Source organism: Pseudofrankia coriaricola (assembly GCF_001854805.1).
Taxonomy (GTDB): Bacteria; Actinomycetota; Actinomycetes; order Frankiales; family Frankiaceae; genus Pseudofrankia.
Genome location: NZ_MBLO01000228.1, coordinates 1 through 100,440 on the forward strand (window position 1 = coordinate 1; position 100,440 = coordinate 100,440).

Here is a 100,440-nt window from a genome sequence, read left to right on the forward strand (position 1 = left end):
CGATAGGCGCCCAGGTACATCGGGACGGGGCTGGACCCCCCCGATGAGCGCTCCGGCCCGTCGGCCGAGGGCCCGCCGGCCAGCGGCCCGCCGCCATCGCCTCCCCCGCCGGGGGCGGACTTCCCGGCGGCGGTGACGTCCTCGCCCGTAGCCGGCGTACTGGCGCCGCCCGAGCCTGCGACAGCACGGGCGCCCCCGTCTGGCCCGTCTCCCGCGTCGGCGCCTGCGCGGCCGCCCGCGTCGGCGTGGGTCTCGGTGCCCGTCTCGGCGCCGCCGGCGGGCGCCGTGCCCGCGGCGTCACCGCCGGGCGGATCCGCGGCGACGGTCGAGGAGACCTCCGCGGCGGGATCCGTGGCCGTGAGCGCCATGGGGCCTTCGGCCGCTCCGGGCTCCGCCGGTCCGCCAGGCGTGGGCTCGACGAGGCTCCGCCCCGCCGGGAGGCCCGGATCTGTGTCAGCGGATCGACCGGACGGCCCTTCGGCGTCGGCGACGGCGTCGGGCCCTTCGGCCGCCGGGGCGGCGGACTCAGCGCGCGCGGCGGAGCCGGGCTCGGGGGCGGCGGCCAGCGACGGCTGCCCCGGCGGCGCCGGGGCGGCAAGCGGCTCGGGAGCGGATGCCACCGGCTCGGCGGTCGGGTCCTCGGCCCCGGCGCGCCCGCGGGCCGCCGCGTACACCTCGTCGCGGTAGCCGAGCCGGTCGATCAGGCCGGCGCCGAGCGCCACCCGCGCCGACAGCGGCCCCGCGTCGACCAGCGAGCGCACCCGGTCCGAAGGCAGCCGCCGGCCGGCGACGATGCCCGCGATGATCTCGTCGGCGCAGGACTCGACCACCCGCGTGGTCGCCTCCAGGTGGGCGGGGGTGAAGCCGCGCTCGACGAACGTGTTGACGGCGTTCTTGTACTCGTGCCTCGCTCCGAGCTCGGTGGTCACGCCGAGGCGGTCGAGCGCGTCGCGCAGGAACGGGGTGTGGCTGGCGACGCCGGTGAGCCCGAGGTCACCTGGCGGGGCGAGCCAGATCTGGTCGAAGGCGCAGGCCAGGTAGTACGGGACGGTCCCACCGCCGAACTCGCCGAACGTGTCGGCGTAGGCGATCGTGAACTTCCCGGCCGCGCGGAACTCGGCGACGGCATCCCGGATCTCCTGCGCCCGCGAGAGCGGCATCCCGCAGCTGGCGACGTGCGCGACGAGCACCCGGGTCCTGGGATCGAGCGCGGCCCGGCGCAGGCCGTCCACGAGATCGCGCAGCGTCTGGCGGTGCCGGCCCCGCCAGGCGGCCAGGGGGTCGTCGACGGCCCCCTCGATCGGGTCGACCGTGAGGTCCAGCTCCAGGATCAGCGGGGCGTTGCGCCGGGCGGCCAGCGCGCGGATCTCGGCGATCGCGTGGCGGGGCGTCGTCGTCTCCATGCCCAGAGGCTACGACCGCGCCAATGTCACCGTAACCACCCATCGCACTCCCAACGTGAACCCAAATCGGTCAGGAGGTGCGCGGCGGCCACCGGAGGCGCCAGTCGGCCGAGCCCTGCGCGGCCGGATCCACGGCGTCGGCGTGGGCGGACTCCTCGGCCCGCGCCAGGGCGTCACGGAAGACGCGGGCACGAGCGCGCAGGGCGGCCTCCGGGTCGACACCGGCGGCTTCGGCCAGCGCGGCGGCGGCGAACAGCAGGTCGCCGATCCCGCGCTCATCCAGCTCCGGGCCGGCCGCGATCGCGACGACCGCCGCGGCGGGCGTGCCAGGACCGCCCGCCACGGGCAGGCCCTCGGATGCCACGTCGTCGACCGTCGCGGCACCGGTCTCGGCCCACGGCGCGGCGGGCAGGACGAGGTCGGCGGGGACGCCGATCTTGCGGGCGCGGCTCTGCAGCTTCGCGGCGAGCGCGAGAGCCGGCTGGGTCAGCGGGACGCCGTCGGTGACCGAACGCCGGCTTTTCTCGGCGGCCTTGATGGCGTCCCAGTTGGTGACCACCTCGTCCGCGCCGGCGACGGCCACGTCGCCGAACACGTGCGGGTGCCGTCGCACCAGCTTGTCCACGAGCCCGGCGGCGACCTCGTCCACATCGAACCGGCCACCGCCCCGGTCCACGTCGCCGTCGGCCGCCTCCTGCGCGACCCGCGCGTGGAACAGGACCTGCATCAGCACGTCGCCGAGCTCCTCGCGCAGCTCGGCCGGCTGGGCGTCCTCGATCGCCTGGTAGGCCTCGTAGGCCTCCTCCAGCAGGTACGGCGCGAGTGAGGCGTGGGTCTGCTTCGCGTCCCACGGGCAGCCGCCGGGCGAGCGCAGCCGGTCCATCACGGCGACCGCGTCCAGCAGGACCGCGCCCGCCACGTCGTGCGTCCCCGCGACGACGCGCACCGCCTCCGGCTCGGTGCCCGCGCGTGCGCGCAGGGCGGCGTCGAGCCTGGCTGCGGGACCGGGCCAGCCCGCCGCCGGCTCGAGCAGCCACGCAACCTCGTCCACGCCGGCCGCCGCGGCGGCGGCGCGCAGCCAGGCGAGCACCCAACCGGCGCTTTCGGCCCCGTCGGCCCCCTCGGCCGGCCCGGACGGCTCCGGCGTGGCGAGGACCTCGACGCCGACGCCGGCCGCGCGCAACGCGGCGAGCTGAGGGTGTGTCGGGTCGGCGCAGCGCACCGGGACCCGGCGGACCAGGTCCCAGGCCTCGGCGGTGAGCAGGCCCGGCGCGACCCGGGCGCTGGTCGCGAGCAACGTGACCCGGGCCGGGCCGGCCCCGGTCACGACAGGCTCAGCTGCGGAACCGGCGTCGGCGTGGTCGCGATGGAGCCGGACTGCGCCAGCACCTGCAGGTCATCGACGCTCCAGGTCCCGAACCGGGGGCTCACCGACACCCCCAGCTGGCGGGAGACCTTGACCAGCTCGGGGGTGACCTTGTCCGTCCGGGCGGTTCCCATGACGATGTCGTGGGCCAGGAAGGACCGCAGCTGCGCGTAGCTGAGCGGCAGGGACTTCACCCCGAACTGGGCCAGCAGCGCGTCGTAGGCCGACTTCGCCTGCGCGTCCGAGCCGACCAGGTCCGGCGCGATCCGGTCCGCGATCTTGGACTCGAGCGCGTCGACGTGTACCTGCGCCCGCACGTCCTGCGGCGCGAACCCGAGCACCCCGACGGCGTCCTCGAAGGCCGGGATGCCGCCGGCCTGGGTCACCGCGAGCGCCTGGTAGTAGGCGTCGAAGTCCTGCGAGGTGAGCGTGATCCCGAGCTCGTGCGCCTTCGCCTCATCCAGCCTGAGCCGGATGAGGGTGTTCAGCGCGCGGCGCTGCACGAGGTAATGGGTGACCGGGCCCTGCTGGGCTTCACGCTGCGCGACCACATCAGGATGCGCGGCGGCGTACGCCTTGTAGGCGGCCATGCCGCGGTCCGCGATGGCGCTCACGGTGGCCGTCTCGATCTTCTGGTCGTCGACCTGCGCGGCGGCGCCGGCATGGCTCGTGCAGGCGGTCATCGCCACCGCGACCAGCGCGAGCGCGGCACCCAACAGCGTCGCCCGAAATGAGGACCGCCGGGCGCGCGAAGGAAGATCATTTTCGCGCACCCTTTGGCCGTGCAGACGTGGTGACTTCACGGACGCCACGTTAGCTGCCCTAACAGGGGTGACGCACCCGACCCTGTCCCAATGCCTCACCATTCACCGCCCTTCACGCCCGGAAGCTCAGAACACGCGGTCAACTGTGTGCTACCAACCCAACCACGACCAGTGACGGCGCATCAGCGCTGGCACCAACCCAACCACGTCAGTGATCCGGAACCAGACGGACCACCGCCATAGCACCGAGCCGGAACTGCCCGAGAGGGCGCTCAGCGCCCGACAGGCGGTGCCCGGCGCCGGGCGCGAAGCGTCAGGCGCGGGACCGCCGCACCCGACCCTGTCCCAATGCCTCACCATCGACCGACCTCACGCCTGGCCGGCAACGTTCGCCGCCGAGGTGATGGAGTCGCCGACGATGGCGGCGAGCAGGTCCGCGGCCCAGGCGAGCAACGCCTTGTCGCGCAGCGGCGGGGAGCCGATCCGGCCGGTCAGGCTAGGCGCCGGGACCAGCACCGTGCGGGCCGCGAGCTTGACGACGGCGCCCTTGTACAGCCGCTGCAGCCGCAGCGTCTGGCTCTCCCGCAGCTCCAGCGGGCCGAACCGGATCTGCTTGCCCGCCAGCGTGATCTCCGCCAGGCCGTAGCCGCGGGCGAGTACCCGCAGCGAGGCGACGGCCAGCAGGTTCTCCACCGGCTCCGGCGGCGGGCCGAAGCGGTCGACGAGCTCCGCGCGGACCTCGTCGAGGTCGGCCTCGCTCGCCGCGGCGGCGATCCGGCGGTAGGCGTCCAGGCGGAGCCGCTCGCTGCCGAGGTAGTCGTGCGGCAGGCTCGCGTCGACCGGGAGCTCGACCTTGACCTCAGGCAGCTCCTCGGGCGCCTGGCCCTTGTAGTCGGCGACCGCCTCGCCGACCATCCGCACGTACAGGTCGAAGCCGATGGCCGCGATGTGCCCGGACTGCTCGCCGCCGAGCAGGTTGCCGGCGCCGCGGATCTCCAGGTCCTTCATCGCGACGGCCATGCCCGCGCCGAGGTCGGTGTTCAGCGCGATGGTCGCGAGCCGGTCGTGCGCGGTCTCGGTGAGCGGCCGGTCCGGCGGGTAGAGGAAGTAGGCGTACGCCCGCTCGCGCCCACGCCCGACCCGGCCGCGCAGCTGGTGCAGCTGGGACAGGCCGAAGACGTCGGCCCGCTCGACGATGAGCGTGTTGGCGTTGGAGATGTCCAGGCCCGACTCGACGATCGTCGTGCAGACCAGGACGTCGTACCTCTTCTCCCAGAAGGCGACCATCGCCTTCTCGAGCACGTCCTCGTTGAGCTGGCCGTGCGCGGTCGCGATCCGCGCCTCGGGGACGAGCTCGCGCAGCCGGGCCGCGGCCCTGTCGATCGACTCGACCCGATTGTGGATGTAGAAGACCTGTCCCTCGCGCAGCAGCTCGCGCCGGATGGCGGCGGCGACCTGGCGGGCGTCGTAGGCGCCGACCGAGGTGAGCACCGGGTGGCGCTCCTCGGGCGGGGTGTCGATCGTCGACAGCTCCCGGATGCCGGTGATCGACATCTCGAGCGTCCGCGGGATCGGGGTGGCGCTCATGGTTAGCACGTCCACCGCCGTCCGCATCTTCTTCAGGTGCTCCTTGTGCTCGACGCCGAACCGCTGCTCCTCGTCGACGATCACGAGCCCCAGGTCCTTGAACTTGGTCTCGTTCGAGAGCAGTCGATGGGTACCGATGACGACGTCGACGGAGCCGTCGGCCAGGCCGGCGAGCGCGGCCTTCTGCTCGGTGGCCGAGTTGAACCGGCTCATCGCCTTCACGATCACGGGGAAGGCCGCGTACCGCTCGGAGAAGGTCTGGTAGTGCTGCTGGACGAGCAGCGTGGTCGGCACGAGCACGGCCACCTGCTTGCCGTCCTGCACCGCCTTGAACGCGGCCCGCACGGCGATCTCGGTCTTGCCGTAGCCGACGTCGCCGCAGATCACCCGGTCCATCGGGACCGCGCGCTCCATGTCCCGCTTGACCTCGTCGATCGCGGAGAGCTGGTCGGGGGTCTCCCGGAACGGGAAGGCGTCCTCCAGCTCGCGCTGCCACGGGTTGTCGGGGGCGAACGCGTAGCCGGGGGCCGCCATCCGGGCGCTGTAGAGCCGGATCAGCTCGCCGGCGATCTCCTTGACCGCCTTGCGTGCCCGGCTCTTGCGCTTCGCCCAGTCGGCCCCGCCGATCCGGTCGAGCGTCGGGCCCTCGCCGCCCACGTAGCGGGTGACCTGTTCGAGCTGGTCGGTGGGGACGTAGAGACGGTCACCCTTGGCGTACTCGAGCACGAGGTACTCGCGCTTCGCGCCGACGACGGTGCGGGTGACCATCTCGACGTACCGCCCGACACCGTGCGCCTCGTGCACGACCAGGTCGCCGGCGGCCAGCGCCAGCGGGTCGATGCCCTTGCGGCGCCGGCTGGGCAGCCGGCGCATGTCCTTGGTGGTGACGCCGCGGGCGCCGGCGAGGTCGGCCTCGGTGAGCACGGCCAGGCGCAGCAGGTCGCTGGCGAAGCCCGTGGACAGCTGCCCCTGGGTGACGGTGACGACGGACGGCGCGAGCTCGGCGTCGTCGGCGACGCGGGCGCCGAGGTCGGCCTCGCGCAGCAGCTCGGCGAGCCGCTGCGCCGGGCCGTGGCCGGCGGTGACCACCAGGACGCGCCACGAGTCGTTCAGCCAGCCCTTGACGTCGGCGACCAGGCGAGCGGTGTCGCCGTGGTAGGCGGGCGCCGGGCGAAGGCTGGTCGCCACGGCCTCGTCGGGCGGGTCGAAGGCCGCGGCGGCCTCGTCGGGCGGGTCGAAGGCCGCGGCGGCCTCGTCGGCCTCCTCCCCGGCGTTCATGGCGCCGAACTGGCTGACGGTCCACCAGGGCAGGCCCAGCTCGGCCGCGCGGGCGCGCACGTCGGCGAGCGAGCGGTAGGCCGCCGAGCCGAGGTCGATGGGGGTGGCCGAGCCGAGCGCGGCCGAGCTCCAGGAGGCGGCGAGGAACTCCTGGCTGGTGCGGACCAGCTCGGCGGCCCTGGCGCGGATGCGCTCCGGGTCGCACAGCAGCAGCTGGGTGCCGGCCGGCAGCTCGTCGAGAAGCAGCACCAGGCTGTCGACGAGGACCGGCGCGAGCGCCTCCATCCCCTCCACCGGGATACCCGAAGCGATCTTGTCGAGCATCTCGACGAGGTCCGGATGCTCGAGCGCCAGCCGGGCCGCGCGGGCGCGCACGTCCTCGGTCAGCAGCAGCTCACGGCACGGCGGCGCGAACAGCGTGTACTCGCCGCCGGTGGCGCCCTGCCCCGCAGTCTTCCCGGCGTCGAGGGCGCGCTGGTCGGCCACCGAGAACGGCCGGACGTCCTCGATCTCGTCGCCGAAGAACTCGACCCGCAGCGGGTGCTCCTCGGTGGGCGGGAAGACGTCGAGGATGCCGCCGCGCACCGCGATCTCGCCGCGCCGCTCCACCAGGTCGACCCGGTGGTAGGCGGTCTGGACCAGCCGCTCGACGACGTCCTCAAGGTCGGCGGTGTCGCCGCGGCGCAGCAGCACCGGGTCGAGGTCCCCGAGGCGGGCGACCTGCGGCTGCAGCACGGCACGCACCGGCGCGACGACGACCGAGAGCGGCCCGGCGGGCGCCGCGCGCCCGCCGGCCGCGACATGCCCGTCGCCCGCCCAGGTCTCGGGGTGCGCGAGCCGGCGCAGCACCGCGAGGCGCCGCCCGACGGTGTCGGCGCGCGGCGAGAGCCGTTCGTGCGGCAGCGTCTCCCAGCTCGGGTAGACCGCGACGGCGTCCGGCCCGAGCACGCTGCCGAGCGCGTCGGCGAGGTCCTCCGCCTCCCGCCCGGTGGCGGTCACGGCGAGCACCTGACGCCCGGCGCGGGCCAGCGCCGCGACCGCGAACGGGCGCAGCCCGGGCGGCCCCGAGAGATCTACCGGCACCACCGGGCCGCCCCGGCCGCCGGGGCCCCCAGCGGTCTCGAGGGCGGCCTGGACACGCAGCAGCGCCGGCTCACCGCCCGGCCGGGCGGTGAGGGCGTCGAGCAGCGGCGCGAGGGTCATCGGATCCGTCCCGGCCTCTTCCAGGTCCGGCGCGACCGCCGGACCTTGGATGTCGGTGTGTGCCCGCGCGGGCGCACGGTCTGGACTACAACAACGTCTCGGACTACAACGTCAGCCGGGCCGCGGCTTCTGCCGGCACACGGCACCGGAACTTCGGGCAGTTCTGGGCGCACGGCCGGGCGCCCGTCCGGCGGCCCGCTCGCCTGGCGGGCCTGAAGCAGGCCGTCGCCCGACCTGGATAAGGCCGTACCCCGTTCTGGTGCCCGCCGCGCCCGCGGCTGGCCGTCGGGCTTCCCGTCCGGTCCGCTGACCCAGATCTGCCGAGGCCCCTGCGCGCGACGACCATCAGGATAAACGATCATGAGGCCACGCGCGGCCAGAAGCCCGATAACAGCGAACAACTCCATGGTCAGGGTACGGGAGGTCCCGGCTGCCCGCGCCGGCTCGTCCCCCCACCGAATTCGCCGGCCGCGGCCACCCGCCGAACGGGCGCACGCGGGATTGACGGGGTGGGCCGAATGGTCGGCGCGACGTACAGTCATCTGCCATCAGCTGGCCGGCCCGGTAGGGGCCTGCCAGTCTCACTTGACGTAAGGGTAGAGTTGTCCACCACGCGCCGTGGCCAGTCCACGCCAAGAACCGGTCGCGCCGACCTCTACCAGATCGGGGACGTCGCCGAGCGGGTCGACCTGTCGTTGCGCACCGTCCGCTACTACGAGGAGGCCGGTCTGCTGATGCCGGCCGGGCGTACCGCCGGCGGCTTCCGGCTGTACGACGAGGACACCGTGGAGCGGCTTTTCCTGATCAAGATGATGAAGCCCCTTGGCTTCACCCTTGAGGAGATGCGATCACTACTCACTCTGCGCGACGAGCTCTCGCGTCCGGGCCTTGCCCTGGACGCGCGGGCCGCGCTGGAGGAGCGCTTGCGCACGTGGGTGGTGCTCGCCGAGGAGAAGCTGGCCGCCCTGCGCCAGCAGGTCGGCGTCGCGGAGGCATTCGTCTCCGGCCTGTACGACGACGCCGACCGATCGCGCCGCGGGTAGCGGGCAGCCCCAGCCCCGAACCACACAGGCAGGGTGTCGCGCGCCCGCAAGGCGGGCGCGCCGCGCTCGTTCTACTGGCTGGCCGACCAGAGCGAGCGGTAGGCCGCCGAGCCGTTGGGCTGCTGCACGGGGTTCGTGAGCGACGAGTTCACGTTGCGAGGGTCGCTGTCGTTGAAGTAGGCCTCGTAGGCGAGCATGCCCCTGTACTGCCGGAAGAGCCTGGCCATCTGCTGGATGTAGAACGGGTTGTCGCCGCCGGCCTGGCCCGCCTGGCCCGCCGGGGTGCCCTTGTCGACCAGCCCCCATTCCGGCACGGAGAACAGCTTGTTGTGCAGCTGCGCGAAGTTGATCACATAGCACGGCCCCGGCAGCAGCGGACCGTCCTCGCACTTGGCGTTGAACGACCCGGTGTCGTAGCTCGGCGGGTACTGGTCGTAGGTGTCGATCCCGATCACGTCGACGACATCGTCACCCGGGTAGGCGGAGAACGGGTCGCCGCCGTTTGGCAGCGTGGTGCGCGCGTTGATCGTCCAGTCGATCCGCACCCGCGGGGCCACCGAGATCAGCGCGAGGGCCTCGTGGCGGAAGCACTGGACCCACTGCTGGGGGTTGGCGGCCTTCCAGGCGAACCACTTGCCGTTGAACTCCCAGCCGATGCGGACGAACGAGTCCGATCGTCCCTGCCGGTTAAGCCAGTTGCCGAACTTGCGAAACTGGACGTCGAAGGCGCCGGAGGCACACTCCGCCATGCGCTGCTGGTTCCAGGTGTCGACGTTCGTGCCCGATGGCGGTTCCGGAAACATCGGCACGGAGACAACCCAGGTGCCGGGGAAGCTGCTGAAGTGGTTGGCGCTGTCGCCGATCCACGGTCCGGTGATCGACCCCCAGCTGTCGCGAGCGGTGAACATGACCACCACGTCGTTGGGCCGGCCGCGGTAGCTCGCGAAGGTGTTCGCCTGGCCGCTGTTGCCGGCGGACATCCCTGTCGGCCACGGGCCGTTGGTTCTCGCGGGCTGCGCGCGAGGCCGGGCGGGTGGCCCGCCGGGGGCGACGGCCGGCGCGGACGCGGCCGCCATGGCGGGGCCGGCGGGGGAGGCGGACGCGGCGGATGTCGAGGCGGCGGCCGCGAAGCCCCCGTCGTCGTCCTCGTGTTTGCCCGACTTGGGAGTCACCGCCCAGGCGGTGAGGCCCAGCACCAGGACGAGGGCGACCGCGATCCCCGGCAGCACGCGGCTTTTGAACCTCGCCCGGCCGCCCGAACGCTCGACCAGCCAGTCGTACCAGCGATGGGCCTCGTCACCGTAGTAGCGCAGCTCCTCGCGTGCGTGCTCCCGGGTCGATCCACCACGGCGGGTCACCGACACTCACCTCCGTCGCGGTGTGGCGCCACCCGACCAGGGCAGGGTGAGTCAGTGGCGCCCAAAAGGTACCGAAACTTACTACGTCCGCCGGCCGCGCCCCGGGGCAGCATGGCGAAGCCGAGCACGCCGCGACACGCCTGGACTCGCCGGATCTGAACGCGAGCACACACCGTGACCATCCCCAGGTCTTCCCTCGTTGCCGCCCAGCCTGGACAAGAACGGCAAGAACAAGAAGAGGACGCTTTACGCGAGCCGGTGGTTGCCAGCCCGGTACCCACGCACGAAGCCTGGTGACGGACCAGGAAGGCATATCACCCGTTCCCAGGCAGCCCCGATCCACCGTGCGCCAAGCGGACGTTCAGGCACGCGCCGTTGTGAATCCGCCACTGTGCGATCCCGGACACCCGCTGGGCTCCGACCAGCCCCAGCCCCCTACCACCGCCATAAGCCAGGGCCCGGAACCACCTAAGGAAGGCGCCCCGCGCCCGACAGACATCCCGCCGGCTGACGCGTCACCCGCCGAAGCCGACGCGGCGCCCAAGCCGACGCGGCGCGTACCAGGGCCCGGTACCACGCAGGGAGGGCGCTCAGCGCCCGACCAGGCGGCGCCCGGTGGCGGGCGCGGAGCGTCCGGCCGCGGGACCGCCCCAGCCTGCGCGGACCGAGAAGTTCAGTACGGTACGGTTACTGCGGCAGCGTCCCGGACGTCACCGCGGGAGTGGGAGCAGCTGATCTTTCGGACCCGCCAGGACCCGCGGTCCCTGCCAGGGGAGCGGTCCCTGGCTCCCACCGGCGGCCCGGCCGTCTCGGCCACGACCGGCCAGGGCTGTGGCCACCTCGGCCAGGTCGCCCGACGTTGCCCCGGCCCGCTCGTTTGCCGGCAGACCAACGCCCGGGAGCATGCCCGGGTCCGACTCTGGGAGAACAAACAGCCGTGACACCCCCGAGCTCGGCTTCCACGCCGGCCCGCACCGTCCCCGGCGCCGCGGACATCCCGGTCGTCATCCTCTGCGGTGGGATGGGCACCCGGCTGCGCGAGGCCAGCGAGAAGCTGCCGAAGCCGCTGGTCGACATCGGCGGCAAGCCGATCCTCTGGCACATCATGAAGACCTACGGGCACTACGGCTTCCGGCGCTTCATCCTGTGCCTTGGCTACAAGAGCGACGCCATCAAGAACTACTTCGTCAACTACCGCGAGCAGGTGGCGGACTTCACGCTGAAGCTTTCCGACGACCACACTCCCGAGTTCCACAACGCCGAGGGCGACGAGGACTGGGAGGTCACCTTCGCGGAGACCGGCCTGCTCAACGGCACCGGGGCCCGGCTGCACCGCGTCCGCCAGTACCTCACCGGCCCACGTTTCCTGCTCACCTACGGTGACGGCGTCGGTGCCATCGACGTGGCCGCGCTGTTCGACGCGCACCTGCGCGGCGGCCGGATGGGCACCGTGACCGGGGTGCGGCCCTCGAGCCGGTACGGAGAGCTGGAGACGGACGGCGACGGCGTCACCCTGTTCGCCGAGAAGCCCCCGCAGACCGGCTGGGTCAGCGGTGGCTACTTCGTCTTCGAGCGCGAGTTCGCCGACAAGTACGTCGACGACGACCCGTCGCTCATGTTGGAGCGTTACCCGCTGCAGCAGCTCGCCCGCGACCGGCAGCTCTCCCTGTACCCGCACGACGGGTTCTGGATGGGGATGGACACGTTCCGGGACTGGACCGAGCTCAACCAGCTCTGGGATGCGGGCGCCGCTCCGTGGCGCGTCTGGACCGACTGAGTCCACTCGTCACCGTGAGTACTTCCGAGACCCAGGACGCCGCGCTCGGCGAGCGGCTGCATGGCCTGGTCGCCGCGCTGGGCGCGGCGCCGGTCCGCAGCATCACCGGCGACGGCGTCCGGGCGACCCTCGAGATCGTCCAGAAGGCCCTCGCCGAGGGCCGAGGGGGCGCCGAGATCCCGTTCGAGGTCCATGAGGTGCCCTCGGGCACGCCGGTGCTCGACTGGACGGTGCCCAAGGAGTGGAACGTCCGGGCGGCCTACCTGGTCGGCCCGGACGGGTCACGGGTGGTCGACATCGCCGACCACCCGCTGCACCTGCTGGGCTACAGCGTCCCCACCCGCGCCCGCGTGAGCCTCGACGAGCTGCGCCCGCACCTGTTCTCGATGCCGGACCGGCCGGACTGGATCCCCTACCGGACGTCCTACTGGAACGAGAACTGGGGCTTCTGCCTGACGGACACCGCATTGCGCGCGCTGCCGGACGGCGAGTACGAGGTGGTCATCGACACCACCCTCACGGACGGCTCGCTCACCTACGCCGAGATCGTCCTGCCCGCGACCGAGCCGGCCCCGGCGGGCGGCGAGCCCGAAGAGTTCCTGATCACGACGCACACGTGCCATCCGGCGACGGCGAACGACAACGGGTCCGGCATCGCCATCCTCACGGAGCTGGCCCATCATCTGGCGGCGCTGCCGCTGCGGCGGCACACGTTCCGGCTGCTGTTCATCCCGGGCACGATCGGCTCGATCACCTGGCTCGCCCAGAACCGGGACGTTGTCAGCCGGATCCGGCACGGGCTGGTGCTGACCGGCCTCGGCGACCGCTCCCAGCCCACCTACAAGCGCAGCAGGCGCGGCGACGCGGTCGTCGACCGGGCGGCCGCCGTCGCGCTCGCGGAGACCGGGCGGCCGCACCGGGTGGTCGACTTCTCGCCGTACGGCTACGACGAACGGCAGTTCTGCTCCCCCGGCTTCGACCTGCCCGTGGGCCGTTTCGGGCGCGGCCAGCACGGCGAGTACCCCGAATACCACACCTCGGCCGACAACCTGGACTTCGTCAGCCCGGAGAATCTGGCCGAGTCGTTCGGCCTGCTCACGCGGATCATCGAGATCTGCGAGCGCAACGCGGTCTGGCGCAACACGAGCCCGTACGGCGAGCCGCAGCTCGGCCGACGCGGGCTGTACCGCGCGATCGGCGCGACGATGAACCGCCAGGCCGTCGAGATGGGCCTGCTCTGGGTTCTCAACCTCGCCGACGGGACGCACGACCTGCTCGACATCGCCGCCCGGGCGGGAATCGAGTTCGGCTCGGTCACCGCCGCTGTCGACGCGCTGGCCGGCGTCGGCCTCCTGGTCCGCGAGGACGCCGCATGAGCGTCAGCCTTCCAGCGACGCACGCTGTCAACCCAGCCACCTCGTCTGCCCAGACAGACGCCGACCACCGCCATGCACACCGACCTGTGACCAGGTCAGGAGGGCGCTCAGCGCCCGATGGTCGGGGCGCCCCGCGCCCCGACCCCATGAGCGTCCACGTCGCGGACGGTCCGGTCTGGACTGTGGTGCTGGCCGGCGGCGGTGGCACCCGGTTCGGCGGGCCGAAGCAGTTCTTCGACCTGGGTGGACGCCCGCTGGTCGAGCACCCGGTGCTGGCCGCGGGCCCCGCGAGCGACGGCGTCGTCGTGGTGCTCCCGCCCGCGCTGCTGGATCGCTGGCGGCCGGAGCCCACCGCGGGCCCGCCGCAGGTACGGGTGACTGGCGGCGGCGCCAGCCGGGCCGAGTCGGTCCGAGCGGGCCTGGCCGCGGTGCCGACCGCCGCGGGCGTCATCGTCATCACCGACGCCGCCCATCCGCTCGCCACCGCCGACCTGTACCACCGGGTGGTGGACGCGGTACGCGGCGGCGCGGACGCGGCCGTCCCGGGACTGCCACTCACCGAGGTCGTCAAGGAGGTCGCCTTGGCGGACGCCGAGCGCGGCCCGGCCGGTGCGCTGGTGGCGGGGCGCTCGCTGGCGCGTGAGACCCACAGGCTGGTGCAGACCCCGCACGCGTTCCGCGCGGATCTGCTGCGCGCGGCGCATGCCGACGCGACGGAGGCCGTCGAGGACTCCGCGATGGTCGCCGCGCTCGGCGCGGCCGTCGTCGTGGTGCCAGGCGAGCCGATGAACATCCACGTGACGACGCCAGAAGAGCTGACGATGGCCCGGCGACTGCTCGCGGCCGGGGCTGGCCTGGTCGCTGTATCGCCGGGGCCTCCGGCCGCGCGAGGCTCCGCCACCGTCGCGCGCCCTGCGGCCAGATGAGGGGAATCTGATGAGCACGGTACTGGTCGAGTCCACGCTGTCCGATGACGAGCGGCGCGCCCGCCTGTACGCGGGCGACCTGTTCGTCTACGGGCCGAAGCCGGCGTCGCTCGCGTTCGTCGAGTTCACCCGGGACCTGGTGCGCGAGGCGTTCGGCGACCTCGACCCCGAGACCGCGCAGCACCACATGAAGGTCGAGGACTACGCCGCGCTGCTCGCCGACCTGAAGCCGCGGTTCATCCACCACCCTCGCTGCAAGGAACTGATCCGGGAGGTGCTCGTCGAGCACGGCGCCGACCCGGAGAAGACCTATTTCGACGTGCCCCGGCTGCGCACATCGACCAGCGACGACTACCTCACCTCGGGCATCGCCTACGCGTTCCACCCGCACCGGGACACCTGGTACTCGGCGCCGTTCTGCCAGCTGAACTGGTGGTTCCCGGTGTTCGACATCGTCCCGGAGAACGGCCTGGCCTTCCACCCGAAGTACTTTGGCCGGCCGGTCGAGAACAGTTCTTCCACGTACAACTACTACGAATGGAACGCGACCAACCGGGCGTCGGCCGCGAAGCACATCAAGAGCGACACCCGGGTGCAGCCGAGGCCACAGGAGGAGGTCGAGCTCTTCCCGCAGACCAGGGTGATCGCCCCGTCCGGTGGAATGCTCATCTTCTCCGCGCAGCAGCTGCACTCGTCCGTGCCGAACACCTCCGGGCGCACCCGGTTCAGCATCGACTTCCGCACGGTCAACCACGACGACGTGCTCGGCCACATCGGCGCGCCGAACGCCGACTCGGAATGCACCGGTACCACCATGCGCGACTACCTGCGCGCGACCGACCTCACCCGGCTGCCCGAGGACGTGTGCCTCGAGTACGACGAGGTCCCGCCGATGGCGGACGCGATCCTGGTCTACGAGGGGACTCGGTGACAGGGGACGCGGTGACGTCCGAGCCAGGCTCGGCGGCCCAGCGGCTGGCCGGCCGGGTGGCGGTGGTCACCGGCGCGTCCAGCGGCGTCGGCCGGGCGATCGCGCTTCGGTTGGTCGCCGAGGGAGCGGCGGTGACCGCCGTCGGCCGGGACAAGACCCGCCTGGACGCCCTGCCGGCCGCCGCCGCTCGGGCGACGCCGGCCGCCGTGGCCGGCCAGCTGAGCCCGGCGCAGGTCGACCTGACCGACGACGAGGCACGCTCCGCGCTGGTGGCGGGCCTGCTCGCCGGTCCTAGGCTGGACATCCTGGTCCACAGCGCCGGCGGCTACGCCAGCGGGCCGCACGCCGAGGCCGCGATCGAGGATCTCGACGCACTGTACGCGGCGAACGTGCGGGCGCCCTACGCGCTCACCCAGGAGCTGCTGCCCGCGCTGTGCGCGGGCGGAGGCGACGTCGTGGTGGTGAACTCGTCTCAGGGCGTGCGGGCGGGCGCGAACGCCGGCCAGTTCGCCGCCACCCAGCATGCGATGCGGGCCATCACGGACAGCCTGCGCCAGGAGGTGAACGCGGACGGGATCCGGGTATGCGGCATCCATCTGGGCCGCACCGCGACCCCTCGACAGGAGGCCATCTTCGCCAAGGAGGGCCGGCCGTACGCACCGGAGTTGTTGGTCCAGCCACAGGACGTCGCGGAGGTCGTGGCGGGGGTGCTGAGCCTACCGCCCGGCGCCGAGGTGACTGAGATCCATCTGCGGCCGGCCAAGAAGAGCTACTGATGTGCCCGAAGTCGGATAACAGTAGAGTGACGATGCCGACTTCGCCCACCGGCGCGGCCAGTGCGCGGTCCATGCGCCAGTTATGGGCTGACGCGCCCACGCGTCCGGAAACCGAGGTGTGCGGTGATTCACCGGTGGTCCAACGAAGGGCCGCCAACGGCGGCGGCGGTGGAGGTCGACCGCATGGAGCGTCGGAACGTGAACGGTGAGCGAAAGTTGCTCATCACGTTCCTCTGTGAGCAGTATCCCCCGATTGTCTGGGACGGCGCTGGCATCTACACAGCTGTACTGGCGTCGGCGCTCGCCGCGATCGGTCACGACGTTCATGTCATCTGCGCTCAGGGTCACCGGGTTGTCGACGAGGTGGTGGACGGCGTCCACGTGCACCGCCGCCCGCTGCTACGTGTTCCGGTCAGCCGCGCCCTCGGCAAGTACGCGCGTTTCCTGACCGGGCCGAACTACCCGCGGGACTCGATCTCGCTACGGCTGAGCCTGACCGTCTCGTACGCCGCCTACCTGCGGCAGACCGGGCTGCGCCCCGACGTGATCGAGACGCAGGACGGCGAGACCCGCGCGCTGATGCAGGTGGTCGCCCGGTCCTGCCCGGTCGTCGTCCACATGCACGCGCCGACCATGCTGACGCTGCGCCTCGCGAGCCCGCACCTGTCCGTCCGCGGCCGGATCGCGGACCGGCTGGACCGCATCACCTCCGACCACGCGACCGTGGTCACCTCGCCGTCCCAGCTGCTGGTCGACACCGTCCGCCCGTACGGCTGGCTGCGCCGCCAGGACGTGACGATCGTGCCGAACCCGTTCGACGCGAGTCCCTGGGCGGGCGTGCCGGATGTGGGCCGTACCGGCCCCGTGGTCGCCACGGTCGGTCGGCTCGAGCCGAACAAGGGTGTGGACGTCCTGCTCGACGCGCTCGCCGTGCTCGCCGCCAGGGACATCGACGCGAAGCTGATCCTCGCCGGCAGCTCGTCCGGCCACATCGACGGTGTGCCCACCGGGCGCTGGCTGGAGCGACGTGCGCACGAGCTGAACGTGCCCGTCGTCTTCACCGGCCACGTCGGGCAGCGCGAGCTCGCCGACGTCTACGGACAGGCCCGGGTGGTGGCGGTACCGAGCCGGTTCGAGAGCTTCTCCATCGCGGCGGTCGAGGGCATGGCCGCCGGCCGCCCGGTCGTGACCACCAGCCGGACCGGCATCGCGCCGTTCGTGGAGGAGTGGCGCGCCGGCGACGTCGTCCCGCCAGAGGTCCCGAAGGCGCTCGCCGACGCGCTCGCGCCCTACCTGACCGACCCGGCGCTGGCCAGGGCGGTGGGGGCGAACGGCCGCGCCGGCGCGGCCCGCCTTGATCCTCTTCAGATCGCCCGTGACCGGGAGAAGGTCTACCGGGAGGCGGTTGCCCGCTTCCAGCAGGACAAGTCCTCCACGGGCTCCAAGCGCTGAGCTCGATGGGCCCGACGCCTCGCCCGGGCCGGACGTCGGCCCATCGAGCCGGGCGAGGCCGGCCCCGCGGCGACAGGAATCGGTGAACCGCTGTCGCGCTAGGAGGCCCGCGTCGGCCTCGGCTAGTCGCCGGACGTGAAGTTCAGGTGTGACAGGGCGCCGGATTCCAGATAGAGCTCAAAAGGGCTGCGCGTGGCCGCGAGAAGCGACCTGGGCAGGGTGGCCCCGCCCACGCGCGGGCCGCTGACCTGGCTGCTGTGGGCGGCGAGCGCGTATGCCTGGCGCGAGCGGTAGCCCTTCGCGCCGACCAGCAGCGGGCGCACCTCACGGATCCGGTCCATCGGGTCACGCAGCATGCGCCGAGGGGTGTAGCCCTCCGTGCCATAGCCGCGGGTCCAGGGCCAGTGCGTCCACAGCCAGACGCCGTACTCGAGAACCTGGCCGGTGAACCCGGCCCTCTTGACGGCCTCGACCGCGGCGGCGTTCGTCGCGTCGTGGTCGGGGTGGCCCTCGCAGGACGTCGGGATGAGCAGCTGCTCCGGCTCCAGTTCCTTGATCAGCTCCACGAGTCGGTCGGTCACCTCCTCGAGGTGCTCGCCGACCTTGGTGTCGGGCACGTCGATGAAGCGGATGTCCACCGAGCGCAGCCCGAGTCTGCTCCCGGCCCTGCGAGCTTCCTCCTTGCGCAGCGCGATGAGCTCGGCGGGCGGAAGGTACGCCGGTTCGGCCGCCGCGCCATCGCTGACGATCACTACGGTGACCTGGGTGCCGGCCTCTCGCTTGCGCATGATCGAAACGCCGCATCCCAGCGTCTCGTCGTCCGGATGCGGGGCGACCACCAGGCATGAGGCACGCGTCATCGCCCGGGTGATGTCCCGGCCACGACGCATCCACGCGCGCCGGTATGCGGAGCGGGCGGGCAGCAGCGCGCCCTCGCGCAGGGCGGCCGGCCGCGCCGCGGCCGCGCCTCGCCGGGCCACCGCGGCCACGCGGCTCACCGCGCCGGCGTCGCCAGGTGGTACTTCCTCAGAAGTACCGGGCGACCGGGTGGGGCCGCCGACGCCAGGAGCCTGGGCATCCCGACCAGGAGCCCCATCGGCCCCGAGACTGCTCGCCCCGTCCATCACCACACCCTCCTGGCGCATATGTGGATGGTCGTCAGCGTACCGAACGAGCATCCCGCTCCCTCAGGCCGGCCCGACAGGCTGGCTGGGCGAGACGCTCCGCGTCTCGCCAGCCAGCCTAGGCGTGAGCGACGAAGTTGAACCGGCGGCCGGACTCGAACATCCGCCGGAACTGGGAACGGGTGTACGGACCGGTACCGGTCATGTCGTAGATGCGCAGGCCGACGTCGCCGTCGAGAAGGTCGTACATCTGGTCAGGCGTCGTGCCGTACTCGCGGGCGGCCGACCCGAACTCGAACACGACATGCGGCCGAGACCGGGTCAGCAGCTTCAGCCCGCCCTTCAGGACCCCGTACTCACCGCCCTCGACGTCGATCTTGAGGAGCGTGAGCAGATAGTCGGCGGGCACGGTCTCGTCGAGGGTCTCGACGTCCACCTGGATGTGCTCGACGTCTTCCGTCCCCTCCGGCAGCCGCTCACGCAGCCCGCTGTAGGCCGGACGGCTACGCACGTACGCGAACGAGCTGGTGCCCGCCTCGTCGGACAGCGCCGCGCGGCGCACGACGACGGACGGGAAGTCGGCACGCAGGCCCTCGTAGAAGTCCGGAATCGGCTCGTACGCGATGTGCCGACCGCGCGGTGCGTTGTGCACCATCGCCCGGAGGACATCGCCGCGGTGCGCGCCGACGTCGATGCAGTTGTCGTCCGCGTTCAGCACGAAGGAAAGCAGCAACGCGAGGCGCCTGTCGTCCTCCGCGTTTCGGCGGGCGGTGGGCAGGACGTTCCGGCGCACCACCTTGAGCGCTGGGCCAAGGCCGAGGTCGTTTAACACCCGTCTAGCGCTGCCCAGGTGTCGGCTGATCTGCTCCCCCATGATTCGGGCCCTCCAGGTCCGACCGATGTGACCAGACATCGAACGCCCGCGGGGCCGCGATGGTACCGATCTCAGTTTTCTGCCGACTTGATGATTCAAGCGCTGTCGACGCAATCGGCGCGCCCGCGACCGGGCCGGCACACACGGAGAGGAGGCTATCGCCCAGGGAGACAGCCTGGCATAGCGGGTCGTTTCGACGGGGCCCCACGGCGCTCATCCGCACGGTGCGTGAGCGTCGGCGGCCCGGCCAGGGCTCGGCTCCGCCACACGCCCAGGTCACGGCGTCGACGGAACCAGTCAGCCCGCGCCGAAGAGCTGCTGGTAGCGCTTCGCGGACTTCGGGTTCAGCACCGGGTTGAGCAGCGACGAGTGGACGTTGTCGCGCTCATGGTTGTTCCAGTAGGACTCATAGGCAAGAACATCCGCATTTGCGCGAAATGTCTCATACATCTTCTCGATGAAGAAGGGGTTGTCACCGCCGCCGTCGCTGGCGCTCACGACCCCCCACTCGGGCACGGAGAACTTCTTGCCGTGCGCGCGGGCCTCCTTGATGATGTTGCACAGGCCCGACGGGTTGTCACACAGGTCGTCCCAGATCTTCTCCGTGGGCGCTGGCGGGGCCATGTCGTAGTAGTCGACCCCGATGATGTCGACGTAGTCGTCGCCGGGGTAGGCGGCCCAGACGTCGGTCCCGTCGGGCAACGTGTCGCGGTGCATGCTCATGGTCCAGTCGATCTGGACCTGGGGGGCGGTCGAGCGCAACGCGGTCACCTCACGCCGGTAGCAGTCATTCCAGACCTCGACGTTGCGCGGGTACCAGTTGAACCAGTCGCCGTTGAACTCCCAGCCGAGCCGCACGATCGCGTCGCCGCGGCCGTACTGCTGCAGGTTCGTGCCGAGCTGCGCGAAGTACTGGTCGTACGCACCGGCGGCACAGTCGTTCTCGTTGGCGCCGTCGACCGGCTCGCCGCTGTCGTCGACCGGCCAAAGCGGGACGGCGACCGAGATCTGGCCCGGCCACTTGTCCCTGGTGTACGCGTCCAGCGGCCAGTGGGGTGAGACCAGGTTGCCCCAGCTGTCGCGCGTGACGAACATCAGCGCCAGGTCGACGGGCCGCCCGGTCCACTTCGCCCACTGCTCGATGTCCGCCGGGTAGTTGGCGTTCGCGCCGGACACCCAGCGCACGCCCGTGCCGCCGAGCGCCGCGATGGCGGGGCTGGGCTCATCCGCCTTGTCCTTGTCCGACCCGCCCGAACACGCGGCGAGCCCCACCACGGCGACCAGCATGGCCGTCAGCGCGGCCCCCGCCCTGAGGGCGCGACCGCGCGTCCGACGGCGCCCGGCCGCCCGAGCGCGTGCCCTCCCGGCAGTCGCGACCGCCGCGGACTGCCCGCCCGACGCCTGACCTGTGCCATGGCGCTCGCCCACGTGTTACCCCTTCACGACGACGGTGCCGCTCGACGTCCGTCCCATGGGCGCGGCGCGCGGCTACCAGACTGGCGAGCCGGGCATCACGAGAACGCCGCGTCGCCGGCAACCCTTACCTTACGTAAGACTTGTTGACCTGGGTACCTATCTATCACCCGGACCTGACGATGCCTGCCCACCACTTGGTTCCCACAGGAGCGCATGCGTTGTGGGCGGCGCCCCCGCCGCCGGGCCACCGGCCAAGGCGGCATAGAGTGAACTGCTTGATGGCGTCGATGCTCGTATTTGTGATGTCTGTCCTGGCAGTAGCCTGGACGCCATCGTATGAGTGGAAACGCCCACTCAGTGCACTGTGGGTCGCCCGACAGCCATGGATGCGGCCGCAACGTAGACGCCGCGGCAGCGGCCAGCACCGAACCGGCCGCGCGGCGGCCGCTAGCGATGGAGTGGTAGTGGCAGACCGCGCAGGGTCGACAGGAGACGGCCGGACATGGTGACGACGCTGACCACCCGGATCCCGCGGACCTGGGTGATCCCGACTCCGGACGCGGCGCAGCGCGAAGCTGAGGCGGACCGGTCGACTCTGCGGGTCCTGACCATCCTGATGTTCTGCGAGCTGTTCCTGCAGCGGATCGCGATCCCTGTCGGGGGAACCGGCGTCTCCGTGGTGCTACCGATACTCCTGGTCAGCGCGATGCTGATGGTGGCCCGGGGCGGCCTGCGCATCCATCTGGTGCGCACCAGGGCTTACCTGATCGCTATGGCGGCCTGCTGCACCGTCGCGTTCCTTGCGTTCACGCGTGGCGAGGACAACGTCTCGCTGAACTCGCTGCTGCTGCTGATAGCGATCTACCTGCCGTTCTGCCTCGGACTGTCCCGTGCGCACAGCAAGGTGCTCCTGCCCCGGCTGCTCGACCGGTTCGTCGTCATGACCTCCGTGTTCGCCGGCCTCGCCCTGCTGCAGTTCGCGCTCCAGCTGGTCGGCTGGAAGTACTCGGACATCCTCGCCAACATCGTGCCGTCGCAGCTCCTGATGCACGACTTCAACACCTCGTATCCCGTGCAGTACGGCTCCTCGCTCTACAAGTCGAACGCCTTCCTCGCGCTGGAGCCGTCGTACACCTCGCAGTTCCTGGCCATGGGCCTCGTCGTCGGGGTGCTGCGCCGCACGCGCTGGTGGCGGTACCCGCTGTACCTGCTGGCCATCCTCACCACCGTGTCCGGTACCGGCGTCCTGCTCCTCGGGGTCGCCGGCGTGCTGCTCGCGGTCCACAAGGGCGTCAGGTTCACCGTCACCGCGCTGGCCATAGTGGCGGTGATCGTCGTGGTGCTGTCCTTCACCCCGGCTGCCGACATCTTCGCCTCCCGGGCTACAGAGACCTCCTCCAGCCAGTCCAGCGGCAGCCTGAGGTTCGTGCAGCCGTACACCCGGATGTACGACGATCTCTCCCAGCATCCGGGCACGGCCCTGGTAGGCCACGGGCCTGGCTGGTCCGACCGTGACTCAGCCGCCTTCCTCGCCCGCACCGGACTGCCGCTGAACTACGCGCTCGTGCCCAAGCTGATCCTCGAGTACGGGCTGATCGGTGGCGTCGCCTTCCTCATCTTCCTTGTCACCGCGTTCGTCCGTGGCTCACCGTCGTTCGTACTGTCCGGTGCCCTTATATTCTTCTACTTCGTGCTGTCGAGCAGCCTGCTCAGCCCGGTCGTCGGCTACCTCGTCCTCCTGCTGCTGAGCTGGTTCTGCGAGGACCTGCATCCGCTGGTCTCCCGAAAGCCCGCCTATCGGCGGGCCGTGATCCCCGCCCAGCGGAGCTACGCCGAGCAGCACTGACATCGCCGGTCAGACCCCGCCCCCGCGACGCGGTCCGTGAGCCCCTTCAGGCCAGCAGCCTGAAGGGGCTCACTCGTCTCGGACGCAGGTCGGCCAGCCGGGGTTCGGTGGATGAAGGTGGATGAAGACAGCCAACAACGTCCCGGGCCGCCCGCACGGTCCAGCGGCTCCGCGGGTGCGTCCCGGGCCCCGCGGGGGGCCGCTCCAGGCTGCGTTCAGGCGGGCTGGAGCACAGCCGGTCGGCCGGCGGCCCGGAACAGCGGCCCCCATGGCTCGCACGCCCCCGATGGGGCCCGCTGGCCGTATGCCCGCGGCCGTCGTACCCGAGAACCACCAGCCGTCCTCGCTACAGGCGCCGTCACCACGCGACCACCCCCGGGACACGGAGACGAAAGAAAAAGCCCGGCTCCAGAGGACGTCTCGTCCCTGGAGCCGGGCTTGGACCCGCGTCTTGATTCCTAGTACTTGCTGCCGCCGCCAGGACGGGCGTAGCGGTCCGTGGCCTCAGGGTCGCCGCCGCCGTCGAGATCCCGGTCCATGGCGCCGCCGACAGTCAGGCGGCCGCCGCCACCTCGGGCCTCCGTCGCTATCGACGAGGGCCGAAAGCCGCCCCGCTCGGCGTGGATGACGCCGACGATCCGCTCGGCGAGCGCCGGCCAGTCCCGCGGGACCGACGCGAGCTCGTCGGTACGGGTGACCGGCGAGGTGATGACGACGACGGCGTCGGCCTGCAGCGCCGACGCGGCGGTCATCGGCAGGTCGGTCAGCGGCGGCGTCAGCAGCAGCACCAGGTCCACGACCGGGGCGCGGTCGGCGAGGATGGGCGCGAGCCCGCCCGGCCGGGACGCCCGCGACGGCGAGACGCGGTTGTAGAGGACGTGGCCCCGGCCGCTGCCGGAGGAACGGGCGAGGCAGGTCGGCTCGTGCGCCCACCGGGGCAGTTCCCCGGAGGTCGCCCGCGGCAGCCGCTCCAGCATGGAGCGGACCTCGGAGCTGGGCGAGGCGTCGAGGACGAGCACGACCCCCTGGTCGTCGGACCAGCTGGCCGCGACGCCGGCGACCGTCTCGGCGGTCAGGTCGCCGGGGGTCGCCGGGGTGAGGGCCACGACCTTGACCGTGGGCGAGAGCACCGCCGCCATCGCGGAGACGATCGTGTCGATGCTCGGCGTGACCCCGCCGGAACCGCCGACGATCAGCGGCGCGCCGAGGGAGTCTGCCGCCGCCCGGCCGTCCAGCACGGTGGGCCGGCGCAGGTAGCGGATCCAGATGACGGCGATGGAGACGAAGAGGCCAATCAGTCCGGCGATCAGGACGCTGGTGAACGGCTTGGGCGCGATCTGGCCCGCGTCCTGCGGGTCCTCGGCAAGCTGGACGGATGTCGCGGCGACAGCCTGCGCCACGCTGGCGTCCGCGAGCTTCTGGTTCAGCGCCGAGATCGTCTTCTGGAGAACCTCAGCGTTCGGCGTTGGGGGCATCCCAGGGCGGGTGATCCTGGTGTACTCCGCCTGGGCGTCATCGCGCGCCTTCTGGATCGCGGTCACGGCGGCCTTGTCGCCGCCACCGTAGCTCGACAGCAGGGACTTGTAGACGTCCCTGGTGGTGCTGACCAGCTTGGTGGCCCGGACCTGACTGTCGGCCAGGGCGGTGATCGTGAAGTAGTAGCCGGAGTCGGCGGGGACCGCGGAGACGTGCGCGGCGACGTAGTCGGGGCTCTGGTTCAGCCTTGTCCCGACCTCGATGTCCGCCTGCGTCGACGTGGCCAGCTCCGCCTGCGTCTGCACCACCCGACTGAGGTCGACGGTACCGCCCGACTCGGGCGCGTCGGTGGACAGGAAGATGCGACCGCTCGCCTTATAGGTCGGCGTGACCGCCATGCTGACGATGAGGCCCAGCGCCCCCGCGACGACCACGGCGATCACGATGTGGAACCAGCGGCGCCCGAGGACCCGCAGCAGTGACAACGCCGGCGCGTTGCCGCCGTCACCCGTCTGAGAACCAGCTGAGCTCACCGCTCCGCCTCACTTCCAACTTGACGCGGTCGAGTTCCGCGATCCCGAGGGAGCCACCGAGAGGCTCCGCATTGGCGCGCTCTGGCACCTCACGACGGCAGATACCTCACGGCGGTGGGGTACCTCCACGACGACCAACACCTCACGACAGCAGTTCTCTTGACCTTGAGGCCCGGAATGTGAGCATAGCCCAGCCGGCCGAGGCACAAATCGCCAGGGCGGCAACACCCCGCCAATCCCCGGGAGTTCGCGCGTGGGCGCCGGCCTACTTCAACGTGGCGTGCATCCACTCCTCGACGGACCGTACCTCCGCCTCCCAGTCAGTGCCCGGAGCGAGCTGCCCCATCTCCATGTGGGTGGCCAGGTCCGGGTCCGGCGCGACCAGGACGCGCCGGCTGTGCTCGGGCCGCGCCAGCGCCACGGCGTTGAGCGTGCTGCGCACCCCGGTCAGCGCGACCCGGCGGGCGACCCGCTTCACGGCCGGGTGCTCCTCCGGCTCGTCGAGCGGCTCACCGGCCAGTTCCGACAGTCCGAACGGCCGGTAGCCCTGGTAGGCGAGGCAGGTGGCATGGTCGAAGGCACCGCCGACGAAGGGCGCCGTCCTCAGCAGCCGCTCGTCCGCGACGATCGTGTGCACCCAGGCACCGAAGGTGCTCGTGGAGCTGACAGCCCGATACCAGCGCGCCCGGTCGATCGGAACGGCCTCGTCGTCGCCCTCGGCGCGGTCCAGGGCCGAGATCGTCGGACGACGGCGGGTCGCGCCGGGAGCGAACCGCAGCCGGCTGTAGATCGTGAAGTAGTCGGCCTCCGGCAGCTTGCCCGCGGCGGCCACGACGCCGGCCAGGGCATCGGCGGCGTAGAGGTAGTCGTCCTCGGCGAACCAGACGAGATCGTTCGCGTCCCAGCCGCGAATACGGGGAAGGCGAAGCACGAGCCGGTAGGACGAGCGGTTGCTGCCGCACCTGATCGGCAGCACCTCGCCCGCGCCCGACATCATCGCCAGCCGTTCCGGCGGGATCGGCCCGTCGTTCGCGAACACCACCTGGGTCGGAATATCGACGTTCTCCACCGCGCGCAACAACGAGGCCAACGCGAGAGTCTTGTTGTAAAAACTCGGCCGGTTCTTCGCGTTCTCCGAACCGACCGATCGACAGACGACGTACAGCCGCATGTGGCTCACTCCACGCTCAGGTGCTTCGATGCCGGCGCGCCGCGTCCCGGGCCGGAGCGCTGGTCCCGGTCCCGCTCGCCGCGCCGGTCCCGCCGGTCACTGTGCTCCAGCCGGTCGTCCACCCGGTCCGGCTGGTCTCCCCCGGCCCCGGGGTCGCTGGGCCCTTGTCCCTGCGCGGCCTGGGTCTCGTCCCACGCTTGCTCGGCCTCCTTGGCTGCCCGGCGCAGCAGCCGGAACCAGGCCGGCACCATGACCCAGTTGGCCACGATAAATCCGATCACCGCGCCGGTCCCACCACCGATCAGCGCGCCGATGACCGGGTACAGCAGCAGCTGCGGCGCCATGATGACGTTCAGGCGGAAGGTGTCCCTCGCCCGGCCCAGCGCGATGAGCATGCAGCTCACGCCGACCGTGAACGCGGCACCTGCCTGCTGGATGATCGAAAGCGCAAGCAGGTGGTACGTGCCGGCCCAGGTATCTTCGAGAAGGTACTCACCGAGCGGCTTGCCACCGGCCTCGATCTGGCCGAGGAGCAGGAAGCCGAGGCCCCAGACGATGCCCAAGCCGGCGACGGCCGCGGACAGCAGGTAGGCGGCGCGCACCCGGGCCGCGGCGGTCATGTCCTTGCGCTGGGAGAACTCCGGGATCGCCCAGCTGACGATGCCCACCGCAAAGATCGTCGTCGGGCCGAGGACCGTCTGCACGCCACGCAGCGCGCCCAGCAGCTCGATCGTGCTGATGGCGCCGATCACCAGCAGGGTGGCGTTCAGCGCGCCCTGCACGGTGACGAACTCGGCGGCGAGAAAGCCGTTGATGTCCCGGTGCTCGCGGACCCAGTCCAACGCGCGGCTGGGGGCGGGCCAGAACCCGGCCTGCACCACGCCGATCAGGGCGGCCACGGCCGCGGCCGCGCCCCAGGCGAGCAGCATCGGCGAGGCGAGCGCGACGTGGCGGACCAGGAGCACGGCCACGCCGACGATCTGGACGACGCCCCAGACCCCGTCGTTGGCCGCCGCCGCCGCCGGGCGACCCTGCGCGAAGAACACCTGCCGCCACAGGTCCTGCACGAGCAGGCCCGGCAGCACCACCGCGAGCGTCACGAGCGCCGTCCCGACCGCGCCGCCTATCAGCGCGCCGACCACCGCGCAGCCGAACCCGGCGATCAGACCGAGCACGAGCGCCAAGCCGGTGGCCTTCGCCGCCGCGGCCGAGAACACCGACCGCGGAGCGCCGGAGTACCGGATACCCAACGGCTGACCGCCGGTGGCCTTGGAGAACCCGATGACGACGGAGAACACCGCGAAGGCGGCCGCGAAGGCGCCGAACTCCGACTTGGTGACCTCCCGCGCGACGATGAACATCAGGATCGAGTTGGTGCCACTGGAGATGAGCTGGTCGAGCAGCGTCCACAGCGCCCGGCCGCGGGTGGAGCCCTTGGCCGGAGTGGCCGCGTCGCCGTCGCGCGCCCAGGTCGCGGGTGCGCGACGGCGCGGCTCCTCGACGAGGTCCAGGTCGCGCAGGCCCAGCTCGTCCGCGTCATCCGCCGGCGGGCGGCGGCGGCCGGCCGGGTCGCGGTAGAGAAACTGGGTGCCGTCGACGTCGGCGCCGGGTCGGCCTCGCTCGTGAAGCCGCGCCGTGGCGTCGGAACGGCTGGCCGCGTCCTGCTCCTCCAGCCGGCGGCGCAGCGCGGTGAGGTCGATCGTCTGGGTGAAGCTGTTCATGAAGCTGCTCTGGAAGGGCTGCGGCAGGCCGCGGTCCTCCCGCGAGCGGGCGCGAGGCTGTTCGCCCTCCCGTGCTCTGCCGGAACCTGGCTGGCGGTGAGGCTCCTGACCGTCCCGCGGGCGTCCCACGGCGGGTCCCGGCCGCGGGCGTCCCGCGGCCGGTCCGGCCGCGGCCGGACCGGCCGGTGAGCCGGGCTCCCCCGGGCGCCCCCCCGGCCCCCGCGCGGACCTGGGCACGAACGACTCGGCGGGTGGCGGCGCGGAGGTGGGCGCGCCGCGGCGCGGCGCGGCGCCGTGATCGCCCCCGGGGCGCGGCGCGGCGCCGTGATCGCCCCCGGGGCGCGGCGCGGCGCCGTGATCGCCCCCGGGGCGCGGCGCGGCGCCGTGATCCGCCCCGGGGCGCGGCGCGGCGCCGTGATCCGCCCCGGGGCGCGGGACGCGGGTGCGCTCCGCCCGCGCGTCTGCGCGGGAGATCACCTCGGTCCGCTCAGTGGCGGCCGGTCCGTCTGGACGCGGCCGGCCGGTCCGCTCGCCGCGGTCCGGGCGATCCGCCCGCGCGTCGGGACGGGAAATCACCTCGGTGCGCTCGACGGCGGCCGACCCGTCTGGACGCGCTCGGCCGGTCCGCTCGGCGCCGGCCGGGCGGTCCTGGCGGTCAGGGCGGACGGGACGACGAGGAGGCTCGGGCGGGTCAACCTGGGCAGGGCGGCGCGGCTGGCCTGGTCGGGCCGACCGGTCGGGTCGGCCGGCGCGCGGATCGTCGCCGCGGGCGCGCGGATCGTCGCCGCGGGCTTCGTTCCCGCGGGCAGGCGGCGGCTCCACCGGGCCGCCGGGCGCCGGGGGGCGGTGCCCGGCGTGGCGCCCAGGCCCCGCCGCTCCTGGCGGTTCCACCTCGGGCGTCCAGGGACGGTCCGCGGGAGCGTCCCGCCCAGGGCCGTCCGGCGGGGGGCGCCGGGGCCGCTCCCGGTCGTCCTCGATGTCCAGGTCGGTCATGGGAAGGCACCGCGCACGGCGACAACCGGCCGGAGCGCGGGTGCCTTCGCCTTCGCCGACGCCTGGCCACGGCGGTGGATGCCTTCCCCGGGCCAGCGCCACGGGCCCTCGACGGGCCGCTCCTCGAGGCCGGCGAACACGGCGGCCCGCCTCGTCGTCCTCATCCGCGGCCTACAGGACGACCGGGCGCGGCACGGGGACGATGAACCTGCCGCCGCGCGCCGCGTACTCGGCCTGCTGCGCCATGATCTCGTTCTTCACGTTCCAGGCGAGCAGAAGCAGGTAGTCGGGCTGCCGCTCCTGGAGCGCCTCGGGCGGCAGGATCGGCAGCCGGGCGCCCGGCATGTACTTGCCCTGCTTGTGCACGTTGCGGTCGACCACGAAGTCGATCAGCTCGGTGTTGATGCCGGTCGAGTTGAGCAGCGTGGCGCCCTTCGCGGCGGCGCCGTAGGCCGCGACCGTCCTGCCCTGTGCTTTCAGGTCCGTCAGCAGCGCGCGCAGCTGCGTCTGCAGCTCGTTGACCTCGGCGCCGAAGCTGCCGTAGCGCTCGAACGAGTCGAGCCCGGCGGCCCGCTCGGCGGCGAGCACCCGCCCGGCCGACTCATCCGGGGTGACGGCGCCCGCGTGGGCCATCCGCCAGCGAAGCGTCCCGCCGTGCAGTTCGGGGAACTCGGTGACCCCGACGAGCTCGAGGCCGTGGCGGCGCATCAGCGCCTCGACCGCGATCGTCGAGAAGTAGCAGAAGTGCTCGTGGTAAACGGTGTCGAACTCGGTGTGCGCAAGCAACGCGCCCACACCCGGGTTCTCCACGCTGACGACGCCGTCATCCTTGAGCAGGATCGAGAATCCCTCGACGAAGCTGTTCAGGTCCGGCACATGCGCCATCACGTTGTTCGCGATGATCACGTCGGCGCGCAGGCCCTCGTCGACGAGGCGCTGGGCGAGCTCGGCGCCGAAGAACTCCTCACGCGTCGGCACGCCGATCTCCCGGGCCGCCGACGCCGGGCCCGGTGTCGGCTCGATGCCGAGCACCGGGATTCCACGCTCGACGAACGCCTTGAGCAGGTAGCCGTCGTTGCTCGCCACCTCGACCACCAGGCTGGTGGGGCCGAGGTTACGGCTCTCGATCAGGTCGATGACCTGCTTCTCGGCGTGCCGGACCAGCATGTCGGAGAACGACGAGAAGTACGGGTAGTCCTCGTCGAAGATCTGGTCGGCCGGCAGCACATGCGTGAGCTGGACAAGCGCGCAGCTCTCGCAGAAGCCGACCTCGAGCGGGAAGCTCGGGTCGACGGCGTCCAGCGCGTCCGCGCGGACCAGCCGATTGGCGATCGGCGTCGCGCCCAGCGACAGAAACGGCCTCGGCCGTTCGCCCCCGCACGACCGGCACGTCGTCACCTCGGTGGCCGCGGCCGCTTCCCCTGCCATGCGTTCCCCTGCCCTGTGAATCCGGCCCGGTGGTCGGGCCGGACATATGGTCTCGCCGCTCGTCGTCCTACGGCTCGGCGCCAGCCGAAGCTGGTGTGAGCCTCATGGTCCCCATGCCCGGCGGGAGGGGCGACGCACCTGCCAGATATCCGACCAGACAGATGTGACGATCCCGCTAACTGACGGGCACAGACAGCCGGCCGCGCAGGCCAGCCAGGCGTATGGCCTGGACCCTCTCGCGCCGTCATGGTATCGCCCGCCTCGCGCTGGCCTGGGAAGGCACATGCCTGGGCACGCGGTCGGATCGCCCGGGGCGAGCCGTGGCGGAGCACCTATGCCTGGCCGGCACCCACCCCCGGCCGGGAGGCCCCGTCGGTCAGCAAAGGCCAGGAGCGGTCCTTGTCCGAGATCACGGTTACGGGCAGCGGCCAGGCGATGCCGAGCACGGGATCGTCGTGTCGCAGCCCCCGGTCGTGCCCCGGTTGGAAGGGCACGTTCATCTGGTACGTGGCCTCGGTGTCGTCCGTCAAGGTCTGGTAGCCATGCGCGAGGCCCGCGTCGATGAAAAGCGCGCGCCGGTTGTCCGCCGTCAGCTCGACGGCGACATGACGCAGCCAGGTCGGCGAGCCGGGCCGAGTGTCGACGATCACATCGAGCAGCGCCCCCCTGGTCACCCGGACGAGCTTCGTCTCGCGCACCGGCTCGCCCGCCCAGTGCATGCCGCGGACCGTCCCGGCGCGCCGGTTGTAGGCGACGCTGCACTGGGCGACGTCGACCGCGAGCCCGGCGGCGGCGAACTCATCCCGGCAGAACGTCCGGGCGAACAGGCCACGTTCGTCGGTGAACGCCTCGACGTCGACGAGGAACACCCCGTCGATCTCGGTCGGCGTGATGATCACGAGAAACCCCCTGTGTTGCTGGTTCGCCCCGTCCGGGCGGCGCGCTCCGGCCCGGAGTTGGATCCGGGGCAGGACAGAGACCCGGACGGGGTCGGGCGGGAAGGTTGTTGCTGGTTCGCTCCGTCCGGGCGCGGCGCTCCGGCGCCGTCCTCGCCTGGCGGCTCGGACGACACCTCCACGCCGCGTCCTCCTCCGCTCACGGGCGCTCCGGCGACCTCGCTGCGGCCCGGCCATGTTCGCTTCGCTCCATGGCCGGGCCTCCGCGAGGCGCGCCTCCGCGCCAGCACGGTCACCTTCCGCTGGACCGTTCCGGAACCCCATTCGGGCTGGTGCCGAGGGCACGTCGCTGCGCTCGCGCAGGCGGGGTTCACATCCGGCCAACGGCCAAAACCGGACTGGTGACGATCCAGCGCAACGTCACCGGGCTGGCCCGGAGGCGCACCTCGCGGAGGCCCGGCCCACGAGCGAAGCGACGTGGACCGGGCCGCAGCGAGGTCGCCGCAGGGCACGTTCGCGGAGGAGGACACGGCGCGGAGGTCCCTTGGGAGCGAAGCGAGTAAGGGGCCGTAGCGCCGTGTCCGCACGGAGCGAACCAGAGACTCAGTATGTCCAGAAGAGGTCGGCGTCGAGCTGCTTCGTGGCGATGAGGTACTGCAGCTGCTTGAGCCGGGTGTGGCCGCGGCCGGTGAACGTCGCTTCGTCGAGGTCGATCCTCGAGAACACGTCGTACAGCTGCTGGGCACCGCGCAGCGCGTTCCAGTCGCACGAGAAGCCGGGCAGCTGGGCGTGGATCTTGTCGAAGTTCACCCGGTAGCTGCGGTTGTCCCCACCGCTGTCACCGAAGCTGAGCTTGCAGCCGGTGAACACCGTCGCGACGGCGTCGGCGATCTCCCTGACCTGGTAGTTCTGCGAGCTGTCACCGACATTGAAGATCTCGTTGTGCACGGCGTCACGCGGGGCGTCCAGCACGCACCTGATCGCCTTGGCGATGTCCAGGCCGTGAACCAGCGGCCGCCACGGGGTGCCGTCGGAGGTCATCGCGATCTCGCCGGTGGTCCAGGCGACACCGGAGAGGTTGTTCAGCACGATGTCGAATCGCATCCGCGGCGACGCTCCGTAGGCGGTCGCGTTGCGCAGGAAGGTCGGCGAGAAGGTGTCGTCCGCCAGGGGCGTGACGTCGCGCTCGACCAGCACCTTGCACTCGGCGTACGGCGTCTGCGGGTTCACCTCGGACTTCTCAGTGACATCCTGGCCGGTGGCCACGCCGTAGACGCTGCAGGAGGACATGTACACGAAGCGCTCGACGCCGGCCTGCTTGGCCAGGGTCGCCAGGTGCACCGAGCCCTGGTGGTTCACCTTGTAGGTGACGTCGGGCGCCAGCGCGCCGAGCGGGTCGTTGGACAGCTCGGCCATGTGCACGACCGCGTCCACCCCGGCGAAGTCCTCGACGGTAAGGCTGCGCAGGTCCTTGTCCAGGGTGAGCGCGGTCCGGTCGGTACCACGGTAGAGCCAGCCGTACTTGTAGTAACCGGTGTCGACACCGATGACGTCGTGGCCGGCGCGAAGCAACTCGGGCGCCAGCAGGTTGCCGAGGTATCCCTCCGTGCCCGTGACGAGCACCTTCATGCGCGAGTCCTCCCGCTACTCCAGGGCGCCGCGGCTCGTGGCCCGCCAGCCGCGCGGCCGGGTGACCACGGCCCTCTGGTCCGCTGTTCCACATCGACCGGATGTCCGGACACGCGCCATCGCGGTTATGCGCCGCCGGCTCAGGGCAGGGCCGATGCTCAGCTCAGAACCGTACCGACCGCCGGCACTGCCACCGCGACCGCCGCCCCAGAAGCGGAGCGCGGGTCGCGAGGCCATCACGCTGCGCGGCACCGACAGCCGCCTGCGTTCCCGCGCCCCTCGGTTGTCACGGTGACACTCGCGGCGGCACTTCCAGGGGAGGCCCAGGCCGCGGACACCCCATGGACCACGGAGCCCAACCGAGCGGGTTCGCGACGGGCTGGTCCGCGAGGGGGCCGCCGGAGAACCCGACGGCCTACCCGGTTCCCCGGCGCCGGGGAACCGGTCCTAGGAGAACCGGACCACGCGCCACTCGCGGCGGCCGCGGCGGACAAGGACCACCGAACCCTGCAGCAGGTCGGTTGTGACAAGCGCCGCCGCGGTGTCGGTCACCTTGGTGCCGTTGACGAGGACGGCGCCGTTGCCCACGTGCTCGCGGGCGTCCCGCTTGCTGCTCGCGAGCCCGACGGCGATCAGCAGGTCGACGACCGGCCAGCCGTCACCCTCGAGCCTGGAAGCCGGCTCGGTGACGCTCGGCACGTCGGCGAACACGTCACCCAGCATCTCCGCGCCGATGGCGCGCACATCGCCCCGGAACAGGGCCTCCGAGGCCGCCTCGGCCGCTTCCATCGCCGCCTCGCCATGCACCAGCGTCGTCATCTCGCGGGCCAGGTGACGCTGCAGCGCCCGGCGCGCGGGGGTCTCCGCGTGCTGGGCGAGCAGCTTCTCCAACGGCTCCCGCCCGGTGAGCGAGAAGAACAGCGCGAACCGGCGGGCCTCTTCGTCCGAGAGATTGACCACAAACTGGTAGAACGTGTACGGCGAGGTGCGGTCGCCAGAGATCCAGACCGAGCCCTTCTCGGACTTACCGAACTTGGTGCCGTCGGAACGCAGCAGCAGCGGGCAGGTGATCCCGTACACCGGGGTGCGCAGCACCCGGCGCACGTAGTCGATGCCGGCCACGATGTTGCCCCACTGGTCGGACGCGCCCATCTGCAGCGTGACCCCGTGGTCCTCGCACAGCCGGCGGAAGTCGTACGCCTGTAGCAGCGCGTAACTGAACTCGGTGTAGGACAGACCGACGTTCGGGTCGTCCAGCCGGCGGCGGACCGTGTCCCGCCTGGTCATCTCGCCGACCGGGAAGTGCTTGCCGACGTCCCGCAGAAACTCGACCATGCCGAGCCGGCCGAGCCAGGACGCGTTGTCGAGGAACAGCGGCATCTGCTCCGGCTCGAGGGCTCGCGCGAAGATCCCGCGCATCAGCTCCTGATGGCGCGCCACGTTCGCGGCGACGTCCTCGGGCGACAGCAGTGTGCGTTCGACGGATTTCCCGGACGGGTCACCGATGAGGCCGGTACCGCCGCCGAACAGCACCACAGGCGCGACACCGGCCCGCGCGGCCCGGATCAGCAGGGTCATCGGCAACAGGTTGCCGATCGTCAGCGATGGCGCCGTCGGGTCGAAGCCGATGTAGACGCGTCGCGCACCACCGTCGAGATGTTCCCGCAGCTCAGCGGGATCGGTGCTGTCGTGGATCAGCCCACGCCAGGACAGCTCCTCCAGTAGTGATCCTGGGGACGACGGCCGCCGGGCGTGCGAAGAAAGAGCATTTTCGCACGCCCTTTGGCCATCCAGCGCGCTCGTCATTCCCCCATGCTACTGAGCCGCCACCGGCAAGATCGTCGCATCAGGGCCAGGCGGGCCCGCCGGGCGGGACCGGGGCCCCGCGACGGCGCAACGCCGTTCTGGCCACGAAGGCGGCGAGGCCGGCCGCGATGCCGGCGAGCACCGCGGCGGCGAGGCCGCCCACCCAGGCCAGGGCACCGGGACCCGTCTCCTCGCCCGCCGCGGCCACGCCCGGGGGAACGCTGGCCGGAGCGCCAGGGGCCGGCGGTGTGGGCTCGGCGGCGCCGGTTCGGCCTTCGCCGGCCGTGCCAGCGCTCAGCAGAGCGTCCTCGTCGGTATTCAGGGAGTCAGGCTCAAGCGGGGTCGGCGTGACCAGCAGTGGGTTGGTGGCGACCGGTACCGGCACCGTGCGCAGCGCGGCCACCGGGTCGACGACGCCGTACCCGAACCACTCGTCGCGCCCCGACGGCCCGTTGTCGTCCGCGGTCCTGACCAGCAGGTCGATCACGCTCGGCGCGCCCAGCTCCGGATGCTCGGCCCTGACCAGCGCGACCACCCCGGCGACGATCGCGGTCGAGTTGCTGGTCCCGTCGGCGGTCTGGGCGCCGGTCGGGGACAGCGCCACCGGGACAGGGGCGCGGATGCTGGGCGCCGGCGCCGCGAGCACCGCCAGCGGGCCGCTCGCGGAGCCGTCCCAGAAGTCGCCGCGGGGGTTCGAGCCGGTCACCGCGATGACGCCAGGGATGTTCGCCGGTGAGTTGATGGCGTGGTCGGCCGGATCGTGGTCATCGGAGTCGACGTTGCCCGCCGCGGCGACCACGACGACGTCGCGCGCGAGGGCGTAGCGCACGGCCGCCCGCTCGCCCGGGTCGGCGGGGCCGGAGGAACCGAGCGAGAGGCTGATCACCTTGGCACCCCGGTCCGTCGCCAGCCGGATCGACTCGGCCACCTCGTCGGAGTCGGTCTCGCGGCCGGTGGAGATCGAGAGGATCTTCGCGCCGGGCGCCACGCCGGCGAACCCGGTCGGCTGGCCGTCCGGCCCGACGGAGCGGGCGGCGACGATGCCGGCCATCGAGGTGCCGTGACCGTCCGGGTCGTCGTCGCGCAGCCCGTCCGGCGCCGCGTCGTCACCGATGCCGGCGCCTGGCAGGAGCTGACCGACGAGCGCAGGCACGGTCGGGTCGACGCCGCCGTCGATGATGGCCACCACGACGCCGGCACCGGTTGAGATCTCGTGCGCCTCGTCGAGCCGAAGCGTGGTCACGTACCACGGGCCGGCCCCCCGCTGCGAGGCCAGCGCGGCCCCGCCGAGCCCCGGGGCCAGCAACAGCATCCCGCCGGCCAGCGCCGTCGCCAGCAGCCCCGGCAGGACACCCCGCCGGGACCGGCCGCCGAGGGAGGGCCCGGGTGACGCGGAGAGAGGTACGTGGGCCGGAGGCCGGCCGGGAAGGCGGACGGGCGCGGGTGACACGGGCGCGCCCCCTTCAGCGAGCGGCGACGGCGCACCGCGAACCGCGGACACCTCCTGGTTTCCGGCAGTTTTCCACAACGAGGGCACTCAGGAGACGACCGGTCTCGAACGTGACATCCCGCCCGGGCTAAGGACCGTCGGAGCCTCGCCACCAGAGCTCGCGCGGACACCCCGGAGCAGGGTCCCTGCCGGAGGTCCGCGATCTGGGAGGTAAGACTCAGCGCCCGATGGCCGTGCCGTGGTGGGGCGCTCCGCGGCCCTCGGCCCTAGGCCGTGTCTGACGGCCTCCGGCCACGCGAGGCTCCGCCATCATCGCGTGGCCTTTGGCCTAGGGCTTCGGCGGGCCGACCAGCAGGCCCTTGATGTACGCCGCGTGCTCCTGCGCGGTCGTGGTGCGGCCGCGGGCACGGGACAACATTGTCCGGCCGGCGTAACCCGCGACCAACAGGGAACGCATCGCGTTCACCCGGCCCGGCGCGTTGTGCTTGCGCATGTAGCGGATCATCGACGCGCCGCGCATCTGCAGCATCCAGGTCTTGGCCGCGCCGGACCCACCGGCCCCGTGCTGTACCAGCAGGTCGGTGCGCAGCTTCTGGTGCAGCCCCGCCTCCCGGATCGCCCGGCCGAGCGCCATGTCCTCGTTGTAGACGTAGAACGTCTCGTCGAAGGCTCCGAGGTCGAGGAAAGTCTGCCGGCGCACGGCCATGCAGGCTCCGGTCAGCCAGTCCGGCTCCATCGCCTTGCCGGGGACGGGCCTGGCGAACAGCGCGGACGACGGCGCGATCTTGTGAGCGCCGAGGACGTGCATCAGCACCCGCCGCGGGGTGGGCTCCCAGCCGCCGTTGCCCAGCTCCGGCTTGCCGTCGTGCCCCTTCATCGTCGCCGCGCTGGTGACCAGGGAGGGATCCTCACGCAGGTCACCCACCAGCGCCTCGATGATCTCGACGGTCGGCCGGCTGTCGGGGTTGCCAAGAATGACGTACTCGTAGGTCGACGACCTGATGCCCATGTTGGCGGCCTTGGCGAAACCCTTGCCGCCGCCGGAATCGAGGTAGCGGCCATTCGGCCGGCCCGCCACCAGCTCGTGGACCCGGTCGGCGCCCTTGGCGTTGTCGATGATGACGACCGGCATGTCCAGGGGGAGGCCGGCGAGCATCTGCTCGAGCTGCCCACGACTGTGGAAGCTGACGATGACGACCTCGTACGCCCACCGTGGATCGGCCACGGGCTCAGTCTGCCAGGCCACCTTGGCGAACCCGTCGACGGCCGGGCCGTGCTCGCCCACAGCCGCCGGGCGGTCGCTGACCCATGACGGCCGCAGGCCCGGCTCGTCGCCCGTCGTCTCCTGGTGCCTCGGCGCCGCCGGCCTGGCCCCGGCGGCCTCGGCGCCGTGATCCCCCGCGGTGGTCCACTGGTCGGTCACCGTCACAACTCCCCTAGTGCGCCTTCTGGCCGCCTGTCCCGCCACCGGCCTACTGCGCCGGCCCGTAGGTCCGCGCCTGTCCCTGAGACTGCGTGGAACCAAAACCATCCCCATATTCGCCTTGCTCGAACGCCTTGGGGTCGTAGATCCGGCCGGACCCGAAGCCCGGCGGCATGAGGATCGGACCCGTTGCCGCCGCCTCGGGGCCGATGACCGGCTCACCAGCGTCGAGGGCGCCTCGCGCGGCGGGCGCGCCGCCGCCACCCGGTGCGGGCTGTTCGCCCGGCGCGGTCGGGGCCGGTGTCGCCGCCGATGCCAGTCGCTCCGGCTTCGGCCAGACGGCCGGCCGGTCGTGCGCGAGGAAGCGGCGCACCCCACCCAGCGCCACCGCCTGCAGGAAGAACACCTGCGCGGCCAGCCTCGTCGGGCCCGGTGGCGTCCTGCCCACCGCGAGCGCCCCGGCGCTGCCCGCGCCGACGAGGTTGCCGGCGAGGAAAATCCGCGCGGCCCAGCTGTGCCGCGCCGCCGGAACGCTCATCGCGACCAGCGCGACGTGCGCCATCGGGCCGAACGACGAGCGCACCACCCGGTGCCCCCACAGCTGCGGGGTGACCAGCAGCGCTCCCGGCGCCATGGTCGCGCGGCGCCGCCACATCATGTCGAGGTTGCCGGCGACGATCCGCGTCCGTCGCTCCCACTCCTCGGTGTACGTCGGGCTCGACGTCTCGACCGAGTAGGCCTCGGGCTCGTAGACCACCCGCAGACCGCTCTCGAGGACGTCCAGGGCAAGCCAGGCGTCGTCGACCGCGGTGTCCCCGGGCAGCTGGCGAAACGCCTCCCGGCGGAACGCCAGGAACTCACCGACGACCCCGATCGTCGCGCCCGTCGCCGACTCGCAGCGCTTGAGCCAGGACTCGAACTTCCAGTAGAAGCCCTGCGCTCCCTGCGGGTCGTCGACCTGCTTCTCGCCGGCGACGGCGCCCACGGTCGGGTCGCCGAAGTGCCGCATCGCGGCGCGCATCGCTCCGGGCGCGAGCGACGCGTTGGCGTCGGTGAGCAGGACGATGTCGTTGGTGGCCGCCGAGACACCACGGTTGACGGCGCGTGCCTTGCCCAGCCGCTCGCCGGAGGAGAGGACCCGCACTCCGGCGCGGCGCGCGGCGGTCGCGGTGTCCTCGTCGTCGGCGACTACGATGATCTCCATCGGGCCCGGGTAGTCGGCGGCCAGCAGCTCGTCGAGCTTGGTACCGATGACCGCGGCCTCTCGGTAGGCCGCGACGACGACACTCACCGATGGCCATTCGTCCGGGTCCGTCGGCGTCACCGGGGTGAGGCCCCGGCTCTTCAGCCCGATGTAAACCGGATACAGAACGTGACCATAGAGGGTCGCCGCCCCGAGAAGGGCGACGGTGGCGCCACGGCCGAGGGCCCGCACTCCTGCCATGACAAGTAACCGTAGCTGCCTTGGGTCACCAGGGATCGATGGGGGCGCCGCGCGTCGCGCCGCATACGGACGGATGTGTCTCCGGACACTCACGAAGGTCACCACGGCCCGCCAACCGCCTGCGTCGCCACTCGGCGAACCGCCAGATCGCGACACTTCGCCCAGCTCGCCCGCACCTAACCTACAAGCGGCCAGCCACAGCACTCCCAAAAGACAACAGACCGAGGAGGATGGGGCTGGCGGGTACTACCGGCCCGCGGGCTACAGTGAGCGCCGTGAGCGACGCCGAACGCTGGATCGTGGTCGTCGAGGAGCCGTTCCTGCCGGCCGACGCGGGCGGGCGCGTCGAGACCTTCGGCTTTCTGACGGCGGCTTCGAACGCCGGTATCCGCATGCAGCTGCTGGTTCCGACCCGCGACGAGCTCGATGTCGAGGCCTACGAGGCCGCCGTCCCCGGAGCCGCCGTAATCCGGCTGCCGCGGGACCCGAGCCCGTTGGCACACCTGCGCGCGCAGCCATACATGTACGCCTCCCGGCCGGTCGGCCCGCTGCGCCGGGCGCTCCAGGCCACCCCGCCCCGAGCGGAAGCTGTGATCAGCTACAGCTACCGAGGGTCACACCTCGGCGAGGAGATCGCTCGGATCTGGCGCCTCCCGCATCTCGTGCGGGCGCACAACATCGAGTCGGAGTTCTTCAAGGCCCTGGCGCGCAGTTCGTCCGGCCCGCGCGCCGCCGCCTACGAGATGGAGTACCGCAAGCTCCAGCTGGCCGAGCGGACGCTGTACCACTCGCCACTGGTGACGGCGATCGGCGACATCTCGATCGAGGACCACCTGTGGCGCAGCGAGCGGGCCAGCGTGGCGACATTCCACCTGCCGCCGTTCCTGCCGCTCGACGTACTGGCCCCGGGCGGCGTTTCCGCCGCCGCCGGCGCGGACGTGCCCCGACGGGCGCCCGCGACGCTGGTGTTCGTCGGCTCGCTCGACACACCACCGAACATCGAGGCATTGCACTGGTTCGTCGACAGCTGCTGGGCCGCCATTCGGGCGCGCTACCCGGAGGCGGTGTTCCAGGTGGTGGGCCGCCGGCCGGAGCCGGGGCTCGCCGACTGGCTGGGCGGGATCACCGGCGTCGAGCTGTACACCGACGTCCCGAGCACCGACGAGTACGTGTCGGCGGCGACGGTGTCCGTGAATCCGATGCGGTCCGGTTCCGGGGTGAACATCAAGGCCGTCGCGGCGATGGCTCTCGGCACGCCGGTGGTGAGCACCCGCACGGGCAGCCGGGGACTGAACTGGGAGGCCGGCACCCACCTGTCCGTCGCGGACGAGCCGGCGTCGTTCGTCGACGCGGTCTGTGGCCTGCTGGCCGACCCTGGGCGGGCGCAGCTGCTCGGCCGGTCCGGCCGCGCGTACGTCCTGCGCAACCTGGGCCACGAGGCCCTGCTGCAGCTCATGCGCGACCAACTGCCGCCGGTCACCACAGCTGCCAACTGAGCCGCACCCACCCGACCACAGCCAGTGACGGCGCCTCTAGCACACCACCAAACCCGCAACACATACACGACCAACCTGCCGACATCGCCGCGGCACCGGCCACCACAACTACCAGCTAAGCCGCACCCACCCGACCACAGCCAGTGACGGCGCCTCTAGCGCAGCGTCAAACCAGCCACCTCCTCAACCCCGCACCACGCGAGCCACGGCCATAAGCCTCTATCCGGCACCACGCAGGGGAGGACGCTCAGCGTCCGACCGGCAGGGCGGCGCGTCCAGCGCCCGCACGCCGCTCAGCGTCCGACCGGCAGGGCGGCGCGTCCAGCGCCCGCACGCCCTATGCGAGGGCGTGGAAGCGGTTCTGGGCGGGCTCCAGGCCCTCGCTCACCAGCGCCTCGACCGCGTCGGCGGCCCGGTCCACGAGGAAGGGCACTTCCTTGCGCTCCGGCCCGGCGAAGTCGCGCAGGACGAAGGCGGCCGGGTCCATCCGCCCCGGCGGGCGGCCGATGCCGAAGCGGACCCGCAGGTAGTCACGGGTCCCCAGCGACGAGGTGATGGACTTCAGCCCGTTGTGCCCGTTGTCACCGCCGCCGCGCTTGAGCCGCACCGCGCCGAACGGGATGTCGAGCTCGTCGTGCACCACGATCAGCCGCGCCGGGTCGACCTTGAAGAACGCGCGCAACGAGGCGACCGGCGGCCCGGAGACGTTCATGTAGGACCGGGTTCGCGCCAGCACGACCGCCTCGCCGCCGAGCCGGATCTGGGCGGCGTCCGCGCGGGCCTTGTGGGAGCGCAGCCGGGCACCGTGCCGCTCGGCGAGCATGTCGACGACCAGGTAGCCGGCGTTGTGCCGGGTGCTCGCGTACTCCGCGCCCGGATTGCCCAGCCCGATGACCAGCCAGGCCCCGCCGTCCTCGCCCGCCATCCCTTTTGCCCGCCGCTATCCGCCGTCGAGGCGCTGGGTGCACCCACGAACTTAGTACCGAGAATACCGACCTGGACCAGGTAGGCCCGGGGCTGGACGGCGTCAGCCGCACAGCCCCGGGCGAGCCTAGGAAGCGGTGATCGTCGACTCGGCCTCGACCGACTCGCCCTCCGCGGACTCACCGATCTCCGCCTCGTGCTGGGCCGCGGTCGGCTTGAGCAGCACCTGCACGACGACGACCTCGGCGTCGATCTCCAGGGTCACACCGGGCGGCAGGATGAGCTGACCGGCGGAGATGCTCGAACCGGGCCCGAGGCCCGCGACGCTGACCTCCAGCGAGCCCGGGATCGAGGTCGCCGGCGCGCTCACCGACACGGTGTTGTTCTGCACGTCAATGATCGCGTCCGGGTGGGCGTCACCGACGACCACCACCGGGACGTCGACCGTGACCTTCTCGCCGCGGCGGACGAGAACCAGGTCGACGTGCTCGAAGGTTCCCCTGATGGGGTGACGCTGGATGTCCTTCGGGAGCGCGAGCTCCGTGGCGTCACCCAGGTCGAGAGTGAGCAGGACGTTGGTGCCCGCGTCGGTCTTGAACGCGTGCAGCAGCTCCCGGTGGGACAGCGCGACGTGGCGCGGCGGTTGGCCGTGACCGTACAGGACGGCCGGAACCTTGCCGGCCCGACGGGTGCGACGAGCGCCGCCCTTCCCGAATTCGGTGCGCGGCTCCGCGACGATGCGGACCTCGGACATGGCGGTGCTCATCCTCTCACGACTGGCTCAGGTGCTGGCGGGGCCTGGACGACGACAGGATCTCGTGCCATGGGCAGAGCGTCTGTATGTCTGAGTCTGTGGTCTGGAAACAGAGCCAGACTCAGACGCCGCCGTCGTCATCAGGATCGCGGCTCTTCACAGTACCCGACGCGTGTCCAGCCCCACGTCTGTCCCCTCCCCACAACACCGTCAGCAATGCCGGGAGATTTCACCCGGCAGTGGACCGCCGCCTCCCGCCGGTACCGAACCGCGCCGTGCCGCGCGGGCCCAACCCGCCAGCCGGGCGCGGCGGCGCGGGCGGCGCGAGAAGCGGAATGCGCCTCGACCGGCCGGTGCGCCGCCGAAGCGCGGTCAGCGCCGGATAGGTTCTGCGTGGAAGGCAGGCCTCTCGGAAGGAGCCCCAGCTGTCCACCGAGCTGTCCACCGGACCCACCGGACTCGCGCGCGCCGGCGCCGCTGTGACCGTCCGCGCGCCGGCCAAGGTCAACCTGCACCTCGGGGTCGGGCCGCGCCGCGCCGACGGCTACCACGAGGTCATCACCGTCCTGCAGGCCGTCTCGCTGTATGACGAGCTGACGGTGACCACGCCGCCCGGCGCCCCAGGTGACGTCCGCGGCCGAGAATCGGCCGCGACCGAGGGCGCGCCGGCCGTGGCCGCGACCGTCGAGATCGCCGGCGAGGGAACCGCCGCGCCGGGCGGCGCCGGCGCGGCCGACGACGTGTCGGTGGTGCCCACCGACGCCGACAACCTGGCCGTCCGGGCGGCCCTGCTCGTCGCCGAGGCCGCCGGCATCCGCGGCGCGCGGATCCACCTGGCGCTGGCGAAGGGCATCCCGGTCGCGGCGGGGATGGCCGGCGGCAGCGCGGACGCCGCCGCCGCGCTGGTCGCCTGCGACGCGCTGTGGGGAGCCGGGCTGTCCGCCGAGACGCTGGCGCGGCTCGCCGCCCGCCTCGGCAGCGACGTGCCGTTCCCGCTGACCGGCGGCACGGCGCTCGGCCTCGGCCGCGGCGAGCGGCTCTCCCCGGTCACGAGCGCCGGCGAGTACCACTGGGTGTTCGCGCTCGCCGACGGCGGCCTGTCGACGCCCGCCGTCTACCGCGAGTTCGACCGGATCGACGACGGCCGGACCGAGCCGACGCCGGCCGACGCGGTGCTCGCCGCGCTGACCACCGCGGACCCGGCCCAGCTTGGGGCTGCGCTGGTCAACGACTTGCAGGCGCCCGCGATCCGGCTACGCCCGGCGCTCGGCGACGTGCTGGCCGCGGGCCGCGGGCACGGCGCGCTCGGCGCGCTGGTCTCCGGCTCAGGGCCGACCTGCGCCTTCCTCGCCCGCGACGCCGAGCACGGCGCGCGGCTCGCCGCCGGGCTCGAGGCGAGCGGCCTCGCGCGCGCCGTGCGCCGGGCAACCGCGCCGGCCGCCGGCGCGACGATCGTCACGGCGCCGCCGCCGAGCGCCATCCCGGCCCCGGCCGCCCGCTCCTGATCCGTGCGCCGCGGCCGGCTCCCGGCCCCACCCGAATCCCGGTGCCGTGGAGCGCATCCCTAACTGGTCGGCGGGGGCTGCGTTGTCCGCTCGGAGAGCTCGAGCCAGCGCTCCTCCAGGGAGGCGATCTCCGCCTCCAGCCCGCCGACGTTCTTGGTGATGCGCAGGACACCCTCGTAGTCGGACGGATCGTGGCTGGCGAGGTCCGCATGGGCGGCGGCGACCTGGCCGGCGAGGCGGTCCAGGCGCCGCTCGGCCGCCGTGAGCTCCTTCTGCGCGGCGCGCAGCTCGGCGCCGGACATCCCCACCGGCGCGGCCGGGGCGACATTCCCGGTGGCCGAGATCGCGGCCGCCGCCGGCGCCGCCGGCTGGGCCGGGGTCCCGCCGCTCTCCCGTAGCCGCAGGTACTCGTCCACGCCGCCGGGCAGGTGCCGCAGCCGGCCGCCGAGAATCGCGTACTGCTGGTCGGTCACCCGTTCCAGGAAGTACCGGTCGTGCGAGACGGCGATCAGCGTGCCCGGCCACGAGTCCAGGACGTCCTCCATCGCCGCGAGCATGTCGACGTCCAGGTCGTTCGTCGGCTCGTCGAGCAGGAGGACGTTCGGCTCGGCCAGCAGCACCAGCAACAGGTGCAGCCGCCGTCGCTGACCGCCGGACAGGTCCGCGACCCGGGCCGACAGGTGCTCGCGGGCGAACCCGAGGCGCTCCAGCAGCTGCGCCGGGGTCAGTTCCCTGCCATCGATGACGAACGTCGTCCTGGTGCGCGCGAGCACCTCGCGCACCCGGTCACCGGCGATCGCGCGGAGCTGCCCGAACTCCTGGTCGAGCACGCCGACCCGGACGGTCTTGCCGGTCTTCACCAGCCCGGAGCCGGGCGTGATGGTCCCGGCGATCAGGCCGAGCAGGGTCGACTTGCCGGATCCGTTCGCCCCGAGGATGCCGGTGCGTTCGCCGGGACCTATGCGCCATTCCACGTCACGCAGGACGGGACGCCCGTCGAAGGAGACCGACGCGTCCAGCAGGTCGATGACGTCCCTGCCCAGCCGTGCCGTCGCGAGGCGGGAGAGCTCCACCCGGTCGCGCGGCGGCGGGACGTCGGCGATGAGCGTGTTCGCGGCCTCGATACGGAACTTCGGCTTGGACGTGCGCGCGGGGGCGCCCCGCCGCAGCCAGGCCAGTTCCTTGCGCATCAGGTTCTGCCGTTTCGCCTCGCTGGCCGCGGCCTGCCGGTCCCGCTCGACGCGCTGGAGCACGTAGGCGGCATAGCCCCCCTCGAACGGCTCGACGGTCTGGTCGTGCACCTCCCACGTCATGGTGCAGATCTCGTCGAGGAACCAGCGATCGTGCGTGACTACCAGCAGACCACCGGTGTTGCGGGCCCAGCGCCGCCTGAGGTGGTCGGCGAGCCAGGTGATGCCCTCCACGTCGAGATGGTTGGTCGGCTCGTCCAGGACGATGACGTCCCATTCGCCCACCAGCAGGGCGGCCAGCGCGACACGGCGTCGCTGCCCCCCGGACAGCTCGCCCGCCTTGGCGTCCCAGGGGATGTCCGCGACCAGCCCCGCCATGACGTCGCGCACGCCCGCGTCGCCCGCCCACTCGTGCTCCGGCCGGTCACCGACGATCGTCTGGCCGACGGCGCGCGCGTGGTCGAGCGTGTCGGACTGGTCGAGCGCGCCCACCCGCACGCCGCCGCGGCGGGTCACCCGTCCCGAGTCCGGCGACACCTGGCCCGAGAGCATCCCCAGCAGGCTGGACTTGCCATCGCCGTTGCGCCCCACGACCCCGATCCGGTCGCCCTCGTTCACGCCGAGCGTCACCGAGTCGAAGACGACCCGCGTCGGATACTCCAGATGTAGGGCTTCCGCTCCGAGAAGATGGGCCACCTTCTCAGCCTATGGTCGAGCCGGTTCGGGCAGTGAGCGCCCGAACCGGCTCGATGCGCGGATCGGTCAGCTGGCGGCGGATGGAGCGGTCGTGGCCAGCTTCGCGAGGCGGTCCGGGGTTGCCCAGCGGACGTCGCGGACCAGACGGGTCAGCTCCATCGCCTTGATGAGGTAGAAGCTGGTGTCGATCTGCCAGAACTTCACCCCGTGCCGAGCCGACGTCGGCTCGGCGTGGTGCAGGTTGTGCCACGACTCGCCCATCGACGGCAGGCACATCCACCAGACGTTGCCCGACCGGTCACGCGACTTGTAGGGGTGCCGACCGGCGACGTGGCAGATGCTGTTCACGGACCAGGTGGTGTGGTGCAGAAGCGCGACCCGCACCAGGCCGCCCCAGAAGAACGCCCGCAAGGCCGCCTCGAACGAGCCGCCCCACAGCCCGCCGATGAGGGCCGGCAGCGCCAGGCTCAGGAACGCGCAGGCCGCGAACGTCCGGCTCACGAGGACGATGTCGCGGTCGTCGAGCAGGTCGGGCGCGTAGCGGCGCTGGTCGGTCTGCTCGACGTCGAACAGCCAGCCGATGTGCGCGTGCCACAGGCCCCGGGTCAGCGCGCGGGTGCCAGGGCCGTACCGCCACGGCGAGTGCGGGTCGCCATCCTTGTCGCTGTAGGCGTGGTGACGGCGGTGGTCGGCGACCCAGCGGATGACCGGGCCCTCGATGGCCATGTTGCCGAACACGGCGAGCGCGATACGGACGGGCCTGGACGTCTTGAAACCCCGGTGGGTGAAATACCGGTGGAAACCGACCGTCACGCCATGCCCGGTTATGGCGTACATGAACGCGGCAATCACCACGTCGTGCCAGGTGATCCACCGATCCCACAGCAACGGGACGGCGGCGATCAGTGCGGCGATCGGCACGATGATGATCGTCGCGAGCACCACCTGCTCGGTACGGGCCTTCGCCATCCATCGCGGGACGCTGGTGTGTTCGCTGTCGGTAACGCTGGCCGAACCGGGCGTCAGGCCTGTGGCCGCGCCCTCCCGATCCGGCGGGCTGGAGTCAGTCGGCGGCACCGTCTCGGTCGTCGCGGTCATCGCGGCATCCTGTCTGTCGCGGCAGGTCCACACATCTGGTCCTCTTGGGCTCACGGTAACGGTCGCCAGGGTGCGTAGGCCCCCGTGACGGCAACCGTGACACAAACTCTTTCGGTCCTCTCGTGGCCTCTAACTACCCGTCCGCCGGCCGGTTACCGCTCGCCGAGAGTTTCGTCCGCATCGTGACGTTCTGTGCCCGATCCATGCACCCCGACGAGACGAGCCAGCCCTTCCCGGCCCAGAAAGCGGAGCGTTTGTCAACACCTACCCACAGGTAGCCCAGACAACCAAGCCCGCACGTCGCCGTTTAAAGACGCAGAGTGCCTGGCACCTGGACCTCAGACGGACCCCCAAGCCACCCCAGGAGCGCCGCCAGGCACGACACCGGGAAGGCAAGCCGAAGCCGACCAAAGGCCGGCAAGCACACAACCCCGCCGCTAACACGCCAACCACGCCCCAGCCCCAACCACGACGGGGGCCCAAGGGGGGCGAAGCTTCTTGATGTGGGGTCTGGGCTCGGCCACGGGGCAAAATCACGCCCACCGTCGAAGCCGACCCAAAGGTCGGCRAGCGCACAACCCCGCCGCTAACACGCCAACCACGCCCCAGCCCCAACCACGATGGGGGTCCAGGGGGCGAAGCCCCCTGGCGTGGGGTCCGGGGCTCGGCCCCGGGGTAGAATCACGGCCCCCGGCGAAGCCGACCAAAGGTCGGCGAGCACGCAGCCCCAGCTCGCTCCGCCGCCACGACTCGAACGTGGACTAGAAGAACCAAAATCTCCTGTGCTGCCTATTACACCACGGCGGACCGCGAAAACAGCAGAAGTCTACCATCGCCAGCTTGCTCGGCGTCGAATTCCCCACCCCCTGGTCCTGGGCTGGACGGCCAGCGCGGACTCACCACGGTCGACCTGATGCTGAGTGCACGGACGGCGCCGGGCCCGCGGTCGCCTGTCCGTCGTTCTTCTCGTCACGGTTTTCCGGGGAGTCGTTTCTGCCGCGGATCTCTCCGCGTGCCGTGAGGAAATGACGATGGGGGTGGGATGAAGCAGGAAGGTGGCCGGGTAGGGTGTGGGCGTCGGCGGGGAGCGCGGGTTGGACGCGGTCCAGGCCCGGCGCGGATCACAAGGGGAGCGGTCGTGACCCAGACACGTCTGGCGGCCACCATCGTCTTGGCTGCGGGCGCGGGGACCCGAATGCGGTCCGCCACGCCGAAGGTGCTACACCGCGTCGCCGGGCGGTCTCTGCTCGACCACGTCCTAGCCGCCGCGGGCCCGCTGGGCGCGCGTCACACGGTGGTCGTCATCGGGCATGGGCGAGAGGAAGTCGCGGCGTCGCTGCGGAACCGCGACGGGGTACGCACCGTCGTGCAGGACCAGCAGGGTGGCACCGGGCACGCGGTGCGGGTCGCGCTCGGCGCGCTGGACGGCCTGCGTCCCGACGACTGGGTCGTCGTGCTGCCCGGCGACACTCCGCTGCTGACCGCCGAGACGCTCACCTCGCTGCTCGCGCTGCACGCCGACCGCGGCGCGGCGGCGAGCGTGCTGACGGCGGTGGTGCCCGACCCGACCGGCTACGGGCGCATCGTGCGCGGCCCCGCCGGCGGGTCCGTACGGGCGATCGTCGAGCAGCGGGACGCGGACGCGGCGACCGCGGCGATCCCGGAGGTCAACGCCGGGGTCTATGTCTTCACCGCCGGAATGCTGCGCTCGGCGCTGGGCCGGCTGACGACGGACAACGCGCAGGGCGAGGAATACCTCACCGATGTGATCGGGCTGCTGGTGGCCGACGGCGAGCCCGTCGCGGCGCACACCGCCCCCGACGCGGGTGAGACAGCCGGCGTCAACGACCGGGTGCAGCTCGCCGCGACCGGCGCGGTACTGCGTGACCGGCTCGCGCGGGCGGCGATGCTCGGCGGCACCACGATCGTCGACCCGGCGACCACCTGGATCGACGCGGGCGTGACGTTCGAGCCGGACAGCACGGTGCTGCCGAACACCCACCTACGCGGCGCCACCCACCTGGCCGCTGGCAGCGTGGTCGGGCCGGACAGCACCCTGACTGACACCGTCGTGGAGTCCGGGGCGTTCGTCGAGCGCAGCACGGTCACCGGGTCGTGGATCGGCCCGGGCGCCGGTGTGGGCCCGTACGCGCACCTGCGGCCGGGGACCCGCCTCGGCCCGAACGGCCGAATCGGGGCGTACGTCGAGACCAAGTCCGCCGAGATCGGCGCCGGTACCAAGGTGCCGCACCTCGCCTACGTCGGCGACGCGACCGTCGGTGAGCGGTCCAACATCGGCTGCGGCACGGTGTTCGCCAACTACGACGGCGTTCACAAGCATCGGACCGTGGTCGGCTCGGACGTGAAGATCGGTAGTGACACGGTGCTCGTCGCCCCGGTCGTGATCGGTGACGGTGCCTACACCGGCGCCGGGACGGTGGTCCGGTCGGATGTCCCCCCTGGCGCACTCGCCATCACCGAGGGCCGGCAGCGCACCATAGAGGGGTGGGTCGAGCGGTCCCGTCCGGGCACGGCCGCGGCCGCCGCCGCCAACCGGGCGGGCGAGACCTCCCCGACAAACGACGCACAGCCGGCATCCGATCGTCTAGCCGTGAACTAGGCCACATCACTCCCTCTCCGTCCCGCATCGCTGGCATTCGCGAGCGGCGCCCCGGAACCTAGGGGGCTGGTTGGGGCCGGCATGGGCGCCAGGAGACGTCAAGGAGACACGGTGGGCTACCAGACGGAGAACCGGCGCAACCTGATGCTCTTCTCGGGCCGGTCCCATCCGGACCTCGCGGCCGAGGTGGCGCAGAAACTCGGCGTAAGGACGGTGCCGACCAGCGCGTACGACTTCTCCAACGGCGAGATCTTCGTGCGGTTCCAGGAGTCCGTCCGCGGCTGCGACGCCTTCGTCCTGCAGGCGCACTCCGCGCCGGTGAACACCTGGCTGATGGAACAGCTGATCATGGTGGACGCGCTGAAACGCGCCAGCGCCAAGCGGATCACCGTCGTCGCCCCGTTCTACCCGTACGCCCGGCAGGACAAGAAGCACCGCGGCCGCGAGCCGATCTCCGCCCGGCTGGTCGCCGACCTGTTCAAGACCGCGGGCGCGCACCGGCTGATGTCGGTCGACCTGCACACCGCGCAGATCCAGGGCTTCTTCGACGGCCCGGTGGACCACCTGTTCGCCCTGCCGCTGCTGGCGGACTACATCGAGAGCAAGGTCGACGCCTCCGAGGTGACCGTGGTGGCGCCCGACTCCGGCCGGGTCCGCGTCGCCGAGCGCTGGACGGACCGGCTCAGCTGCCCGCTCGCGATCATCCACAAGCGTCGCGACAAGGACGTCCCGAACCAGGTCAAGATGTTCGAGGTGGTCGGCCAGGTGGCCGGGCGCACCTGCGTCATCGTCGACGACATGATCGACACCGCCGGCACGATCACCAAGGCGGCCGAGGCCCTGAAGGCCAACGGCGCCAGCACGGTCATCGCCGCCGCGACCCACGGGGTGCTGTCCGGCCCGGCGATCGACCGGCTGAAGAACTCCGACATCAGCGAGGTCGTGCTGACCAACACCCTGCCGCTGCCCGCCGACGCCAGGATTGACAAGATCACCGAGCTGTCGATCGCGCCGCTGCTCGCCGCCGCGATCAAGGAGGTCTTCGAGGACGGCTCGGTCACCAGCCTCTTCGGCGGAGATGCTTGATTTTCTAGTTCCCTATGTTGCTGGCTCGCTCCGTCCGGGCACGGCGCTACGGCCCCTTACTCGCTTCGCTGGTGGCCGAATGATTTAGCGGGCCGGGCGGAAGGTTGTTGCTGGTTCGCTCCGTCCGGGCACGGCCCTCCGGCAGCCCGCTCGCCTGGCGGCTCGCGGGCTACCTCCGGGCCGTGTCCTCCTCCGCGCCAGCACGGTCGCCTGCCGCTGTAGCGTCACCCAGCCCCCCGCGGGGGGCCACTTCGCTTCGCTCGTGGACTCTGAACCGCTGCTGGTCGTGTTCCGTACCGATCATGCACAAAGGCCACCCCACGAGCGAAGCGAAGTGCTCCTCGCGAACGCGGCTGTCTTCGGTTTGGTGACGTACAGCGGAACGCAACCGAGCTGGGCGCGGAGGCGCACCTCGCGGAGGCCCTCCTACGAGCGAAGCGACGTAGGGGGGCCGCAGCGAGGTCGCCGGAGCGCCCGTGAGCGCAGGAGGACGGCGCGCGGAGGTCCCGTGGGAGCGAAGCGAGTACGGGGCCGTAGCGCGCCGTCCGCACGGAGCGAACCAGCAAGCAACCTTCCACCCCGGCCCAAATCTTTGAGGAGGGCGCCGCCCGCACGGAGCAAACCAGCAACTCAGATCCAACCCGGGAACCACATGCGGGCGCGCCAGCCGGAGAGTGGGATCTGCTGGGCGGCGAGGATTGGGTAGAAGTAGGCGAACAGCAGGACGACGGCGATCAGGTAGACGCCGACTGACAGCGCGCCCACGAGTCGCCTGGTATCGGACGCCTCGCGCGGCCCCAGTGCGAGGCCGGCGGTCGCGGTGATGCCGAGGACCAGGAATGGCAGCAGCGGCAGCGCGTAGAAGAAGAACATCGTCCGGCTCGGGACGAGCTCCCAGGGCAGGAACGACGAGGCGAAGCCGACCAGCACCAGCGCGGCCCGCCAGTCCCGCCGGACCACCCACAACGCCAGCATCACCACCAGGCAGGCCGTGCCGACCCACCAGACGGCCGGGTTGCCGATCGCCAGGACCTCGCGGGAGCAGCCGCCAGCGGAGGTGCAGCCCTTCTGGCCGTACGCCGGGCCGTCGTAGTAATAGGGCACCGGCCTGCCGAGAACCAGCCAGCTGAACGGCGCGGACTGCGCCGGGTGCGGCGAGGTCCTGGTGGTCAGATGCTCGTGGAAGTTGAAGATCGCGTCCTGGTAGGCCCACCAGCCCCGCCACATCGCCACGAACCCGTTGCCGTAGGCGTGGCGGTCGTAGCCCCCGTCGGTGACGAACCAGCCCGTCCAGGTCGCAAGGAAGGTCGCGATCGGCAGGGGCACATAGCAGCCGAACCAGGCCGGGACATCCCGCCTCAACGCCCCCAGGATCGGCTGCCGCGCTCCCGCGGTCCGCCGGGCGCCCGCGTCCCAGGCGATCGCCAGCACCGCGAAACCGAGCAGCGTGTACAGGCCGCTCCACTTCACGCCCATCGACGCGCCCAGGAAGAACCCGGCCGCGAGCCGCCAGGGGCGCAAGCCCAGCTTCGGCCCGTAACGAACGTCGCGCTCGCGGGCGGCCCGTTCGCGCGTGGCCCGGTCGCGGGCGCCAAGGGCCTCCTCGACAGCCGTGCCACCGCCGGCGGACGGGGGCGCGTCCCTGTCCTCATCCGTCGGCACGGCGGCAAGCGCGGCCGTCCGGTCAGCGAGCTTCGAGCGCCCATAGTCGCGGTCAAGAACCAGGCAGGCCAGCGCCACGATCAGCAGCGTCATCAGGAAGATGTCGAGGATGCCGATCCGGCTCTGGACGAACTCCAGCCCGTCGAATGCCAGGAGGAGCCCGGCGAAGCAGCCCAGGATCGTCGACCGGAACATCCGCCGCGCCGTGCGGGTCAGCACCAGCACCGCGATGGTCCCGAACAACGCCGACGCGAACCGCCACCCCAGCTCGGGACTTCCGTGCACCGCGCCCGAGCAGTCCGTGTAGCCGAAGAGCTTTTCCGACGCCGCCATGAACCACTTACCCAGCGGGGGGTGCACGACGTAGCCGGGGCCGACGCAGTTCTTGCTGTCCACCTCGTAGCCGTGGGTCATCAGGCCCCAGGCGTCCTTGGTGTAGTAGACCTCGTCGAAGTAGATGCCCTTCGGCTCCGTCAGCCGCCAGAACCGCAGGATGCCCGCGACCAGCGTGACGGCGAGCGCGGCCAGCCAGCCGGCGAGGCGGTCGGACGGCATCGGCGGGCAGAGCCGGTCATGCAGTGGCCCGCGCCCGCGCACCTCACCGACGTGGTCGCTCACGCCCGCGGGCCCCGCGGCCGCGGGCACGGCCGGGCCGGCATCGGCCAGGGTCGGATGGGCCGTCGTCGTCACGGTCACGCCAACAGCGTAGGTCGTCCGGGCTGACAGACTGCGCAGTGGCCGAACGATGCACGATCATGATCTTCCCGGGTGAATCCGGAGACCTCCGGACAGACGGTCAGTCGCCCGGCTGGGACACCCGTCCAGACGGGGCAGGACGCGGCCAGGCGAGACGAGACAGGGGCGACGATGACCGGGGTGCTGATCGTGTGCGGAGCGCCCATCGGTGACCCGCGGGACGCCAGTCCCCGGCTCGCCGAGGTGCTGACGACGGCGGACGTCGTGGCCGCCGAGGACACCCGGCGGGTCCGCCGGCTCGCGCACGCGCTCGACGTGACCATCACCGGGCGGGTCATCTCCTGCTATGACGCGGTCGAGGGCGCCAGGGCCGCCGCCCTGACGGAGCAGCTGCTCGCGGGCCGGACGGTCGCGCTCATCACCGACGCTGGGATGCCGGCGGTCTCCGACCCCGGCTTCCGGGTGGTCGCGGCGGCGGCCGCCGCCGGCGTGGCCGTCACCGTCGTGCCCGGGCCGTCCGCGGTGACCGCGGCGCTGGCCGTCAGCGGGCTGCCGAGTGACCGGTTCACGTTCGAGGGCTTCCTGCCGCGCCGCGGCGGCGAACGCCGCTCTCGGCTGCGCGAGCTAGGGGCCGAGCGGCGCACGATGGTCTTTCTGGAGGCTCCGCACCGGCTGGCCTCGAGTCTGGCCGACCTCGCCGCCGTCTTCGGCGCCGACCGCCCCGCCGTGCTGTGCCGGGAGCTCACCAAGACCTGGGAGGAGATCGTGCGCGGCGACCTCGGGCGGCTGGTGGGCTGGACCACCGACGGCCGTGAGATCCGCGGCGAGCTCACTCTGGTCATCGGCGGCGCCCCCGCCGGCCCCCGCCGGCCCACCGCGACGGCCCTCACCGGCGCCGCCACCCCGGCCGCGCCCGCGGGCGCGGCCGGCGGGGCCGCCACGACGGACGCGAACGGCCGAGGCACGGATGGGACCCGCGACCGCTCCGTGGTTGGCGGGCCTGCCGTGGACGACGAGGATGCCGTGGACGACGAGGAGCCGCTCGGGCCGCCCGCTCCCCCGACCCCGGCCGAGCTCGCCGAGGCGGTTGCCGGCCACGAGGCCGCCGGACTCTCCCGCGCCGACGCCCGCCGGGCCGTCATGGTCGCCTACGGCGTCTCCCGTGCCGACGTCTACGCGGCTCTCCTCGCCGCCCGCCCCAAGAACTCCGCCAGCGGCTCGTCCTGACAAGCCAGGGCACGGTCAGATCGCGGCGGTCAGGACCACGGTCAGGGCTGTGCGGCGCGGGCGGCGGCCAGGCGGCAGTAGGCGGCGACGTCGAGGGTCTCGCCGCGGGCGCCGGAGTCCACGCCGGCCGCGGCGGCGATCCGGTCGACGGCGGCGGGCGAGCCGGCCCAGCCGGCCAGCGCCGTGCGCAGCGTCTTGCGGCGCTGGGCGAAGGCCCCGTCGACCGCGGCGAACACGTCGGCGCGCAGCGCCTCGGGCGCGGGCGCCGGCCGGCGGGCGAACGCCACCAGCCCGGAGTCGACGTTCGGCACCGGCCAGAACACCGACCGCGGGACCAGCCCGGCGGAACGCGCTTCGGCGTACCAGGCGAGCTTGACGCTCGGCACGCCGTAGACCCGGCTGCCCGGCGGGGAGGTCAGCCGGTCGGCCACCTCGGCCTGGACCATCACCAGGCCGCGCTGGATCGACGGGACCCGAGCCAGCAGCCCGAGCAGCAGCGGCACGGCGATGTTGTAGGGCAGGTTCGCCGCGAGCACGCCCGGCGCGTCCTCGGCCGCCGGTTCCGCCCCCGCCAGCGTGTTCGCCCCCTCCGGTGAGGGCGACAGGTCGGCGGGGCCGAGCCGCAGAGCGTCCTCGGTGAGAACAGTGAGCCGCCCGGCCACGGCGGGGCCAAGCCGGGCGGCGGCGGTCGCCGGCAGCGCAGCCGCGAGCGGCGGGTCGACCTCGACGGCGACCACCCGGCGCGCGGCGCCGAGCAGGCCGAGGGTCAGCGACCCGAGCCCTGGCCCCACCTCGAGCACCACGTCGTCCGGCCCGACGCCGGCCAGCCGTACCAGCCTGCGGACCGTGTTGGGGTCGACCAGGAAGTTCTGCCCGCGCTTCTTCGTCGGCCGCAGGTCCAGCGCCGCCGCGATCGCCCGGATGTCAGCACCGGACAACAGCCCGCCCACCCGCTCGCCCGCCGAGGCGCCGCTTACCAAGGCCCGAACACTCGTCTGGCGGTCGCGGCGACGGTGGCGGCCAGCTCGTCGACCGGCATGCCGCGGACCTCGGCGATCGCACGCAGGGTCAGCGGCACCAGGTAGGGGCCGTTGGGCCGGCCGCGGTAGGGCATCGGGGTGAGGAACGGCGAGTCGGTCTCGACGAGCAGCAGATCCGCGGGTGCGACGGCCGCGGCGGCGCGCAGCCCCTCCGCGTTCTTGAAGGTCACATTTCCGGCGAAGGACATCACGTAGCCGGCGTCGGCGCACGTCTTCGCCATCCCGGCGTCGCCCGAAAAGGCATGGAAGACGACCGTCTCGGGTGCGCCCTCCTCGGCCAGGATCCGCAGCGTGTCGGCGTGCGCCTCCCGGTCGTGGATCATCAGCGGGCGCCCCGTCTCCTTCGCGATCGCGATGTGGCGGCGGAAGCTCGCCTGCTGGGCGGCGTGCTGCTCGGGTGCCGTCCGGTAGTAGTCCAGGCCGGTCTCGCCCACGGCGCGCACCTTCGGCAGCCGGGCGAGCGCCGTGAGCTCGGCGAACGTCCGCTCGTCGACGCCGCGCGCGGCCTCGTTGGGGTGGATCGCGACGGCCGCGTAGACGTCCGGGAACTGGCCCGCGACGTCGGCCTGCCAGCGACTGGTCGGCAGGTCCACCCCGACGGTGACCATCCGGCGGATGCCGACGGCTCGGGCGGCCGCGACCGCCTCGGCCGGGGAGGTATCCATCAGGTCGAGGTGGCAGTGGCTGTCGATGATCTCGACGCCGAGCGGGTCCGGCGCGGGCGGCGGCTCACCCTTGCGTCCCGTGTCCTTAGCGCGCGCATTTTCGGCCGTCACCGGTCCACCCCTACCAAAGACCTCACACCTACCTTCACGGGCTTGTTGGCGCCCGGATACGCTGCGGCAGGACGCTGTTCGCGTGGTTCCAGATCCTATGGCTCGCGGATGGCAGTCCTCGTGTGGCCAGATCCGGGGGTCTGGCCGCCCTGCCAGCATCGGGGATGCCACTCCATGGGTCGCTTGCTACACGGATGCCGATGACCGCTCTGAACGTCGCCCTTGTCACTCCACTCGCCGGTCCCGACGCGACGCAGGGTCTGGCGAGCGTGCGCGGGCTGACCCTGTGGGCTCGGGACGAGTATCTGCCCCCGCCGTGGACCGAGATCAGCGTGACGGCCTATGACGCCTACCCCGACCCGGCGGCGGCGATGCGGTCCGCGGTGGCCGCCAGGCCCGCGGCGATCATCGGCCCGTACGGCCGGCGCGCGGCGCTCGCCGCGACCTCCGCGACCGACCGGGTGGTCTTCAACGCCGGCGCCCCGACCACCCGGTTCATGCGCCAGGCCTACCCCAAGGTCATCAACATCGCCGCCCCGTCGTCGACCTGGCCGCGCCAGGTGCTCACGCTGGTCCGGTCCGCGGACCGGACCGCCCGCAAGGCCGTCCTGCTGCTGGCGGCCGGCGACTTCGCGGTCGAGGCCACGGCCAGCACGAAGGCGGCCGCCCGCTCGCTCGGGTTCGAGGTCACCACCAGCACGTTCGGCCCGGGCCAGGCCGCGATCGCGGCCAGTCGGCTGCCCACCGCCGATGTGCTGATCGTGCATGCCGACCCGGACGACGAGCTGACGGCGGCCAATGCCCTGCTGCGACGCCCGTGGAAGGCCGCCGCCTTCTCCACCGCGGTCAGCGTCCAGGGCGCCGCCACCTTCGGCGACTCCAGTGACGGCCTCCTCGCGCCCGGCAGCTGGCTGCCGGACAGCATGGCCGAGACGACCACTGGCCCGAACGCCTGGGCGTTCACCGCCGACTTCAGCGCCCTGCACGGCACGCCGCCCACGGCGACCGCCGCCTGGACGTTCGTGGCCGGCCTGATTCTCGGCGCCTGCATCCGCCGCTCCGGCAGCGCCGACGACACCGCGGTACTCGCCGCGGCCCGCGGCCTGGACACCACGACGCTGCTCGGCCGGTTCCGCCTCGACGAGACGACCGGCCTGCAGGTGGGCCACCAGATCCCGATCGTGCAGTGGCAGTCGGGCACGTCCTGGACGGTGTGGCCCCGGGAGGGCGCGCGGGCGCGGTTCGCGCATCCCCGCTGGCAGGCCCGCACGGCGAACCCCGGCCTCACCCCGCGTCCGTACCGCTGACCGGCGTTCGCCGGTCGTGGACGGTGGCTGGCTGGTGCCGTGGCCGGGTTCACCGGCAGGTGAAAGGCTGGGTTGGCGCGGCGCTGTGACGAGGGTGCCGCCGAGGCGAAGATCCGGCCGAAGGCCGCGTGGCGGGGGGTACCTGATGACGACAGGACCCGTCGCGCCGCCAGCGTCCTCCTCCGGTGGGTCGGCGCGGCCAGCGGCCAGCGGCAAGGTCCCCGACGGGGCTCGCGGGCCAGGCGGCGGCGTCCCCCACGGCGGCCCGGCCGGGCCGGGCGGCGCGCCCGGCGCGCTACGCCGCCGTCGGCTGCTGCGCAGCGCCGCCGGGCTGTTCGCGGTCGCGTTCATCCTGACCACGGCGAAGCTGTTCGTGTTCCCGAAGCGGGACGTGCCGGCGCCCGTCGACGCGATCGTGATGTTCGCCGGTAGCCCCGGGCGCCTGGAGCTCGCCGTCTCGCTCGCCCGCTTCGGGTATGCCCCGGTGCTCGCGGTCTCCCAGCCGACCCCGGACAACATCTGCCCGCCGGACACGATCCCGGCTGTCGAGGTCATCTGCTTCCACCCCCAGCCGCTGACCACGCAGGGTGAGTCGCGCTGGACGGCCGCGGCGGCGGCCGCCCGTGGCTGGCGGTCCATCATCGTGATCACGTCGACGACGCAGGACAGCCGGGCGCGGCTGCGGCTGGGCCGCTGCTACGACGGCCAGATCAAGATCATCCCTATCGACCCGCCAAACCGGGCCACCTGGGCTTACATGATCACCTACGAGTGGGCCGCGATGGCCAAGGCCCTCGTTCTCCAGCGCGGCTGCTGACCGCCGCGGCGCGGGCCTCCGCCCGCCGCTGTCCCCTCCGCGCTGCCCGCGCTGTTCCCGGCGCGTGTGGCCCAGTCGGTCAGAGGCCGTCGACGCCGACGGCACGGCGGACGCCGGCGAGGATCGGGCGCGCACGCTCGCGGGCGCGCTCCGCGCCCTCGGCCAGGATCGCGTCGATCTCGCTGTCCGGCTCCATCAGCTCCTCGTAGCGCTTCCGCAACGGGGCCAGCTGGGCGTTGAGCTCCTCGAACAGGGCGTTCTTCAGCTCACCCCAGCCCGTGCCGCCCGCCTCCAGCCGCCGGCGCATCTCGGCGACGTCCTCGGGCGCGGCGAAGTTCTCGTAGAGGTGGAACGCCGCCGAGCTGTCCGGGTCCTTCGGCGCCTCGACCGGGGTGCTGTCGCTCTTGATCGACCGCACGAGCTTGCGCAGCCGGGCCTCCGGGGCGAACAGCGGGATCGTGTTCTGGTACGACTTGCTCATCTTGCGCCCGTCGAGGCCGGGCAGCACCCGCCCCGACTCGCCGGGCGGCGTGACCGCCTCGGGAATCTTCAGCGAGAAGACGTCGCCGAACAGGTGGTTGAACGAGCCGGCGATGTCGGCCGCGTACTCCAGGTGCTGGACCTGGTCCTGGCCGACCGGCACGACGTCCGCATTCATGATCAGAATGTCGACCGCCATCAGCACGGGGTAGTTGAACAACCCCATGTTGATGCCGGCGTCGAGGTCGGCCAGCCCCGCCTCGGCGTTACGGTCGCGGGCGGCCTTGTAGGCGTGCGCCCGGTTCATCAGGCCCTTGCCGGTGACGCACGACAGCACCCACTGCAGCTCGAAGACCTCGGGAATGTCGGACTGCCGGTAGAAGATCGTCTGCTTCGGGTCGAGGCCCAGCGTGATCCAGGTGGCCGCCACCGAGCGGGTCCAGCTCGCCATCTGAGCGCGGTCACGCACCGACGTCAGCGCGTGATAGTCGGCGATGAAGTAGAGCGACTCGAACCTCGACGCCATCTCCAGCGCCGGCCGGATCGCCCCGATGTAGTTGCCCAGATGCGCGTCACCAGTCGGTTTGATGCCGGTGAGCGAGACCTTCTGGCCCTCGTGTGCCATGCGCCTCAGTCTACGGACGCCGCGGGCCGCCCCCTCGGTCCGTCAGGCCGAGGAAGCGGGCGCGGCGCGGCGATGGCGGGCGGCATAGGCCAGCATGAAGCGGACGTGCCGGCCAGCGTCACGAAGCGAATGCAACTTCGAGACGCCGGACCGCGGGTGGTAGGTGATAGGGACCTCCTCGACCCGCAGCTGGCTCGCCGCCGCCGCGACAATCAGCTCCGAGGCCAGTTCCATCCCGCCGTGACACGGCGCCATCCGCTCGTAGGCGGCCCGGGTGAAAGCCCGCATCCCCGAATGCGCGTCGGAGGTCCGCAGCCCGAACAGCCGGTTGAGCATCCGGGTGAGCACCGGGTTGCCGATGTGCTGGTGTGTCCACGGCATCGCCCCCGGCAGGATCTCACCGGTGAACCGGGAGCCCAGGACGTAGTCGGCGTCGCCGGCGCGCAGCGGCGCCAGCAGGCCGGGAAGTTCGCCGAAGTCATACGAACAGTCCGAGTCGCCCATGACCAGGTATCTACCGCGCGTAGCGGCGAACCCGGCAAGGTAGGCGTTCCCATATCCGCGGCGAGGCTCGCGCACCACCCATGCTCCAGCTTCGGCGGCGACCCGGCGTGAGTCGTCCATCGAGCCGTTGTCGGCCACGATGACCTCCCCCGGCAGGCCGGTCGCGGCGATGCCCGCCAAGGCCGCGCGCACGCAGCGGCCCACCGACTCCCGCTCGTTCAGGCACGGCATCACGACGGAGACCATGGGCCGGCCGCGCGCCGGCGAGGTGGCCGCCGGTGGTGACTGGCCGGTCAGGCGCCACGGGTCGGGCTGAGCATGCCGCGTGGCCAGGCGCGTTCGACGCGCCGCCGCGGGCGTCCGGCCCACCGGCGGGCTCTGGGCGGGAGCGGCCGCGCCGGCTGCCGCCTGCGTGGGAGACGCCACCCGAACTGGCGAGGCCGGACGTGCTGGGTTGGCGGGGCGCGTCGACATTCCCGCCTGGTCCACGCCTCCCGCCGCCACCTGGGTGGCGGCGGGAGGCGCCTGCGGCGTCGGGGGCGCGGTTCTGGTCGCGGTCGGTGCCGCTCGGCCGGCCCGCTGGCTGCGTCTGGTGGCCGGGCGTCGCTCCGGCCTCGAGGTGTGCTCGGTCACGCAGATTCGTCTACCCCTTCCGAGGCGGAGAACGCACAGTGCCCGACCTGGCACGAAATGGCACCACCTCTAGGTGGAAGTCGAGTCGGGAAGGAGACAACGAAGTCGTCCGATGACGATGAGTGGACAACGGTAGATCACGCCACCCCGCATGATCGCGAGGTGGAGGGGGGTCATTGGAAGCGGAGCGGCCCGGTCAGGGATCGTGGAGTCACCACGTCCCGCGCCGGGCGCGGCAGCCGCGGTCAGATTCCGCGTGTCTGAGGGCGCCGGCGGCATGACCAGGGAACGCGCGGCGAGTCCTGCCGCGCCTCCGGGGCATTCGGGGGGGCCAGTCCGGCCGCTCCGGTGCAGGGACGGCGATCGAGAGGAATCACCATGGCGGATGTGTCGGTGCGCTTCGCGATGACCGACGACAGCGAGATCGTGCTGAACCTCTCGCTGACCCAGGCGATCCGGCTGACGGAGGCGATCGCGTCCAAGGTGAGCCAGGCCATGACCGAGCAGCCCCGCGGGATGGGCGGCCCGATGACCGGCTCGATGCCCGCGGGCATGACCGGCGGCCTGAACGGCACCGGCGCCTACCCGCCCGGGGTCCGGCCCGGCCCCTACGGCGGCGCATAAACCGCCGCCCGCCAGCCGGCGGCCCCGTGGCCGGACCCGTGCCTGCCGCGCGCCCCGCCGGGCGGGTGCCGGCGCGGCCGAGCGTGCTGGCACCCGCGCACGCCGCGCGCAGGCCTGGCCACGGGCGGCGGCTGCCGGGTAGCCGACAGCTCCCGACCGTGCCGTCGACAGTGGAAGATACGGAAATCCGCTCGCCGGCCCGATAACCTAACCCCGAAGATCGCACGCGGCCAGCGCCGCGCGCCGTGGCTCGAGGCGAGCCGTCGGCGCGGGTGCCAGGCCGGCGAGCGCCGATCGGACCACAGCCGATCGGATCACAGCAGGCCCGCGGCCGCACCTGGCCCGGGCTATACGGACCGGGGCTACACAACCGAGCCGACGGGCGCGGAGGGCGAGGCAATGGCGGGACTGGACCGTTTCCGGGTGGTCGTGGAGGCGGGCCGTGGCCACGAGACCGGTGTGGTGGTCCGGCTGCCCGGCGTCCTCATCGTCGCCAGGGCCGGCCGGCCGCAGACGGCCGATACCGCGCGACGGCTGCTGGACCTGTGCGCCGAGGTCGTCGCCGAGCCGGGTGACTCGGCCAGCACCGGCCGCCGGCTGGTGCGCCGCGTGGCGGGGCTGCTCGCCGCCGCGGATCCGGAGGAGGTACCCGACTTCTCGCTGCTCACGGCGGTCGGGGAGCGAATCGCCGCGCTGGTTCACGGCGCGATGGATGTCGTCGCCGCGGGCCCGATCCCGCTCACCCTCTCCGGCATCGATTCGGCGACCTGGGTCGACCGGCTGCTCCCCGACGGGATCACCCATCTGCACATCGCCCCGTCCGGCTCTCTCGGCCTTCACAGAGCCCCGGACGACGAAGCGGAAATGACCGGGACCGGCCTCGGTTTCCCGCTCGACCTGCGCATCGGCGCGGTTCCCGGCATCGGCGCCAGCCTGCTGCCGTCCCGGGACGCGCCGCCGCCGGTCCCGAGGTCCGCGACCGACGACCTGCTCGCCGGCTACGGCCCGCCGCGCGAGCCGGCGACCGCCGCCGAGCGCATCCCCGTGCCGGCCGAGCGCACCCCGGAACAGCAGTCCATCGCTCCGCCGGTCCTTGCCCCGCTGCTGAGCAAGGAGGAGCAGGCGCACCGGGCGCAGTCCGGCGCCGAGCCGACCCAGGCGGCGGACTTCGACGAGCTCAACGAGCTGGACTACTTCGACCAGGACCCGCCCACCGAACTCGCCCGGCCGGCGCCGAGCGCGAACGGGCAGACGGACGGCCGGGCGCACGGCGAGCTCACCGAGGAGGACGACAGCGAGGCGCTGACCCAGCTGCCTGGCCAGACGTTCACCGTCTCGGACCTCATCGACGACGGCGACGACGCCCCGACGATGCTGCCGGGCAGCGACCAGGAGCAGCAGGTCGAGGGCGTGCTCTGCCCGAACGGGCATTTCAACCATCCGCAGGCGCCCTACTGCGCGCAGTGCGGCGCGTCGCTGTCCTCGACCGAAGGGCAGTCGGTATGGCGGCCCAGGCCGCCCATCGGCGTGCTGGTCTTCGACGACGGGCAGACGGTGCCCGTCGACATCGACCTCGTGATCGGCCGCCAGCCCGACCGTGACGACGCGGTACGCGCGGGCACCGCCCGGCCGCTGCCGGTCGAGGACGGCGAGAGCGCGGTCTCCCGGGTGCACGCCGTCATCACCCTGAACGGCTGGGACGCGGTGATCACCGACCGCGGCTCGGCCAACGGCACCTACATCGCGCCGCCCGAGGCGACCGTGTGGACCGCGTTGGACCCGCACCAGCCGGCGCCGCTGACCTCCGGTACCCGGGTCCAGGTCGGCAAGCGCACATTCGTCTTCAACAGCCAGGTAAACGCCTAAGGCGGGCGGCGCTGGACGCGCGCCCCGCCATCGGACGCTGAGCGGCGGCGGGCGCTGGACGCGCCGCCCGCCTGTCGGACGCTGAGCGTCCTCCCTGCGTGGTGACGGCTACATGTGTATGGCCGTGGTTGCTGTGACGCCGGGTCGAGGACGTGGCTGGTCTGGCGCTGCGCTAGTGGCGCCGTCACCTGCTGTGGTTGCGTGTCGCCTGGACCTGGCCGCTGGCCGTGGCGGTGCGGCCTTGTGACCGGGGCTGGCGTGGTTTCAGGCAGAGGACATGGCTGGTCTGACGCTGCGCTAGTGGCTCCGTCGCTCGCTGTGGCTGGGCCTCGAAGCCAGGCCGCGTGTCGGCTCGTGGTCTGGGGTCGGGGTTAGCCTTGGGGGGCGAACTCGTGTGACTGGCGCGCCGTCCCGACGGGACGGTGACCGGCGGGGGCGCGTTCGGTCAACAAACCGGACCACTAGGAGCCGCCTTGCCGGAGCCCACCGCTACCCCGCCGACCGCGACCGAGGAAGCGCAAACCGCCACGCGGATGCTCTCCGCTTCCGGGGCGGCGGAGCCCGGCGACACGGCCTCGGCGTCAGCCGTATCGGAGCCGCCCGCCCTCGATCAGGCCGAGCTCGACCTTGAGTCCGCCCCGGCACGGCGGCGGCCACGGCTGCTGTGGGCACCCCTGGTTGTTCTGGCCGCCGCCGCGCTGGTCGCGGCGGGGTTTGGCCTGCGCGGGCTGGCCGGCGGTGCCCCGGGCGACGACTCGGTCGACGCGGGCTTCCTGCGCGACATGACCGAGCACCACGCGCAGGCCGTGCAGATGAGCATGCTCGAGTTCAGCCACGGCGCGGACGAGAACACCATCGCAATCAGCCAGGACATCGCGCTCGGCCAGCAGCGCGAGATCGGGGTGATGGGATCCTGGCTCGCCGACTGGGGACTCGGTCAGTCGACCGTCGGCGAGCCGATGCGTTGGATGGGCGGCACCGGCGCCGCGGCCGATGGCCATGACATGGCGGGCATGCACGACGGATCCGGCTCGCTGGGCACCCCGGTCGGCACGGACGGAGTCCGGATGCCAGGCATGGCCAGCGGCACGGAGCTGACCCAGCTGGCCTCTTCCCAGGGGCGGGACAGCGACGTGCGGTTCCTCACGCTGATGATCCACCATCACCGCGGCGGGATCATCATGGCGCAGTTCGCCTCCCAGCACGCGAGCGAGGACAAGGTGCGCGCGCTGGCTAAGGCGATGGTTACCGTGCAGTCCTGGGACATCTCGCAGATGCAGTTCGATCTACAACGACTAGGAGCCCCGCCGGCCTGACGCGCCCCCGTCGAGGGTCGCCCTCGCCGCGACCATCGCGGAAAGTCCACGGCATCCCTGGGCCGACCATGCCGCCAGAAGATCATATTATGCGGATTCGGTAGGCTTCCTCCGTTTCGGCGGGCTGCCCGAGCCGCCAAGCGCTCCGGGGAGGTCGGCCGGATGCGCCCGCCGGGACCGCCTTTGCCCGCCGGCACCATCGCGCTGGCTCGCCAGGCACCGGACAGCCACCGGGGGCACCCGGGCTACCGGTGTCCCTGCTTGTGTGAGGTTCGTCATGTCCGCACTGCCCGGCCCTGTCCCAGTGCCGTCCCCCCGGACGCGCCGCGGCGCTACCCGTCTGGCAATCACGATGCCAGGGCTGCGCCGCGCCCTGCCAGGGCTGCGCAGGGTCCTGCCGGGGCCACGGCAGGCAAGCGTCGAGCTGGTCGCCGGGCTGGTCACGGCGCTGGCCCTGATCCCGGAGACCATCTCGTTCTCCGTCGTCGCCGGAGTGGATCCGGCGGTCGGGCTGTTCACCTCGTTCGTCATCTCGGCGGTGATCGCGTTCACCGGCGGCCGGCCGGCGATGGTCTCCGCGGCGGCCGGCTCGATGGCGCTCGTCGCCGCCCCGCTGGTACACGCGCATGGCTTCCAGTACCTCATGGCCGCGACGATCGCGGTCGGCATCCTGATGTTCCTGCTCGGCCTCGCCGGCGTCGCCCGCCTCATCCGTTTCGTGCCGCGGACCGTCATGATCGGATTCGTCAACGCGCTCGCGATCCTGATCTTCCTGGCTCAGATGCCGCATGTCTTCGGCCACGGCTGGCGGGTGTACCCGCTGGTCGCGGCGGGGCTGGCGATCCTGTTGATCCTTCCCCGGGTGACGAAGGCCGTGCCGGCGCCGCTCGCGGCCATCGCCCTGTTGACCCTCGTGACGACGACGTTCAACCTGGACGCGCCGACGGTCGGCGACGAGGGCGCGCTGCTCACCGGCCTGCCCCTGCCCGGCCTGCCGGACGTCCCGATGACCTGGGAGACCGTCCGGATCCTGCTGCCGTACGTGCTCGCGCTGACCGCGGTCGGCCTGCTGGAGACGCTGCTCACCGCGCAGATCGTCGACCGGATGACGGACACCCGCCATGACCCGAACCGGGAGGCCTGGGGGCTGGGCATCGCCAACCTCGTCGCCGGGGCGTTCGGCGGGATGGGCGGCTGCGCGATGATCGGCCAGACGATCCTCAACGTGTCGTCCGGCGGGCGCGGCCGGCTGTCCACCTTCGCCGCAGGCGGCTTCCTCCTGCTGCTGGTGCTGCCACTGCACGCGATCGTCGGCGTGATCCCGATGGCGGCCCTGGCGGCCGTGATGGTCGTCGTGGCGGCGATGACATTCGAGTGGAACAGCGTGCGCCCGACCACTCTGCGCCGGATGCCGGTCGGCGAGACGCTCGTGATGGTGGCGACGGTCGCCGTCGTCGTGCCGACCCACAACCTCGCGTACGGGGTGGTCGTAGGCGTGATCCTCGCCGCGCTGATGTTCACCCGCAAGGCCGCGCACCTGGCGAACGTGACCAGCGTGCTCGACCCGGAGGGCGGCGTCCGGATCTACGCGGTGCAGGGGCCGTTGTTCTTCGCGTCGACGGGCGAACTGGTGACCGCGTTCGACTACGCCCACGACCCGCCACGGGTCGTGATCGACCTTTCCGATGCCGACGTGCTGGACTCCGCGGCGGCCGCGGCGATCGACGACGTCCTGCACCGCTACGCGGGGCGGGGCCAGACAGCCGAGATCACCGGCGTCAGTCACGCCAGCGCGGCCCTGCTGCGCGGCATGACCAGCGCCAAGGCCGCGAGCTCCTAGGCAGGACGGTCCGGACCGCCGTCTGGGAGACCGCCGTCCGGAGACCCCCGCCCGGGCGAGAGCGGCGCGCCGATCCGTGGAGTGGGTCACTGGGGGCGTCCCGCGCGGCCCGCGGCGCCGATAGTGAAAACGGCCACGGCTTCGGTCGGTGTGCGGATCATCCGCCGACCGCGGTGTCGAGGCCACGCAGGGCCTCCCGGGCCTCCCGGGCCGCGCGGCGCGCCCGCGGGCCAGGGCATCCAGAGCATCGAGCACGCCTGGGGGTGCGGTGGGCACGAGCACGGTCGACGCGCAGGGCACGGCGATCGCCGGGCCGGTCGGCGATCCTGCCGGCCGCCCCGGAGGAACGGACGGCGTCCCGCCCGTCGGCGCCGAGGAGCCGCCCACGGAACTCGCCGCGACGCTCCCGCCCGGCTCGTTCCCCCGCCCCGAGTCCGAGCTGTTCAGCCTCGCCGACGTGCTGGCGGCGCTCGACCTCGCGGGCGACGCGACGCCGCCGCTGCCGGTGCGCGTCCTGCGCAGCCCCCACGGCGGGGTGCTCGCCGCCCAGCAGCTCGCCCAGCAGGTCGTGCTCGCCGAGCGGCTCGCGCCGGGCAAGTCCACCCAGACGCTGCACACCATGTTCCCCAACTCCAGCCGCTGGGACGAGCCGCTCGACGTCGACGTCGAGTGGCTCCAGTCGGGCCGCACGTTCGCGAACCTGGCGTTGACGTTCCGCCAGGGCGGCCGGGCGATCAGCCGCGGCGACGTGCTGCTCGGCGCCGACGCCCCGGACTTCGTGCGGCACGAGGCGGCGGCGCCCGAGCCCACCGACGGCCCGGCCTCCGCCCGGCCGGTCGACTACCCGTTGCTCCCCTGGGAGGTCCGGCTGTCGCCGGGCCCTGGGCCGTACAGCCTGGACGTGTGGCAGCGGATCCCCGGTATCCCCGCGGACCCGGCGCTGGGCCGCGCGCTGGTCGCCTTCGCGAGCGAGCCGTGGACCGGGCACCATGTGGCGAACAGCCATTTCCAGCGGGGCACGGCCAGGTTGGCGCCGGGCGAACGGCTGGCCGCCGCCGTGCTCGCCCAGACGGTGACGTTCGTCGAGGACCTGGACGTCGGGGAGTGGCACCTGCTGCGGGTCGACTCGCCGCACGCGGGCCACGGGCGGGTGCTCGGCCGTGGCCGGGTCTACACCGCGGACGGGAGGCTCCGTGCCGTCTTCGAATGCCTGGGCATGCTGCGTGCCCTCCCCGCGAAACCGACCGCCGCTCCCCCCGGGGCCCCTGCCTGACAGAACAGGCCGCTTCCGGCTTGCCGCCGGCGCTTTCTTTCATCACATGGTTGCGCCGTAGGACGCGAGGAACCTATTATTTTCCCGCTAGGCGCCGAGCCACCTTCGTGGCGGAACCGAGCGACCGAACTGAGCGACGGAACTGCCCCACAGGGAACGTCGTCACAGGGAACGTCGCCACAGAGAGGATCCGACATGCACTCGCTCGACATGCACACTGACGATGACGACCTCGTCGTAGCCGTCGAAAGGCTGTCCGAGGTCCAGGACCGCCACGACGCCGAGCACTCCGACAGCGACGGAAGCGACGGCTGACCGCAGCGAAATTCCGATCGAAGACGGCTGGTCGACGCGTCCCGAGCCGACCTTGGGATCTTCTGCCGCGGAAAAAAGAACACTCGCGACGGAGCATCTTCTGGTATGCGGTCTCGAGGGCGCGCTCGGCTGGCCCGATGTCGCTCCGCTGGGGCGCCAGTTCGGGCGAGGGCGGCTTGAGGACCCATCACTCTGTGACCGGCTGATGACCCCGTCGCGGCTTCTCGACATCGTGACGAGACGCCGGCTCGAACCACCCCAGCTGCGCCTCTTCCAAGACGGTCGCGAGCTCCATCCAAACGCTTTTCTTCGCCCCCAGGTGAACCGGCGCGGCCAGACGCTGCGCATGGTGGACACCCCGGCGCTGGAAAACCTGCTCGATACCGGCGTGACGCTGGTTCTTGACGCGGCTGAAATATTTGATCCCGCCCTGGAGGTCGCCACCCGCGCGCTGCGCTGGTGGTCCCATGAGGTGGTACAGGTCAACGCCTACCTGACGACCCGCTCGACCGGTGGCTTTCCACTCCACTGGGACGATCACGATGTGGTCGTCGTCCAGCTCGCGGGGAACAAGACCTGGGACGTCCGGAGCCATTCCCGGCGGGTACCGATGTACCGGGATGCCGTGCCGAACTCGGTCCCGAGCGAGGAGGTGGTCTGGCGGGGCACTCTCACGCCGGGCGACGTCCTGCACATCCCGCGCGGGCACTGGCACCAGGCAACGCACGCGGACCACGAGGAGCCGCTGAGCCTGCATCTCACCTTCGGCTTCGTCAAACGTACCGGCATCGACTGGCTGGCCTGGATCGCCGACCAGGCGCGCGAACTGGAGATCTTCCGGCGCGATCTGATCCGTTCCGGTTCCGATGAGGAGCGGGAGGCCGAGCGCGCGTGGCTCGAGGCGGCAGCCGTGGAGCTGCTGCGCTCCCGGCCACCGGCCGCCTTTCTGACCGACCGAGAACGGTCACGGCCCCCCGCGCGGCACGCGCCGGCGCTGCCGGCCGCGCACGAGCCGGACGTCGTCGTCTGCGTCACCGAGTTCGCCCCCGACGTCGAGCGCGCCGGTGGTGACCTCGTGGTCTACGCCGGAGGTCGAAAGATCACCGTACGGGAGCGGGCCGAGCAGGCGCTGGCGCTGCTGCTCAGTGGCTGCCCGATCGACCTGGAGCTGGCGGGCGTGGAATGCGGGATCAACGTCAGGCCGCTCGCCCAGATCCTCATCCAGGAGGGGATATGCACAGGCCTGACCGACGAGTTGTCCTCGGCCTATACCGGACTCGTCACCGGCGGGACCTCCTGGAAGCTGCCCTAGCGCACGGCGTCCGGGACCTGGACACCGCGTTCAACTACGCCGGTTTCGCGTCCCACGCCCGGCTCGCGGCCGCCGCCGCCGACCTGCTGCCCGAGTTTCACCTCTCGACGAAGGTCGGGTTCTTCCCGGCGCCGGCCGGCGGCGCTGGGCAGGAGCCCGGCATGGCGGGTCGTCGGGAGCACTCCCTGGACCCGGCCCGGCTGCGGGCCGCGCTCGAGACGAGCGCCGACAAGCTGGGCAGAGCGCCCGATGTCGTCTTTCTGCACAACCCGGAACGGACCCTGCGGGCGGCCGGGCCCGAGCATGGCCACGACCTCTTCCTGGCGGCCGCGGAGGCGCTCGCCGACGCGGCCCGGTCCGGGCTCTGCGGCGCCTGGGGCGTCTCGACCTGGGACGCCCAGCCGCTCATCGACGCGCTGTGCGCCGGCGGCACCGCGGCGCCACCCCGGCCGGGGCATCTGATGCACCGCGCCGGCGTGCTCGTCGGGCCCGACGCGCTCGCGGCGGCGGAGACGCTCGCGCGCCTGCTGGGCGTGGACGTCGGTGGACGCTGGGCGATGAGCCCGTTCAACGGCGATACCCGCCAGTCCTTCTGGGAGGACCTGCGTGTCACCGCGCTGCTCGGCGACCCGCCACCGGCCGGCGTCAGCACGGCGCAGGCCGCGTTCCGGCTCGCCTACGAGCTGCCGCCGGTCACCCGGGTGGCCGTCAGCACGAACGACCCCGCCCATCTGGCGGAACTCGCAGGCGCCGCGCGCCTGGACGTCGACCACGCACGAGTCCAGCGATACCGGACCCTCCTGGAGAATCGCCAGCGTCTCGTCGACGCGTCGTAAGGGCTCCCCGGCTCCCCAATGCTGTTCGGGCGCCCGGACGCCCCGGTGGCCGTCTCAGTGGACCGGACCGGCGGCCAGGAGGCTGTCCGTCTCCTCGGTCACGTCGACTTTCCAGTGGTAGACCGGCTTGGACAGCGCGGCCGTGCAGGTGTACTGGATGGCGGCGTCGTCCCGCTGCTCGCGGCGGAGCTCGATACGCCAGCGCCGGACGCCGTCATCCACCAGCACGTTGTACCGAGGGACAGCCTCCGGACGCGCGGGCGTCGCCATCGACGACGCCGCCCCCAGGGATCCTTTCCGGATCGCCGATGCCAACCCCCCGGAAAGCAGGGACTCGGAGCCAGTTGAGCGCGCGGGGAGCACTCCGGCCGGGATGTGGTGACCAACGCCGACCGGGCCGACGACGCTGATGGCCGGCAGGTCCGCCGGATCGCGCCGGTGGAACTTCTCCCGGTACCAGATCTCCGCCACCGCCTCGGCGGGCGTGACGCCGAGGCGTCCCCGCAGGTGGGCGAGCGGGAGGAGCCCCTCCTCGACGAGCTCGCGCAGGTCCTCGTCCGCCATGTCGTCGAGCCGGCCCAGCAGGTAGCCGCTCGGCAGCAGGACGGCCGTCGGCGCGAAACGATCCCCGCCGAGATGGCTGACGCCGTAGATGGGCGCGTCAGGAACGAGCTGCTGGACCCGGCGGATGAAACCGCCGCCCCGCACACCGCAGCAGGTGTCGTGCCGGCCGTGGATGCAGACGCCGATGAACTGCGGCACCGTGGTGGGCGCCGCGGCGTGCCAGGCACCGTCCGCCGATCGCGTGCTGATCTGCCTGCTGTATGTGTCCCAGACGATCGGGCTCTCGGTCGTCGGGCGGCCCGGGTACGGGCGGTAGTAGAGCGTCTTGAGACGGGTAGACGGCGGCAGTCGGAAACCGTCCGGTTCCGCCGGGCGCACCGCCTGAGGCCACGGCCCCGGAACCGGGAGGAAATGGAAGGCCTCGAAGTTCGGGATGGTTCCGCGCAGCTCCTCGTCGACCAAGCGCGACTGCGCGCCGCACCGGGCGAAGGTAGAATCGCCCATCACCGCGCGCCCATCCCCGCGCGCGGCTTCCGGCCCCGGGAAGTGCTGGGCCGTGGGAGCTTCTGCCACCAGGAACCTCCGAAGTCCGTCAGACCACGCTACTTAGGTATACTTGACCTTCTTAAGTTCACCTAACTTTACCCCACCCCCCTCGCCGCGTGCGCGTGCAAGCAAGCTGGTGACATGTGCCACCATCCGGCCCGGGTCAGAGACGGACCACACCCCCGTGCCCGTCTGGAGGGGTGAGCCGGCCTCAGGGCGGGTAGCTGGGGGACGGACTCGTCCCACCGCCCAAAGGAGACCCGACGACGCTGTTGCCGTCACGTTCCCGGAGGCCGCACGGTCTGCCGTCCTGACACACGTCCTGGCGGTCCTCCAGCCGGGATGGCTGCGTCATCGTCTCCCACGGGCGGGCAACGGTCCGCGGGACATGAACCGGGTCTGCCCGGTCAGGCCCACGTCAGTGCCTGGTGGGGCCGCGACAACGGTCGACCGCCACCGGGTCCACCTTGGCGCGAGGAGGCGGACATGACCGCTGGAAGATCGGCGAGGGAACCGTCCCGCCCGTCGGGCGCGGCCGAAGGCGCCGCCGCCCACGACCCTGCCGGCATGCGAGCCGGCCATGACGCCGCCCGGGGCACCGGCCACACCGGGCGCGCTGGCCGGCCCACCAACGGCCGGCGGCTCGCGCTCGCACTGCCGCTCGCGGCGCTGGCCGCGCTCCTGACCGGCGGCGGCCCGGTCGCCGCGGCGGCGTCGCCCGCGGCCTCTTCCACAGCGCCGGGGCCCGTGGCCACCGCGTCGCCCACCACCGCGTCGCCCACCGGCGGGCTGTCCGTGGCCCAGGCGATCGCGGTCGTCCGGGCGAGCGGGTACACCCCGACCGACACCACCGGCTACGACCCGGACCGGACGTTGAGCGTCATCCTCGGCATGCTCGCCACCTCGGTCGACGGCCACCCGCAGCGGGCGTTTCTCTTCCACGACGGGCGCTACGTGGCGACGGACGCGGCCGTGCCGAGCGCGACCGTCAGCTGGATCTGGTCCACCGACGACACCGTCGCCCTCCAGTACCAGCTCTACCGCCCGGAGGACCCGATGTGCTGCCCGACGGCCGGCGCCGCCACGGTTCGCTTCAGCTGGAACGGTGCCGCCGCCGCGCCGCGGGACACGCTGCCGCCCACGGGCTGGAATGCGCCCGCGAGCCGGCGGTGACTCCCGCCGAAGCCGTTGTGTGACCGGTCAGCCAGCAGGTGCTGGCACCGCGGGGGCCGTCCCGGCCTCGGTGTCCGGGACGGCCACGGCGGCTGGTGCGGGCAGGACGACCGCGTCAGGCTCCGTCCCGGCCACGAGTGCCCGGCCGAGCGCGGCGGCGAGCGTGCCGCGCGGCGCCACCTCCACCTCGCCCAGGCCCAGCCAGGCCGACATGGCCACAAGCTCCGCCGCGAGCGCGGCCGCGACCGCTCCGGGCGCGGGGACGGACCTCGCGGCGCCGCGCGACCCCGCGTCGGGCTGGTTCTCCGCCGGCTCCAGCCAGGCGGCCGGCACTCGCAGCACCCCGGCCGCCCGGTCGGCCTTCAGGTCGACCCGGGCGACGAGCCGGTCGCCGAGCAGGAACGGCAGCACGTAGTACCCGTGGCGGCGCTGGTCCGCGGGGGTGTAGACCTCCAGCTTCACTTCCATGCCGAACATCCGCCGCGTCCGGGCGCGCTCCCAGATCAGGGAGTCGAACGGGGAGAGCAGCGCCGTCGCCTCGACTCGTCGCGGGATCGCGAGGCCCGGGCGCAGGTAGGCGGGCGATGACCAGCCGTCCACCGCGACCTCCACCAGCTCCCCCGCTTCGACCAGCTCGGCCAGCCGGGGGCGGACGGCCGCCGCGGGCAGCCGGAAGTAGTCACGCAGGTCGGCGGCGAGCGCCACCCCGAGCCGGTCCGCGGCGTGCAGCAGCAGCGCGCGGTGCGCCTGCGCCGGGCCGGGTGTCGGGGCGGCGCGTACCGCCGCCGGGATCACCCGCTCGGGCAGGTCGTAGGTCCGCTCGAAGGTCGTCCGCCGGCCGGCGGCGCAGACCTGACCGGTCCACAGCAGGAACTCCAGCGCCCGCTTCCCGTCCGCCCAGCCCCACCAGGAGCCCCGACCGCGCCCCGGCTCGGACAGCTGGGACGCGGTGACGGGGCCGCCCTCGGCGACCTCGGCGAGCACCCTGGCGACGTAGTCCGCCCGGTCCTGGCCGAACCGCGCGAGCCCGCCCCACATGCCGTCGCCCGCCAGGGCGGCCGCGGCCCGCCAGCGCAGCAGCGGCTCCCACTCGATCGGCACGAACGACGCCTCATGGGCCCAGTACTCGTAGGCCCGCCGATCCCGGTGCACATAGTCGTCCAGCGCCGGCCGCGCGTAGGCGCCGAGCCGCGACCAGCCCGGCAGGTAGTGCGACCGGCTCAGCACGTTCACCGAGTCGATCTGGAGCACGCCGACCCGTTCGAACAGCCACCGCAGCCGCCGCCGGTCCGCCCGCGCCCCCGTCGCCACGGATCCCCGGGCCCGGGTAAACCCCTGCGCCGCCAGCGCCAGCCGCCGCGCCTGCGCCGCCGTCAGCCGTTCCGTCGTCGACCGCTCCGTCGTCGACCGCTCCGTGGGCCCGCCAGCGGGCGTCTCGGCCACCGTCATGGACGCACAGTACGGTGTGGATCCGACATTCAGCCGGCCGAGGAACCGGCCCCGGAACCGCTCGGCGCGCCGCTTGCCGCCGGAGCCGCCGGCGCCCGCGCCGAGGTACCGGCCGGGGCCTGGCCGAGCCGGTCGGACGAGCCGTCCGGCTCGGACGGGGCTGGCGGCGGCGGGAACACGGCCGACAGGACGGCGACGGCCTCCGCCAGCTCGTCGAACGCCGCGTCGAGCGGCCCTGGCTCGCCGGCCGGGGGCTCCGGGCGCTGGGCGGGAACGGCGTTCGCCGGCTCGGGACGGCCGGCGATGGAGCGGCGGACCGAGCCGATCCGGCGCGCGAGCCCACCGGCCCGCCGCCGCGCCGCGCCGGCCGCGAGGGCCGCCGGAGCGTCGGCCGCGGCCAGCGCGAGCGCGTCCACGGGCTCCCGGCAGCCCCGCACCGCGTCGACGGCGTCCGCCAGATACGGCGCGGGTCGGCGCGCCACCCTCCAGACCAGCCTGCGGGCAGCGAGCGTGCCGGCGATCAGCTCCAGCTCGCCGACCGCGTCCAGGAACGCGGCCCGGTGGGCCGCGGCCGGGCCCGTCTCGGCCCTGGCGACGGCCAGGAGCAGGTCGGTGAGCGCGGCGAGCGCCCTGGCCAGGCGCGATCGGGCGAAGTCGCGGGAGCGGACCGGCAGCACCAGCCAGCTCGCGGCGACCGCGAGCACCGACCCGACGGCCATCGCGGCGAGCCGCTCGGCCAGCATGTGCCCGGCCGTGAGGCCGAAGTAGCCGTAGAGCAGCGCGAGCACCGCCGTCACACCGGCGGCCCAGAACGCGTAGTGGACGGTGCGCAGGCACAGCGCGCCGGCGAGCACCAGGAAGATCGCGACGACCGTCCAGGCGCTGTGCGCGGGCGCAGCCGCCACCACCGCGGTCGCCACCGCGGTCCCGACCGCCCCGCCGGCGAGGCGGGCGACGCTCTTCACCGCGACATCACCGCGACCGCGGTTACCGGCGGCGACGATGTAGGCGGTGACCACCAGCCACGGCCAGTGATCCGGGAACGCGACCCGCCCGACCAGGAACGCCGCACCAAGCCCGACCGCCATCTGCGCGGCCATCCTGCTGGCGGGCGCTGGACCCGCCTTTCGGGCGCGGGGCGACGGAGGGGCGGGAGCCGCGGGAGTGACCGGAGCCGCCGGAGCGGCCGGAGCGGCGGCAGTCACGCCATCGGCGGCTGCGGGCGAGGGCAGGAGCCGGATGCGCTCAGCCAGCGCGTTCAGGGTGAGCACCCAGAACGACGCGATCATCGCCATCAGGGCGGACCACCAGCGCGTCGAGCCGTCCGGAGCGGCGACGGCCGGCGTGATGAGCAGCGCGATGAACGGCAGCGTCGCGAGCGTGCCGAGGCGAGATGCCGCCGGGCCGAAACGGCGCACCCAGATGCCGGCGCTGATCCCCAGCACGAACAGGGTGTCACCGACGTTCGGGTGCTCGACCATCAGCCGGCCAACCTCGCTCGCTACCACCGCGACGACGGGCAGCAGGGCGAGCCGGAGCGCCATCGGCGCCCGCGCACGGCCGAGCGCGGCGGCGCGGCTCGCGCGGGTCCGCTCGACCCGGGCGAGCGTCAGCGCCAGCACGACGGCCTGGACGACGACGCCGAGGCCCAGATGCGCCGCGCGCTCGACCTCCAGCGCGCTGCCGAAGGATGCGAGAACGGCGGCCATGGCGACGGCGGCCGCCGGCACGCCCCCGCGCAGCGCGGCCGCGAGAGCGGTCACGCGCCGCCTTGGAAGGGCAAACGCGGACATGTTCAGCAGCATCTCACCGGTCCCGGCCGCGCGAGGCTGTCCGCGCCACGTCTCCACGGCCAGGAAGGACAGTCCCACCGCCGCGCTCCGCGATCTCCGCGATCTCCGCGACCGCGGGACCGTCGCGACGAATGGTAGGTTGGATTTTCGAACTCACTGGGCGCGCCCTCCCGCGGCATCGGCCGCCAGGGTCGCCCCGCGCCCATGGAGGGAGGCGGGCACGGTGGCCCAGACCGGGCGGGAGTGCTCGATCGCGAACGCGCTCGCGGTCGTGGGCGAGCGGTGGAGCCTGCTCGCGCTACGCGAGATCAACCTCGGAGCGACCAAGTTCGACCAGATCGCCCGCAACACCGGCGCGAGCCGCGACATTCTGGCCGCCCGCCTGCGCGCGCTGGTCACGGCGGGCGTCATCGAGCGCCGCCTGTACCAGGAGCATCCACCTCGCCACGAGTACGTGTCGACCGAGGCCGGCAAGGCTCTGCGGCCCGTGCTGCACGCGTTGATGGAGTGGGGCGACCGGTACGCGACCGAGGGCGATCCGCCCACGGTCCTGGCGCACGACTGCGGCGCCGAGCTGCGCGCACAGGCCGTCTGCTCGCATTGCGGTGGTCCGGTCGCCTGGGGCGAGAACACCCGCCTTGTCCGGCTCGGCACCGTCCGCTGACCGTGGCGCGCGGGCGAGCCCGACCCGGCCTCGAAGGCCGCCGCCGGCCTTCGTCGCCGGCTCCCGTATCCAAGGTCACAATGGCCTCAGTTGCGATTTCCAACCCACGGGCGGTACACCAATATCAGTGAGTTGGGTTTTCCAACCCTCAACGAGGAGGCCGTCATGCGGGACGCAGTGATCGTCGACGCCGTCCGGACCCCGGTCGGCAAGGGCAAGCCGGGTGGGGCGCTCGCCGGCGTGCATCCCGTCGACCTGCACGCCCACGCGATCCGCGCGCTGGTGGAGCGGACGGGAATCGACCCCGGGCTCATCGACGACGTGATTGGCGGAACGGTCGGGCAGATCGGCGAGCAGAGCTCCAACAACGCCCGATGGGCCGCGCTCGCCGCCGGACTACCCGAGTCCGTGCCCGCGGTGACGATCGACCGTCAGTGCGGCAGCAGCCAGCAGGCGATCCACTTCGCGGCGCAGGGCGTCATCAGCGGCGCATACGACGTCGCCATCGCCTCCGGCGTCGAGTCGATGAGCACAGTGCCCATCGGCAGCTCGTCCGCGGGCCGCGACGCCTCGGGGCCGGGCGTCGCCGCTCGCTATCCCGACGGGCTGGTACCGCAGGGCATCTCCGCCGAGCTGATCGCACAGCGGTGGGACCTCTCCCGCGTCAGGCTCGACGAGTTCGCGGCCGAGAGCCACCGGCGCGCGGCCGCGGCCTGGGGCGACGGCCGTTTCGACGCGGAGGTCGTCCCTCTCAAGGCCCCCGCGCCCGATGGCTCGGGTTCGCTGGTCCAGGTCACTCGGGATCAGTCGATCCGGCCCGCGACGACGGCGGAGGTGCTCGCCGGCCTGAGGCCCGCGTTCCGCTCCGACGCGTGGGCCGCGCGTTTCCCGGCCCTCGACTGGCGTGTCACCGCGGGCAACTCCTCGCCGGTCAACGACGGTGCCGCCGCCGTCCTGATCACCGACGGCGACACCGCCCGCCGGCTCGGCCTGCGCCCGCGTGCCCGGCTGCACAGCTTCTCCGTCGTCGGCGACGACCCGCTGCTCATGCTCACCGGCGTGATCCCGGCGACCGAGAAGGTCCTGCGCCGCGCCGGCCTGCGCATCGAGGACATCGACGCCTTCGAGGTCAACGAGGCGTTCGCGAGCGTGGTACTGGCCTGGCAGGCCGAGACCGGCGCGGACCTCGCCAAGGTCAACGTGAACGGCGGTGCCACCGCGATCGGGCATCCGCTCGGCGCCAGCGGCGCCCGGCTGATGACCACGCTGCTGTCGGTGCTGGAGCAGACCGGCGGGCGCTACGGCCTGCAGACCATGTGCGAGGGCGGCGGCATGGCGAACGCGACCATCGTCGAGCGGCTCTGACCCACGCGCCGGCCGGGGCGGTTCCCTGGCCGGCTGCCCGCCGCATCCATAGCCTTTGCGTCATCAGCCCCCCCGACAGGGCGCAACTCGCGGGGAGGTCTACGGTCATGGCCGACAAATGCGCCTATTTGCGCGAAGCGTCCGCTTTCCGGACAGGGACAGACGCGCAAAGCGGGCATTCCATCGGTTCGACCCCGCGAAGGCACCCATGGACAACGAGACACCACAACCGCCGGCCGAAGCTGGACGGCCAGCAGGCGGGCCGCCCCCCACGGCCGCCAGCTGGGCACCCCCGACCGGACAGCCAGTCCCACCACAACCGGGCGCGGGCCAACCCGGCCCAGTCCCGCCGGGTCCGCCACCCAGTTGGCCGCCGGCTTCCGGCTCACCGGCCGCCGGGACCACGCCCCCATGGCCGCGGCCGCCCGGCGGCCCGGCGGCGCCCGGGTCTGCCCCACCGCCGGCCCCGAGCAAACCGCCACGGCGCGGCCGCGTCGTGGCCCGCCGGGTGCTCGGCGTCGTCGTCGCCCTGGTCGTCGCCGGCGGGGTGCGCTACGGCGTCGCGCAGGCCATCCATCACGGCGACGGCAACGACTCCTCGTCGTCGGACTCCTCGTCGACGTCCTCCTTCGCCGCGGGCAGCTGCGTAAAGATCACCGAGCAACCGCGAGTGATAACGAGCAGCCCGCAGAACGGCGAGTTGAAGTCGCCGCCCCAGTACGGCCCGGTGAAGTGCGACGACGAGACCGCCTACGCCAAGATCACGGCACTGGACGTCGCCGACGGCGCGGCGGCGGACCCCCTTGGCGGCACGTCCTCGGTGGCCGACGTCGGTTGCCCGGCCGACACCGACGAGATCGTCACACTGACGAACAGCCTCAGTCTCGAGAAGAGCACAGGCTGCCTGCGCAACCTCAAGGCGCCGCACCCGGGCGACCTGGGCGGAGGCGGTGGGCTGATCCGCATCGGCGACTGCCTGGAGGTGTACGACAGCTACTCGAACAACCTCGGCGAGGTGCCCTGCACGAATGAGGAGTGGATCGTCGACGGCGTGAGTTTCGGCAAGATGTGGTTCGGCAAGATCGCGGGTCGGGTGGACGCGAAGAACCAGTGCCCGCCGCAGGCCAGCTACTCCGTGGAGATCGACGCCTCGAGCAAGAGGGTTCTCTGCGTGGCGAAGGATGGCGGCTGGCTCCCCGGCGTCGGCGACTGTGTCGACGCGAACAGCTTCAGCGCGTCCGACCCGTCCGCAAACCCGCGGCGGCGCTTGTGCACTGACCAGTACCTCGCCATGCAGATCATCGCGATGCTCCCCGCCGGCCAGCCCTGTCCCGCCGGCTCGGGACCCAGCGGCCTGCCTGGCTACCTCCAGACGGTGTGCGGGCGCACCATCCTGTGAGCGGACGCCCCGCGCAACAGGCGACGGACGGGCGGCGTCAGCCGCCCGCCTACGCGCGGACCAGGCGGGCGAGGAGGTCGTCGTAGGCGGAGAGCGGCGGGATGACGGCGGAGGCGTCCTTGCCCGCGTCATCCCAGCGCCGCACCGCGGCGGCGTCCTCGGCGTATCCGCCCGCCTGGAACGCGGCCAGTTCGCCGCCTTCGAGCGGGCCGCCCTGCATCGCCAGCGTCTTGCGGGAGATCGGCGACAGGACGTCGTAGTAGCCGGGGTCGACGGCGCAGAGATAGCGCTTCGCGTCGACATGCAGGCGCACCGGTTCGGTCACCCCCGGTCCGAACCATCGTGACAGCCACGCGGCCCCGGTGTCCTCGTGCCGGATGTCGTCACCGCGCGCCAGCGCGGCGGCCGAGTCGCGGTCCAGCATGTGCCCGACGTCGTGGAGCAGGGCGGCGGCGACGAGCGCGGGCGCGGCGCCGGCGGCGACCGCGCGGGCCGCCGTCCGCAGCGAGTGCCCGGCCACCGAGACCGACTCGCCCAGGTACTCCGCCGAGCTCGCCGCGTCGAACAGCGTGTGGATGGCGGCGAGCGCCTCGCCCGCGCTCATCGGGCCACCGCCGGCACGGTCGCCACCGCGGGCGTGGTCGCCACCGCGGTCCGCGCCGCCGGCACAGGTGTCACAGATGTCACAGATGCGACCGGCGCCGGGCGCCGGGCGCCGCTTCCGTCGCGGCGCAGCACGTCGAGCGTGCCGCGAAGACCGTCCATGTCCACGTAGCCGCCCTGCAGATGGCGGCCGCCGCCCGCCGGGTCCGGCTGGAAGGCGGTCCGGCCGTGCAGCACCCGGGTGTTGTCGAAGATCAGGCAGTCGCCGGGCGTCAGCCGCAGCGTGACCGCCAGGTCAGGCGCCTCGACCACGGCGGCGAACGCGGCGAGCGCCCGGTAGACCTCGGCGACCTGGTCGGGCTCGACCTCGGGTGGCTGCAGGGCCCGGTCGTTCCAGCGGACCTGCGTCACGGCACCCTCGTTGTCGATCGCGATGATCGGCGCGCGGGCGGTGAGGATGGTCGTCGGCCCGTCGTAGCGGAACGGCAGCCAGACCCGGGTGAGCGTGTCGAACGCGGCCGCATCGACGTCACGCAGCCGGCTCGCGGCGGCGAAGCCGTCGATGAGCGTGGTGTCTCCGCCCTCGCCGGCGGCCCGCAGGCAGTGCAGAAGCTGCACGGTCGGCGCCGGGTCGCGGTAAGGATTGTCGGTGTGTGGCGCAAGGGCGGCGCCCGTGTAGGCGAGGTGCTCTGGGTCGGCCTCGATACGAACATCGAAAAGCTTGCCGTAGTTCGTTTCCCGGACGAACCCGAAGGTGCGGGCGACCGCGAGCACCATCCCGGACCGCACAGGCACCTCGGTGAGGATCGCCGCCCCCAGTGCCGAGACCGCGCCGAGCGTGGTCATCATGGCGACCGGCGAGCGCAGGTAGGCATCCCAGGCCACCCGCGGCGGCCCGGCGGGCAGGGCGGCGGCGGTCCACGGCACGCGGCCGCGCTCGGACTGGTCCCCGATCCGGGCCGCTCGCCCCGGGGCGCTGCGCGCCAGCCAGTCCAGCTCGAACGTCGCCCGATGGCCGTCGGGCGCGAACACGACCGTCAGCCTGCCCTCCGCCAGTTCATGGTGCTCGACGGCCGTGTCCGGGAACAGCCGGGCCACCCGCGCGGACCCCACCAGGCGCTGCCCGGTTCCCGGGTGCCGGCACTCGGCGCATCCGCAGGCGTCGCGCAGCCACAGCGCCGGCAACACCAGATCATCGATCGTGAGTACGCTGACGGGCCCCGCCAAGCTCATCGCCCCAGCATTCGCCCGCGCCACGACCGGATGATGACGTCATCCTGAACCGCCGCGAACACCCAGCTGACGACTCCGCCCGCTCCGCCTCAGCGCGGTGGGAACGGCGCGGGGATGACGAGGTCGACGTTGCGGTCGAGACGGGTGCCGGTACCGGCACCGCCGCCCGGGTCCGGGTCCGCGTCGTTCCCCGGGCGGCCACGACCGCCGGTTGGTCTACGGATGACCCACCATGAACCCGCGGGTAACCGGATGCCGAGTGGCAAACCTCCCACCTGGGGCCGACGGCGGCTCAGGGACGGGCGAGTTCCGCCTCGATCAGGCGGTGAGAGCGCGCGGCCGGTGGAGCGGTACGGACGGCGAGCTCGAAGATCGCGATACTGAAGGCGATGACGACGGCGAGGTCGACCCAGAAAGGGATGACGGCGAGACCGCCGCCGAACTGGCCGAGCCAGGAGATGACGGTCAGGCCACCCAGCCACGGCACCAGCCACAGCGCCGAGCGCCATTCCAGCGCGGGCCAGCGTCCCGCTGGCTGGGTTGCCCGGTAGCCGGCGAAGACCACGAGCCCGGCGACGATGCCCATGGCCAGCTTCTGGTCGTTCTCCCACCCGGCCCAGTAGACGATCAGGTTCGACGTGGCGAACGCGACCCGGGACAGCACGGCGGCCATCGGCAGCCGATAGGGGCGTGGCCGGTCGGCGTCGGCGCGACGCAGCACCATCAGGGCGACCGGCGCGAACGCATAGGTCAGGAACGTCGCCGAGCTGATCAGCGTCACCAGCTGCTGCCAGCCCGGGAACGGCAGGAACATCACCAGTCCGATGCCATACGCGAGCAGGATGGCCACCACCGGGGTGCCGCGGCGGTCCAGCCGGGTCAGGCCGCCCGGAAGATAGCCGGCCCGGCCAAGCGAGTACGCCAGCCGGGCCGAGGTGCCTACATAGATCAGCGCCGTACCGCCGGGAGAGACCACCGCGTCGATGTAGAGCAGCACGGCCAGCCAGGTGAGCCCAAGCCCGGTCGCGATCGTCGCGTAGGGCCCGTAGTCACCTTCGCCGACCGGATGCCCCCAGCCCCCCGCGATCCACGCCGGGTCGAGCGCCCCCAGGAAGGCGACCGCGAGCGCGAGGTAGACCGCCGTACCGAGCAGCGTCGCCAGGATCACGGCGCGCGGGATGTCGCGGCCCGGGTTGCGCGCCTCGCCGCCCATCTGGACGGCCTGCTCGAAGCCCTGCAGCGCGAACACGACGCCGGCCGGCAGCGCCGCGAAGATCCCATGCACGCCGAACGGGGCGAACCCGCCACCCGCGTGGAAGTTCCCCGGCGTGAAGGCGACGGCCAGCAGCGTGGCGACGGCCACCACCGGGATCAGGAACTTCCAGACGACCGTGACGGCGTTCGTGTCCGCGAGCCGCCGCACGCCCAGGACGTTGATGACCGTGCACAGCCCGAGCGCGGCGGCCCCGAGCGCCAGGCCCGGGCCGGTGAGGGTGCCGCCCGGGCTGACGAGCCCCGGCCAGACGTTGTTCAGGTAGGACAGCGCCGCCTCGGCCTCGATCGGCGCGAGGGCCACGGCCTGGATCCAGGCGAGCCACCCCGCGACGAACCCGGCGAGCGGGCCGAGCGCCAGCTGGCTGTAACGCGCGCTGCCGCCGGCGACCGGATAGGCGGCGCCCAGCTCGGCGTGCACCAGCGCCAGGCCGGTGATCAGGATGCCGGCCAGCACCCAGGCGACCAGCGACGCGGGGCCGGCGACCCGGGCGGCCGTCAGCGCGCCCAGCAGCCAGCCGGAGCCGATGATCGACCCGAGCGAGACGAACGTCAGCCCGAGCAGGCCCAGGTGCGGCGTCATCTTCCCGGCCCGCGGCGGCACAGCCCTTGGCGGCATAGCCCTTGGCGGCACAGCCCTTGGCGGCACAGCCTCCGGGTCCTGATCTGACGAGCCGAGGCGCGAAGTCAGCTGGTCCGGGCCTGACGGCCGCGGCAGCTCGATTTCGCCGCGCCGCATGGCCGGTTGTCTCCCGTAAATGGCCGACCGCCCCCCACTTTCCAGATATCGCGACCACCGAAGAACACACACCAGGAAGCCCGTCGCCCAGTGTCCGGCGAACGGGCGCAGGCCGCCCGCCGGAGTGTGTCCGAACGTCGCATCGACGCCAGACCCATGGCTCGACCCTGCATTGCCGCCCACAAAGCGCCGGAGAACCGGAGAACCCTGGAACCGCGAGATGATTTCCCGGAAAATGCTTCTCGCTCGCCCCGAGGAGTGCCTTTTGACAACCAGGAAACCGCATGACAGGACCATCCTCGTCCGGAAGAATGCCCCGCATGCTGCTGACCCTGACCACGACCGCGCGTCCCGCGACCGATCTCGGGTTCCTGCTGCACAAGCACCCCGACCGGGCGCAGCGGTTCGACACGGCGGCGGGCGGCGCCCATGTCTTCTACCCCGAGGCGGCCGAGGAGCGTTGTACGGCGGCGCTGCTGCTCGACATCGACCCCGTCGGCCTGGTCCGGGGCAAGGGCCCGGGCGGCCGCGGCGGGGCCCCGGAGGCCCACTACGTCGACGACCGGCCGTACGCGGCCTCCAGCCTGCTCGCGGTCGCGATGGCGGCCGTCTTCTCCACGGCGATGGCCGGGATCTGCAAGGCCAGGCCGGAGCTGGCCGCGACGCCGATCCCCCTGGAGATCCACGTCCCGGCGCTCCCCTGCCGGCGCGGCGGGGCGCCCCTGGTCGAGCGCCTGTTCGCGCCGCTCGGCTGGCGGGTAGCCGCTGTCCCCGCCCCGCTCGACCCGCTGTTCCCGGAGTGGGGCACGGCCGCGCACCACGACGTGACACTCACCGGGACGGTCCGGCTGGCCGACGCGCTCACCCAGCTCTACGTCCTGCTGCCAGTCCTCGACGACGGCAAGCACTACTACGTCGGCCGCGACGAGATCGACAAGCTGGTGCGCGAGGGCGCGAGCTGGCTGCCGGGCCATCCGGAGCGCCAGCTCATCGCCCGCCGCTACCTCGCCCACCGGGCCGGCCTCGCCTCGGCCGCGCTGTCCCGCCTCGGCGGCGTCGAGGACATCCCCGACGAGGATGTCTCCACCGGCTTCGAACCGGACCTGCTCGCCTCGGAGACCGAGACCGAGGCCGAGGCGGAGGCGGAGGCCGAGGCCGCCGGCACGACCGGCTCTGAGCCGTCGCCGCAGGCGCGGGACGCGCCGCGGGAGTCACCCGACGGAACGGAGCGAGCGGCCGGGACGGCCGCGGCAGAGACACAGTCGCGCCCGCCGTCGCTGGCGGCGCTGCGGCGGCAGGCGATCCTCGACGTGCTGCGGGCCGCCGGCGCGCGCAGCGTCGCCGACCTCGGCTGCGGCGACGGGAAGCTCGTCGGGGACCTGCTCGCCGACCCGCGTTTCGCCGAGATCGTGGCGGTCGACGTCTCGCACCGCGCGCTCGAGCTGGCCGCCCGCCGGCTGCGGGCCGACCGGCTGCCCGACCGGGTGCGGGCGCGGCTGCGGTTCGTCGCGTCGTCGCTGACGTACCGGGACGCCAGGATCGCGGGCCTCGACGCGGCCGTGCTCAGCGAGGTCGTCGAGCACGTCGACCCGCCGCGGCTGCCCGCGCTCGCCGCCGCCGTCCTCGGCGAGGCCCGGCCGCGGCTCGTCGTGATCACCACGCCGAACGTCGAGTACAACGTCCGCTACGAGGGGCTGGCACCGGGCGCGCCGCGCCACCGCGACCATCGGTTCGAGTGGACGAGGGACGAGTTCGCCGCCTGGGTCAAGGACCTCGCCGCCCATTACCCCTACACCGCCCGCCTCGGCGGGGTCGGCGCCGCGGACCCGGAACTCGGCGCGCCCACCCAGCTGGCCGTACTGGACAGGATCGGTGACGCGCGATGACCCACACACCGACCGAGGAACCGGTTGTGATCGCGATTCCCGAGATCTGCCTCGTCGTGCTCGTCGGCGCGTCCGGCTCGGGAAAGTCGACGTTCGCCCGTACCCGTTTCCAGCCGACGCAGGTGCTCTCGTCGGACTTCTGCCGCGGGCTGGTCGCGGACGACGAGAACGACCAGTCCGCGTCCGGCGACGCCTTCGACGTGCTGCACTACATCGCCGGGAAGCGGCTCGCCGCGGGCCGGCTCACCGTCGTCGACGCGACGAACGTCCAGCGGCACGCCCGCCAGTCCCTCGTCGAGCTGGCACGCGAGCACGACGTGCTGCCGGTGGCGATCGTGCTCGACCTGCCCGAGCGGGTCTGCCTGGAGCGCAACGCCACCCGCCCCGACCGCGACTTCGGCCCGCACGTGATCCGGCGCCAGCGCGCCGACCTGCGCCAGTCGCTGCGCGGCCTTGCCCGGGAGGGCTTCCGCCACGTCCGCGTGCTGCGCTCGGAGGCCGAGGTGTCGGCGGCGGCCATCACCTATACCAAGCTGTTCAGCGACCTGCGGCACGAGACCGGCCCGTTCGACGTGATCGGCGACGTCCATGGCTGCCGCGCCGAGCTCGAGACGCTGCTCGTCGGCCTCGGGTACAAGCTGCGCCACGACGAGGCCGGCCGCCCGTCCGGCGCGCGCCACCCGGCGGGGCGGCGCGTGGTGTTCGTCGGCGACCTGGTCGACCGCGGGCCGGACACGCCTGGCGTGCTGCGCCTCGCGATGGGCATGGTCGCCGACGGCACCGCCTTCGTCGTGTGCGGCAACCACGAGAACAAGCTGGTTCGCGCGCTGCGCGGGAAGAAGGTGACGGTCTCGCACGGGCTCGCCGAGTCGCTCGCGCAGCTCGACGCCGAGAGCGCCGAGTTCCGCGACCAGGCCACGCAGTTCTGCGACGGGCTCGTCGCGCATTACGTCCTCGACGGCGGACGGCTGATCGTCGCGCACGCCGGGCTCAAGGAGGCTTACCACGGCCGCGCGTCGGCCCGCGTCCGCTCGTTCGCGCTGTACGGGGACACCACCGGCGAGACCGACGAGTACGGCCTGCCGGTGCGCTACCCGTGGGCGAACGAGTACCGCGGCACGGCAACCGTCCTCTACGGCCACACTCCCGTGCCCGAGCCGGAATGGGTGAACAACACCCTCTGCCTGGACACCGGCTGTGTCTTCGGCGGCCGGCTGACCGCGCTGCGCTACCCGGAACGAGAGCTGGTCTCGGTCCCGGCCGGCCGCGTCTACTTCGAGCCCGCCCGCCCGCTCGCCGAGCCCACCCCAGTGACCGGCCCGGCCGTCGCGGACCTGGCGTCCGCCGACGCGCTGCTGGCGACGCTGTCACCCGTCGCCGTCGACCCGCTCGCGAACGCCGGGCACCGGGAAGGCGACCTGCTGGACGTCGCCGACGTGCTCGGCCGGCGGGTGGTCGAGACGCGGCATGGCGGGCGGGTGGGGATCCAGGCGGAGAACGCGCTGGCCGCGCTGGAGGTGATGAGCCGGTTCGCGGTCGACCCGCGCTGGCTGGTCTACCTGCCTCCGACGATGAGCCCGCCGCCCACGTCCACGCTGCCCGGCTACCTGGAGCACCCGGTCGAGGCGTTCGAGGCCTACCGAGCCGACGGCGTCGACGAGCTGCTGTGCGAGGAGAAGCACATGGGGTCGCGCGCGGTCGCGGTCGTCTGCCGGGACGCGGATGTCGCGGCGGCCCGGTTCGGCGCGACCGACGGGACCACCGGCGCGGTGGTCACCCGCACGGGCCGGCCGTTCTTCTCCCCCGGGCTGGCCGAGGAACTGCTCGGCCGGCTGCGGGCCGCCGTGGCGGAGGCCGGGCTGTGGGACGAGCTGGGTGCCGACTGGCTGGTGCTCGACACGGAGATCATGCCGTGGAGCGCCAAGGCCAGCGAGCTGCTGTCCCGGCAGTACGCGGCGGCGGGGGCCGCCGCCCGGGGCGCCCTGCCGGCCGCGGTCTCGGCCCTCGCGGCGACCGCCGCGCGCGGGATCGACGTCGCGGGCCTGCTGGCCAAGACCCAGGACCGGCTCGACAACGCGGCGGCGTTCACGCGCGCCTACCGGCGCTACTGCTGGGCGGTCGACGGCCTGGCCGGCGTGAGGATCGCGCCGTTCATGCTGCTCGCCGGCGGTCCGGCGAGCCGGGCCGCGGCCGGGACGACGTACGTCGACCGGCCGCATGACTGGCACCTGGCGGTCGCCGACCGCCTGGCCGCGGCCGGCGGCGACCTCGTCACGACCACCCGGCGGGTCCCGGTGCGGGTGAGCGACCCGGCGTCGGTCGCTCTCGCCGTTGCCTGGTGGGAGGAGCTGACGTCCGAACAGGCTGGCGGCGAGGGGATGGTCGTGAAGCCCGCGGCCGGGCTGGCTCGCGGCCGGCGCGGCCTCGTCCAGCCGGGTGTCAAGGTCCGTGGCCGGGAGTACCTGCGGATCATCTACGGCCCGGACTACCTGCGCCCCGAGCATCTCGACCGCCTGCGCTCCCGTGGCCTCGGCCGCAAGCGCTCGCTGGCCTTCCGCGAGTACGCCCTGGGCCTGGAGGCACTGGAACGCGCCGCCGCCGGCGAGCCCCTCTGGCGCGTCCACGAATGCGTCTTCGCCGTCCTCGCGCTCGAGTCCGAGCCGGTCGACCCCCGGCTGTGACCCCCCGCCGCTACAGCGGCTCGGGGGGGATGGCCTCGTACCGCCGGACCAGCGCGCGCGTGAAGGGGTGGTCGCCAGGCCAGCGGACGTCGTCGATCGCCGCGACCGGACGGACGCCGGTCGCGGCGTTGGTGGCGAACGCCCCGTCCAGGTGGGGCAGGTCGGCGAGCGTGACGGCGGTCGTCGTCGCGTCCGCGCCGAGCTCCTGGTCGATGAGCCGCATCGTGACGCCTGGCAGGCATTCGGCGCTGGGCCACAGCACGCGGCCGCCGGTCACGAACCCGAGGTTGGACGTCGTGGCCTCGGACAGGACGCCGCCGGCGTCGGTGAACACCGCGTCGTCGTAGCCGGCGCGCTGGGCGGCCCGCCGCAGGCGCAGCGCGCCGAACAGCCCGACGTGCTTGACCTCGGGCAGGTCTCGCCGGTAGCACGCCGACCGCAGGCGCAGCCCGGGCGGCGCCGCCGCCGCGGCGGCCGGCCGGGGCGCGGGTCGGGTGGTGACGAGGAGGCGCGGGACAGCGTCGGCGCCGAGGCGGCCGAGCCGCAGGTCCGGGTCAAAGACGGTGACGCGGACGACGACCGGCGCCGTCGTGCCGGCCATGGCGCGGCGGATCAGGTGACGCACCCGGTCGGGGTCCAGCTCGGCGTCGAACAGCTGGCGGCAGTCGCGTACCAGGCGCTCCAGGTGCAGCGACAGTCCCCGCACCCGCCCGTCCGCCACCTCCATCGAGGTGAAGTGCCCGTAGTTGACGAGCGCGAGCGCCTCGAGCTGGTCGACGTCGATCGCGACGCCGTCGAGCTCCGCCATGCCGCCCAGTGTGGCATCCGGCCACCTGGGCCGACCTGGCCGGCGAGATCAGAGCACCTCCTCTGGCATCCCGGCCGCCCGCGGCCGAGCGCGGGCGACGGCCCCCGAGCAGTGCTCGGGGGCCGTCGTGAGATCTCCTACCCGGAGCCAGCTTTCACCCCCCGGGCAGGCGGCGCGACCTCAGTAGTGAAGGTTGCCGCGTGCGGCCTTGATCGACCCATCCGTGTTGAGGATGAGCCAACGCGGGTCGGGGTCGTGGAAGTCGAACAGCCTGCCCAGGCTGCCCGCGCGCGTGTCGAACGAGCCGTCGCCGACGCGGCCGAGCGACCAGTTGTCCTCGACGAACTTCAGGATCGAGGCCTGCTCCGTGTACGAGTGGTCGACGTAGTTCGCCTTCGCGAACGGCGAAATCACCAGCAGGGGCAGGCGCTGGCTGGGTCCGCACCGGTCCTGGTAGCCCTTCGCGACGCCGGCCTTCGCCACCGCGCCGGTGCAGATCGCGGAGTCGTTGGCGGTGTCGGACGAGCCGTTCAGGATGGTCGGCGCGACGTGGTCGTACCAGCCGTCCGAGTCGTCGTAGGCGATGACGACGGCGGTGTCATGCCAGGCCGGGGAGCTCTGGATGGCGTTGATCTCGGAGACGAGGAAGTTCTGCTCGTCGGTCGGGTCCGAGTAGCCGGGGTGGCCGTCCTGGTACTCCGAGGCCTTCAGGAGGCTGACGGCCGGCAGGTTGTTCGCCTTGAGCGCGGCGTCGAAGTCCGTCAGGTCGTAGTTGTGGTTGGCCTGGTCCGTGTGGCCGATCGCTCGGACGGAGGAAGGCGGCAGGTGGTGCGGGTTCGAGGTGGACTCGTAGTACCCGAAGGGCGAGTGGTGCGGGCTGTAGTCCACCGAGCTGGCGCCGCCGATGTTGGTGTGGGTCGAGCCGCACACGGCGTAGGTGCCGGGGCCGGCGTACGGGGTGGTCGGCTTGAAGCCGCCCTGGAACCAGCCCCACGTCACGCCCTTGGCGTTCAGCAGGTCGCCGACGTTCTGGCCCGACATCGCGGCGAGCGCGTTTGTCGCCGTGTGGTTCTTGTCGGAGCAGTCGTCGTAGTACGGGTCAGGGTCGTTGATAACCGTGCCGACGCCGTTCGCGTCCGGGGAGACCACCGTGTACGCGTCGCTGACCTGCGCCCCGGTCGTCGGGTTGTGGGCGGTCACGCCGTGGGTCTGTCCGGCGACCAGGTTGAGCACGCCGGGAGTCGACGGCCCGAACGTGGTGTCCCACGAGTTGTCGCTCATCGCGAAGTACTGCGCGTAGTTCCACATCGCGGGGACGGTGTTGCCGTCGTAATAGTCCATCGTCAGGCCCGGCGCCTTGTACAGGTTGCCGGAGCACGTGTCGACGCTGACGTTCTGGACGAACTTGTCCATCAGGCCGCCGTCGAGTGCCTTCTGCTCCGCGCCGTACCCGTGGTTCTGGTCGCAGGTGAGCGCCTGGGACGAGCTCAGCCGGGTGGGGGGGTACGTGTTCGGGTTGCTGGTCAGCAGGCCGCTGGAGACCAGGTTGTTGTTGGCCGGCGTATGGGGCCGGGCCGTGAACTGCGTACCGTCCGTGTTCGCGGCGGTCGGGTACGTGCCGAAGTAGTGGTCGTACGACACGTTCTCATCGAAGATGACCACGACATGCTTGATCGGCGTCGTCGTCGAGCCCGAGTGGTCGGCGGGCGGCGTGGCTGACGACGGCTGCATCTGGAACGCGGCGATACCGGCCGCCGCGGCGGCCGCGGCGGCAACGGCCAGGCCGGCGCGCCGAAGTCGCGTACTGAGGGTCACGCGCTGCTCCTCTCGTCAGGGCTCCCGGGGCTGCTTCTCCGCGCCGCGGCGATAACTCCGCCCCGCGGTGCCCAGCGGAGCAGATTCGTCCTCTCAGGCGGCCGGGCGGGGCTGAAAAACTAACGAGAAAGCGAACGCTGTCCGTCTATCGACACACATCTTCGCGAATGACATCGCTATCTGGCCGCACACACAATTCTTCTACAGCGAAATAGAAGAAAGGGGCGTCAGAATCGGCGCGAAGGGCGTCCGACGGCGAGCACGGCTTATTTCTACTACAGGTTGGTAGATGAGGCACGCGGCGGCGGGAGGCGAAGCGTCATGCGGTGAACTCCCGCGGCCAAGCCCGCGCGGCCGGCTGTCGACCCGTGGCCGGCGCACCGGCGGGCCGGGCCAGCAAGCCGACGTGACGTGCCCGCCCGCCGACGCCACGAGCGCCTGGCCGCGTGACGGGCAGCGCCGGGCGCCGGGCGCCCGGCGCCGGCCGTCAGGTCAGCAGCGCCCGGCCGAACCAGTCGGCGCTGTCCCGCACCCCGGGCAGCGCGAAGAAGTAGCCCCCGCCGAACGGCACGATGTAGTCGGTCAGCGGCTCGTCGGCCAGTCGCGCCTGCACCGCCTCGAACTGCCGGGCCACGTCCTGCTGGAAGCAGGTGAAGACCAGGCCCATGTCCAGGTTGCCGTTGCTGTCCAGGCCGCGGTCGTAGTTGTGGCCCCGGCGCAGCGGGATGCTCGCGGCCGTCTGGGGCGTACGCGGGTTCGCCAGCCGGATGTGGGCGTCCAACGGTGTCTTCCCGCCGGCGGCGTCGTCGGTGTAGTCGGGCGTGTCCTTCTCCACGTCGCCGGACAGCGGCGCGCCCGTGTCCCGACGTCTGCCGATCATGCGCTCCTGCTCGGCGATCGTCACCCGGTCCCAGAACTCGACCAGCATGCGGATCACCCGGACGACGAGATAGCTGCCGCCGGATGCCCACGCGGGCTCGTCCTTGCCGCCGGCCCACAGCACCTTGTCGGCGATCGCCGGCTGGGCGACCGCCGGGTTCGCCGTGCCGTCCTTGAACCCCATCAGGTTGCGCGGCGCCCCGTCCGGCCGGGGCGGCGACAGGAAGCCGTCGACCCGCCAGCGGGGCTGCATGCCGCCGCGGCTGTGCCGGGTGAGGTCGCGGACGGCGTGCAGCGGGGCGTCGGGCGCGTCGGCGCAGATCTGCAGCAGCAGATCGCCGTCGCACTGGGACCGGTCGAGGCTGTCGTTCGGGAACGTCGGCATCGTGCGCAGCTTGCTGGGGCGGGCGGCGGCGAGGCCGAACCGGTCGTCGAACAGCGATGCCCCCACGGCGGCAGTGATCGTGAGACCGCTGCCACCGATCGTCGGGCCCAGCAGGCCGGAGTCGGCGGGCGGCGCGGAGATGCCGTCGTTCGGCGGGGTGCCGCCGGTGGCCAGCAGGCGGGCGCGGTCCGTGACGGCGCGCATCAGGTCCACCAGCTCGCCCCTGGAACGGGCGGTGACGTCGAAGGCCGCGGTGATCGCGTAGGCCTGCGCGGGCAGGACGATGCCCGACTGGTGGGCGCCGTGGAAGGGCACGACGCGGGGGGCGCGGACGGCGGGTCCAGCCGGCGCGCCCGCCGCGGCCTCGGCGGGCGGCCCGACGAGGGCGGTGTCGGCCGTCACCGCGGCGCCGGCCGCGGCCGCGACGGTGGCGAGGGCCGAGCCGCGCAGCAGCACGCGCCGGTTGAGCCCCGGATCGGGGTTGGCAGGGGTCACGACGTCCGCCTCGGCTCGGTGATGGACGCGACCGGGGCCAACTGCTCGCTCAGCCCGCCGAAGTCGCTGTCGACGCGCTCCCGGTCCGCGGTGGACAGGTCGGCGATCGGCGGGTAGGTGCCGTCGGGCCGCGCGAGCCCCGCGAGGTCCCGGTCCGTGGTAGCGATCAGGGCGTCCAGGCTCGGCAGCGAGGCGAGGCGTGTGGTCAGCAGGGGCCGCAGCAGGCCCAGCACCGTCCTCGTGCCGTCCAGGTTCGCCCGGGCGGTCGCGAGCCCCGAGCCGGAGCCGAAGTCGTCGTGACCGGTCAGCGTGAACTGCAGGGTGTTCTCGGTGATCTCGTGCGCCCGGATGGCGATGTCGCTCGGGTCGACCTGGGCGTGCGGGAAGTCGGTGCGCAGGCCGCGCTCCGCCGTGAGGAGAGCATCCGCGACGGGCAGCACGTCCCCGGCGCTCTGCCCGTGCCACAACCCGTACTCGAGGCGGTGAAAGCCGGCAAAGTCGTCGTCCTTGAGGCCGCCTGGCAGCCCGTCGGGAAGCCCGTTGATGGCGTCGTCGGCATCCCCGAAGGCGCCGTATGCGGCGCCAAGCTGCTCGTAGCTCAGATGGGCGGGCAACCAGTCGCGGCGCGCCGCGGCCAGGTCACCTCGCGCTATGTCCGTCCGCAACGTCTCCGTCTGGCTGATCAGGCCGGGCAGCACGCCCGTCACGTAGCTCTCGTAGGCGCGCGCGATCGGTATCAGGTCGTTCTGGGTGACCGGCAGCACCGGCGGGACCGGGGTGCGCGCGGTGCCCGAGATGGTGACGGTCGGGCCCGTGATCGCCTGGTCTTCTTCCATCACGCAGCGGAACGCGTAGCTGCCGTGCCCGAGGACGATGCGCAGGTGCGCGGATGCCCCCGACCCGAGCGGCTCGACCTCCGCGTAGACCGCGCCGGTCGACGGGTCGATGAGCTGGGCGTCACCGTCACGCAGGTCGGTGTTGACGAGCAGGAAGTCCTGCTGACCGGCGACCGGTTTCGTCCACCCGTTGCCGCATCCGCTCAGACCGATCGAGACGCGGACCGGCTCCGCCTGGGCGGACGGACCGTCACCGGGCCCGCCGTCCCCCGCGGTCAGCGCGAGCGTCAGCCCACCGGCGAGGGCGACGGTCGCGGCACCGGCCGCGACGAGCATCCACGTTCGTCGTCGCACCGGCGAAATTTAGGCGGCTCGGCACCCATACCGGCCGGTCCGGGCCGAGACGTCATCCGATGTTCGACGTACATTCGCCCGCCCGACAGCACGCCACCTCGGGAGGAACAGGCGCGATGTGACGCGGTTACCGACGGATGACGGCCGTCAGCAGGACGACGGAGTCCTCGACGGCGGCGAGGGCGTGCCGCTCGGCCGGGATGGTCACATGGTCGCCGGCCGCGCCGCTCCAGGCCTCGTGGCCGGTGGTGAGCCGAACGCGACCGCGCAGCACCTGGAGGGTGGCCTCGCCTGGACTTTCGTGCTCGGCGAGCTCGTGGTTCGCCAGCAGGGCGATCACGGTCTGGCGCAAGGCGCTCCCGCTCCCGCCGTGGAGCGGGTGGGCCGCCCGGCCAGCGTGGGCCTGGCGGGCCCGCGCCAGCTGTTCCTCGGCGATCGCCGTCAACGAGGTCGTCTCCATCGCGGTTCCCCACGTCGTAGCTGGTCGGGCTTGTTCGGTCAGGCCGCGGCGGTGAGCAGGAGCACGCCACCCGCGAGGAGCGCCGCCACCTTGGCCGCATCGAGGACGACGTAGGCGTGGTGAGCAGACGAACGAGGCGCGTCCCGGCTCGCGAGAACGGCGCCGGAGCGCCGGGCGAGCTTGGGACGGACCGCGGCCAGCTGGGTGGCAAGGACGGCGACGGCCACCGCGAGAACGACGACGGTGGGCCGGCGAGGGGGGTCAATGGCGAGGAGGAGCACGATCGCCGCGGCGAGAGCGGTCTCGACCGTGTTGAGGGCCCGAAACACCAGCCGGCCGATGCCGAGCCCGATAGGCACAGTTACGCCCGGGGCGCGGAATTTCAGCGGAGCTTCGAGGAACGAGATGGCCAACACCATGCCCAGCCACACGAATGTGACCGCGACAGCGACCGACTGCCCAGCGCTCATGACCTTCCTCCCACGGGGACCAGGTAGGCGACGCACAGGTCCGGTTCGGCGAACGGCTCCAGCCGGTCCACGGTGAGCGGCGCCTTCCAGGCATCCAGGGCACCGCGCATCACGCCGAGATGGACCGGGCACACGACCTGCGCCCGCGTCTCGGCGAGCTCGAGGAACGGACAGTGCCGCAGCCGGACCCGGAGATCGGAACCAGCGTCCACGCCCACGCCGGGTGGCTCGGGCGCGAAGCCCAGGTCATCGAGCAGCCGGACCAGCCGCGCGACCGGTTGCCTCCGGCTGGCCGCGTCCGCGAGGCGGGACCCATCGCCCCGACCGCGGCCAACGTCAGCGCTGTCGCCAACCGCGCCGTCGTCGTCAGCGCCATTGTCGTCAGCGCCAGCGCCAGCGCCGTCGCCCACGGCGCCGTGGGCAGCGCCGACGGACGCGGTCGAGGCGACCCGCCGCCCCCAGGCCCGGCCGGCCTCGATCGCGCGCGTACTCGGATCGGAGCCGGCGGCCACGCTCTCCATGAGGATCTCGGCGAGGACCCGGTAGTGCCGCGGCCCGCCCGGGTCCATCCCCCGCACGGCCCGGAAGAGGGCGCGGGGCCGGCCCGGCCGGCGCCGGTCGGACGGCGCCCGCTCGGCCTGCCCGTTCGCGACCAGCGTGTCCAGGTGGAACCGGATGGTGTTCGGGTGCACGCCCAGCTCGTCGGCGATCTCGGCGATGCCGCGCGGCGCGCCCGCCGCCTTGAGCACTCGCAGCACATCGAGCCGCCGGCTGTCGGGCGACGAGCCGTCGACGCGCGCCCGCTCGCCTTCGTTCGCCATGGCCGCTATTTTACACAAGTAGGACTTGTAAAAACAGGCATGGAGGACACGAATGCCCCAGCACCAGACGGCCCCACGTGGCACGGACCACGAGGCACGGACGGGCCAGACGCCGGAGGACGAGCTCGATGTGCGCTCTCTGCGCAAGGTCGACAGGCACCCGGCGATCTTCGCCACCTATGCGGCACTCTCTACGGGCGGCTCGTTCGTCCTGGTCAACGACCATGACCCCCGGCACCTGCGTGCCGAGCTCGAAACCGAGCACGCGGGCGGTTTCGACTGGGAGTACCTCAACTCCGAGCAACGCCACTGGCGGATCCGGATCACCAAGCGCGCCAGCACGCCGCTCCCCCGCGTCCTGGTCAACACGGGCGACCTCGCGGCCGGCACCGGAGAGCCGGACCTGGCCGGCGCGGTCTGGAAGCTCCCAGTCGGCGAGCGCGATCTGGACTCCAACGTCATCGCCCTGCCGCCGGGTGGGACCATCGAGGCGCACCGTGGCCCCGATGTCGACGTGTTGGTTCACGTACTCGCCGGCTCGGGCACGCTTTCCACCGAACGCGGCACCTTCGACCTCGCGCCCGGCGCACTGCTGTGGCTTCCCCGCCGTTCACTGCGCAGGCTCGCCGCCGATGACGAAGGCCTGCGATACCTCACCGTCCACCGCCGTCGTCAGGCCCTCGTCGTGGGAACGGCCCCGCCGCCGGCGAACTGACTCCGGCCCCGGACCGGGTTACAGCCAGTCGCGGCGTTTGAAGATGGCATACAGCGTCAGGGCGCACGCGACCAGGACCACGACGCTGGCCACGAAGCCCCACTCCGTGCCGAAGCCCGGATAGGGCACGTTCTGGCCGTAGAAGCCGGTGATCGCGGTCGGCACAGCGATGATGGCCGCCCACCCGGTCAGCCTCTTCATAATCAGGTTCAGCCGGTTGCCCTGGATCGTCAGGTTCGTCTCCAGGATCGTGGTGACGAGGTCGCGCATGCTCTCGGTCCACTCCGTCGCCCGCAGGACGTGGTCGTAGACGTCCTGGTAGTAGGGCGCCATCTCGGCGTCGACGAGGTGCAGGTCGCGCCGCATGATCGTGTTGACGACCTCGCGCATCGGCAGGACGAGCCTGCGCAGCAGGACAAGGCTCTTGCGCAGCTGGTAGCTGCGCCGCTGGACCGCGCCGTCCTGCGGGCGCTCGTCGAACAGCATGTCCTCGAGCGCCTCGATCTCGGTGTCGAGCGACTGCACGGCGGCGAAGTGCTGGTCGACGATGAAGTCGAGCAGGCCGTGCACGAGGTAGCTCACGCCGAAACGCGCGAGATCCGGGTCGGCCTCGCCCCAGTGCGCGATCAGGCCGTCGACGTCGAAACCCTCGTCGGCGCGGACGGTGACCAGCGCCCGTTCGGTGATGAACGCGCCCACCTCATGGCTCGTCAGCTCACCGCTGTTCTCGTCGAGGGTGACCGCGTAGGCGTTCAGGAACAGGTGGCTGGCATAGTGGTCCAGCTTGGGGCGCTCCCGCGGGCTGACCGCGTCCTCGACGGCGAGCGCGGAAAGGTTCAGCTCATCGCTGATGACGTGCAGCTCATCGGTCCGCGGCGCGCAGAGGTCGAGCCACACCACGGTGTCCGGCTCGGCGAGGTAGTCGCTGATCTGGGCGACCGGGAATCCCTCGGCCTCCAGCTTGCCGCCGCGGTAGACCCGGGTGCGCGGCAGCTGCCGGCCCACCCGGTTCGCGGGGTCGGCGTCCGGGTCGACCCGGCACAGCTGCTCCGGTCGTCCGCCCTCCTCGCCCGCGTCGCCGTCGCCGTCGCCGTCGGCGCGGCGCGCGACGTCGGCGGTAGCGTCGCCCATCGGGCTCACCCTTCTCTCCGGCTCCCCGCGGTGCGGACGGTTCGTTACAGGGACAGTGGCACCGGGACGCCGCCCGGCGGACGTGGCGTGTTGGCCACCGGGTCGATGCCGCTCGGGTCGTCGTCGCCTTTCAGCCGGGCGGCGACGATCTGGGTGTCGTTCGGCACGTCGAACCAGATGTCGAGCGCCACGGCATCGTGGGCGCCGATCGTCATGACGTCCGGCTGGCGCCTGATCCGCATCGCGTCGAAGCTGGGCGCGTAGCTCTTCCCCGTCGCGTCGACGAGGCGCTGGGCGCCGGTGTCGAGGTCGTGAAAGGCCGTGTCGACGTTGTTGACGACGACGCCGAGCCGGCAGTACTGCCCGCGGGCCTCCCACTCGGCATGCGTGCCGGAGACCCAGTGCATCCCGCAGGTCAGCCCGATCGGCCGCAGCATCATGTTCCCGTAGCGCGCCGCGTCCGCGTGCTGGACCTTCTCACCCGGCCAGGCAGGTCGGATCGCCGGCGAGGAGTCCGGCGCGGACAGCCGCCCGGCGAAGAATCCGGCCCCGCCTCCGACGGCCAACAGCCCCACGGCGACGCCCACGACCAACACCCACCGTCTGGCACCCACCTGGCCTGTCCCTTTCCTCGACGGCGCGCGAGCGGCACCCCCGGCAGATGGTGACACACGCGTCATCCTCGGAGGCCGAAACGGCTTGACTCCCACCCAGCGGGACCAGGTTGGTCGCGAACTGACCGGGCGCGGGGCGGCAAACGAGTCGGTTGCGTTCCCTCGGTCCGGCTATCCGTGGCCTGATGATCAAAACAGGCGCACGCCCACCCTCCGGTCGGACGCCTTAGACCGCTTCCTCGGTGACGGCGAAGTACTTGGTGTAACGGGCGGTGCGGGCGCGCAGTTCGTCGAGGTCCATGCCCGTGTCGGCGAAGGTGTACTGGTGGCCGTGGGGCTCACGGGCGTAGTCACGCGCGAAGCGGGTCATCCGCGCCGCCGTGTCGGCGGGCAGCTCGAAGCCGAACTGGTCGTAGACCGCGCGCGCGGCACCGAGGGCGTCGTCCATGAGGCCGGCGAACTGCAGGTCGATGACCTGCCCGGCCGGCACCGTGCCGTCGAGGCGCGCGTCCACGGTCCGGTCGAGGCCGTCGAGGATCAGCTCGGCGAACTCCTCGCTGATCTCGGTCGCGTCCACGTCGTCGGTATAGAGGCGGCGCAACGACGCCAGCATGCTGGCCGTGGAGGCCATGATGCGGGCCGGGTCCCGATGGGTCTGCACGAGCAGGGCGCCCGGGTACTCGGCCATCAGCTGCGGCAGCGTCCACACGTGCGCCGGCGACTTCACCAGCCATCGGGTGCCCGGGTGCTCGCTCTGCAGCAGTTCCAGGAAGCGGCGGTGCCAGGTGTACGAGGCGGCGACGTGGCCGTCGCGCACGGCGTCGTGCAGCCACCAGCGCAGGTAGCCGGGGACGCGGTACTGGGTCGCGAAGATCGCGCTGGTGAACGCGCTGCCGGTGATCCGGCCGCATTCCTGCGCGAGCCCGGCGCCGAGCTGGTGGATGGACCGGAACTCCGGGATGAACAGGTCGACGAGCCCGATGAGCTCCTCGGTCTGGGCGATCCGGGGATCGGTCTCGTAGGTCTCGGTTCGCGGCGGCGGCAGCGGGGCCTCGACCTCCCAGGTCAGCGGCGCCCGGTGGGCCGGGTCCTGGGCGAGGACGTCGAACAGCATGGTGGTGCCCGTCCTGGCCTGCCCGATGATGACGACCGGTGACGCGACGTCGCGTTCCCTGATCTCCGGGTACGCGCGGTGATGCGCGACGATCCGCAGCCGGTTGGCCAGGTACCCGCCCAGCTCGCCCGCCACGGCGACCTGGCCGAACTCGGTCAGCCTGCCGTCGTTCTCCAGGCTCTTGAGAAGGACGTCCAGTCCGTCACGCCAGCCGTCCCCACCGAACAGCTCGTCGTCACCGAAGTCGTCGAGGCCTGTGGTCTCGCGTGCCGACGCGAGCAGCTCATCCGGGGTCACGCTCACCAGACAACCACGTCCAGCTGGCGGCCCGGCAACGGGGCAACCGTCCGGGTGCTGCCCGATCACGGACCCGCTACCAGCGAAACCGCGGCGTAGACCTCTCGGTGGGCTCAGGTCGACCACGAACTGTTTGCCCCGCGTCAGTCCGGCGGACCCGGATCCGTCGCCGGGTCCTTTCCGCTCGTCCCTAGCGTGCCTCCCGTCCGGCCGGCCGTCCGGCCGCGCGACCAACCGAACGGCGGGATGCGATGGGTGCGACACGCAGGCAGGTACTGACCGCCACCGGACTCGGCCTGTTCGGCGCGAGCCTCGGCCAGGCCGCCTGGGCCGGTACACCCACGAGCGGTGTCGCTCAGACCACCACCACCGGCGCCGCCGGCGCCGCCGGCGGCGGCGGAACGCCGGTCGGCCTGGGCCCGCTCGTCCCGGCCGGGCCGGAGCTGGCCCTGCCGCGCGGGTTCCGGTACACCTCCTTCGGTGCCGGTGGGACGCGGATGTCCGATGGGCTGGTCACCCCCGTCGCCTGCACCACTGGTCACCGGAGGACTTCCCCGAGCCCGGCGTGGTCGGGGCCAGCGAGCTCTCCGGCGCCCGTTTCACCCCCGACGGACGCCACCTCGTCATCAACGTGCAGTACCCGGGACTCACCTGCGTCATCACCGGCCCTTGGTCGGCTTTGGCCTGACCCAGGGTGCTCGGTCAGGTGGCGCCGGGCTTCTGGAGAGTCGCGTTGGTTGATGATGCCGGCGCCGACGATGGCCTGCGGCTGCGGATCCTGCCCTTGGCCGCGCTGGCGGCGTATGGGGAGATCGCGCGCTTGACGACCCGGGGCTGACTCGTGGTACCCCGACCGGCCCACGGTGACCGACCACGATGACCGCCCACGCGGCGGTCGAACAGCGGGTCGAACAGCACGTGCCACGGCTCGACGCCGAGTCGGCGGCGGGACTCGGTCATCGACGACGCCGACGGCCGGCCCACCGGTATGCCCTTCTGACAGCGGCGACCCGGCCAGGACGTCGGCCGCAGGATCTAGCTCCAACGAACGTTCGCCCCGCCGCCTGCGCCAGCAGGTCGATGATCAACCAGACGCTACGCGTCACCGGCGGCGCGCTACGTCTGACCGGTTCCAGAACTCGCGCCGCGGCGGGCCAACGTTGCCTGTCGCAGCATTGGACCCGATTCGGACCTGGGCGCCTGCGCGGTGCCGTACAGGGTCGCAGCAGTCTTTGAAGGGTAACCGTCTTCATCGGGTGCCCAACACCGTGTCGATCAGCCTTCCTGTGCGCAAATCAGTATTGGGTACCGACCTCTCGATAGGGCTCCTATTCGGTCTCTCCGCATTAGATTTCAGAGTGCTCCAGGGCTGAGCCGGAAGGCCCAATAATTGGGTTATACAGCCTGGTTGGCGGTTTGTGTTATTCCGTTTTCCCGCCTAGGATGAACGCATGTTCGAAATGCGTGGCGACGGTCTGGACGATGGGGCTGTGCCGTTGTCCCGGAACTCGTCAACCGCGGACACCACGGCGGCTGTCGCGGCCGTCACGGCGCGGCCAGATCGGGTCTCGCGACTGGCGGGTCCCGGGTGTGGCCGGTCGGCAGCGCGGGCGGCGTCGCGACGCCCGCCGTCGCGGACGGCCGCGCAGGGGCGGCGGGTCGAGACGGCGCCGGCGGCGGGCACCGCCGATTCGGCGGATGTCCCGGGCGCGCGGTGTCCCGCCGGCTCGCCAGCCGCCAGGGGAACGTCGGCCGCCTCGGTTGTCGCGCGTCGCGCGGCCCGGGTACCACCGTCCCGTCCCGGCACGATCTCGCCCGGTGACGCAATCCCGCGGGCCGGGATCCCGATCGATACCGGGGCCTTGGCCGCGGGCGGCGTGGCGGCAACCCATCGTCCAGCTCGGTCGGCGCCTGGGGCCGCCTCTGCCGCATCCGTTCCGCCCGGTGGCATGCCCACTACCCGCGTCGCTGACTTCGAAAGGCCGACCACCAGCGGGCAGGTCATCGACGGGTCTGTCGTCGATGGGCTTGGGGCGGGTGGTGGGTTGGTGGCTCGGTTGGCTGCGGTGGGTGGGGTCTTCGACGAGCTGCTCGCGGGTCTGGCGGCGTGCGGGGAGGCGGAGGCGTTCGATCTGGTGGTAGGTCTCGTGCGGCTGGCGTCGCGGTTGGAGGGGCTGGCGATCCGGGCGCAGGTGCGGTGGGCGGAGCTACGCCCGGACACCGGCCGGTGCCTGGACGGCGACGGGGAGGGTGAGCCGTTCTCGCCGTATCTGGGCGACGAACTGGCGGCCGAGCTGGGTCAGTCGCCGCGGACGATGACCAGCCGACTCGACCAGGCCTGGGACCTCGCCCACCGCTTCCCGGCCGCCCTCGACGCCCTGACGGCCGGCGAGCTGGACCAGACCCGGCTACGCGCGCTGCACGCGCTGACCGGTGTCCTGTCCGACGGGCAACGCGCGACGGTGGAGGCACAGATGCTCGCCGGCAGCCAGCTGAGCTCACCCACCCAGTGGCGACGCAAAATCCACCGCATGATCAGCCGGCTTGATCCTGCCGCCGCCGCCCGGCGCCGCGACGAAGCGAAAGCGAAACGGGACGTGTCGATCGAGCCGGCCGAGGACGGCATGGCGCTGCTGTCGGCGACCCTGCCCGCCGAGGACGCACGGGCAATCTTCGACCTGATCGACCGGATCGCCAGAACCGACGCCCACAGCGACRGCGACAGCCGCCCGATCGGCGCCCGACGCGCCGACGTCCTGACCGCCCTGCTCCTCGGGAACCGGCGCGAACGGGTCACCGTCGAGATCCAGGTGATCGCCCCGGTCGGGACCCTCGCCGGACTCGACGACAACCCCACCGAACTCGTCGGCCACGGACCGATCCCCGCACAC

75 protein-coding genes are annotated in these 100,440 nt (G+C 72.5%); 31 read left to right on the forward strand and 44 right to left on the reverse strand.

The annotated features are described in order from the left end of the window. The 4 genes from BCD48_RS47365 to mfd all read right to left on the reverse strand — a co-directional run. On the reverse strand, positions 1-1,403 hold a 1,403-nt coding region (locus BCD48_RS47365; RefSeq protein ID WP_241842047.1), incomplete at its 3' end, for a S49 family peptidase. A 70-nt stretch (positions 1,404-1,473) separates the two neighbouring features. Beyond that, entirely contained in the window at positions 1,474-2,730 is a 1,257-nt protein-coding gene (locus BCD48_RS28455) for a nucleoside triphosphate pyrophosphohydrolase (protein ID WP_071051475.1), read from the reverse strand. Continuing rightward, entirely contained in the window at positions 2,727-3,572 is an 846-nt protein-coding gene (locus tag BCD48_RS28460) for a hypothetical protein (protein WP_241842048.1), read from the reverse strand. Before BCD48_RS28460 ends, BCD48_RS28455 begins: the two co-directional genes overlap by 4 nt. A 330-nt stretch (positions 3,573-3,902) precedes the next feature. Continuing rightward, positions 3,903-7,601: a transcription-repair coupling factor gene (gene mfd / locus BCD48_RS28465; protein WP_071051476.1), complete on the reverse strand. Its 3,699-nt coding sequence runs from the start codon at positions 7,599-7,601 to the stop codon at positions 3,903-3,905. Positions 7,602-8,203: 602 nt separating this feature from the next. Here mfd and BCD48_RS28475 point away from each other — a divergent pair. Further along, positions 8,204-8,644 (forward strand): MerR family transcriptional regulator, encoded by a 441-nt coding sequence (locus BCD48_RS28475; protein ID WP_071051478.1) that lies wholly within the window; start codon positions 8,204-8,206, stop codon positions 8,642-8,644. A 71-nt stretch (positions 8,645-8,715) separates the two neighbouring features. On the opposite strand, the gene BCD48_RS28480 is transcribed toward BCD48_RS28475, so the two are convergent. Beyond that, entirely contained in the window at positions 8,716-10,002 is a 1,287-nt protein-coding gene (locus BCD48_RS28480) for a glycoside hydrolase family 26 protein (protein ID WP_071051529.1), read from the reverse strand. A gap of 937 nt (positions 10,003-10,939) precedes the next feature. Between BCD48_RS28480 and BCD48_RS28485 the strand changes: the two genes are divergently transcribed. The 6 genes from BCD48_RS28485 to BCD48_RS28510 all read left to right on the forward strand — a co-directional run bounded on the left by BCD48_RS28485 (position 10,940) and on the right by BCD48_RS28510 (position 17,240). Continuing rightward, positions 10,940-11,779: a glucose-1-phosphate cytidylyltransferase gene (locus BCD48_RS28485; protein ID WP_071051479.1), complete on the forward strand. Its 840-nt coding sequence runs from the start codon at positions 10,940-10,942 to the stop codon at positions 11,777-11,779. 14 nt (positions 11,780-11,793) lie between these two features. Next, positions 11,794-13,155, forward strand: a complete 1,362-nt coding sequence (locus BCD48_RS28490) for a DUF4910 domain-containing protein (protein ID WP_071051530.1) — start codon at positions 11,794-11,796, stop codon at positions 13,153-13,155. Positions 13,156-13,301: 146 nt separating this feature from the next. After that, the gene (locus tag BCD48_RS28495; RefSeq protein ID WP_083419336.1) at positions 13,302-14,081 is read left to right on the forward strand and encodes a 2-C-methyl-D-erythritol 4-phosphate cytidylyltransferase; all 780 of its coding nucleotides are present in this window, start codon (positions 13,302-13,304) and stop codon (positions 14,079-14,081) included. Positions 14,082-14,091: 10 nt separating this feature from the next. After that, the gene (locus tag BCD48_RS28500; protein WP_071051480.1) at positions 14,092-15,012 is read left to right on the forward strand and encodes a phytanoyl-CoA dioxygenase family protein; all 921 of its coding nucleotides are present in this window, start codon (positions 14,092-14,094) and stop codon (positions 15,010-15,012) included. After that, positions 15,009-15,788 carry an SDR family oxidoreductase gene (locus tag BCD48_RS28505; RefSeq protein ID WP_071051481.1) on the forward strand — a complete coding sequence of 260 codons (780 nt, stop codon included), beginning with the start codon at positions 15,009-15,011 and terminating at the stop codon, positions 15,786-15,788. Before BCD48_RS28500 ends, BCD48_RS28505 begins: the two co-directional genes overlap by 4 nt. Before the next feature lie 183 nt (positions 15,789-15,971). Next, positions 15,972-17,240 (forward strand): glycosyltransferase family 4 protein, encoded by a 1,269-nt coding sequence (locus BCD48_RS28510; protein ID WP_397428794.1) that lies wholly within the window; start codon positions 15,972-15,974, stop codon positions 17,238-17,240. A gap of 122 nt (positions 17,241-17,362) precedes the next feature. Here BCD48_RS28510 and BCD48_RS28515 read toward each other — a convergent pair whose 3' ends face one another. The 3 genes from BCD48_RS28515 to BCD48_RS28525 form a co-directional block, all read right to left on the reverse strand. Beyond that, the gene (locus BCD48_RS28515) at positions 17,363-18,229 is read right to left on the reverse strand and encodes a PIG-L deacetylase family protein (RefSeq protein ID WP_071051482.1); all 867 of its coding nucleotides are present in this window, start codon (positions 18,227-18,229) and stop codon (positions 17,363-17,365) included. A 253-nt stretch (positions 18,230-18,482) separates the two neighbouring features. Then, on the reverse strand, positions 18,483-19,238 hold the full coding sequence (locus tag BCD48_RS28520; protein WP_071051483.1) for an FkbM family methyltransferase: 756 nt from the start codon (positions 19,236-19,238) through the stop codon (positions 18,483-18,485). A 297-nt stretch (positions 19,239-19,535) separates the two neighbouring features. Beyond that, a complete protein-coding gene (locus BCD48_RS28525) occupies positions 19,536-20,525 on the reverse strand; it encodes a glycoside hydrolase family 26 protein (RefSeq protein ID WP_071051484.1) in 990 nt (329 codons plus the stop codon). A gap of 631 nt (positions 20,526-21,156) precedes the next feature. Between BCD48_RS28525 and BCD48_RS28530 the strand changes: the two genes are divergently transcribed. After that, the gene (locus tag BCD48_RS28530; protein WP_071051485.1) at positions 21,157-22,500 is read left to right on the forward strand and encodes a hypothetical protein; all 1,344 of its coding nucleotides are present in this window, start codon (positions 21,157-21,159) and stop codon (positions 22,498-22,500) included. Positions 22,501-22,958: 458 nt separating this feature from the next. Here BCD48_RS28530 and BCD48_RS28535 read toward each other — a convergent pair whose 3' ends face one another. The 11 genes from BCD48_RS28535 to BCD48_RS28580 all read right to left on the reverse strand — a co-directional run bounded on the left by BCD48_RS28535 (position 22,959) and on the right by BCD48_RS28580 (position 38,470). Beyond that, entirely contained in the window at positions 22,959-24,509 is a 1,551-nt protein-coding gene (locus BCD48_RS28535) for a Wzz/FepE/Etk N-terminal domain-containing protein (RefSeq protein ID WP_071051486.1), read from the reverse strand. Between the two features lie 265 nt (positions 24,510-24,774). Then, entirely contained in the window at positions 24,775-25,680 is a 906-nt protein-coding gene (locus BCD48_RS28540; protein WP_071051487.1) for a hypothetical protein, read from the reverse strand. A 5-nt stretch (positions 25,681-25,685) separates the two neighbouring features. Then, complete coding sequence (locus BCD48_RS28545; RefSeq protein WP_071051488.1) at positions 25,686-27,401, reverse strand: MATE family efflux transporter; 1,716 nt, start codon at positions 27,399-27,401, stop codon at positions 25,686-25,688. Between the two features lie 989 nt (positions 27,402-28,390). Then, positions 28,391-28,558: a hypothetical protein gene (locus tag BCD48_RS51605; RefSeq protein ID WP_157910578.1), complete on the reverse strand. Its 168-nt coding sequence runs from the start codon at positions 28,556-28,558 to the stop codon at positions 28,391-28,393. Positions 28,559-28,565: 7 nt separating this feature from the next. Further along, positions 28,566-29,822: a class I SAM-dependent methyltransferase gene (locus BCD48_RS28550; RefSeq protein WP_071051489.1), complete on the reverse strand. Its 1,257-nt coding sequence runs from the start codon at positions 29,820-29,822 to the stop codon at positions 28,566-28,568. A gap of 332 nt (positions 29,823-30,154) precedes the next feature. Then, positions 30,155-30,721 (reverse strand): dTDP-4-dehydrorhamnose 3,5-epimerase family protein, encoded by a 567-nt coding sequence (locus BCD48_RS28555; RefSeq protein ID WP_071051490.1) that lies wholly within the window; start codon positions 30,719-30,721, stop codon positions 30,155-30,157. A 600-nt stretch (positions 30,722-31,321) separates the two neighbouring features. Next, positions 31,322-32,347: an NAD-dependent epimerase/dehydratase family protein gene (locus BCD48_RS28560; RefSeq protein WP_071051491.1), complete on the reverse strand. Its 1,026-nt coding sequence runs from the start codon at positions 32,345-32,347 to the stop codon at positions 31,322-31,324. Positions 32,348-32,794: 447 nt separating this feature from the next. Then, the gene (gene tyrS / locus BCD48_RS28565) at positions 32,795-34,153 is read right to left on the reverse strand and encodes a tyrosine--tRNA ligase (RefSeq protein ID WP_241842050.1); all 1,359 of its coding nucleotides are present in this window, start codon (positions 34,151-34,153) and stop codon (positions 32,795-32,797) included. A 40-nt stretch (positions 34,154-34,193) separates the two neighbouring features. After that, positions 34,194-35,603 carry a S8 family serine peptidase gene (locus BCD48_RS28570; RefSeq protein ID WP_071051492.1) on the reverse strand — a complete coding sequence of 470 codons (1,410 nt, stop codon included), beginning with the start codon at positions 35,601-35,603 and terminating at the stop codon, positions 34,194-34,196. 328 nt (positions 35,604-35,931) lie between these two features. Beyond that, positions 35,932-36,849, reverse strand: coding sequence for a glycosyltransferase family 2 protein (locus tag BCD48_RS28575; RefSeq protein ID WP_198543432.1), 918 nt, complete (start codon positions 36,847-36,849; stop codon positions 35,932-35,934). A 226-nt stretch (positions 36,850-37,075) separates the two neighbouring features. Further along, entirely contained in the window at positions 37,076-38,470 is a 1,395-nt protein-coding gene (locus BCD48_RS28580; protein WP_071051493.1) for a glycosyltransferase family 2 protein, read from the reverse strand. Between the two features lie 275 nt (positions 38,471-38,745). Between BCD48_RS28580 and BCD48_RS28585 the strand changes: the two genes are divergently transcribed. Further along, on the forward strand, positions 38,746-39,966 hold the full coding sequence (locus tag BCD48_RS28585) for a glycosyltransferase (RefSeq protein ID WP_071051494.1): 1,221 nt from the start codon (positions 38,746-38,748) through the stop codon (positions 39,964-39,966). A 337-nt stretch (positions 39,967-40,303) separates the two neighbouring features. On the opposite strand, the gene pth is transcribed toward BCD48_RS28585, so the two are convergent. Next, positions 40,304-40,891 (reverse strand): aminoacyl-tRNA hydrolase, encoded by a 588-nt coding sequence (gene pth / locus BCD48_RS28590; protein ID WP_071051495.1) that lies wholly within the window; start codon positions 40,889-40,891, stop codon positions 40,304-40,306. A 126-nt stretch (positions 40,892-41,017) separates the two neighbouring features. After that, positions 41,018-41,644, reverse strand: coding sequence for a 50S ribosomal protein L25/general stress protein Ctc (locus BCD48_RS28595; RefSeq protein WP_071051496.1), 627 nt, complete (start codon positions 41,642-41,644; stop codon positions 41,018-41,020). Positions 41,645-42,123: 479 nt separating this feature from the next. Between BCD48_RS28595 and BCD48_RS28600 the strand changes: the two genes are divergently transcribed. After that, positions 42,124-43,149: a 4-(cytidine 5'-diphospho)-2-C-methyl-D-erythritol kinase gene (locus tag BCD48_RS28600; RefSeq protein ID WP_071051497.1), complete on the forward strand. Its 1,026-nt coding sequence runs from the start codon at positions 42,124-42,126 to the stop codon at positions 43,147-43,149. 59 nt (positions 43,150-43,208) lie between these two features. Here the strand turns inward: BCD48_RS28600 and BCD48_RS28605 are convergent, their stop codons facing one another. Continuing rightward, positions 43,209-45,035, reverse strand: coding sequence for an ABC-F family ATP-binding cassette domain-containing protein (locus tag BCD48_RS28605; RefSeq protein WP_071051498.1), 1,827 nt, complete (start codon positions 45,033-45,035; stop codon positions 43,209-43,211). Between the two features lie 66 nt (positions 45,036-45,101). After that, positions 45,102-46,133, reverse strand: a complete 1,032-nt coding sequence (locus tag BCD48_RS28610; RefSeq protein ID WP_071051534.1) for an acyl-CoA desaturase — start codon at positions 46,131-46,133, stop codon at positions 45,102-45,104. 1,138 nt (positions 46,134-47,271) lie between these two features. Here BCD48_RS28610 and glmU point away from each other — a divergent pair. Both glmU and BCD48_RS28620 read left to right on the forward strand, forming a co-directional pair. Beyond that, positions 47,272-48,753: a bifunctional UDP-N-acetylglucosamine diphosphorylase/glucosamine-1-phosphate N-acetyltransferase GlmU gene (gene glmU, locus BCD48_RS28615; RefSeq protein WP_083419339.1), complete on the forward strand. Its 1,482-nt coding sequence runs from the start codon at positions 47,272-47,274 to the stop codon at positions 48,751-48,753. 111 nt (positions 48,754-48,864) lie between these two features. Further along, positions 48,865-49,839 (forward strand): ribose-phosphate diphosphokinase, encoded by a 975-nt coding sequence (locus BCD48_RS28620; RefSeq protein WP_071051499.1) that lies wholly within the window; start codon positions 48,865-48,867, stop codon positions 49,837-49,839. A gap of 630 nt (positions 49,840-50,469) precedes the next feature. On the opposite strand, the gene BCD48_RS28625 is transcribed toward BCD48_RS28620, so the two are convergent. Beyond that, positions 50,470-52,197 (reverse strand): phospholipid carrier-dependent glycosyltransferase, encoded by a 1,728-nt coding sequence (locus BCD48_RS28625; protein WP_083419340.1) that lies wholly within the window; start codon positions 52,195-52,197, stop codon positions 50,470-50,472. Between the two features lie 171 nt (positions 52,198-52,368). Here BCD48_RS28625 and rsmI point away from each other — a divergent pair, with 171 nt between their 5' ends. Next, entirely contained in the window at positions 52,369-53,424 is a 1,056-nt protein-coding gene (gene rsmI, locus BCD48_RS28630) for a 16S rRNA (cytidine(1402)-2'-O)-methyltransferase (RefSeq protein WP_071051500.1), read from the forward strand. 41 nt (positions 53,425-53,465) lie between these two features. Here the strand turns inward: rsmI and rsmA are convergent, their stop codons facing one another. Together rsmA and BCD48_RS28640 are read right to left on the reverse strand one after the other, a co-directional pair. Continuing rightward, positions 53,466-54,404, reverse strand: coding sequence for a 16S rRNA (adenine(1518)-N(6)/adenine(1519)-N(6))-dimethyltransferase RsmA (gene rsmA / locus BCD48_RS28635; protein ID WP_071051501.1), 939 nt, complete (start codon positions 54,402-54,404; stop codon positions 53,466-53,468). Then, positions 54,398-55,240: a TatD family hydrolase gene (locus tag BCD48_RS28640; RefSeq protein WP_071051502.1), complete on the reverse strand. Its 843-nt coding sequence runs from the start codon at positions 55,238-55,240 to the stop codon at positions 54,398-54,400. The genes rsmA and BCD48_RS28640 overlap by 7 nt, the downstream gene beginning before the upstream one ends. Positions 55,241-55,440: 200 nt before the next feature. Between BCD48_RS28640 and BCD48_RS28645 the strand changes: the two genes are divergently transcribed. Further along, entirely contained in the window at positions 55,441-56,547 is a 1,107-nt protein-coding gene (locus tag BCD48_RS28645; protein WP_071051503.1) for an ABC transporter substrate-binding protein, read from the forward strand. 145 nt (positions 56,548-56,692) lie between these two features. Further along, positions 56,693-57,364, forward strand: a complete 672-nt coding sequence (locus BCD48_RS28650; protein WP_241842051.1) for a YdcF family protein — start codon at positions 56,693-56,695, stop codon at positions 57,362-57,364. Between the two features lie 79 nt (positions 57,365-57,443). Here the strand turns inward: BCD48_RS28650 and BCD48_RS28655 are convergent, their stop codons facing one another. Next, entirely contained in the window at positions 57,444-58,469 is a 1,026-nt protein-coding gene (locus tag BCD48_RS28655) for a tryptophan--tRNA ligase (protein ID WP_071051504.1), read from the reverse strand. A gap of 42 nt (positions 58,470-58,511) precedes the next feature. Beyond that, positions 58,512-59,204 (reverse strand): glycosyltransferase family 2 protein, encoded by a 693-nt coding sequence (locus tag BCD48_RS28660; protein WP_312624245.1) that lies wholly within the window; start codon positions 59,202-59,204, stop codon positions 58,512-58,514. Between the two features lie 780 nt (positions 59,205-59,984). On the opposite strand from BCD48_RS28660, the gene BCD48_RS28665 reads away from it, so the two are divergent. The 7 genes from BCD48_RS28665 to BCD48_RS28695 all read left to right on the forward strand — a co-directional run bounded on the left by BCD48_RS28665 (position 59,985) and on the right by BCD48_RS28695 (position 68,988). Beyond that, positions 59,985-60,230 (forward strand): hypothetical protein, encoded by a 246-nt coding sequence (locus BCD48_RS28665; protein WP_007518242.1) that lies wholly within the window; start codon positions 59,985-59,987, stop codon positions 60,228-60,230. A 399-nt stretch (positions 60,231-60,629) separates the two neighbouring features. Then, a complete protein-coding gene (locus BCD48_RS28670; protein ID WP_071051505.1) occupies positions 60,630-62,096 on the forward strand; it encodes an FHA domain-containing protein in 1,467 nt (488 codons plus the stop codon). Between the two features lie 473 nt (positions 62,097-62,569). Then, a complete protein-coding gene (locus BCD48_RS28675; protein ID WP_083419342.1) occupies positions 62,570-63,412 on the forward strand; it encodes a DUF305 domain-containing protein in 843 nt (280 codons plus the stop codon). Positions 63,413-63,689: 277 nt separating this feature from the next. Further along, positions 63,690-65,252 carry a SulP family inorganic anion transporter gene (locus BCD48_RS28680; protein WP_071051507.1) on the forward strand — a complete coding sequence of 521 codons (1,563 nt, stop codon included), beginning with the start codon at positions 63,690-63,692 and terminating at the stop codon, positions 65,250-65,252. A 268-nt stretch (positions 65,253-65,520) separates the two neighbouring features. Further along, positions 65,521-66,525 carry an acyl-CoA thioesterase gene (locus BCD48_RS28685; protein WP_071051508.1) on the forward strand — a complete coding sequence of 335 codons (1,005 nt, stop codon included), beginning with the start codon at positions 65,521-65,523 and terminating at the stop codon, positions 66,523-66,525. A 520-nt stretch (positions 66,526-67,045) separates the two neighbouring features. Next, positions 67,046-68,152 carry a cupin domain-containing protein gene (locus tag BCD48_RS28690; RefSeq protein ID WP_241842052.1) on the forward strand — a complete coding sequence of 369 codons (1,107 nt, stop codon included), beginning with the start codon at positions 67,046-67,048 and terminating at the stop codon, positions 68,150-68,152. Next, on the forward strand, positions 68,074-68,988 hold the full coding sequence (locus BCD48_RS28695) for an aldo/keto reductase (protein WP_071051539.1): 915 nt from the start codon (positions 68,074-68,076) through the stop codon (positions 68,986-68,988). Before BCD48_RS28690 ends, BCD48_RS28695 begins: the two co-directional genes overlap by 79 nt. Positions 68,989-69,042: 54 nt before the next feature. Here the strand turns inward: BCD48_RS28695 and BCD48_RS28700 are convergent, their stop codons facing one another. Next, positions 69,043-70,056 carry a sucrase ferredoxin gene (locus tag BCD48_RS28700; RefSeq protein ID WP_071051510.1) on the reverse strand — a complete coding sequence of 338 codons (1,014 nt, stop codon included), beginning with the start codon at positions 70,054-70,056 and terminating at the stop codon, positions 69,043-69,045. Between the two features lie 528 nt (positions 70,057-70,584). Here BCD48_RS28700 and BCD48_RS28705 point away from each other — a divergent pair. Beyond that, positions 70,585-71,271, forward strand: a complete 687-nt coding sequence (locus tag BCD48_RS28705) for an LppP/LprE family lipoprotein (protein WP_241842053.1) — start codon at positions 70,585-70,587, stop codon at positions 71,269-71,271. A 27-nt stretch (positions 71,272-71,298) separates the two neighbouring features. Here the strand turns inward: BCD48_RS28705 and BCD48_RS28710 are convergent, their stop codons facing one another. Both BCD48_RS28710 and BCD48_RS28715 read right to left on the reverse strand, forming a co-directional pair. Further along, positions 71,299-72,720, reverse strand: a complete 1,422-nt coding sequence (locus BCD48_RS28710) for a winged helix-turn-helix domain-containing protein (RefSeq protein WP_071051511.1) — start codon at positions 72,718-72,720, stop codon at positions 71,299-71,301. A 29-nt stretch (positions 72,721-72,749) separates the two neighbouring features. After that, on the reverse strand, positions 72,750-74,483 hold the full coding sequence (locus BCD48_RS28715; RefSeq protein WP_131804119.1) for an FUSC family protein: 1,734 nt from the start codon (positions 74,481-74,483) through the stop codon (positions 72,750-72,752). Positions 74,484-74,736: 253 nt separating this feature from the next. Between BCD48_RS28715 and BCD48_RS28720 the strand changes: the two genes are divergently transcribed. The 3 genes from BCD48_RS28720 (at position 74,737) to BCD48_RS28730 (ending at position 77,941) form a co-directional block, all read left to right on the forward strand. After that, complete coding sequence (locus BCD48_RS28720; protein ID WP_071051513.1) at positions 74,737-75,177, forward strand: winged helix-turn-helix transcriptional regulator; 441 nt, start codon at positions 74,737-74,739, stop codon at positions 75,175-75,177. Positions 75,178-75,342: 165 nt separating this feature from the next. After that, positions 75,343-76,542 (forward strand): thiolase family protein, encoded by a 1,200-nt coding sequence (locus BCD48_RS28725; protein WP_071051514.1) that lies wholly within the window; start codon positions 75,343-75,345, stop codon positions 76,540-76,542. Between the two features lie 496 nt (positions 76,543-77,038). Next, positions 77,039-77,941 (forward strand): hypothetical protein, encoded by a 903-nt coding sequence (locus BCD48_RS28730; RefSeq protein ID WP_083419345.1) that lies wholly within the window; start codon positions 77,039-77,041, stop codon positions 77,939-77,941. 49 nt (positions 77,942-77,990) lie between these two features. Here the strand turns inward: BCD48_RS28730 and BCD48_RS28735 are convergent, their stop codons facing one another. The 3 genes from BCD48_RS28735 to BCD48_RS28745 all read right to left on the reverse strand — a co-directional run bounded on the left by BCD48_RS28735 (position 77,991) and on the right by BCD48_RS28745 (position 81,632). Beyond that, positions 77,991-78,545, reverse strand: coding sequence for an HD domain-containing protein (locus tag BCD48_RS28735; protein WP_071051516.1), 555 nt, complete (start codon positions 78,543-78,545; stop codon positions 77,991-77,993). Continuing rightward, the gene (locus BCD48_RS28740) at positions 78,542-79,777 is read right to left on the reverse strand and encodes a TauD/TfdA family dioxygenase (RefSeq protein WP_083419346.1); all 1,236 of its coding nucleotides are present in this window, start codon (positions 79,775-79,777) and stop codon (positions 78,542-78,544) included. Before BCD48_RS28740 ends, BCD48_RS28735 begins: the two co-directional genes overlap by 4 nt. A 292-nt stretch (positions 79,778-80,069) precedes the next feature. After that, complete coding sequence (locus BCD48_RS28745) at positions 80,070-81,632, reverse strand: APC family permease (RefSeq protein WP_241842054.1); 1,563 nt, start codon at positions 81,630-81,632, stop codon at positions 80,070-80,072. Positions 81,633-82,108: 476 nt separating this feature from the next. Between BCD48_RS28745 and BCD48_RS28750 the strand changes: the two genes are divergently transcribed. Both BCD48_RS28750 and BCD48_RS28755 read left to right on the forward strand, forming a co-directional pair. Beyond that, the gene (locus BCD48_RS28750) at positions 82,109-83,674 is read left to right on the forward strand and encodes a 3' terminal RNA ribose 2'-O-methyltransferase Hen1 (RefSeq protein ID WP_071051517.1); all 1,566 of its coding nucleotides are present in this window, start codon (positions 82,109-82,111) and stop codon (positions 83,672-83,674) included. Next, on the forward strand, positions 83,671-86,355 hold the full coding sequence (locus BCD48_RS28755) for a polynucleotide kinase-phosphatase (protein WP_071051518.1): 2,685 nt from the start codon (positions 83,671-83,673) through the stop codon (positions 86,353-86,355). Before BCD48_RS28750 ends, BCD48_RS28755 begins: the two co-directional genes overlap by 4 nt. Positions 86,356-86,365: 10 nt before the next feature. Here BCD48_RS28755 and BCD48_RS28760 read toward each other — a convergent pair whose 3' ends face one another. From BCD48_RS28760 to BCD48_RS54150, 7 genes are all read right to left on the reverse strand, one after another. Further along, positions 86,366-87,163 (reverse strand): aminotransferase class IV family protein, encoded by a 798-nt coding sequence (locus tag BCD48_RS28760; protein ID WP_071051519.1) that lies wholly within the window; start codon positions 87,161-87,163, stop codon positions 86,366-86,368. A 180-nt stretch (positions 87,164-87,343) separates the two neighbouring features. Further along, positions 87,344-88,978, reverse strand: coding sequence for a phospholipase C (locus BCD48_RS28765; RefSeq protein WP_071051520.1), 1,635 nt, complete (start codon positions 88,976-88,978; stop codon positions 87,344-87,346). A 487-nt stretch (positions 88,979-89,465) separates the two neighbouring features. Continuing rightward, complete coding sequence (gene efeB, locus BCD48_RS28770; protein WP_071051521.1) at positions 89,466-90,737, reverse strand: iron uptake transporter deferrochelatase/peroxidase subunit; 1,272 nt, start codon at positions 90,735-90,737, stop codon at positions 89,466-89,468. Continuing rightward, entirely contained in the window at positions 90,734-91,909 is a 1,176-nt protein-coding gene (locus tag BCD48_RS28775; protein WP_083419348.1) for an EfeM/EfeO family lipoprotein, read from the reverse strand. The genes efeB and BCD48_RS28775 overlap by 4 nt, the downstream gene beginning before the upstream one ends. A 145-nt stretch (positions 91,910-92,054) precedes the next feature. Further along, entirely contained in the window at positions 92,055-92,387 is a 333-nt protein-coding gene (locus tag BCD48_RS28780) for a cupin domain-containing protein (RefSeq protein ID WP_071051523.1), read from the reverse strand. 38 nt (positions 92,388-92,425) lie between these two features. Continuing rightward, positions 92,426-92,857 (reverse strand): hypothetical protein, encoded by a 432-nt coding sequence (locus tag BCD48_RS28785; RefSeq protein WP_071051524.1) that lies wholly within the window; start codon positions 92,855-92,857, stop codon positions 92,426-92,428. Then, positions 92,854-93,678, reverse strand: coding sequence for a helix-turn-helix transcriptional regulator (locus tag BCD48_RS54150; protein ID WP_071051525.1), 825 nt, complete (start codon positions 93,676-93,678; stop codon positions 92,854-92,856). Before BCD48_RS54150 ends, BCD48_RS28785 begins: the two co-directional genes overlap by 4 nt. A 52-nt stretch (positions 93,679-93,730) precedes the next feature. Here BCD48_RS54150 and BCD48_RS28795 point away from each other — a divergent pair, with 52 nt between their 5' ends. Further along, positions 93,731-94,393 carry a DUF2249 domain-containing protein gene (locus tag BCD48_RS28795; RefSeq protein WP_083419349.1) on the forward strand — a complete coding sequence of 221 codons (663 nt, stop codon included), beginning with the start codon at positions 93,731-93,733 and terminating at the stop codon, positions 94,391-94,393. An 18-nt stretch (positions 94,394-94,411) separates the two neighbouring features. Here the strand turns inward: BCD48_RS28795 and BCD48_RS28800 are convergent, their stop codons facing one another. The 3 genes from BCD48_RS28800 to BCD48_RS28810 form a co-directional block, all read right to left on the reverse strand. Continuing rightward, positions 94,412-95,524 carry a magnesium transporter CorA family protein gene (locus BCD48_RS28800; protein WP_241842055.1) on the reverse strand — a complete coding sequence of 371 codons (1,113 nt, stop codon included), beginning with the start codon at positions 95,522-95,524 and terminating at the stop codon, positions 94,412-94,414. A gap of 44 nt (positions 95,525-95,568) precedes the next feature. Next, positions 95,569-96,138, reverse strand: a complete 570-nt coding sequence (locus tag BCD48_RS28805) for a hypothetical protein (protein WP_071051526.1) — start codon at positions 96,136-96,138, stop codon at positions 95,569-95,571. A 226-nt stretch (positions 96,139-96,364) separates the two neighbouring features. Beyond that, entirely contained in the window at positions 96,365-97,555 is a 1,191-nt protein-coding gene (locus BCD48_RS28810) for a sulfotransferase family protein (RefSeq protein ID WP_241842056.1), read from the reverse strand. Between the two features lie 559 nt (positions 97,556-98,114). Here BCD48_RS28810 and BCD48_RS55035 point away from each other — a divergent pair. Together BCD48_RS55035 and BCD48_RS28820 are read left to right on the forward strand one after the other, a co-directional pair. Next, a complete protein-coding gene (locus tag BCD48_RS55035; RefSeq protein ID WP_274536587.1) occupies positions 98,115-98,237 on the forward strand; it encodes a hypothetical protein in 123 nt (40 codons plus the stop codon). A gap of 1,360 nt (positions 98,238-99,597) precedes the next feature. After that, on the forward strand, positions 99,598-100,440 hold an 843-nt coding region (locus tag BCD48_RS28820), incomplete at its 3' end, for a DUF222 domain-containing protein (RefSeq protein WP_349308055.1).

Excerpts from the sequence above, each read along its gene's own strand:
- BCD48_RS28560 (WP_071051491.1), bottom strand. The coding sequence starts at position 32,347 with ATGAAGGTGCTCGTCACGGGCACGGAGGGATACCTCGGCAACCTGCTG.
- BCD48_RS28760 (WP_071051519.1), bottom strand. The coding sequence starts at position 87,163 with ATGGCGGAGCTCGACGGCGTCGCGATCGACGTCGACCAGCTCGAGGCG.
- tyrS (WP_241842050.1), bottom strand. The coding sequence starts at position 34,153 with ATGACGAGCGCGCTGGATGGCCAAAGGGCGTGCGAAAATGCTCTTTCT.
- pth (WP_071051495.1), bottom strand. The coding sequence starts at position 40,891 with ATGGCGGGCGAGGACGGCGGGGCCTGGCTGGTCATCGGGCTGGGCAAT.
- BCD48_RS28690 (WP_241842052.1), top strand. The coding sequence starts at position 67,046 with ATGACCCCGTCGCGGCTTCTCGACATCGTGACGAGACGCCGGCTCGAA.
- BCD48_RS28545 (WP_071051488.1), bottom strand. The coding sequence starts at position 27,401 with ATGAACAGCTTCACCCAGACGATCGACCTCACCGCGCTGCGCCGCCGG.
- BCD48_RS28680 (WP_071051507.1), top strand. The coding sequence starts at position 63,690 with ATGTCCGCACTGCCCGGCCCTGTCCCAGTGCCGTCCCCCCGGACGCGC.
- BCD48_RS28670 (WP_071051505.1), top strand. The coding sequence starts at position 60,630 with ATGGCGGGACTGGACCGTTTCCGGGTGGTCGTGGAGGCGGGCCGTGGC.
- rsmI (WP_071051500.1), top strand. The coding sequence starts at position 52,369 with ATGACCGGGGTGCTGATCGTGTGCGGAGCGCCCATCGGTGACCCGCGG.
- BCD48_RS28550 (WP_071051489.1), bottom strand. The coding sequence starts at position 29,822 with ATGGCAGGGGAAGCGGCCGCGGCCACCGAGGTGACGACGTGCCGGTCG.
- BCD48_RS28645 (WP_071051503.1), top strand. The coding sequence starts at position 55,441 with ATGACCGCTCTGAACGTCGCCCTTGTCACTCCACTCGCCGGTCCCGAC.
- BCD48_RS28495 (WP_083419336.1), top strand. The coding sequence starts at position 13,302 with ATGAGCGTCCACGTCGCGGACGGTCCGGTCTGGACTGTGGTGCTGGCC.
- BCD48_RS28655 (WP_071051504.1), bottom strand. The coding sequence starts at position 58,469 with ATGGCACACGAGGGCCAGAAGGTCTCGCTCACCGGCATCAAACCGACT.
- BCD48_RS54150 (WP_071051525.1), bottom strand. The coding sequence starts at position 93,678 with ATGGCGAACGAAGGCGAGCGGGCGCGCGTCGACGGCTCGTCGCCCGAC.
- BCD48_RS28520 (WP_071051483.1), bottom strand. The coding sequence starts at position 19,238 with ATGGGGGAGCAGATCAGCCGACACCTGGGCAGCGCTAGACGGGTGTTA.
- BCD48_RS28780 (WP_071051523.1), bottom strand. The coding sequence starts at position 92,387 with ATGGAGACGACCTCGTTGACGGCGATCGCCGAGGAACAGCTGGCGCGG.
- BCD48_RS51605 (WP_157910578.1), bottom strand. The coding sequence starts at position 28,558 with ATGAGGACGACGAGGCGGGCCGCCGTGTTCGCCGGCCTCGAGGAGCGG.
- BCD48_RS28705 (WP_241842053.1), top strand. The coding sequence starts at position 70,585 with ATGACCGCTGGAAGATCGGCGAGGGAACCGTCCCGCCCGTCGGGCGCG.
- BCD48_RS28750 (WP_071051517.1), top strand. The coding sequence starts at position 82,109 with ATGCTGCTGACCCTGACCACGACCGCGCGTCCCGCGACCGATCTCGGG.
- BCD48_RS28785 (WP_071051524.1), bottom strand. The coding sequence starts at position 92,857 with ATGAGCGCTGGGCAGTCGGTCGCTGTCGCGGTCACATTCGTGTGGCTG.
- BCD48_RS28610 (WP_071051534.1), bottom strand. The coding sequence starts at position 46,133 with ATGACCGCGACGACCGAGACGGTGCCGCCGACTGACTCCAGCCCGCCG.
- BCD48_RS28800 (WP_241842055.1), bottom strand. The coding sequence starts at position 95,524 with ATGGGCGACGCTACCGCCGACGTCGCGCGCCGCGCCGACGGCGACGGC.
- BCD48_RS28660 (WP_312624245.1), bottom strand. The coding sequence starts at position 59,204 with ATGCCGTGCCTGAACGAGCGGGAGTCGGTGGGCCGCTGCGTGCGCGCG.
- BCD48_RS28700 (WP_071051510.1), bottom strand. The coding sequence starts at position 70,056 with ATGGGCGATTCTACCTTCGCCCGGTGCGGCGCGCAGTCGCGCTTGGTC.
- BCD48_RS28525 (WP_071051484.1), bottom strand. The coding sequence starts at position 20,525 with ATGCTGGTCGCCGTGGTGGGGCTCGCCGCGTGTTCGGGCGGGTCGGAC.
- BCD48_RS28510 (WP_397428794.1), top strand. The coding sequence starts at position 15,972 with ATGGAGCGTCGGAACGTGAACGGTGAGCGAAAGTTGCTCATCACGTTC.
- BCD48_RS28795 (WP_083419349.1), top strand. The coding sequence starts at position 93,731 with ATGCCCCAGCACCAGACGGCCCCACGTGGCACGGACCACGAGGCACGG.
- mfd (WP_071051476.1), bottom strand. The coding sequence starts at position 7,601 with ATGACCCTCGCGCCGCTGCTCGACGCCCTCACCGCCCGGCCGGGCGGT.
- BCD48_RS28735 (WP_071051516.1), bottom strand. The coding sequence starts at position 78,545 with ATGAGCGCGGGCGAGGCGCTCGCCGCCATCCACACGCTGTTCGACGCG.
- BCD48_RS28540 (WP_071051487.1), bottom strand. The coding sequence starts at position 25,680 with ATGCGGCTGTACGTCGTCTGTCGATCGGTCGGTTCGGAGAACGCGAAG.
- BCD48_RS28725 (WP_071051514.1), top strand. The coding sequence starts at position 75,343 with ATGCGGGACGCAGTGATCGTCGACGCCGTCCGGACCCCGGTCGGCAAG.
- BCD48_RS28665 (WP_007518242.1), top strand. The coding sequence starts at position 59,985 with ATGGCGGATGTGTCGGTGCGCTTCGCGATGACCGACGACAGCGAGATC.
- BCD48_RS28755 (WP_071051518.1), top strand. The coding sequence starts at position 83,671 with ATGACCCACACACCGACCGAGGAACCGGTTGTGATCGCGATTCCCGAG.
- BCD48_RS28695 (WP_071051539.1), top strand. The coding sequence starts at position 68,074 with ATGCACAGGCCTGACCGACGAGTTGTCCTCGGCCTATACCGGACTCGT.
- BCD48_RS28650 (WP_241842051.1), top strand. The coding sequence starts at position 56,693 with ATGACGACAGGACCCGTCGCGCCGCCAGCGTCCTCCTCCGGTGGGTCG.
- BCD48_RS28710 (WP_071051511.1), bottom strand. The coding sequence starts at position 72,720 with ATGACGGTGGCCGAGACGCCCGCTGGCGGGCCCACGGAGCGGTCGACG.
- BCD48_RS28740 (WP_083419346.1), bottom strand. The coding sequence starts at position 79,777 with ATGAGCTTGGCGGGGCCCGTCAGCGTACTCACGATCGATGATCTGGTG.
- BCD48_RS28580 (WP_071051493.1), bottom strand. The coding sequence starts at position 38,470 with ATGGCAGGAGTGCGGGCCCTCGGCCGTGGCGCCACCGTCGCCCTTCTC.
- BCD48_RS28500 (WP_071051480.1), top strand. The coding sequence starts at position 14,092 with ATGAGCACGGTACTGGTCGAGTCCACGCTGTCCGATGACGAGCGGCGC.
- BCD48_RS28595 (WP_071051496.1), bottom strand. The coding sequence starts at position 41,644 with ATGTCCGAGGTCCGCATCGTCGCGGAGCCGCGCACCGAATTCGGGAAG.
- BCD48_RS28775 (WP_083419348.1), bottom strand. The coding sequence starts at position 91,909 with ATGCTCGTCGCGGCCGGTGCCGCGACCGTCGCCCTCGCCGGTGGGCTG.
- BCD48_RS28745 (WP_241842054.1), bottom strand. The coding sequence starts at position 81,632 with ATGACGCCGCACCTGGGCCTGCTCGGGCTGACGTTCGTCTCGCTCGGG.
- BCD48_RS28530 (WP_071051485.1), top strand. The coding sequence starts at position 21,157 with ATGGTGACGACGCTGACCACCCGGATCCCGCGGACCTGGGTGATCCCG.